Annotated in this window: 85 protein-coding genes (1 of these 85 cut by a window edge); 29 read left to right on the top strand and 56 right to left on the bottom strand. The window is 65.4% G+C overall.

What is annotated here, in order from left to right:
* The first annotated feature begins 11 nt into the window (after positions 1-11).
* On the top strand, positions 12-1,673 hold the full coding sequence (ettA, locus tag AC1KVE_RS12275; protein ID WP_024940592.1) for an energy-dependent translational throttle protein EttA: 1,662 nt from the start codon (positions 12-14) through the stop codon (positions 1,671-1,673).
* A 60-nt stretch (positions 1,674-1,733) separates the two neighbouring features.
* Here ettA and def read toward each other — a convergent pair whose 3' ends face one another.
* Together def and arsC are read right to left on the bottom strand one after the other, a co-directional pair.
* The gene (gene def, locus AC1KVE_RS12270) at positions 1,734-2,249 is read right to left on the bottom strand and encodes a peptide deformylase (protein ID WP_046344300.1); all 516 of its coding nucleotides are present in this window, start codon (positions 2,247-2,249) and stop codon (positions 1,734-1,736) included.
* A gap of 276 nt (positions 2,250-2,525) precedes the next feature.
* Positions 2,526-2,948, bottom strand: coding sequence for an arsenate reductase (glutaredoxin) (arsC, locus tag AC1KVE_RS12265; RefSeq protein ID WP_167764254.1), 423 nt, complete (start codon positions 2,946-2,948; stop codon positions 2,526-2,528).
* A 667-nt stretch (positions 2,949-3,615) separates the two neighbouring features.
* Between arsC and AC1KVE_RS12260 the strand changes: the two genes are divergently transcribed.
* Positions 3,616-4,029 (top strand): post-PEP-CTERM-1 domain-containing protein, encoded by a 414-nt coding sequence (locus AC1KVE_RS12260; RefSeq protein WP_024940595.1) that lies wholly within the window; start codon positions 3,616-3,618, stop codon positions 4,027-4,029.
* Positions 4,022-5,680, top strand: a complete 1,659-nt coding sequence (locus AC1KVE_RS12255; protein WP_046344304.1) for a PA domain-containing protein — start codon at positions 4,022-4,024, stop codon at positions 5,678-5,680. Before AC1KVE_RS12260 ends, AC1KVE_RS12255 begins: the two co-directional genes overlap by 8 nt.
* Positions 5,681-5,918: 238 nt before the next feature.
* On the opposite strand, the gene AC1KVE_RS12250 is transcribed toward AC1KVE_RS12255, so the two are convergent.
* The 12 genes from AC1KVE_RS12250 to AC1KVE_RS12195 form a co-directional block, all read right to left on the bottom strand.
* Positions 5,919-10,454, bottom strand: coding sequence for a cellulose biosynthesis protein BcsC (locus AC1KVE_RS12250; RefSeq protein ID WP_184458222.1), 4,536 nt, complete (start codon positions 10,452-10,454; stop codon positions 5,919-5,921).
* On the bottom strand, positions 10,436-11,617 hold the full coding sequence (bcsZ, locus tag AC1KVE_RS12245) for a cellulose synthase complex periplasmic endoglucanase BcsZ (RefSeq protein ID WP_243849256.1): 1,182 nt from the start codon (positions 11,615-11,617) through the stop codon (positions 10,436-10,438). The genes AC1KVE_RS12250 and bcsZ overlap by 19 nt, the downstream gene beginning before the upstream one ends.
* The gene (gene bcsB, locus AC1KVE_RS12240) at positions 11,614-13,929 is read right to left on the bottom strand and encodes a cellulose biosynthesis cyclic di-GMP-binding regulatory protein BcsB (protein WP_481092128.1); all 2,316 of its coding nucleotides are present in this window, start codon (positions 13,927-13,929) and stop codon (positions 11,614-11,616) included. The genes bcsZ and bcsB overlap by 4 nt, the downstream gene beginning before the upstream one ends.
* A 44-nt stretch (positions 13,930-13,973) precedes the next feature.
* The gene (gene bcsA, locus AC1KVE_RS12235; RefSeq protein ID WP_184458219.1) at positions 13,974-16,118 is read right to left on the bottom strand and encodes a UDP-forming cellulose synthase catalytic subunit; all 2,145 of its coding nucleotides are present in this window, start codon (positions 16,116-16,118) and stop codon (positions 13,974-13,976) included.
* A 92-nt stretch (positions 16,119-16,210) separates the two neighbouring features.
* Positions 16,211-16,696 carry a hypothetical protein gene (locus tag AC1KVE_RS12230; RefSeq protein ID WP_102580766.1) on the bottom strand — a complete coding sequence of 162 codons (486 nt, stop codon included), beginning with the start codon at positions 16,694-16,696 and terminating at the stop codon, positions 16,211-16,213.
* A gap of 28 nt (positions 16,697-16,724) precedes the next feature.
* Positions 16,725-17,180: a cellulose biosynthesis protein BcsD gene (bcsD, locus tag AC1KVE_RS12225; protein ID WP_104567975.1), complete on the bottom strand. Its 456-nt coding sequence runs from the start codon at positions 17,178-17,180 to the stop codon at positions 16,725-16,727.
* Between the two features lie 175 nt (positions 17,181-17,355).
* Entirely contained in the window at positions 17,356-18,552 is a 1,197-nt protein-coding gene (gene pncB, locus AC1KVE_RS12220) for a nicotinate phosphoribosyltransferase (protein WP_126966653.1), read from the bottom strand.
* A 156-nt stretch (positions 18,553-18,708) separates the two neighbouring features.
* Positions 18,709-19,677: a glycoside hydrolase family 113 gene (locus AC1KVE_RS12215; protein WP_126966652.1), complete on the bottom strand. Its 969-nt coding sequence runs from the start codon at positions 19,675-19,677 to the stop codon at positions 18,709-18,711.
* Positions 19,659-20,942 carry a hypothetical protein gene (locus tag AC1KVE_RS12210; RefSeq protein WP_184429086.1) on the bottom strand — a complete coding sequence of 428 codons (1,284 nt, stop codon included), beginning with the start codon at positions 20,940-20,942 and terminating at the stop codon, positions 19,659-19,661. Before AC1KVE_RS12210 ends, AC1KVE_RS12215 begins: the two co-directional genes overlap by 19 nt.
* A 49-nt stretch (positions 20,943-20,991) precedes the next feature.
* Positions 20,992-22,899: a glycosyltransferase family 2 protein gene (locus AC1KVE_RS12205; protein ID WP_024939104.1), complete on the bottom strand. Its 1,908-nt coding sequence runs from the start codon at positions 22,897-22,899 to the stop codon at positions 20,992-20,994.
* Between the two features lie 13 nt (positions 22,900-22,912).
* Positions 22,913-23,935: a hypothetical protein gene (locus tag AC1KVE_RS12200; protein ID WP_184458217.1), complete on the bottom strand. Its 1,023-nt coding sequence runs from the start codon at positions 23,933-23,935 to the stop codon at positions 22,913-22,915.
* 129 nt (positions 23,936-24,064) lie between these two features.
* Positions 24,065-24,904, bottom strand: a complete 840-nt coding sequence (locus AC1KVE_RS12195; RefSeq protein ID WP_184458216.1) for a glycosyltransferase family 2 protein — start codon at positions 24,902-24,904, stop codon at positions 24,065-24,067.
* A 355-nt stretch (positions 24,905-25,259) separates the two neighbouring features.
* On the opposite strand from AC1KVE_RS12195, the gene AC1KVE_RS12190 reads away from it, so the two are divergent.
* The 4 genes from AC1KVE_RS12190 to AC1KVE_RS12175 all read left to right on the top strand — a co-directional run bounded on the left by AC1KVE_RS12190 (position 25,260) and on the right by AC1KVE_RS12175 (position 30,227).
* On the top strand, positions 25,260-26,420 hold the full coding sequence (locus AC1KVE_RS12190; protein ID WP_184458214.1) for a phosphotransferase enzyme family protein: 1,161 nt from the start codon (positions 25,260-25,262) through the stop codon (positions 26,418-26,420).
* 32 nt (positions 26,421-26,452) lie between these two features.
* The gene (locus AC1KVE_RS12185; RefSeq protein WP_481092127.1) at positions 26,453-28,618 is read left to right on the top strand and encodes a TonB-dependent receptor; all 2,166 of its coding nucleotides are present in this window, start codon (positions 26,453-26,455) and stop codon (positions 28,616-28,618) included.
* A 199-nt stretch (positions 28,619-28,817) separates the two neighbouring features.
* Positions 28,818-29,393, top strand: a complete 576-nt coding sequence (gene pnuC, locus AC1KVE_RS12180) for a nicotinamide riboside transporter PnuC (protein WP_046344324.1) — start codon at positions 28,818-28,820, stop codon at positions 29,391-29,393.
* 105 nt (positions 29,394-29,498) lie between these two features.
* Positions 29,499-30,227 (top strand): UTRA domain-containing protein, encoded by a 729-nt coding sequence (locus AC1KVE_RS12175; protein ID WP_104541638.1) that lies wholly within the window; start codon positions 29,499-29,501, stop codon positions 30,225-30,227.
* Between the two features lie 302 nt (positions 30,228-30,529).
* Here the strand turns inward: AC1KVE_RS12175 and AC1KVE_RS12170 are convergent, their stop codons facing one another.
* From AC1KVE_RS12170 to xerD, 19 genes are all read right to left on the bottom strand, one after another.
* Positions 30,530-31,369, bottom strand: coding sequence for a glycosyltransferase family 2 protein (locus tag AC1KVE_RS12170; RefSeq protein WP_046344326.1), 840 nt, complete (start codon positions 31,367-31,369; stop codon positions 30,530-30,532).
* Positions 31,366-33,657: a type II secretion system secretin GspD gene (gene gspD, locus AC1KVE_RS12165; RefSeq protein WP_481092126.1), complete on the bottom strand. Its 2,292-nt coding sequence runs from the start codon at positions 33,655-33,657 to the stop codon at positions 31,366-31,368. Before gspD ends, AC1KVE_RS12170 begins: the two co-directional genes overlap by 4 nt.
* Positions 33,654-34,445 (bottom strand): type II secretion system protein XpsN, encoded by a 792-nt coding sequence (xpsN, locus tag AC1KVE_RS12160; RefSeq protein ID WP_184458208.1) that lies wholly within the window; start codon positions 34,443-34,445, stop codon positions 33,654-33,656. The genes gspD and xpsN overlap by 4 nt, the downstream gene beginning before the upstream one ends.
* Positions 34,435-35,088 carry a type II secretion system protein GspM gene (gene gspM, locus AC1KVE_RS12155; protein ID WP_184458206.1) on the bottom strand — a complete coding sequence of 218 codons (654 nt, stop codon included), beginning with the start codon at positions 35,086-35,088 and terminating at the stop codon, positions 34,435-34,437. The genes xpsN and gspM overlap by 11 nt, the downstream gene beginning before the upstream one ends.
* Positions 35,072-36,193 carry a PilN domain-containing protein gene (locus tag AC1KVE_RS12150; RefSeq protein WP_024939114.1) on the bottom strand — a complete coding sequence of 374 codons (1,122 nt, stop codon included), beginning with the start codon at positions 36,191-36,193 and terminating at the stop codon, positions 35,072-35,074. The genes gspM and AC1KVE_RS12150 overlap by 17 nt, the downstream gene beginning before the upstream one ends.
* Positions 36,190-37,041, bottom strand: a complete 852-nt coding sequence (locus AC1KVE_RS12145; protein WP_016901924.1) for a type II secretion system minor pseudopilin — start codon at positions 37,039-37,041, stop codon at positions 36,190-36,192. The genes AC1KVE_RS12150 and AC1KVE_RS12145 overlap by 4 nt, the downstream gene beginning before the upstream one ends.
* Positions 37,038-37,673 (bottom strand): type II secretion system protein J, encoded by a 636-nt coding sequence (locus AC1KVE_RS12140; RefSeq protein ID WP_016901925.1) that lies wholly within the window; start codon positions 37,671-37,673, stop codon positions 37,038-37,040. Before AC1KVE_RS12140 ends, AC1KVE_RS12145 begins: the two co-directional genes overlap by 4 nt.
* Positions 37,670-38,086, bottom strand: a complete 417-nt coding sequence (gene xpsI / locus AC1KVE_RS12135) for a type II secretion system protein XpsI (RefSeq protein ID WP_029218999.1) — start codon at positions 38,084-38,086, stop codon at positions 37,670-37,672. Before xpsI ends, AC1KVE_RS12140 begins: the two co-directional genes overlap by 4 nt.
* Entirely contained in the window at positions 38,083-38,592 is a 510-nt protein-coding gene (gene xpsH / locus AC1KVE_RS12130) for a type II secretion system protein XpsH (RefSeq protein WP_184458204.1), read from the bottom strand. Before xpsH ends, xpsI begins: the two co-directional genes overlap by 4 nt.
* Before the next feature lie 10 nt (positions 38,593-38,602).
* Positions 38,603-39,034 (bottom strand): type II secretion system major pseudopilin GspG, encoded by a 432-nt coding sequence (gene gspG, locus AC1KVE_RS12125; RefSeq protein WP_024939118.1) that lies wholly within the window; start codon positions 39,032-39,034, stop codon positions 38,603-38,605.
* A gap of 123 nt (positions 39,035-39,157) precedes the next feature.
* Entirely contained in the window at positions 39,158-40,375 is a 1,218-nt protein-coding gene (gene xpsF / locus AC1KVE_RS12120; RefSeq protein WP_047129329.1) for a type II secretion system protein XpsF, read from the bottom strand.
* Positions 40,376-40,550: 175 nt separating this feature from the next.
* Positions 40,551-42,278, bottom strand: a complete 1,728-nt coding sequence (gene gspE, locus AC1KVE_RS12115) for a type II secretion system ATPase GspE (protein ID WP_167709711.1) — start codon at positions 42,276-42,278, stop codon at positions 40,551-40,553.
* 129 nt (positions 42,279-42,407) lie between these two features.
* A complete protein-coding gene (locus tag AC1KVE_RS12110; protein WP_016901936.1) occupies positions 42,408-44,291 on the bottom strand; it encodes a diffusible signal factor-reguated S8 family serine peptidase in 1,884 nt (627 codons plus the stop codon).
* A 221-nt stretch (positions 44,292-44,512) separates the two neighbouring features.
* Positions 44,513-51,040, bottom strand: coding sequence for an ESPR-type extended signal peptide-containing protein (locus AC1KVE_RS12105; RefSeq protein ID WP_184458202.1), 6,528 nt, complete (start codon positions 51,038-51,040; stop codon positions 44,513-44,515).
* 546 nt (positions 51,041-51,586) lie between these two features.
* On the bottom strand, positions 51,587-53,470 hold the full coding sequence (locus AC1KVE_RS12100) for a S8 family peptidase (protein WP_481092125.1): 1,884 nt from the start codon (positions 53,468-53,470) through the stop codon (positions 51,587-51,589).
* Between the two features lie 83 nt (positions 53,471-53,553).
* Positions 53,554-57,522, bottom strand: coding sequence for a YadA-like family protein (locus tag AC1KVE_RS12095; RefSeq protein WP_481092124.1), 3,969 nt, complete (start codon positions 57,520-57,522; stop codon positions 53,554-53,556).
* A gap of 746 nt (positions 57,523-58,268) precedes the next feature.
* Complete coding sequence (gene purL, locus AC1KVE_RS12090; RefSeq protein ID WP_481092123.1) at positions 58,269-62,318, bottom strand: phosphoribosylformylglycinamidine synthase; 4,050 nt, start codon at positions 62,316-62,318, stop codon at positions 58,269-58,271.
* Positions 62,319-62,706: 388 nt separating this feature from the next.
* Positions 62,707-63,510, bottom strand: coding sequence for a DsbC family protein (locus AC1KVE_RS12085; protein ID WP_016902881.1), 804 nt, complete (start codon positions 63,508-63,510; stop codon positions 62,707-62,709).
* Positions 63,511-63,645: 135 nt separating this feature from the next.
* Positions 63,646-64,617, bottom strand: coding sequence for a site-specific tyrosine recombinase XerD (gene xerD, locus AC1KVE_RS12080; RefSeq protein ID WP_046344346.1), 972 nt, complete (start codon positions 64,615-64,617; stop codon positions 63,646-63,648).
* A 187-nt stretch (positions 64,618-64,804) separates the two neighbouring features.
* Between xerD and AC1KVE_RS12075 the strand changes: the two genes are divergently transcribed.
* A complete protein-coding gene (locus tag AC1KVE_RS12075; protein WP_448121990.1) occupies positions 64,805-65,266 on the top strand; it encodes an RDD family protein in 462 nt (153 codons plus the stop codon).
* A 130-nt stretch (positions 65,267-65,396) separates the two neighbouring features.
* Here AC1KVE_RS12075 and AC1KVE_RS12070 read toward each other — a convergent pair whose 3' ends face one another.
* From AC1KVE_RS12070 to lptF, 3 genes are read right to left on the bottom strand one after another with little or no spacing between them, the layout of a single operon-like run.
* Entirely contained in the window at positions 65,397-65,696 is a 300-nt protein-coding gene (locus AC1KVE_RS12070; RefSeq protein WP_167709717.1) for a hypothetical protein, read from the bottom strand.
* Between the two features lie 5 nt (positions 65,697-65,701).
* Positions 65,702-66,808: an LPS export ABC transporter permease LptG gene (lptG, locus tag AC1KVE_RS12065; RefSeq protein ID WP_024939127.1), complete on the bottom strand. Its 1,107-nt coding sequence runs from the start codon at positions 66,806-66,808 to the stop codon at positions 65,702-65,704.
* A complete protein-coding gene (gene lptF / locus AC1KVE_RS12060) occupies positions 66,805-67,887 on the bottom strand; it encodes an LPS export ABC transporter permease LptF (protein WP_039814671.1) in 1,083 nt (360 codons plus the stop codon). Before lptF ends, lptG begins: the two co-directional genes overlap by 4 nt.
* A 107-nt stretch (positions 67,888-67,994) precedes the next feature.
* On the opposite strand from lptF, the gene AC1KVE_RS12055 reads away from it, so the two are divergent.
* The 4 genes from AC1KVE_RS12055 to AC1KVE_RS12040 all read left to right on the top strand — a co-directional run bounded on the left by AC1KVE_RS12055 (position 67,995) and on the right by AC1KVE_RS12040 (position 73,410).
* On the top strand, positions 67,995-69,467 hold the full coding sequence (locus AC1KVE_RS12055) for a leucyl aminopeptidase (protein ID WP_102251257.1): 1,473 nt from the start codon (positions 67,995-67,997) through the stop codon (positions 69,465-69,467).
* On the top strand, positions 69,467-69,838 hold the full coding sequence (locus AC1KVE_RS12050; protein WP_024939130.1) for a hypothetical protein: 372 nt from the start codon (positions 69,467-69,469) through the stop codon (positions 69,836-69,838). Before AC1KVE_RS12055 ends, AC1KVE_RS12050 begins: the two co-directional genes overlap by 1 nt.
* Positions 69,838-70,263: a DNA polymerase III subunit chi gene (locus tag AC1KVE_RS12045; RefSeq protein WP_016902887.1), complete on the top strand. Its 426-nt coding sequence runs from the start codon at positions 69,838-69,840 to the stop codon at positions 70,261-70,263. The genes AC1KVE_RS12050 and AC1KVE_RS12045 overlap by 1 nt, the downstream gene beginning before the upstream one ends.
* A gap of 207 nt (positions 70,264-70,470) precedes the next feature.
* On the top strand, positions 70,471-73,410 hold the full coding sequence (locus AC1KVE_RS12040) for a valine--tRNA ligase (protein WP_481092122.1): 2,940 nt from the start codon (positions 70,471-70,473) through the stop codon (positions 73,408-73,410).
* An 88-nt stretch (positions 73,411-73,498) separates the two neighbouring features.
* Here the strand turns inward: AC1KVE_RS12040 and AC1KVE_RS12035 are convergent, their stop codons facing one another.
* The 4 genes from AC1KVE_RS12035 to pssA all read right to left on the bottom strand — a co-directional run bounded on the left by AC1KVE_RS12035 (position 73,499) and on the right by pssA (position 77,152).
* Positions 73,499-74,632, bottom strand: coding sequence for a pectate lyase family protein (locus AC1KVE_RS12035; protein WP_024939132.1), 1,134 nt, complete (start codon positions 74,630-74,632; stop codon positions 73,499-73,501).
* A gap of 800 nt (positions 74,633-75,432) precedes the next feature.
* On the bottom strand, positions 75,433-75,915 hold the full coding sequence (gene rimI, locus AC1KVE_RS12030) for a ribosomal protein S18-alanine N-acetyltransferase (RefSeq protein ID WP_024939133.1): 483 nt from the start codon (positions 75,913-75,915) through the stop codon (positions 75,433-75,435).
* Entirely contained in the window at positions 75,912-76,382 is a 471-nt protein-coding gene (locus AC1KVE_RS12025; protein WP_046344356.1) for an alanine acetyltransferase, read from the bottom strand. Before AC1KVE_RS12025 ends, rimI begins: the two co-directional genes overlap by 4 nt.
* Positions 76,379-77,152, bottom strand: coding sequence for a CDP-diacylglycerol--serine O-phosphatidyltransferase (pssA, locus tag AC1KVE_RS12020; protein WP_016902892.1), 774 nt, complete (start codon positions 77,150-77,152; stop codon positions 76,379-76,381). Before pssA ends, AC1KVE_RS12025 begins: the two co-directional genes overlap by 4 nt.
* Positions 77,153-77,272: 120 nt before the next feature.
* On the opposite strand from pssA, the gene AC1KVE_RS12015 reads away from it, so the two are divergent.
* The 3 genes from AC1KVE_RS12015 to AC1KVE_RS12005 all read left to right on the top strand — a co-directional run bounded on the left by AC1KVE_RS12015 (position 77,273) and on the right by AC1KVE_RS12005 (position 80,080).
* Positions 77,273-77,674 (top strand): DUF4124 domain-containing protein, encoded by a 402-nt coding sequence (locus AC1KVE_RS12015; RefSeq protein WP_104626241.1) that lies wholly within the window; start codon positions 77,273-77,275, stop codon positions 77,672-77,674.
* A gap of 114 nt (positions 77,675-77,788) precedes the next feature.
* Positions 77,789-79,483 carry a proline--tRNA ligase gene (locus AC1KVE_RS12010; RefSeq protein WP_481092121.1) on the top strand — a complete coding sequence of 565 codons (1,695 nt, stop codon included), beginning with the start codon at positions 77,789-77,791 and terminating at the stop codon, positions 79,481-79,483.
* Between the two features lie 144 nt (positions 79,484-79,627).
* Positions 79,628-80,080: an H-NS histone family protein gene (locus tag AC1KVE_RS12005; RefSeq protein WP_102251252.1), complete on the top strand. Its 453-nt coding sequence runs from the start codon at positions 79,628-79,630 to the stop codon at positions 80,078-80,080.
* A 59-nt stretch (positions 80,081-80,139) separates the two neighbouring features.
* On the opposite strand, the gene AC1KVE_RS12000 is transcribed toward AC1KVE_RS12005, so the two are convergent.
* Positions 80,140-81,399: a threonine/serine exporter family protein gene (locus AC1KVE_RS12000; protein WP_024938335.1), complete on the bottom strand. Its 1,260-nt coding sequence runs from the start codon at positions 81,397-81,399 to the stop codon at positions 80,140-80,142.
* 49 nt (positions 81,400-81,448) lie between these two features.
* Between AC1KVE_RS12000 and AC1KVE_RS11995 the strand changes: the two genes are divergently transcribed.
* The 4 genes from AC1KVE_RS11995 to AC1KVE_RS11980 all read left to right on the top strand — a co-directional run bounded on the left by AC1KVE_RS11995 (position 81,449) and on the right by AC1KVE_RS11980 (position 85,176).
* A complete protein-coding gene (locus tag AC1KVE_RS11995; protein WP_372358572.1) occupies positions 81,449-82,678 on the top strand; it encodes an MlaE family ABC transporter permease in 1,230 nt (409 codons plus the stop codon).
* Between the two features lie 85 nt (positions 82,679-82,763).
* Positions 82,764-83,606, top strand: a complete 843-nt coding sequence (locus AC1KVE_RS11990; protein ID WP_440585117.1) for an ABC transporter ATP-binding protein — start codon at positions 82,764-82,766, stop codon at positions 83,604-83,606.
* Between the two features lie 2 nt (positions 83,607-83,608).
* Positions 83,609-84,535, top strand: coding sequence for an MlaD family protein (locus tag AC1KVE_RS11985; RefSeq protein ID WP_011035876.1), 927 nt, complete (start codon positions 83,609-83,611; stop codon positions 84,533-84,535).
* Complete coding sequence (locus AC1KVE_RS11980) at positions 84,532-85,176, top strand: ABC-type transport auxiliary lipoprotein family protein (RefSeq protein ID WP_184458184.1); 645 nt, start codon at positions 84,532-84,534, stop codon at positions 85,174-85,176. The genes AC1KVE_RS11985 and AC1KVE_RS11980 overlap by 4 nt, the downstream gene beginning before the upstream one ends.
* Before the next feature lie 467 nt (positions 85,177-85,643).
* Here the strand turns inward: AC1KVE_RS11980 and AC1KVE_RS11975 are convergent, their stop codons facing one another.
* On the bottom strand, positions 85,644-86,243 hold the full coding sequence (locus tag AC1KVE_RS11975) for an alpha-ketoglutarate-dependent dioxygenase AlkB family protein (protein WP_184458182.1): 600 nt from the start codon (positions 86,241-86,243) through the stop codon (positions 85,644-85,646).
* Between the two features lie 127 nt (positions 86,244-86,370).
* Between AC1KVE_RS11975 and AC1KVE_RS11970 the strand changes: the two genes are divergently transcribed.
* A complete protein-coding gene (locus tag AC1KVE_RS11970; protein WP_154832653.1) occupies positions 86,371-88,020 on the top strand; it encodes an electron transfer flavoprotein-ubiquinone oxidoreductase in 1,650 nt (549 codons plus the stop codon).
* Between the two features lie 109 nt (positions 88,021-88,129).
* Positions 88,130-90,865 (top strand): rhamnan synthesis F family protein, encoded by a 2,736-nt coding sequence (locus AC1KVE_RS11965; RefSeq protein WP_456363003.1) that lies wholly within the window; start codon positions 88,130-88,132, stop codon positions 90,863-90,865.
* A gap of 23 nt (positions 90,866-90,888) precedes the next feature.
* On the opposite strand, the gene AC1KVE_RS11960 is transcribed toward AC1KVE_RS11965, so the two are convergent.
* Both AC1KVE_RS11960 and AC1KVE_RS11955 read right to left on the bottom strand, forming a co-directional pair.
* Positions 90,889-91,527 (bottom strand): CoA transferase subunit B, encoded by a 639-nt coding sequence (locus AC1KVE_RS11960; protein WP_102580555.1) that lies wholly within the window; start codon positions 91,525-91,527, stop codon positions 90,889-90,891.
* Positions 91,527-92,258 carry a CoA transferase subunit A gene (locus tag AC1KVE_RS11955; protein WP_184458180.1) on the bottom strand — a complete coding sequence of 244 codons (732 nt, stop codon included), beginning with the start codon at positions 92,256-92,258 and terminating at the stop codon, positions 91,527-91,529. Before AC1KVE_RS11955 ends, AC1KVE_RS11960 begins: the two co-directional genes overlap by 1 nt.
* 141 nt (positions 92,259-92,399) lie before the next feature.
* Here AC1KVE_RS11955 and AC1KVE_RS11950 point away from each other — a divergent pair, with 141 nt between their 5' ends.
* Together AC1KVE_RS11950 and AC1KVE_RS11945 are read left to right on the top strand one after the other, a co-directional pair.
* Positions 92,400-93,746: a phosphohexomutase domain-containing protein gene (locus AC1KVE_RS11950; RefSeq protein ID WP_024938344.1), complete on the top strand. Its 1,347-nt coding sequence runs from the start codon at positions 92,400-92,402 to the stop codon at positions 93,744-93,746.
* A 45-nt stretch (positions 93,747-93,791) separates the two neighbouring features.
* Positions 93,792-95,195 (top strand): mannose-1-phosphate guanylyltransferase/mannose-6-phosphate isomerase, encoded by a 1,404-nt coding sequence (locus tag AC1KVE_RS11945; RefSeq protein WP_024938345.1) that lies wholly within the window; start codon positions 93,792-93,794, stop codon positions 95,193-95,195.
* Positions 95,196-95,310: 115 nt separating this feature from the next.
* On the opposite strand, the gene rfbD is transcribed toward AC1KVE_RS11945, so the two are convergent.
* The 4 genes from rfbD to rfbB all read right to left on the bottom strand — a co-directional run bounded on the left by rfbD (position 95,311) and on the right by rfbB (position 98,775).
* Positions 95,311-96,219 (bottom strand): dTDP-4-dehydrorhamnose reductase, encoded by a 909-nt coding sequence (gene rfbD, locus AC1KVE_RS11940; protein WP_039814617.1) that lies wholly within the window; start codon positions 96,217-96,219, stop codon positions 95,311-95,313.
* The gene (gene rfbC, locus AC1KVE_RS11935) at positions 96,216-96,773 is read right to left on the bottom strand and encodes a dTDP-4-dehydrorhamnose 3,5-epimerase (protein ID WP_039525371.1); all 558 of its coding nucleotides are present in this window, start codon (positions 96,771-96,773) and stop codon (positions 96,216-96,218) included. Before rfbC ends, rfbD begins: the two co-directional genes overlap by 4 nt.
* Positions 96,770-97,657 (bottom strand): glucose-1-phosphate thymidylyltransferase RfbA, encoded by an 888-nt coding sequence (gene rfbA / locus AC1KVE_RS11930; protein WP_005991848.1) that lies wholly within the window; start codon positions 97,655-97,657, stop codon positions 96,770-96,772. The genes rfbC and rfbA overlap by 4 nt, the downstream gene beginning before the upstream one ends.
* A gap of 62 nt (positions 97,658-97,719) precedes the next feature.
* Positions 97,720-98,775: a dTDP-glucose 4,6-dehydratase gene (gene rfbB / locus AC1KVE_RS11925; protein WP_102253397.1), complete on the bottom strand. Its 1,056-nt coding sequence runs from the start codon at positions 98,773-98,775 to the stop codon at positions 97,720-97,722.
* Positions 98,776-99,004: 229 nt separating this feature from the next.
* Here rfbB and AC1KVE_RS11920 point away from each other — a divergent pair, with 229 nt between their 5' ends.
* The 6 genes from AC1KVE_RS11920 to AC1KVE_RS11895 all read left to right on the top strand — a co-directional run bounded on the left by AC1KVE_RS11920 (position 99,005) and on the right by AC1KVE_RS11895 (position 105,178).
* Entirely contained in the window at positions 99,005-99,751 is a 747-nt protein-coding gene (locus AC1KVE_RS11920) for an electron transfer flavoprotein subunit beta/FixA family protein (RefSeq protein WP_016903938.1), read from the top strand.
* Positions 99,751-100,695: an electron transfer flavoprotein subunit alpha/FixB family protein gene (locus AC1KVE_RS11915; RefSeq protein ID WP_047129352.1), complete on the top strand. Its 945-nt coding sequence runs from the start codon at positions 99,751-99,753 to the stop codon at positions 100,693-100,695. Before AC1KVE_RS11920 ends, AC1KVE_RS11915 begins: the two co-directional genes overlap by 1 nt.
* A 210-nt stretch (positions 100,696-100,905) precedes the next feature.
* The gene (locus AC1KVE_RS11910) at positions 100,906-101,604 is read left to right on the top strand and encodes an NAD-dependent epimerase/dehydratase family protein (protein WP_039525362.1); all 699 of its coding nucleotides are present in this window, start codon (positions 100,906-100,908) and stop codon (positions 101,602-101,604) included.
* A complete protein-coding gene (locus AC1KVE_RS11905; protein WP_039525359.1) occupies positions 101,594-102,544 on the top strand; it encodes a glycosyltransferase family 2 protein in 951 nt (316 codons plus the stop codon). The genes AC1KVE_RS11910 and AC1KVE_RS11905 overlap by 11 nt, the downstream gene beginning before the upstream one ends.
* On the top strand, positions 102,541-102,957 hold the full coding sequence (locus AC1KVE_RS11900) for a GtrA family protein (RefSeq protein WP_164739457.1): 417 nt from the start codon (positions 102,541-102,543) through the stop codon (positions 102,955-102,957). The genes AC1KVE_RS11905 and AC1KVE_RS11900 overlap by 4 nt, the downstream gene beginning before the upstream one ends.
* A gap of 40 nt (positions 102,958-102,997) precedes the next feature.
* Complete coding sequence (locus AC1KVE_RS11895) at positions 102,998-105,178, top strand: hypothetical protein (RefSeq protein ID WP_184458178.1); 2,181 nt, start codon at positions 102,998-103,000, stop codon at positions 105,176-105,178.
* An 899-nt stretch (positions 105,179-106,077) separates the two neighbouring features.
* Here the strand turns inward: AC1KVE_RS11895 and AC1KVE_RS11890 are convergent.
* The 8 genes from AC1KVE_RS11890 to AC1KVE_RS11855 all read right to left on the bottom strand — a co-directional run.
* The gene (locus AC1KVE_RS11890) at positions 106,078-107,019 is read right to left on the bottom strand and encodes an NAD-dependent epimerase/dehydratase family protein (protein WP_184458176.1); all 942 of its coding nucleotides are present in this window, start codon (positions 107,017-107,019) and stop codon (positions 106,078-106,080) included.
* The gene (gene gmd / locus AC1KVE_RS11885) at positions 107,003-108,037 is read right to left on the bottom strand and encodes a GDP-mannose 4,6-dehydratase (RefSeq protein ID WP_184458174.1); all 1,035 of its coding nucleotides are present in this window, start codon (positions 108,035-108,037) and stop codon (positions 107,003-107,005) included. Before gmd ends, AC1KVE_RS11890 begins: the two co-directional genes overlap by 17 nt.
* Before the next feature lie 77 nt (positions 108,038-108,114).
* Positions 108,115-108,750: a glycosyltransferase gene (locus AC1KVE_RS11880; protein ID WP_236613602.1), complete on the bottom strand. Its 636-nt coding sequence runs from the start codon at positions 108,748-108,750 to the stop codon at positions 108,115-108,117.
* Complete coding sequence (locus AC1KVE_RS11875) at positions 108,750-110,498, bottom strand: glycosyltransferase (RefSeq protein WP_184458253.1); 1,749 nt, start codon at positions 110,496-110,498, stop codon at positions 108,750-108,752. The genes AC1KVE_RS11880 and AC1KVE_RS11875 overlap by 1 nt, the downstream gene beginning before the upstream one ends.
* A gap of 20 nt (positions 110,499-110,518) precedes the next feature.
* Positions 110,519-111,580: a glycosyltransferase family 4 protein gene (locus AC1KVE_RS11870; protein ID WP_039525345.1), complete on the bottom strand. Its 1,062-nt coding sequence runs from the start codon at positions 111,578-111,580 to the stop codon at positions 110,519-110,521.
* A gap of 49 nt (positions 111,581-111,629) precedes the next feature.
* On the bottom strand, positions 111,630-113,918 hold the full coding sequence (locus AC1KVE_RS11865; RefSeq protein ID WP_456363002.1) for a methyltransferase domain-containing protein: 2,289 nt from the start codon (positions 113,916-113,918) through the stop codon (positions 111,630-111,632).
* A 39-nt stretch (positions 113,919-113,957) separates the two neighbouring features.
* Positions 113,958-115,244, bottom strand: coding sequence for an ABC transporter ATP-binding protein (locus AC1KVE_RS11860; protein ID WP_039525339.1), 1,287 nt, complete (start codon positions 115,242-115,244; stop codon positions 113,958-113,960).
* A protein-coding gene (locus AC1KVE_RS11855; protein WP_042827951.1) for an ABC transporter permease crosses the window boundary here: on the bottom strand, positions 115,241-115,343 show its final stretch. The gene runs 683 nt beyond the window's last position; the window shows 103 of its 786 coding nt (coding positions 684-786); its start codon lies off the right edge, out of view; its stop codon occupies positions 115,241-115,243. The genes AC1KVE_RS11860 and AC1KVE_RS11855 overlap by 4 nt, the downstream gene beginning before the upstream one ends.

Here is a 115,343-nt window from a genome sequence, read left to right as displayed (position 1 = left end):
ACGGAGCACCCATGTCGCAATACATCTACACCATGAACCGCGTCAGCAAGGTGGTCCCGCCCAAGCGGCAGATCATCAAGGACATCTCGCTGAGCTTTTTCCCGGGCGCCAAGATCGGCCTGCTGGGCCTGAACGGCGCCGGCAAGTCCACGGTGCTGAAGATCATGGCCGGCGTGGACACCGATTTCGAGGGCGAAGCCCGTCCCCAGGCCGGCATCAAGGTCGGCTACCTGGCGCAGGAACCGCAGCTCAACCCCGAGCACACCGTGCGCGAAGCGGTCGAGGAAGGCGTGGGCGACGTGCTGCAGGCCCAGGCCGCGCTGGATGCGGTGTACCTGGCCTATGCCGAGGAAGGCGCCGATTTCGACGCCCTGGCCAAGGAACAGGAACGCCTGGAAGCGATCCTGGCCGCCGGTGATGCGCACACCCTGGAAAACCAGCTGGACGTGGCCGCCGATGCGCTGCGCCTGCCGCCGTGGGACGCGGTGGTCGGCAAGCTGTCCGGTGGCGAAAAGCGCCGCGTGGCGTTGTGCCGGCTGCTGCTGCAGAAGCCGGACATGCTGCTGCTCGACGAACCGACCAACCACCTGGACGCCGAATCGGTGGAATGGCTGGAGCAGTTCCTGGCGCGCTACACCGGCACCGTGGTGGCGGTGACGCATGATCGCTACTTCCTCGACAACGCCGCCGAGTGGATCCTGGAACTGGACCGCGGCCGCGGCATTCCGTGGAAGGGCAACTACACCGACTGGCTGACCCAGAAGGACGAGCGCCTCAAGCAGGAAGACAACCAGGAAAAGTCGCGCCAGAAGGCGATCCAGAAGGAACTGGAATGGTCGCGCCAGAACGCCAAGGGCGGCCGCACCAAGGGCAAGGCGCGTCTGGCCCGCCTGGAAGAACTGCAGTCGGTGGACTACCAGAAGCGCAACGAGACCAACGAGATCTTCATCCCGCCGGGCGAGCGCCTGGGCAATGCGGTGATGGAGTTCAAGAACGTCTCCAAGAAGTTCGGCGACCGCCTGCTGATCGACAATCTGTCGATGATCGTGCCGCCCGGCGCCATCGTCGGCATCATCGGCCCCAACGGTGCCGGTAAGTCGACCCTGTTCAAGATGATCACCGGCGCGGAGAAGCCCGATTCCGGCGAGATCGTGGTCGGCCCGACCGTGCAGCTGTCCTACGTGGACCAGAGCCGCGACAAGCTGGAAGGCAACCACAACGTGTTCCAGGAGATTGCCGGCGGCCTGGACATCCTCAACATCAACGGCGTGGAGATCCAGTCGCGCGCCTACATCGGCCGCTTCAACTTCAAGGGCCAGGACCAGCAGAAGATGGTCGGCTCGCTGTCCGGTGGTGAGCGCGGTCGTCTGCACATGGCCAAGACCCTGCTGCAGGGCGGCAACGTGCTGCTGCTCGACGAACCGTCCAACGACCTGGACATCGAGACCCTGCGCGCGCTGGAAGATGCGTTGCTGGAGTTCCCGGGCAACACCTTCGTGATCTCGCATGACCGCTGGTTCCTGGACCGCATCGCCACGCATATCCTGGCGTTCGAAGGCGACTCGCACGTGGAGTTCTTCCAGGGCAACTACCGCGAGTACGAAGAAGACAAGCGCCGCCGCATGGGCGATGACGCAGGTCCCAAGCGTCTGCGCTTCAAGGCGCTCAAGTAAGCACGACAAGGGCGCCGCAAGGCGCCCTTGTCACATCCGGGTGCAGCTGCGACCGATGGCCTACAGGTCGTAGGACAGCACGTCTTCGAAGCCGAAGGTGGCGAAGTTCTCGATCCGCGAGGGATACAGGCGGCCGACCAGATGGTCGTACTCGTGCTGCACCACGCGTGCGTGGAAGCCTTCGGCCTCGCGCTCGATCGGGCTGCCGTCCGGCGCAAAGCCGCGATAGCGAATGTGGCGATAGCGCGGGATAACAGCGCGCAAGCCGGGAATCGACAGACACCCTTCCCAGCCGTTTTCCATCTCCTCCGACAGCGGTTCGATCTGCGCATTCGCCAACGCGGTACGCGGCACCGCCGGCGCATCGGGATAGCGTTCGCTGGCTTCGAAGCCGAACACCATCAGCTGCAGGTCCACCGCGATCTGCGGTGCGGCCAGGCCGACGCCACGCGCATCGTCCATGGTCTCGAACATATCGGCCACCAGCGCGCGCAGCTCGGCACTGCCCAGGTTGGTCACCGGCGGCGCCACGCGCAGCAGGCGCTTGTCGCCCATGCGGATAATCTCGCGAATCATCTGACTGCTCCCGGGAAACGTTGCGGCGATTTTAAGACCTGTGCGGTAGGTGGGGGTGAGGTTGGGGAGTCGGGATTGGGGATTGGGGATTGGGGATTGGGGTTCGGGGTTCGGGGTTCGGGATTGGGTTTGGGTTTGGGATTGGGGGTTCGGGAATGGAGAATGGGGAATTAGTAATTGGTCGCTGGGGCGTCGGTGGCGCTGCTTGGCGTTTCGCAGCTTGATCGGAGTTGGCTGCGCTTGATGTGGAGCGACTGCGTTTCGGGTATCTGTCTATCAGCCCGTTACGCGTTGCCCGGCATCGTCCAGCACGCGTTCGCCGTCTTCCTTGACGAAGCCGCTCGTCGCGTGCGGCAGCAGGTCGAGTACGCGTTCGGAGGGGTGGCACAAGCGCGTCCCCAATGCGGTTTGCACGAAGGGGCGGTTGATCAGGATCGGATGCGTGAGCATTGCGCTCAGCAACGCTGCGTCGTCCAGCGCGGGATCGTTGAGTCCCAGTTCCAGATACGGGGTGCCTTTCTGACGCATGGCCGCGCGAACCGGGATGCCGGCGGCGGCGATCAGGGACTGCAGTGTTTCGCGGGTGGGCGGGTGCTGCAGGTCATCGACGATCTGCGGTTCGATGCCGGTGTGGCGGATCAGGGCGAGCGTATTGCGGGAGGTCCCGCAGTTGGGGTTGTGATAGATGACGGCGTGCATGGGAACCTGGTGCGCGGAGTCACCAAGACTGTAACGCGCTGCGGTCGAATGGCGCGCGGCGTGCAGAGCCAGCGCAGCGTACGCGCAGCCCGCGCCGATGCCGGGCATAAGCATCTCCCAGCAGGCCGCCAACGCATGGCTTGCGCGCATTGGTACGACCGCGCTACTTGCGTAGGCCGGGCCACTGGCCGGGTCGGACTACAGCCCCTCTCCCCTCGGGAGAGGGGTTGGGGTGAGGGTACGGGGCGAAGCTCAGGCGTACTCGCACCCTGCCCTCAACCTCCACCTGGCTTCGCTCGTACCTCATCCGCCCCTTCGGGGCACCTTCTCTCGGGGGGAGAAGGGAATAAGTCGTCCAGATCTTGGCTGCCGTGAATTGTCCGTCGAGACCATGGGCCGGGGAGGCTTCCGGCCCGGTTGGTTCGTGTCAAAAATCTGGCCCATCTGGGGCCAGCTGCCGCTGCAATCCCGGGAAATTTCCCCAACGCAACTGCCGCGATGACCGTTTCAGGCTCTCGCTTCGCATTCAGCGGCCAATATGTCAAAAGATTGACACACATCACGGATTCATGATTCAGTCATGAACAGACTGAAACGGAAGGATTCCCCCGATGCCGGTGTCTGCACGGCGTCCCTTTTCCCTGTTGGACTCAAGGAAACCCCAACGATGATGAGCTTTCGTAAGCCCGGATGGATGCTGTCCGGTGTGTTGTGTGTCGTCTGCCTACCGGCCCTGGCCGTGGCGCAAGAGGCTGCAACCAGCAGTTCCAAGGTGGGTATCGATCCCGTCACCGGCAAGCTGCGCCCGCTGACCGACGCCGAGAGCGCGGCGCTGGATCAGCAGGCCGCGTCGGCTGCCCGCAGCAGCGCTGCCCGCACCGCGGTTCCGCAGACCGAATCGGCCGCACGCGCGACCGAGCGACGCCTGCCCAACGGCACCGTGGCGCGCAAGTTGCCGGCCACGCAGATGAGCTCGCTGATGGCGACCCGTCAGGCCGATGGCCGCATCGTCATCGAGCACAGCGAAGACGCCGACACCCAACCCGCCCACGCCGAGCACGGAGCGCTGCCGCATGAATAAGCCCTTGTTGCTGTTGTCCCTGGCGGTGGCTGCGGCCATCGCGCCGCTGCATGCAAGCGCCGCCAATGTCACGCTGATCAATGGCGATGCCGGCACCAGCGTCGGCTTGAACGATCCCACCAGCGCAGCGCCCTTGGGCGGCAATCCGGGGCGCTCGGTCGGCGAGCAGCGTCGCATCGCCTACCAGTACGCGATGGACCTGTGGGGCGCGGTGCTGCAGAGCAACGTCGAGATCAAGGTGTATGCCTCGTTCGCGCGGCTGACCTGTACCGCCACCGGCGGCACGCTGGGCCAGGCCGGCCCGAACTGGATCGTCAACGACTTCCCCGGTTCCAAGCCCAATACGCTGTATCCGTCCGCGCTGGGCGACGCGATCGCCGGGCAGGATCTGGTCCCCGATCCCAGCGATCCGGCCGACGTCTTCTCGCAATTCAACGGCGATCTGGGCAAGCCCGACTGCCTGGCCGGCTCGGGCTGGTACCTGGGCCTGGACGGCAAGACGCCCGAAGGCCAGATCAACTTCCTCAACGTGGTGATGCACGAGATCGGCCACGGTCTGGGTGCGGCGGGCTTCCTCAACAAGACCACCGGCGTGCTCGGCTCGGGCAGCGGCCTGACCGACGTCTACACCGCGCAGGCCTTCGACAACGTGCAGAACAAGCGCTTCGACGATCCGGCCATGACCAACGCGCTGCGTGCCGAAGCGATGCGCACGCCGGGGCGTACGGTGTGGGCCGGCACGCGCGTCAACCGCGAGGCGGCGCTGATCCTGGATCCGCGCACCCTGTTGCAGGTGAGCGCACCGGCCAGCGCGGCGGGCAAGTTCGAGGTGGGTTTTGCCAGCTTCGGGCCGCTGGCCACGGCGGCCAATTTCCCGGCGCGCGCAGTGGTGACGGTCAACGACGGGGTGGCTGCCGCATCGGCCAGCGATGGTTGCGAAACGCCGTTCGTCAACGCGGCCGAGGTGGCCGGCAAGGTGGCGCTGATCGACCGTGGCACCTGCGCGTTCGCGATCAAGGTCAAGAACGCACAGCTCAACGGTGCGGTGGGCGTGATCGTGGCCAATAACGCGGCCGGCGTACAGACGATGGGCAATGCCGCCCCGCCGATCACCGACATCACCATCCCGGCGATCATGGTCTCGCAGACCGATGGCGCGCGGCTGAAGGGCAGCGCCGGAGTGGTGGCGGCGTTGTACGAAGACCCCGAGCTGTTGCAGGGCACCGATACCGCGGGCCGCACGCGGCTGTATTCGCCCAGCGTGGTGGCCGGCGGGTCGACGTTCTCGCACTTCGATACCGACCTGCAGCCGAATGCGTTGATGGAACCGTTCGATACGCCGGAAGTGCAGGCGCATCTGAACATCGACCTGACCCCGGCGCTGTTTGCCGATATCGGTTGGACGCTCAATCGCGGGCTGGCCAAGCTGGGCAACTGCAATACGCTGGTGCCGACGCTGGAGACCGGCGGGCTGATTCCCGGCGCCAACATCTCGGCCGAAAATAGCCTGTGCAAGTCGCAGAATGCCGGCAACCGTCTGGGGTATCTGACCTGCATGGACGAGCACGCACGCGAGTTGCAGAACCAGGGTGCGATCAGCCGCATTCAACAGGCAGCGGTGTTTGTCTGTGCCACCAAGGTGCGCCCGTAACAACAGGCGCAGTCTGCGTTAATCGATGCAATGCGAACGGCGCCGGGAGGCGCCGTTCGTTTATCCGTGCTCACACTGTTCGCGCTGCGCCACACGCGGCGATGCCCATGCCCCACCGAGGGGCGCGCGCGCGTCAGCAAGCGTGTACAGCGCGCAGCAAAACGCCGGCCAGAGACACCCACCACAGCGCAGACCAACCGCCACGGCCCGATGGCCGCGCGGTCGGTCTGCCTTGTCCTCAACGATCGGCAGCGTATGGCGAGGTCAGCACCTGTGGTGCGCGACCCAGTGCCGCGCCCAGCCGATCCATCACGAACCGCAGATAGAGATTGCTGCTGAACTGGTTGTAGTCGCGCGCATTGTTGAAGGTCATGCGCCCGCCCAGGAACAGCTGCGGCGCCACCTGCCATTCGGCCGCGCCACTGAGGTTGTAGGACACGCCGGTGCGGCTTTCGCCCGCATACACCGGGTCGGTGTAGCGGTTGACCAGCCCGAGCAAGGCCGCCAGCGAGGCGGCATCGTAGGCGGCCTGCTGCAAAGTCGGATCGGTCGGGAAATACGGCGAGGCGTCGGTGCTGAAGTGCTGTACGCCGATGCTGGCATCGACCTTCCAGTTGACCGTTTGACCGGCGCTACGGCCGCTCCAGTGCACCGGGAAACCCAGGTCCACATAGTCCTGCGGGCTGAAGTAACCGCCATGGCCATAGGTGAAGCCGCTGAGGTTCCTGTCGTACTGCATGGCGGTCAGATTGATGCCGGCCGTCAGCGACTGGTGCCGGGTTTCCAGTGCATGCACGTAGAAGCCCAGGTCGAGCTGGCGCTGGTCGTTGTCGGCGACGTTGTTGCCGAGCAGACGGTGCGCGGCAAGATTGGCATAACCGCCCAGCAGTCCATTGTCGGCAGTGGCCGACAACGACACGCCATTGCTGGTCACCCCGCCCCATTCGCGGCCGCTGCGGGCATCCTGCGCGCCGGCGAACGACAGCACGCTGTCGGTGACCGCGCGCCGCGAGGCTTCGGCCGACCAGCTCACCGCATCGCCAAGCTCGCCGCGATAGCCGACGCCGCCGATGAGGTTCTGTTCCTGGAAGCCGATCGGGGTGCTGCCGATGTCGGCACTGAACCCGCCATTGCGATAGCGCACACTAACGCCCACTCCGGTGTCGTCCTGGCTGAGCCGGCGCGCGCCGTTGCCGGTGGCGGCCATGGTGTTGAGCGTGGCGGCCAACCCGGTCGGGGTCTGTTGTGCGGCGGCGGTGCTGCCGGCCAGCGCGCGCAACGCGGCCGCATCGCCGGCGGCCAGCTGTTCGCTGAGCGCAGCGTTGCCGAGGATGTCGCGCGCCAGTTGGGCGATCGGCGTGTTGGAGGCGTTGATGCCGAGCAGGTAGGCCGGCAACGGTTCGTTGGCCAGCGCCGCCACGGCGGCGGCATTGCTGTTGTTGTTCTCGACCAGCAGTTCGTTGAACAGACCGGTGTTCAAGGCGTAGCGACGCAGGCGCTCACGCGTGGCGGCGGTGTCGCCTTCGGTGGCGAGCAACTGGTACATCGACGAGCTGACCAGCGTATCGATCGGGCCGCGATCGGCCGCCAGCGCATCGTTGATGGCGGTCTGCGGGCCGCTGCCGAAGCGGCTAGCGGTGACGTAATCGGTGGTCAGCGTGCCGGCATCGACGATGGTCGGCGTCAGGGTGACGCCAAGCTTGCCGTCGCCGACAGCGAATTCGGCCTGGACCGGCATTTGGATATCGTCCAGGCGGCCCAGACCATCTTCGCCATCGCGCGAGCGGTACAACGCGCCGCCGGCGAGGTTGTCGCTGTTTTCCGACTGCACCGCACGCAACTCGTCGAGCACGCCGTTGCCGCTGCCGAGCGGCGGCAACGCCTGTGCGGCGGGCTTGGTCAGACGTGGACCGGCGTCCGCGGCGATCGGCGCAACCGCGCGCGCGGCAAGCAGCCCGTCGCCGCGCGACGAACCGCGCATGCGGCCGCTGGAGACCGGCAGCATGGCGGGCGCAGCGCCGGCGCTGACCGGCGGCGGCAACGTATCGCCACCATTGTCGGCAGACGCACCAATCGGTGCGACAGTGGCGAATCGTGCAGAGCCCGGCGACGCTGCCACCGGTGCAACCGCCACGTCGCCATAGGCGCTACCGGCATCCATGCGCTCGGACAACACCGCCGGCGAGCGCGGCATGCCGCCGGTCATGCCGGAAAACGGATTGAGCGGGCGGCTGGAGGACGCGACTGCGGACGGACCACGCGCAGACGGCAGGCCATTGTCCAGTTGCCCGGCCTGACGCTGCTGCGCGGCCAGCGAGGCACGGAAATACTGCTCGGCCTTGCGGTTCTTGCCGGCGCTGCGATACACGCGGCCGGCCGCGGCCAGCACCTCCGGCGACTCCGGTGCCTGCGCCAGCGCGCGTTGCAGGTAATGCTCGGCATTGCGCAGGTCCGACTGCGCGGCCGCACTGTTGGCGGCGGCAGTGAGCGTGTCCAGGTCGTCGGGATGACGCTGCAGGATCTGCTGGTAGATCGCCAGCGCCTGATGCTGGTCGCCGGAGGCGGCATACAGCCGCGCGAGCGCGGCCTGCGCATCGCCGCTGTCCGGCTGCTGGGCCAGGATCGGCGACAGCGCGTCGTAGGCGCTTTCCAGGTTGCCGAGTTCGCGCAGCGCATCCACCTGGCGCAGTGTGTAGGCGCTGCGCAGGCGTTGATAACGGCGCAGTTGTTCCGGGGTCAGGGTGGTGGCCTGCAACTGGCGAAGCACCGCCGACAGTTCGGCGTCCTGATGCGCGCGCAGCAGCACGCCGGCATATTGCAGGCGATCTTCGCTGCGCACCGTGGCGCCGGTGACCAGGCGCTGGGCCAGGGTCAGCGCGCGCGGGGCGTTGCCGGCATCGGCATGCGCGCCGGCCAGTGCGGCCAGCAACTGCGGGTCGTCGAGCTGATTGCCCAGCGCGGTTTCGGTGCGCACCAGCAACTGCTGCGCGTCGCCCGGCCTGCCCTGCTCCACCAGCAACCGTGCCTGACGCGCCTGCAGTTCGATCCAGGCGGTGGTGCGCAGCTGGGTCATCTCCGGCGTGCGCGAGGCGACCGGAATGCGCTCCAGGCTGTCGTAGGCGCCCTGCCAGTCGCCGCTTTCCTGCGCCAGCAAGGCGTTGGCCTGCAGCGCTTCGGGTTGGTCGCCATGCACGGCGAGCAGGCCATCCATCACGCTGCGGGCCTGGTCGGGGCGGCCGGCCTGTTGGTACAGGCGGGCCAGATCCAGACGGATCCAGGCATCGCCCGGGCGCTCGACCATCGCCGCTTCCAGCTCGGTCTGCGCGCTGACCGCATCGCCGGCTTCCAGCGCCTGGCGGGCACGGGCGCGCTGCACGTTGGAACGCAGCAGGGCTTGCCCACCGGCTTTGGCACGTTCTGCGGCAGGCAGGCGATTGAACAAGTCGCTGGCTTCCTGCATGCGGCCCTGGCGGCTGTACAAACCGACCAGGCCCTGCAGCGCGCCGGCATTGTCGGCATCGTGCGACAGCGCCTTGCGGTAGCTGGCCTCGGCGGCGGCCGGGTCGCTGGCGGCCTGCAGGCCGCCCAGCGCCACCTGCGCGGCCGGCTCGTTGGGCAGCAGTTGCACCGCCTGCTCCACTAGCTGGCGCGCCTGTGCCAGATCGCCACGTGTGCGTGCGGCCTCGGCCTGCTGCAGCTGCAGCCAGTAGCGCGCGCTATCCAGCGCACCTTTCCATTTGCCGTTATTCGCCGCGGCCGGGCGCAGCAGCTCCTGCGCTTCGGCAAAGCGCTGCTGACGCAGGCGCACCGAGCCCAGGCCGCCGAGCGCTTCCGGATCACGCGCACGTGCGCGCAACACCTGCGTGAAGCGTTGTTCGGCAGCGCCCAGATTGTTGGCGCCCAGCGCACGGAAGCCTTCGCCCAGCAGCACGCCATTGGGGTCGGCCGGCGCGGCGGTGGCCGCGCTGCGTTGTCCGCGCAGCTGGCCGAGTTTGGCGGTGACTTCCGCATCGGCCGGGGTGCCGGCCAGGAATGCCTGGTACAGCGGCGCATCGGCCATGCCGGCGTTGAGCCACAGCAGCGCCTGGCGCCAGCTGGTGCGCGCCGGCCCGCCGACATCGGCGCGTTGCGCCAGCGTGCGCAGCTGCGCGATGCCGTCGCGGCGGGTGGGTTCGCGGTAACTCAGCACCTGCGCCAGCGCCAGTTGCACGGACGGGTTGCCCGGTTCGCTGGATTGCAGGCGTTGCAGGCCGTCACGCGCACGCTCCCAGCCGGTGGGAGTACCGGCCAGCGACTGGTAGTACTCCAGCGCCAACGCCGGCGGCGGCGGCTTGCCGGCGAACAGCGCTTCGTAATTGCGCGCGGCTTCGACATAGCGCCCGGCCGCGGCGGCGCGGCGTGCGTTGCGCAGGTTCGGATCTTCGCCGGCAGCGCTGCTGCCACGGGCGCCGATCGCCACGCGCAGGCGCTGTGCCTGCGGCGATTGCGGGTGTGCGGCGTCGAGTTGCTGCAGGCGCTTGCGTGCTTCGGATTGACGGCCCTGCGCCAGATCGATCTGCGCCAGGCCGAGCAAGGCGTCGGGCTGATCCGGATCGACGCCGAGCAGCTTGCGCCAGGTGTCGGCGGCCAGATCGTCGCGGCCCTGGTCGTGCCAGTAATTGCCCTGCCCGACCAGTTGCTGGGTGGCGCTGGTCTGCGCCTGCACCGGCAAGGCGAGCAGGCACAGGTCGATCATGCCGACGAGGTACAGCGGGGTCAGTTTTTTGCGGAGCATGCAGGCGTTCTCCAGGCGGGCAGCAGGCGCCCGTCTGCGGCAAAGCGGTAGCGGTTCTCAAGCCAGCCCTGTCCGAACAGGGCCAGCGTGCGTTCGAAGTACGGCAGCGCAGCGGCTGCCGCTTGTGCGGCGGCGGGAATGCGCTGCGCCTGCGCCTTGAGCAGCGCGGGCTGGCCCATCGCACTCAGGTAGGGCAGCAGCGCGGCAGAAAACCCGACCGGCAATGCGCCGCTGCCCACGCCGCGCGCGGTGTCGATCTTTTCCGCAAACGGGGTCTGTGCGGCGAGCAGGTCGGCCGGGCCGGACAGGTCGCGCAGCAAGCCGCTGCGCAGCGGCTCGCCGGCATCGAGCATGCCGGCCCACAGATACACGCGGATCGCGTCATAGCTGCCGACGTTGCCGCGCTTCGGATCGGGGCTGAAGCGCTCGCCATCCCACACCGTCCAGTCCGGCGCAAAGCCCACCGGCGCGCTCTCGCGCAACACGCGTGCGGCATTGCTGGCGATCGCCGCCCACGGTCCCTTGGGGTCGGCGTTGGCGCAGCGCCGCAGCACCTGGATCGGCAGGTAGCTGGGATTGAGCGTCCAGCGCTGCTTCTCGGCAAAGCCGGTGCGGCCGGGCAGCAACATCGCGCCCAGGCCCGGCAACGTGACTACTTCCTGTTGACGCATCAGTTGCAGGATCTGCTGGCCGGCCTTGCCGTAACCGGGCCGGCTCCACAGCCGCCCGGCTTCCAGCAGCGCGTAGGCAATCCACAGCTCGCCATCGCTGGCGGTATTGGCATCGAGCACGCGCCAGTTGCCGCTGCCATCGCGGCCCCACAACCACGCCGGCAGATTCAGGTCCGGGCGGCCGCCGCACAGATTGTGCCGGGTCCAGCCCAGCACCTTCTCGAACAACACCTGGTCGTTGTTGACCAGGGCGAAGAACAGCGCATACGACTGACCTTCGGAGGTCGAGCGCTGGTCCGGATTGAGGAAATCCACCACCCGCCCGTCGGGCTGGATGTGCTTGTCAACGAAGGCATTCCACAGCGGCCACGGCCCGCATTGGCCAGCCGCCGCCGCTGCGCGCGTGGGCAGCAGCGCAGCCAGGCCGGCCAGCGCACCGGCGCGTAGCAGGCTGCGGCGTGTCATCGCTGCGGCGCTGTCGTGCGCGCTCATGCGCTGCCGCCTTCGTTGAGCCGCTCGGCGGCATGCCGGCGCAGCAGCACGCGCGCGGCCAGCGCCAGCAACAGCGCCAGCAGCACCACGGTCAACGCCAGCCACACCGGGTGGTGCGAGAAGTACCAGCGCAACCAGGTCGGGAGCGGCAGATGGCCGACGTAGTAGGTCTGGTTGCCGACCAGGCTGATGACCTTTTTCTGCTGCAGCAACACCACGCTGCCCTGGAAGTCCTTGAGCAGGGTCGGGTCGAACCAGGCATCGAACAGCCGGCTCATGTTGGCCGGGTCTTCGCTCTGGAACGCGACCACGCTGCGGCCGGACTTCAACGGCGATTCGAAGCCCATCAACAGCACGTCGTCCGGCTGCGGTTGCAGGGCGATTTCCGCGGTGGTCGGCAGGTCGGTGCGGCGCGCGTCGAAGGACAGGAAGCCCGGCAGCTTTTCCAGCACCCAATCGGTCAGCGCAAAGCGGGTCGCCTGCCCGTCCTGGCCCACCGGCAGCTGTGCGCGCCATTGCTTGAACAGCGGCTGCGACTGCGCACTGCCGAGCAGCAACAGATCGCGGTCGGCATGCTGCTGCACCGCGCCGGCACCAATGATCTGCGCATGCAGCGCCGGATACCCGGTGGAGGCGCCGAAGCGTCCAAGCAGGGTCAGCACATTGCCCAGGTCCTGGTCGCCCGGATTGTCGGGCAGCACGATGGTGGATTCGGACAGATCAGCCAGGCGGGTGAAGGGGTAACCGGCATTGGCGAACGCGGCCAGGTTCGGCATCGCCATGTAGTGGTGGAAACCGCTCAGGTCGATGCTGGAATCGGCGTCGATGGCGCCGGACACATCCGGGAAGGTGTTCTTGCACTGCTCGCCCTGCGGGCGATCGAAGAAGAAGTGGAAGCGCAACTGGCTGTTGGCCGAGAACGCACCCACCGGCAATGTCAGATCCTGATGCACCGGCATGCTGCCGCGCGCGCCCAGGCTGTTCCACCAGCGCCTCGGGGTGGACTCGGCGAACGGGCGGCCGGTCAGCGGCAGCGTGGTCACGAACGACTCGTTGATGCTGACGTTGAGCGCGGACTTGTTCTCCACGTCCGGCACCGTGTAGCGGTATTTCAGCGCGACCGGAATGCCGTCGCGCTCCCACACGAACAGGTCCGGCGGCAACTGCAGGCCGACCCGGATCAGGTCCGGGTGATAGCCGCTGACATTGAGCTGGCCGGGCTGGGTCACCAGATCGCCGAAGCGCACCGGATGCTGGCTGGACACCCACTTGGGCGCGTCGTACGGCTGACGCGGCGCCGGCGCGCTGATCTCGCCGATGCGGGCGACCGCCCCGGTCAACGGCGCGCGCAAGGCCAGCGCGGTGGCCGCGCGTTGCAGGTCTTCGCTGTTGCGGCCGAGCACCAGCAGCAGCTTGCCGTTGGGATCGGTCGGGTTGACCACCACTGCCACGGTCGGGCCACGGATATCGGCCACGCCACTGTTGGCGGTGGCGAACTGCTCCGGCAGCGTGCTGGGCGTGGCGAACACCACTGCGTTGCCGGTGGCCGGCAGCGCTTCGGTCGAGGCCGGGAACACCGCGCCGCGGTAGCCGGCCAGGGTGCCGAACCACGAGGCCACCACGCCGGCCGCCTGCAGCGTGGCGTTGTCCGGGCGCTGCGGAAAGTAGAACGGCAATTCCAGCCGGCGCGTGTCGCGCACATCGAAGAACGGCACCGGCAACAACGCCAGGTTATTGGCCAGCGCCAGCGGCGTGGTGGTCAGCGACAGGCTGGTGGCCGCGTCCACATTCGCCCACAGGCTGCTGTGGTCGGGGTCTTCGCACTCGCGCGTGTAATGGCCGATCAACTGCAGGTTGAGCTGGTTGTAATCGGTGACCAGCCGCGGGTCGATCGGCAGATCGGCCGAGAGCAGCTTGCCGGCATTGGCCTTGTCGGCGGACAAGGTGCCCACGGTGACGCCATTGATGGTGACCTTCAGATGCGACAGGTCCGGCAACAGCGCGGGCGAATAGCTGTATTTGAGGTTGAGCGTGGCGGCGGTGACGATCTCGTCGCTGCGCACGCTGAAGGGCACGCCGGCACTGCCCTGCACGCCGCGCAAGGTGATCTCGTAGTCGATGCCGAGCTCGCGCAAGCTGGAGGTGCGGGTGCTGCCGGCCGGCATCGGTGCCGGTGCGGGCGGCGCGCTCGCGGCGGTGCCGGCCTGCCCGGTCGGCGTGGTCGTCGCCGTTGCCGGCACGGCCTGCTGCGCCTGCGCCAGGCCGGTCAGCAGGGTGAGCACACAGGTCAACACGGCCGGGGACATTCGCATCGGTTGCTTCTTGGCAGGGAAAAGGGAAACGGCAGGCGTCACGCTCACGACTCCAGATCCAGCGCGCGCGCCGGGCGGAAGCCCTGTCGCGCACTGAGTGCGATATGTCCGCCCAGGCGTCCAAAGCCGCGCGCGCTGGCGGCCAGCACCTGACCCAGCGAGCGCCAGAACGCATCGCGGTCGTGCTGGCCCCATTGCGACAGCCAGATGTCGGCGCGCGCAAAGGTCGAGGCCACCAGCCAACGCTCCTGTTCCATCGACATCGCGGTGAACTGCACGCTGACCTGGCCGTCGCGGTCCTGCCGCACCACCGCCGGCAAGGTCTGCTCCACGCCGCGGTGACTCAGGCCGATTTGCACCGGCAACCCCGGCTCGATCGGCTGCGGCTGGGCGAGCCTGATCGCCATGCCGCCGGTGGAAAAATTCAGCGAGCGACTGGGCAGCACGCTGCCATCGGGCAGATACAGATTGACCGGGACATCCAGCGGCACGCGATGGGCGCTACGCACCTGGCGGGTTTCGCTGGCCGTGGCGATAGTGGCGCCCAGCAGCACCATGTTGTAGAGCGTCCAGGCCAGGTTGAACCAGATCGTCTGCTGCTCGCCGCTGCCGCCGACATAGATCAGGCGCAGCACGCCGGCAGCCACACCGGCCAGGTTGAGCAACAGCAGGAACAGGTATGGCTTGGCGATTTGCGCATCGAAATAACTGCGCGCCACCAGCCCGCCCTTGGGCGTGACATTGAACTTGCCCAGCTTGGGGTTGAGCAGCGCGACCAGGGTGGGACGGAAGATGTACCAGGCCAGCGTGGTCTCGTAGACCTCGTTCCACAGCAGATGGCGGAAGCGGCTCTGCACCCGCAGGTTGGTCAGATTGGCCTGCAGGATGTGCGGCAACGCATAGGCCAGGATCATCAACGCCGAGGCCTGGATCACGTGCGCGCCGAAGAACAGATAGGCCAGCGGCGCAGTGAGGTAGATGATGCGCGGCAAGCCGTAGAAGAAGTGCAGCATCGCGTTGAGGTAGCACAGCCGCTGCGAGAGCCTGAGCCCGCGCCCCAGCAGCGGATTGTCGATGCGCGCGATCTGCGCCATGCCGCGCGCCCAGCGGATGCGCTGCGCCACATGGCCGGACAGGCTTTCGGTGGCCAGGCCTGCAGCCTGCGGCACCGCCAGATAGGCGGTGCGATAACCGCGACGCTGCAATTTGAGCGCAGTGTGGGCGTCCTCGGTGACGGTTTCCACAGCCACCCCGCCGACCTCTTCCAGCGCGCTGCGCTTGATCACCGCGCAGGAACCGCAGAAGAAGGTCGCATTCCACTGGTCGTTGCCATCCTGTAGCAGGCCGTAAAACAGCTCGCCTTCGTTGGGCACCTTGCCATGCGTGCCCAGGTTGCGTTCGAACGGGTCGGGCGAGAAGAAATAGTGCGGCATCTGCACCAGGGCCAGCCTGGTGTCGCGCAGGAACCAGCCCATCGCCACCTGCAGGAAACTGCGGGTGGGAATGTGGTCGCAATCGAAGATCGCCACGTACTCGCCGCTGCACTTCTTCAGCGCGGCATTGATGTTGCCGGCCTTGGCGTGCACGTTGTTGGTGCGGGTGACGTAGTTGATGCCGACCTCGGCACAGAAGTCGCGGAACGCGTCGCGGCGGCCGTCATCGAGCAGATGGATGGTGATCTTGCCGGCCGGCCAATCGATCACGCTGGCCGCCAGCACGGTGGTGCGCACCACCGACAATGGCTCGTTGTAGGTGGGAATGAACACGTCCACGCTCGGCCACAAGGCTTGGTCGGCCGGCAACGGCACCGGCTTGCGATCGAGCGGCCACAACACCTGGAAATAGCCCAGCACCAGGATCACGAACGCATACAGCTCCGCGCCCAGCAGGCCCAGGCCCAGGATGAAATCCACCGCGCTGCCCACGCCCATGGTCTGGGTCGTGCGCCACCAGATGTAGCGGCACGACACCGCCAGCGACATGCCCATCATCGTCAGGATCACCACCCGCCCGCCGCGCTTGCGCACCGCCAGCGCAACGGCGAACAGCACCCCGGAGAACACCAGTTGCTGGGTGACATCCATCGGCACGGCAACCACGAACACCAGCAGCAAGCCGCCCAACAACCACAGCGCCCAGGTCGCCAGCATGGGCAGCGGTGATCCGGAACGGCGGCTGGCAGCAGTCATCAGATAATCCTTCAAGTGTGGCGGCGTGCGGCAAAACGAGGCGAAACGGGCGAGCGCAGCGGCGCTTGCCGAAGGTCACGCGGTGGTGCTGATCAACGCGAGCGCAGTCGCTGCAGCGGGCTTTGCGTCGCGCTGGGCGCATCGGCCTGCAACAGCCGCTGAAACAAGCGCTCCAACGGCGTCTGCGCCTGGCGCTCGCCGGGCTGCGCTGCAGGCGCTGCGGGCTCGTCGAGCTGGCGCAATTTGCGCAGCGGCGCGAGCGCATCGAGCGGCGGGCCTGCCGTCTCTTCGGCAGGCACGGACCGGTGCGCCGCCGGCACTGCCTGCATGGCGATCGAAACGCTCGGCACCGATGCGGCAGGCGCCAGCAGCGGCGCTGGTGTCTGCACGGCGTCCGCCGCAGCGGGGGCCTGTTCGACCGCTGCCGGGACCGGCGTTTGCGTCACTTCCGGCCTGCGCGGCGGCAGCTGGGTGTGGGCGAAATCCTGATAGCCCGCGCTCGCCGGCGTCCCCAAGCGCGCGAACAGGCCGGACACATCGTCATGCCCGGATGCTGCCTTGTTGTTCTTCGGTGCCATCACACTCCCCTTGCCCGACTTCAGCCGTTCATGCCGTCCGCAGCAACACGAGGTTGCGCAGATCGACGCTGTCGCCTGGCGCGGTCTGCACCGCCAGGCCTGCCAGCATCCCCAGTTGCTGGAACCACCCTTCGTACACGCCCTGCAGGAACCCATCGCTCCATGCCGCACCATCCAGTGCCACGCTCAACGGCGCGCTGGCGTGCTGGATCCGCACGTGGTCGGCGTGGTCGTGCATCGCGCACTGGCCCCAATCACAGCGCTCCCACACGGCGTTGGCGGCCTGCTGCATCTCGTCCAGGGTCGTGCAGTGCGCCAGCCGGTGCTCGCGCGCGAAGCGCCGGCCGATGCGCGCCATCAACGGGGCCAGATCGTCCTCGGGCAACTCGGCGCCGAACTCGGCGGCCATCGCACGCACAAAGCCCAGCCACTGCCGGGAGCAGCTGCGCGCGCGGTACAGCGACAATGGGTCGGGTGCAGTCATACGGGCATCGCGTGGGGAGGAAGCCGTCCGTCAACGTCGCGTGCATCAAACGTGAAGTACGCGTGATGCCAATGTTAACGAACCCATGCGGCCAATTGAGCGCTGCATCGCATTTTTTTTGGCCATTCCCTGACAGGGCCGCCAAGCCCCGGCACACGCTGCCGCTACACGTCAGTCACTGCCGCGCGTGGTCACCCGCTTCCGGTATCGGCGGCAGGCCGAATACATCGCGCAGATAGCGCAGGTAGCCGGCGTCCTCGCACATGCTCTTGCCCGGCGAGTCACTGAGCTTTGCCACCGGCTGCCCATTGCAGCGGACCATCTTGATCACGATCTGCAGCGGCGTCGGCCCCAGGTCGTTGGTGAGGCTGGTGCCGACCCCGAACGCCAGCCGGCAGCGCGTATGGAAGTGCGCGTACAGCCGCATCACCTTGTCGATGTTGAGGCCATCGCTGAACACCAGCACTTTGGTCGCGGGGTCGATGCGGTGTGCCTGCAGGTGGGCGATGACGCGCTCGCCCCATTCGAACGGGTCGCCCGAATCATGCCGCATGCCGTCGAACAGCTTGCAGAAATACAGATCAAAATCGCGCAGGAACGCGTCCAGCCCCACCACATCGGACAGGGCGATGCCGAGATCGCCGCGGTACTCGCGCGCCCACGATTCCAGCGCGGCCACCTGCGAGTCGCGCAGCCGCGGCCCCAACGCCTGGAATGCCTGCAGATACTCGTGCGCCATCGTGCCCAGCGGAGTCAGGCCGTAATGCTTGGCGAAATACACATTGCTGGTGCCGACGAACTGCTCGCCCAGGCCATCGCGCAGCAACGGCAGCAACTCGCCGTGCCAGTGCCGCGAATAGCGCCGCCGGGTGCCGTAATCGGCGATCTTGCAGCCGGCCGGCATGCTGCGCAGGCTGCTCACCTTCTCGCGCAGGCGGCGACGGCCTTCTTCGTAATCCGGCTCGGAGGTGTTGCGGAACCACACCTCGTTGATGATCGCCAGCAACGGCACTTCGAACAGGATGGTGTGCAGCCACGGGCCGCGGATGGTCAGCTCGATCTCGCCCGGATGGGTGGTCGATGCCGACAGCTGCAGATACTTGCGGTCCAGATGGAACAGCGCCAGGAAGTCGGCGAAGTCCGGCTTGATGAAGCGCAGGCCACGCAGATAGGCCACCTCGTCCTCGCGCAGCCGCAGCCGGCACAGCGCATCGATCTCGCGCGAGATTTCGTCGATGAACTGGGCCAGATCCACGCCGGGCGTGCGGCACTTGAAGCGGTAGTCGACCTGCGCGGCCGGATGCTGATGCAGCACCGCCTGCATCATGGTGAATTTATACAGGTCGGTGTCGAGCAGCGAATGGATGATCATGCCGCCGGATTATGCCCGCAGCGGCGATCGCGCTGCGTGCAAGCCGCCGATGCGTCCGAGAGGCGATGCGCTGCGCGGCGGCAGTGCGCTTCGCCCCGGCAAGTCACCTCGGCAATTGCGCCTGGCGTTCTCTTGGAGAGTGCCAGGCGCCATCGCTCAGCGCGCCAGCACCTGCTGCGCTGGTTTGCCCTGCACGGTGAAGTCGCTGTCGCCCGGGCCGCCGGCCTTGGGGTCGGTGTACCAGCACCACAGCGCGATACCTTCCACGCCGTGCGCCTGCAGCACCTTGCGCCACTGCTGCAACACCTGCAGCTGCAGGCGGGTGTCCACTGCAGCGGCGCGTTGCTCCGGGCTCTCCCAGGGCGCGGCCAGGCTACCGCGTGCAGAACGCAGCCCCAGCTCCGCCACCCACACCGGCTTGCCCACGCGCTGGCCCAGTTGCTGCAGGCGCTGCGCGGCGGCATCCATCTCGGCCGTGCGCGCGGCAGCCGCTTCGGACAGCCGCGGATACAGGCTGGTGCCCACCGCATCGAACAAGGACCAGTAACGGAAGCTTTCGGCGTGCTCCATGCCGTCGGCCACATACAGCAGCTTGCCGTGGTAGACCTTGCGCACTTCCGCCACCAGACCGGGCCACTGCGGCGCGTCCTGCAGCTTGCGCAGTTCGGTGCCGATCACCAACGCTTCGGCATGCTCGTCTTCGGCCAGCTTGGCCAACGGCAGCAACGCGTTCTGATACGCGGCAAACCAGGCTGCCTGGTCGGTGGGCGCGGTGTCGCCGGCCCAATGCCCGGGAATCCACACATGCACCTTGAGCGTGGCCTGCAGGCCGGCGTGGTGGCTCTGCCGCAACGCCGCGCGCATGGCCTCCACGCTGCTGTCGCTGCCCAGCACCGGATCGTTCGCCTGCGGGTTGGCTTGCCACACAAACGCGACCAGCAAGGCCTTGCTGGCGCCGGTCTTGGCCAGCGCATCCAGCGACTGTCCCGCCGCCTCGCTCTCCCACGGCGCATTGGCCGAGACCTTGACGTTGGCGCCCATCCACGTCGATGCATCGGCGTTGCAGCCATTGACCAGCATGCACGCCCCGACCAGAAACGCGGTACTCAGAACGCGTTTGAACATGCGGCGGATGCCTTGGTGGTGGACGCGGTCGTGGTGTGCGCGCAGTCCATTGCACCGATGACCGCAGTGTTCTTGTCCGGCTGCACGATTGCAGCAGTGGCGGGCGCGCTGACGCCGGACGCGGGCTGCGTGGGCGCGGCCACGTCCGCGACAGTCGCCACGGTGGGCTGCGCCTGCACGGCGTCCATCGCCGGCGTCGCCGCGCCGGTCGGCAACGACACCGGCGCGCTCACGACCACCGCCTCGCCCTGCAGCAAGGACTGCGCATCGGCAGGCGCCGCACGCATCCAGCTGCCCCAGCCCTGCGGCTGTACCCAGGCCGCACCGATCAGGCCCAGCAACAGCAGGCCGGCGGCCTGACTGCGCTGATCGGCATGCAGCGCGCGCAGCAGCAACGCTGCCGGCACCCACAGCAGCAGCAAGGCGTCGAACCCGGCCCAGCCGAAGGCGAATGACAGTGCCGCCGCACAGATCACGGTGCCGGCACTGGCCAGCACGCCGCGCGTGAGCGCACTGCTGCGGCTACGGGCCAGCAACGCCAGCACCGGGAAGCAGACCACCGCCGCCACGCCCCAACGCACGGCCGGCGACCAGCCTTGCGCATGCTCGGCCAGCGGCAACGGCAGCGGATGCGCGCCCTGCCCGATGCTGGACAGCGTCGGCCACGGGGCGTTGAACACGGTCAGATTGACGTAGGCCCACATGCCGACCAGAAACGCGAACGGCAGATAGCACACCAGATAGAACGAACCCGGCGCCTTGCGCAGCATCTGCGGCGGCATCACCAGGAGCAGCCACGGTGCCACCATCGTCGACAGCGCCAGTGTCTGCAGATCCAGGCACAGCAGGATGCACAACCAGCCGGCGATGCGCAGATAGGTGAAGGCCTCCACCGGCGTCTGCAGGCGGCGCAAGGTGCGGCACAAGCCGTAGAACGCCAGCAGACCCACCGCCTGGCTTCCGCCTGCGGCGATCGGCAGCAGGAACAGCGGATTGCAGCCCACCAGCACGGTCAAACCACTGGCCCAGCCGCGCCCGAACACGCCGGCCAGATCGCGCCACAGCAGCGACAGGAACAACGCGTTGGCGGCAACCGCCAGGAACGGCCAGACCTGGAACGGCAGGTTCCAGCTGTCCAGCCCCAGATTGATCGCCCACGACAACAGACCGGTTGCCGGCAAGCCGGCTGCTGGTGCGATTGCCGGTGTGGCGGAGCCGACCGACTGCAGCAGCAGCGGCTGGCTCAGCAGCGACAGGGCCACCACGGCAACCAGAAACGCCGGCAGCCCGCTGTGACGGCGCGGGACCGCCGACTCACTCTTCGAGTGCGGCGCGGCGCTCGTTTTCCGAATGCTTGCTGATGCCATGAGTGGTCTTCTCCCAATAGAACGGATTGTGGATCAGCTGCCAGAGACCCTTGTACGCGGCGATCGACTGCAGCACCCAGTAAAAGGGCACGGTCAGCGCGTAGGGCGCCAGCTTGAAGTAGTCGCGCTTGAACGCAGCCACCAGCGTGATGTAGATGAAGAACGCATTGGCCAACAGCAGATTGACCAACGACACGGTCGCCAGCCACGGCGGGAAGAAGCGCTCGAACGCGGTTGTCCCGGTGACTGCCCAGACCACATACAGCGCCCACAGCACCGGCACGCCCAACGCGGTGAAGAAGCCGCCGCCAATGAAGAACTGGAAACCCCAGAAGCCCTTGAACCCGGTGCTGCGATACAGGTGCACCGGGTCGCGCATGTGCACCAGCCAGGTCTGCATGTAGCCCTTGAGCCAGCGCGAGCGCTGCCGGATCCAGTTGGGAATGCTGACGTTGGCTTCTTCGAACGTGGTGGAGTTGACCACGTTGACGCGGTAGCCGTTCTGGATCAGCCGCACGCCCAAGTCGGCGTCTTCGGTGACGTTATACGGGTCCCAGGCGCGCACCTGGCGCAACACATCCAGACGGAAGTGGTTGGAGGTACCGCCCAACGGAATCGGGATGCGCAGGTATTCCAGCGCCGGCAGGTAGAAGTCGAACCAGAGCGTGTACTCCAGCGTGAACATCCGCGTCAGCCAGTTCTCGTCGGCGTTGTAGTAGTTCAGCCGCGCCTGGATGCACGCCACATCCTTGTCGGCCTTGCGGAACGCAGCCACCACGCGCTTGAGCTGATCCGGCTCGGGCTTGTCTTCGGCGTCGTAGATGGTGAGCAGCTCGCCGCGCGCAAAATGCAGCGCGTAGTTGCAGGCCTTGGGCTTGGTCTTGGGCTGCGACGGCGGCACCCGGATGATTTCGAAGAACGCCTCCAGGCCGAGTTTCTTGGCGGCCTCGATGGTGTCGAAATCGTCCGCCTCCAGCACCAGCTTCACGTCGAGCTTGCTGATCGGGTAATCCAGCTTGCGCAGCGCGTTGGCCAGGATCGGCAGGACTTCCGGCTCCTTGTACATCGGCACCAGCACGGTATAGACCGGCAGGTCGTCGTCGCGCAGCGCGGCCACTTCGTCCTCGGTGACCTTGATGTCGATACGGTGGCGCGAGCCGAACCACACCAGCAACAGCTTCAGTCCGAAGGTCGCCAGAAAGCCCAGCGCCACCAGCACGTTGACGGTGATCAGGGCCGGCACCGGGAACAGCACCATCGCGATCACCATCACCGCGGCGATCGCCCACAGCGTGAACTTCTGTCCGCGCGTCACCACCTGGCGCGCCGAGTACGTCGGCGCATGCGATGCGAGCAGGTTCAGCGCGTTGTCGGTGAGCTGCTCGTCGGCGTAACGCTGCAGGCTCCAGATGATGTCGAACTTGGCGGTGCCGACAAAACGCACGTCCTCGCCGTAGTGCGCGCGCGCCCAGGCAAACACCGCCGGGTCGGGATCGGCCACGGCCAGCACCAGCACACCGTCTTCGCGACGCCACGGCAGCAGCAGGCGCTGCGCGTAACTTTCCAGATCGCCCGGGGTGAGCAGTTCCGGATCCGGCGGCTGCTGCACCAGATCGATGAACTCGAGGCCGAAGTGCGCGGCAACGATGGCGTAGAACCGCTGCGCCGGCACGCCGCGCTGGGCCAGGATCACATCGCCCAGGCGCGAGTTCCAGCGTTGCTGCAACGCCAGCGCCGAGCGCAGCTGTTCGTCGGTGATGACGCCTGCCGTGACCAGCGCGCGACCCAACAGACCGCGTTCGCGGCCGATGTCCGGTGCTCGTCCCAGCGCGTCCATTTCGCAGGTGACCGTCATTGTCGTGGCGTCCTTAGAACCGCCACCAGGCGGCCACGAATGGCCCACCTGCGGCGCCGGTGTTGCGGCCCATCACTGGCTGCTGATATCCCACCTGCCACTGGCTGCCGCCCGGCGCGGTGTACAGCGTGGACAGCTGCAGCTTGGTGAGGTCGTAGTTGGTGCCGGTGGCGACAAAGCCGGAATCGCCAGGTGTCGAGCCAACGACAAACGCGTCGTTACGCCCGTTACCCAGGCCCTGGATCACGTTGACTTCGCCAAGCAGCAACCAGCTCGGGGTCAGGCTCAGGCCGGTGGACGCGTCCACCCGCACTTCGTCGGAAGCGGCACTGCCGCGCAGACGCACCGCGCCACCCAGATCGACGTAGCCGTTGCGCCCGCCCAGCGTGTAACCACGGCCGCGGCTGTAACGCAGCTCCAGACCGTAGTCGCCAAGGCCGAGCGCGGGGTCGCGCCCAGGATTGTTCGGGTGATAGGTCTTGCTACGGCCATAGGCCGGGATGCTGACCAGGGCCTGCACCGAGCTACGCCAGACATCGTCGGCCGCACCTGGCAGTGCGTAGCGCAGGCCGATCTCCTGATCGGCAAAGCCGGTGGTGCTGCGGCGTGCCCGTCCGGGCGCACCGTTCACCGGTTCGTCGTTGTTGAAACCGACTTCGGTGAAATAGAAATTGCCGATAAAGCTCAGCTTGTCGCTCAGGCCATGCTCGACGTAGACATTGAGCTGGTCCTGGCGGCTACGTCCGTTGTTGCCGAAATCGCCACGGTGGTGGGCATCGTCGAACCAGCCGGTGCCATCGCTATGCAGCGCCTTGACGATCACCAGGGTGTCGCCCTGCGGCTGGGTCCAGGCGCCTGCCACGGCCGTGTCCGGCAAGGCCGCCATCAGGCAGCTCAGCGCAAGCGCCGACAGCGCAGCTACCGGCGCGCGGCGCGCGATGGAATCAAGAGAAGAGGGCGAGACAACCGGACTGGACTGCAGCGCGGCGGCGCACGGCTGACGTCCCCGCAATTGCGGGTCGTTCTGTAAAGACATTGCACGATTCCTGATGGGGGACCCGGAAGGGACAGGAAGCTAGTGATTGATCACACTTCGAGGCGAAACGTATCACACATAAGTCCCGCCACCCATCACTGATTTATCACAAATTTAACGCGAGCGAACTCATCTCTTTCGCAACAATTTCGGTACCTGGGCGACGGCATGGGTCCAGATCGCCAGCCATACGCCCAGCCGGGTGAGCAGCCCCCGATGACCCGCCTCGAACTTGCGGAAATAGCGCCACAGGCCGCGGTGCTTATGCCATTCGACAAAGAACGGCCGCGAACGACTGGACACGCCACGCACATGCACGACCCGCAGATCGTTGGCCACCGCCACCAGCGCACCGGCCTGGCGTGCCCGCCGGCACAGGTCCAGGTCTTCGGCATGCAGGCGGTAGGCGCCGTCCCAGCCGTCCAGCCGGTCGAACAGGCTGCGTTGCATCAGCATCAAGGCACCGGAGATGGCGTCCACCACCTGCAGGGGCGCAGCGGGATCGGCCGGCACCGCCAGCTGGGCGGCAGCGCGCGGTGCGCGCAGCATGGCGGCAAAATCCGGATCGCGACGGCGCACGGCGGCATCCGGCTGCCCGTCCTCGTCCACCTGCTCCACGCCCAACAGCACCGCCGCATGGCCGGCCGCGCGTGCGCACAGCTGCGCCAAGGTGTCGCGCTCGACCATCAGGTCCGGGTTGATGAACACCAGCCAGGGCGCCTGCGAGTCGCGCGCGCCCTGGTTGCAGGCGCTCGCAAAACCCGGGTTGTCCGGATTGGCGATGAAGTGCAGCCGCGCATCGGCCAGCGCATGCCGCTGCACGACCTCCAGGGTGTCGTCGCTGGAGGCGTTGTCGACCACCCGGATCTCGCTGATGCCCTCGGCCGCGCGCAGCCGCGACAGGCACGCATCGATGGTGCTGCTGCTCTGATAGGTGACGACGACGGCGGCAATCTGGACGGGAGTCATCCGGCCATTATCCGGTGCCGGGGTGGCGCAACGCCATCGTGCGTCTGCCAGCGCCGACATGGCGGCTGGCAGCGGCAACAGGCATACTGCGCGCCCGGAACCGCCCAGCGGTTTTGCGCAGGCGCCGCCCACGGCGCGCCCCACATTTTTAGTGTCGAGATGACGGCCAGCGACCTTTCGGTGTTGCGCTGCCTTTTCATTCCCTGCAGTGCAACCGCCTGATGGCGGGCGCGCCGCAACGACGGCCTGGCAGCGCCGTCCGTGTTGTCGCCGGCGCGCGCGCCGGGTCCGCCGCTTCGGCACCGATCGACTGGTCTATACCACTAACCCGCACCGCATTGCCGGAGCCGGGCGCATGAGCACCTCGCATCAGGTGCATGGCATGAGCCTGGAGCTGGCGCTGCCGGACTGGCCGGTGTTGACCGCCGACGAAATCCGTCGCGTGCTGCAGCACTTTTCCGCTCCCGTCGGTAGCGAACTGATTCGCTGGCATAGCGCCCGCCCGTTTTCCGCCGCCGCCTGCGTGGACACCGCCAGCGGCACGCTCATCGTCAAGCGACATCACCGCAGCGTGCGCAATGTCGCCGCGTTGCGCGAAGAGCACGTCTTCATGGCGCATCTGCGCTGGGCCGGCGCAGCGGTGGTCGAGGTGCTGCACGATGCCGCTGGCCGCACCGCCCTGGCCGATGCGGACTGGGTCTACGAAGTGCAGCGCGCCGGGCTCGGCCAGGACCTGTATCGGGATGCCCTGTCGTGGACGCCCTTTATCAGCGTCCCGCATGCGGCGGCGGCAGGTGCCGCGCTGGCACGCCTGCATCTGGCAGCGCAGGGATTCGATGCGCCGCCACGCCGCAGCAGCGTACTGGTGGCCAACCTGGCCCTGTTCGCGCAGGCCGACCCGCTCCGGGCGGTGGAACAGGCCTTGCTGTCGCGCCCCGGCCTGGCCGCCGATTTTCAGGACCGGCCCTGGCGCCGCGACCTGACCGACCACCTGTTGCCCTGGCACGCCCGGGCCTGGTCGGTGCTGTCGGCGCCTGGCGCGCTGCCGCCGCTGTGGACGCATGGCGACTGGCATGCCTCCAACCTGCTGTGGCGCACACACGACGATGGCGACGTCGAGGTCAGCGCGGTGTTCGACTTCGGCCTGTGCGACCGCAGCTTTGCAATGTTCGACCTGGCCACGGCGATCGAACGCAACCTGATTCCATGGTTGAACCTGGATGCGGGACAGCGCGCGCAGCCGCAGCTGGAGCAGCTCGACGCCTTGCTGGACGGCTACGCCCGGTACTGCGCACTGGGCGCCGCGCAGCTGCGGCAGCTGGCCGCCTTGCTGCCGATCGTGCATGCGGATTTCGCCCTGAGCGAGATCGAATACTTCGCCGGCATCACCCGCTCGGCCGACAACGCCGACATCGCCTATCACCGTTACCTGCTCGGCCATGCGGACTGGTTTGCCAGCGCCGATGGCCAGCATCTGCTCAATCACCTGCACGCGCGCGCGCGTCGGTTGCCATGAGCGTTTTTCCTTCTCCTTTTCGAGCCCTGCGCATGCACCTGCCCGCCCCTCTTCACCACCGCCGCCCGCTCGCGCTTGCACTTGCGCTGTGCATCGCCACGCCTGCCCTCGCGCAGCAACAACCCGGTGCCGAGGCGGTCGAACTGGATGCGGTCAACGTGCGTGGCGAGCGCGCCGACGCCAGCACGGCCTTGACCGGCTTCGGTGCCACGCGGCTGCTGGATGCGCCGGCCTCGATCGCGGTGATCGATCGCCAGCAATTGCTCGACCGTCAGGCACGCGTGCTCAGCGAGGTATTGCGCGCGGATGCCTCCGCCGGCGACGCCTACGCCCCGATCGGCTACTACGAGAATTTCGTCGTGCGTGGCTATTCGCTCAACGCCGCCAACAGTTACCGCATCAACGGCCTGAGCGCGGTGGGCGAGCAATCCATTGCACTGGAAAACAAGCAGCAGGTACAGATCCTCAAGGGCCTGGCCGGGCTGCAATCGGGTGTCAACGAACCGGCCGGACTGATCGACTACCGCACCAAGCGGCCCGAGCACGTGCGCAGCGTGACCCTGGGCACCGACGAGCAGGGCTCGCGCTATGTCGCCGCCGACCTGGGCGACTGGTTCGGCGCCGAGCGCAGCCTGGGCCTGCGCGTCAACGCCGCGCGCGAAGACATCAACAACTATGTCGACCACGCCGACGGTTATCGCAATTTCCTGTCGCTGGCCGGCGACTGGAAGATCAGCCCGCAGTCGCTGCTGCAGCTGGATGTGGAGTATCAGCATCGGCAGCAACGCTCGGTGCCCGGCTACCAATTGCTCGGTGGCACGCAGGTACCGCGCGACATCAATGTGCATCGCCTGCTCGGCTACCAGCCGTGGTCGCGGCCGGTGGAGATGGATTCGCTCAATGCGCAGCTGCGCTACGCCTACCAGTTCAACGACAACTGGCGCGCCACCGCTGAAGCATCACGCAGCCGCTCGGTGATCAACGATTTCTCCGCGTTCGCCTGGGGCTGTTATGGCGCGGCCAGTTGCGCCGACAGCGTCACCCCGAATTTCTTCAGCGCGCAAGGCGAGTACGACGTCTACGACTATCGCAGCCCCGACGACACCCGCGTGCACGATCAACTGCGCGCCACGCTGGAAGGCCGTGTGCTCACCGGCGCGCTGGATCACCGCCTGAGCATCGGCGGCGACTGGCTACGCCGCACCATCGATCGCTTCGGTTCGGTCAACGAATTCGTCGGCAGCGGCAGCATCGACCGCGACCCGGAGGTGTTTGCACAGACCGACGTCGCGCTGGACCCGAAGCAACGCCGCCTGGACAGCCGTCAACGCGCGTTGGTATTGGCCGACCGGATCGGTCTTGGGTCGCAATGGGAGCTGTCGCTGGGCGCGCGTTACGTGCGCCTGGACGAGCGCAGCTTCGACCGCGATGGCGTGCTGGAGCGACGCACGCGCAAGGACACGCTGCTGCCGCAGGCCGCGCTGCTGTTCAAACCGCAGCAGCAGGTATCGCTGTACGCCAGCTACGCCAAGAGCCTGGCCGCCGGCGGCACCGCCCCGTGGTTTGCCGACAACGCCGATGAGATCCTGCCGCCGACCAATGCGTACCAGCTGGAGACCGGCGCAAAATTCGATTTCGACGGCCTGCGCCTGGGCGCGGCGCTGTTCGACATCCGCCAGGCCTACCAGTTCACCCAGCCGCAGGCCGATGGTGGCCTGCGCTATGTGCAACAGGGCCGCCTGCACAACCGTGGCCTGGAGTTGTCGGCCGATGGCGCGGCCACCGAGCAATTGCGCGTGTTCGCCAGCGTTGCCGCCATCCGCGCCCGTGCCGAAGACACCGACATTGCCGAGTACGAAGGCCATCAGGCCATCAACGTGCCCAAGCTGCGCGCCAGCCTGCAGGCCGATTACAGCGTGCCCGGCATCGATGGCCTGGCGCTGCTGGCAGGCGTGCAATACAGCGGGCGCAAGTTCGCCGACCGGCTCGGCAACGCCAGCGTGCCGGCCTACACCGTGGCCAACCTGGGCGCGCGTTACGCCACCGCGCTGGGCGGGCTGGCCACCACCTGGCGCCTGAACGTGGACAACGTGTTCGACAAGCGGTACTGGCGCGATAGCGGCGAATACCAGGGTGACGCCTATCTGTTCCCGGGCGCGCCGCGCACGGCACGTCTGACCGTGCAGGTGGACTTCTAAACGCAGCCGATGCGGCCATGCGATCCGCTGACGTGTGAGCTGCACAAGTTACGCGACAGCGGTGCCGCGCGGGCCGAGTGCGCTGCCGGTATCGGCTGCAGGCGGTGAACGCGCTCGGCCTGCTCGCACGCTCACGTTGAACTGTTCTGCGTCCCAGCCACCGATCCATCGTTCATCAGACATCCTTCCCAGACCTTCCATGTCATTGCTCGAATCTGCCGCCGTCGTGATCAACCTGCTGGGCGTCTGGCTGACCGCGCGGCGCATTCGCTGGTGCTGGCCGGTCGGCATCGTGGCGGTGGTGCTGTATGCCTGGCTGTTCTATGAGTGGAAGCTGTACTCGGACATGCTGCTGCAAGGCGTCTACGTGCTGACCCAGCTGTACGGCTGGTGGCAATGGCAGCGCGGGATGGCGGCACAGACACGCATTCGCCCGTTGCCGATGCCGCAGGCGGAGCTGTGGATCTCGCTGTGCATCGGTGCCGTGTTCGCCGCCGCGCTCGGTGCCTACATGCATCACCGCACCGATGCCGCACTGCCTTGGCTGGACGCGGCGCTGGCCAGCTTCAGCCTGGTCGCCAGCGTCTGGGCCGCACGCAAGCGCATCGCCAACTGGATACTGTGGGTCGTGCTCGATTGCGTCTACGTGGGCGTGTTCGTCAGCAAGGGGCTGTACCCCACCGCACTGCTGTATGCAGGCTTCGTGCTGCTGGCCATGTATGGATGGCGCAGCTGGAAAACCCAACAGCAGCAGAACCCGGCAGGCCTTGCCTGAGCCACCTGCAGTTTGCGGGCGCGTTCTTCTTTACCATCGCTGCATGCACCTCTCTTATCCGCCTGCCTTGCATCTGCGCCGCAGCCACCATCGGCAGGTCGCCGCATGAGCGCGTCGCGCCAACACGCCATCACCGAAATCGTCTCCGCGCAGATCGCCGCGGGCGAATGGGGCCCGGATCAGCGCCTGCCGGTGGAGCGCGAGCTTGCCGAACGCTTCGGTTGCACCCGCATCACCTTGCGTGAGGCCTTGCAGCAACTGGAAGCGCAGGGCCGCATCTACCGCGAGAACCGGCGGGGCTGGTTCGTCAGCGCACCGCGCGTGCGCTACGACCCCACCAGCATCGCCGGTTTCATGCAGTACGTGGCGGCGCAAGGGCGCAAACCGCGCACCGAGCTATTGAGTGCCACCCGGCAGGCAGCGGGGGCTGTCTACGCGGCCGCGCTACGGCTGGAGACGCCGTACGACGAAGTCTTCGTGCTGCAACGCCGGCGCTGGATCGACCGCCGCGCGGTGCTGCTGGAAACCAACGTGGTGCTGGCCGCCTGGGCGCCGGGCCTGCTGGAGCACGACCTGGCCGGCTCGCTATCGAGCGTGTTCAACCAGAAACTCGGGCTGTTCCTGAGCCGCGCGCAATTGTCGATGCATCCGGCCGGGCTGGACGCCGCGCAAGCCCTGTTGCTGCAGTCCACCACCGGCACACCGTGCTTCCGGCTGCAGCGGATCAGCTTCGCCGAAGACGGCCGCGCGGTGGAACTGGATATCGAATCCTGGCGTCACGATGCACTGGATGTGGTGGTGCGGACCGAGGCACCGATGCGGTCGGCGCTTTAGCGCCGGGAATCGGGAATCGGGAATCGGGAATCGGGAATCGGGAATCGGGAATCGGGAATCGATGGTGAGCATCACGCGCTGCTTTCTTCGTTGCATCTGTAGTGCATCGTTGCGATGCTCTCTGCGGTTGACCACATGTCGCAGAACCGACTGAGGTGGCTATGGGTACATGCTCAAAAAGATGATGCAGGCCGCAGCATCTGTGCCCGCCTAACAACTGCATTGTTGTTCGCGTCAGTGGCTCTTGGTCATTCCATCGCCGCTCCCGCCCAACGCAGCGGGCAGGCTCGGCCGCGATACCACTATGCGTCGAACAGCCTGCGCTGTGGGTCAGGTGGCGGCAGGTCGGCGAGCAGTTGCGCGAGTTGATCGCGTTGCGCACGTAGCGGGTCGTGCATCAGGAAGTTGGCCAGGCGTGCGTGCCAGGCCGGCCAGCGTGTGGCCAGTGCATCCATGTCGCCATCGGCAGGGCGGCCTTCGTGCGGCGAGGCGACGAAGGCGGTGTCGCACAGCACGTTGCGCCATCCCAGGCCAGCCATGCGCAGGCTCAGGTCCACCAGTGCCGCATACCAGGAGCCATAGCTGCTGGCGTCCAGGCCGCCGGCCTTGCGCCGCGCGCTGCCGCGCAGCAGCACCGCGTGGCCGATTGCCGACGGCAGTTCCGGATGCAATGGCGGCATCGCCGCGCACGCAGCGGCGAGCCGCTCCGGCGCGGCAGGCATCGGATTGAGTTCGCCCAGGCGTGGCCAGCTGCAGGCTTCGCCCACATTGCTCCACGGGGTGGCGGTGGCGATCGCCGCATCACGCGCAAAGCAGGCGTCGAGCTGATTCAACCACCCCGGCAGCGGGCAGGCATCCACACCCAGCACCACCACATCGGCATCGCCGCAGCCGCTGAGCATTTCGTCCAGATGGGCCACCTCGCCGAGCATGCGCTGACGACGGGTGTGATGCGCCTGCAGCCGCGTGCGCGCCAACCAGTGCGCGATCACCGCGCGGCCGCGCGGGCCGGCCTGCGCGTCGTCGGCCAACCACACCCGCGTGCCGGCGGGCGTGGCGGCATCCATTGCGCCCAGACAGGCATCCAGGGCCTCGTCGTCGGTGCCGACCGGCACCAGCACGACGGGCAATGCCGCACTCATTGCGGCTTCTGGCTGGGTTTCAGCGGCTCCATGGCTTTGAACTTCTGGCCGTATTCGTCGGTGAGATTGCGCGCTTCCTGCGGGTTGCGCACGATCGACGGAGTGATCAGCACGATGACTTCGCGGCGAGTGTTGTTTTTGCCCTTGCTCCCGAACAACCCACCGACGACCGGAAGTCTGCTCAGGAACGGCACGCCGTCGCTTGTGTCGGTCGTGCTGTCATCAATCAAACCGGCAAGCATCATGGTGTCGCCACTTTGCACTGCAGCTTCCGTTTTGACTCGACGCGTATTTATGTCGACATTGCAGGCTGCGCTATTGACGGTCGTAGTGGTGGCAGCGGTACACGCTGCCGGACGCGAGCCGGGAGTGCTAATTTCCTGCACGATGTCCAGGAACACCATACCGTCCTTGGTGACACGCGGACGCACCTTCAGGATCACACCGGTATCGATGTATTGCACCGAAGAGAAGCTGCTATCGCTGCCCAGCCCGGTGTTGATCGATGTGGAATTGATGGGGATACGGGAGCCGACGTTGAGCGTGGCTTCGGCATTGTTGCGGACGAAAACCGACGGCGTCTGTAGCAGGCGCACGTTGGTGACACGATCAAGCGCACTGATGACCGCAGCGGCATTCTTTCCAAGAAATGTCCAGCCAAGACCATTGTTGGTAACCGTCCCTGCTATGTCACCCCAGATGTTACGGCCTACTGCCGGTGGCAGACCTGCGCCTCCAGTCGCTGTCGCCGCATTCACCGCATTCTCGAAATACCAATTGACGCCGTAGCTGAGGTCACCGGTCAAATTCACCTCGGCCACCTGCGCTTCGATATGCACCTGCATCGGCATCACATCGAGCTTTTCGATGACGTCGCGGATCGAATTCCACGACTGCGGCGTGGAGCGCACCAGCAAGGTGTTGGTTTCGGCCACCGCCGACACGCCGACCTTGTCGCCTTCCACTTCCAGCGTCACCGCGCCATTGCCGTTGCTGCGCGGCGGCAGTTGCAGGCTGCCGTTGCCCAGTCCACCGCTGCTGCTTCCACTGCCGCTGCTGCCGCCGAAGCTGCTGCCGGAGGAGCTGCCATCGCTGTTTTCGCCGATGCTGCCGCCGGTGGTGCCCGAGCTGCCTCCCATGCTGCTGTCGCGGTTACCCAGGGCGCCGCCGAGCACGCTGGTTTCCGAGCCCGGGGCCAGCGATGCGTTGGAGTCGCTGTTGTTGCCGCGCCCACCGAACACTTCCGACAGGCGGTCGGCCAAGTCCTTGGCCTTGATGTACTTCAACTCGTACGAGAACAGCCGCACGCCGCCACCGGCACTGTCGATGCGGTCCAGCCACTGCTGGATCTGGTCCAGGTAGCGCGGCTGCGGGGTGATCACCAGCACCGCGTTGGCGTTTTCCAGCGGCATGAAGCGGAACATGCCGGCACTGGGCGTCTTACTCTGTTCGCCGAACACCTTCTCCAGATCGGCCGAGACCTTTTCGGCCTTGCCGGACTGGATCGGGAACACACCCACCGACATGCCCGACAGCCAGTCCACGTCGAAGATCTGCACGGTGCGCAGGTAGTTTTCCAGCTCGGCGCGGGTGCCGCCCAGGGTGATCACGTTGCGCGAGGGATCGGTGCCGACGATGGCGTTCGGGCGCGCATAGGGCTCGAGCACCTTCTTCATTTCGCTGGCGGAGATGAACTTCAACGGCACCACGCGCACTTCGAAACCGCGCGCGGCCGACGGCGATGCTGTGCTGGGCGCGACGGTGCCGGCCAGCGCCTGGTCGGCCGGCACGATGTTGTAGCGGCCGCCGCTGAACACCATGCGTGCGTTGTTCCAGCCCAGCACCATTTCCAGCAGGTTCAAGGCCTGCGCCGGCGAGACCGGATTGGGCGTGGCCAGGGTCACGGTGCCCTGCACGCCGGGGGCGATGACGTAGTTCTGCCCGAGCATGTCGCCCAGGATCGCCTTGACCACCGCCTGCACCGACTCGCCTTCGAAGTTGAAGGTGGCGCTGCCGCTGCTGGCCATGCCCAGCGTCGGTGCCGGCGCGCTCGCCGCGCTCTGGTTGATCATGGTGCCGCTGCCACGCCGGATCACCGGGGTGGGCTTGGCGCTGGCATTGCCCTCGGCGCGTTGCTCGGCACCGGTCTGGGTGGCGCCGGCGGCGCCGACTTGCGGGTCCAGGCGCGCGTCGCGGCGCACGTCCGGCGGCGGAGTGGTGGCGCAACCGGCCAGCAGGCCGATCAGCAGGGACACGGGAAACAGGCGCTGCGTCATGCGTTCACTCATTGGGTCTGACCGGGGGTAGAGCCGCTCTGGCGCTGCTGTTGCAGCTGGCGGCGTCGGGCTTCGATACGTTCGCGGATGGCGCGCATCTGATCATCGGAGGGGCGTGGGGCTTCCTGGGCGCCATCGCTGCGCTGCGGCGGCACCGTCGGCGGTGTCTGCCCACCGGGCTGCTGTGGCGGCGTGGCGGGCTGGGTCTGCGGCGGCTGCGTCGGTGCGACCGCGGCGGCATCGGGCGACGGTAATGGCGGGACGGCGCCGGCAGCGCCACGCGCGCCCGCATTGGCGGTGGGCGGTTGCCCGCCCAGGCCGTTGAACACGTGCAGCTCCAGTGTCTGGGTGCCGCCGGGGCCTTCGATGGTTGCGCTGCGCGGCTGCAGGGCGAGCAGGCGCCAGCCCTTGACCGCTTCGCCGCCCAGCTGCACCCGCACCGAATCCTGTGGGTCCAGCGTCAGCGTGGCCATCTTGAAGTTGTCCGTCAGCAGCACGCCGGTCAGGCGCACCGTCGAGGCGGCGCTGCTGCCGTCGTTGCCGGACAGGAAGAACGGATGCGGCAGGCGGTCTTCGGCGAAGGCCGGATGCGCGGCGATCTCCGAATATTTTTCGAACGCGCCCAGCCGTTCGGGTGCCGGTGCCGGCAGGGTGGGCAGGCGCTGCACCAGGGCCGGGTCGTCCGGCAGCAGCTCCACGCGCTTGCCCAGCCCGGCCACGGACAGCACGCACACCAGCAGCGCCCAGCCGACCACGGTGGCCAGCAGCCAGGTGCGCAGGCCGATCATGTCAAGGCGCATTGCTGGCCTCCGCGGCGTCGGGGGCGGCGGGGGCGGCGTCGGTGTTCAACGGCGCGGCACTGGCGCCGGGGCGCAGGTAGCCGGCCAGTTCGAAGGCGATGTCCAGGCCGTTGCCGCTTTCGTTGGGCGAGAGTTGGTAGCGCTGCGCCGACACGTTGAGGTTGTCCACGAACAGGCGCGGGGCGCCGTTTTCCAGGCTGTACAGCACCGAGGCCAGCTCCGGGGTGCCGCAGCGCAGGCGCACCTGCACCGCGACGCGGGTGAAGCGGTCCTTGCTTTCCGGCTGCAGCGGCGAGCGGTTGCTGATCGCGCAGCTACGGTTGCCGGGGCTGGCTTCCACCACGGCGCGTTCCAGCCGCTGCACCAGGCCGGCCGATGCCAGTTCGGCCGAGGTTTCCGGCAGGAAGCCCGGGCGGCTTTCCAGGGTCTGGCGCGCCTGGCGTAGCCGTTTGCTGATTTCCGGCGCCTGCTGCAGTTGCACGCGCACGCGCAGCTCGCGCTCGCGCAGCGCTTGCAGGTCGTCCTGCACGGCGATCATCGGCTGGGTGAACCAGGGGTGCACCAGCACCAGATAGGCCACGCCGATCACCAGCAACAGCAGGCCCAAAGCGATCCAGCGATCGCGCTTAACGCTGCGTGGCATCGGCCGCCTCCTTGGCATCGGGGCCGGCCAGTTCGGCGGTGATGGTGAAGCGGTCGACGTTGCGACCGGCATCGCTCTGCAGTACGCCGGTCAGCGAGGGCGTGCGCCACAGTGGCGAGCCTTCCAGGCGCCGCACCAGCGAGGAGGCTTCGTTGCTCAAGCCGATCAACTGCAATTGCCCGCCTTCGACCGAGAATTTTTCCAGATAGGTGCCGCCCGGCAGACGCCGGCTCAGCTCGTCCCAGATTTCCACCGAGGTGGGGCGGGTGGCGCGTTGCTGCTGAAAGAAGTTGGCCCCTTCGACCAGATCCAGCAATTGCTGGCGTTCGGCGGCGACCTGGCGCGCACGCGCGGCGTTGGCCTGCACCTTGGCACGCAAGTCGTCGGCGGCCTGGCGGCGGTTGTCCAGCAGCAGCCAGCCGGCCACGGCCAGCAGCACCAGTGCGGCGGCGGCCAGCAACAGATTCCAGCGCTGCATTGGGTCGCTGCGCCGCAGCCGCCGTGCCGGCGGCAGCAGGTTCACGCCCAATGGCAGGCCCTGTGCATTGGCGACATCGATGCCGGACAGGGCGCTGGCCCATGCGTCGGGCACGCCGTCCGGGCCATCGATCATGCGCCGCGGCACCACCACCAGTTCGGCATCGAGCTGGCCGTCTTCGCGCACGTCCAGCACGCGCGCATCGAAGTACACCTGGTCGGCAGTGAACGGGGTTTGCCGATCGATCTCGAAGCGCGCCACATCCTGCAGGCGCGCCGCTGCCGCAGCAGGCAGGCGCAACGGACGACGCAAGGCATGCGCGGCCGGCAGCAGCCAATGCCGCGGCAGGCCTTCCAGCGCGGTCGGCAACAAGGCATGCACTTCCTGCGGCTGCACCGGCCACGGCAGGCTGGCGATGGTCTCGCTGCTGTGATCGCGCTGACGCAGCAACTGCAACGCCTGCCCATCGGGCTGCAACAACAGCCGCGACGGCGACAGGCCCAACTGCCATTGCCAGCGCTGCGGCAGCCAGGCCAGCAGCGATTGTTGCCACCAACGCCAGAAGCCTCCGGCTCCCGGCATGGCGCGTACGCCGATACGACCCAAGGTGTCCCGCCATGCGGTCATTGCACTGCTGCTCCCTCTTCCCAACGCAACACGGTATATGCCGACCCAGGTAATGCGGACGCACTGGTGGAGACCACCGCCCGCAACACAGCCTCGCGTCCCTGACTCAGTCGCGCCCGGCTCTCGATACTATAAGTGTCCGACCCACCGACCGTCGCCTCGCTGCCCGGCAAACCCGGCGGCGCGTCACGCTGGGCCAGCAGTTGCCGCGCATCCAGGCCCATCGCGGTCAGCACCGGGCCCGGCGCAAAGCGCGCTTCGGGGCGCGAGCGTCCGCTGTACAGGGTGAGGTTGGGCAATAGCTTGCGATACAGCTCGCCATCCATTCCCAGCACCAGGCGCAACTCGCCCAGCGTTTCGAACGGGCCATCCTTTGCGCCGTACGGCAATCCGGCATCGGCATAATCGCGATCTTCCGCGCCGCCGCCGGGCTGGCTGAGCGAATCGCCATCGCGCCAGTCGACGATCGCGCCGGCAATGCGCGTATCGCGGCCCTGTTCGCCACCGACCGCGCGTACCAGGCCGGCCAGCAGCGCGGGCTCGGCCATGTTCAAGTCCACCTTGCCGCTTTCGTCGGTAATGCGGATCTCCACCGTGGCATCGTCCATCTGCCAACGATAGCGCCGGCCGTCTGCGAGCCAGCGCGCCTGGGTGTCGGTGCTCTGCAGGCGGGAAAGTGCGTATTCCAGCCCGGAGCGCGCGTATTCCTGCGCCTGCGCGCCATTGCGCAGCATGCTGCCCTGCAGCGCTTCCACCCGCGCGGTCAGCGCGAATGCGCCGATCATCGCGGTGAGCAGCGCAATCAGCCACAACACCAACACCAGCGCGGCACCGCGCATTGCGCTCATTGCCCCGCTCCCGGGTTGCTGGATTGCGGCAAGGCCACCACCAGCGGCGGCCAGGCGGCACCGCCGCTACGGATCTCGATGCGCACCAGCAATGGCAGACGGTCGTGCCATTCCCACTGCGGCAACCATGCGCTCAGGCGGCCGCTCTGCGGATCCATCCCGCGATACCGAAAGCTCACCTGCTGCACGTCTTCGGCGAGTGTTTCCGGCGGCAGCGTGGTGCCCTCTTCGATCGACTTGCCCGATTGCAACATGGTCAGCGCGATCCGCAGCGTGCGCTGCTCGCCATCGCCGGCCACCGACAGATCGTGCAGGTACGGCCCGCCGCGGCCCAGGTAATCCGGCACATCGGCGGCAAAACGCAGACGCTGCGGCTCGCCGATGAACAGCATCGGCTGCTGACTCTGCGGGTCGATGCCCATCGCGATCGGCAGTGCCGCCGCCAGCCGCCGGCGCAGGAATTCTTCCACCGCACGCACGCGTTCGCTGCGCTGGGCGATCGCCTCGCCGCGCTGGCTGACCGCGCTGGCCGAGCGCAAGGTGGCAAACGCCAATGCCAGCCCGCCGACCAGCAACATGGTCGCCAGCAATACTTCGATCAAGGTGAAGCCGGCACTGCGCGAGCGACTCATGGCGCGCTGCCCGGCTGCGCCGCAGCCACCAGCCGCAAGGTGCGCCACTGCAGGACCTGGTTGGGCTGCTCGCCCCAGCGCACCACCAGGGTCAGCTGCAGCAGCGTGTGCGCGCCGGGGGAGACCGGCGCCTGCGGATTGCGTCGCGGCTCGTCGTACGGGCGCACATCCATCGACCAACGGAAATGCCCGTCTTCGAAGGTGCCTTGCTGCTGCTCGGGCACCAGCGGTTTGTCCATGCCCTGCGCTGCCAGCAACGATTGCGCATGCAGGGTGGCGCGCGTGCTCTCGTCGGCCGCGCGCACCTGACGTGCGGCACCAGATAGCGATCCCAGCAACAGGCTCAACGCCAACGCCAGCAACGCAAAGGCGACGATCACCTCGATCAGCGTGTAACCGCGCTGGCGCTTCATGGCGCAGGCGTCCGCAACTGCCCGGAACGCACTTCGCCGGTGATCCAGCCCACGTCCACGCGCCAGGTCGCGTCCTTGACGCGCAGATCAATGCGCCCGCCGGTGGAGGCGCCATCGGGGAAGAACTGGATGGCGCCCTGATCCTGCCGCGACTGCACCTGCCGCGCGCCGGTGAAGCGCACCTCCAGCGACGACGGCAGATCGCCGTGATGGCCGCCGGGGGCTTCCCAGCGGCGCTGCTGCGGATCGATCAGAAACCGCTGCGGCGTGCCGGTGGCAATCGCCTGGGTGCGCGTGTAGCGCAGCTGCGAGGCGATCGCCTTGCCGGCGGTGCGCAGGCGCATGCCGTCGATTCCGCCATTGAGCGCAGCGGCAGCCAATACGCCGGCCATCGCGATCAGGGCGATGACCAGCAACATCTCCAGCAACGAACTGCCACGCGTGCGGGGACGACCAGGGCCGACCACTCCACGCGGATGACGCAACGGCTGACACGCAACGCGCATGGCAAACGGCTTATTGGTACTTGATGTCCGCGTCGTAACTGCTGCCACCGGGGCGGCCGTCCTTGCCCAGGCTGATCAGATCGAACGGCTGGCCATCGCCGGGCGCGCGGTATTCGATGGTGTGGCCCCACGGGTCGTTGAGTTCGGCCGGCTTGGCGTACGGGCCCAGCCAGCCGCTGCTGCCACCGGGCTGGGTCACCAGGTCGTCGAGCTTGCTCGGCAACTTGCCGGTGTCGAGCTGGAAATTCTCGATCTTGCCGGCCAGGGTCTGGATCTGCGACTTGGCCAGGTTGGCCTTGCCGCGATCGGCACCACCGAGCACACGGCTGCCGACCAGGGTCAGCACCGCGCCGATCAGGACGATGACGATGATGATTTCCAGCAGGCTCATGCCGGCCTGGCCTGCACGCGACGGACTACGGGTGATGGAGCGCTTGATCATGAACGATTTCCTTGCACGTCGATGAAAGATGCTGCCGCCAGAAGATGACACGGCGGGCATTGCAATGGTTCCCGCATGGGTGTCGCGCGGTCACCGGAAAGTTGTTGTGAATCCGCCGCCACGTTATCCGATGGCATTGGTCAGGTCATACAGCGGCACCAGCACCGAAATGATGACAAGCCCCACTACCGAGGCCAGCACCAGCGTGATCAACGGCACCAGCGCGGCCAGCGCGCGGTCGATGGCTTGCGCGGTTTCCAGCTCGAAGGTGTCGGCGGTCTTGAGCAGCATCGTGTCCAGGGCGCCCGATTCTTCGCCGACCTGGATCATCTGCAGGGCCAGCCGCGGGAAGCGCTTGCCGCGTGCCAGCGACATCGCCAGGCCATGGCCGTTCTTGACGTCGTCGGCCGCGGCGTCGACATCCTCGACCAGCGCCAGATTGGACATCACGTTGCGCGCAATGCCGATTGCCGCCAGCAGCGGCACGCCGTTGCGCAGCAAGGTGCCCAGCGTGCGCGTCAGCCGTGCGGTTTCCAGGCGCGCGATCAGGCTGCCGACCACTTTCTGCCGCAGCAACCACTCATCCAGCGCGGCACGGAACGCGGCATTGCGGCGCTTGCGATCCAGCCACAGCCCCAGCACGCCCGGCACCACGATCAGCACCACCCACCAGTCGCGCACCAGCAGGCCCACGCTCAACACCGCCTGGGTGAACCACGGCAAGGCCACATCCAGGCTTTCGTACATCTGCGCGAACTGCGGCACCACATAGCCGAGCAGGAACAGCAGCGCGCAGCCGACCACCGCCAGCAGGATCGCCGGATAGATCAATGCGTTGATCACCTTGCCGCGCAGCGCACGGCTGCGCTCCAGGTAATCGGCCAGGCGCTGCAGCGTGTCCTGCATGCTGCCGCCGGCTTCGCCCGCACGCACCATGTTGATGTAGAGCTTGGAAAACAGCCCGTGCTGGCGTTCCAGCGCCGAGGACAGCGGCGCGCCGCCACGCACGGTGTCGCGCACATCGCCGATCACGCGCCGGCTTTTGTCGTCTTCGGGCAGATCCATCAGGATCGACAACGCGCGATCCAGCGGCTGACCGGCACCGATCAGCGTGGACAACTGCTGGGTGAACTGCACCAGCGCGGCGTTGTCGAACGGCTTCTTGCGCAGCAGCATGCGCAGCGACGGCGAGTCGTTTTCGCCGGTGGCCAGGCGCGTTTCCACCGGCAGGTGGCCCTGCTCCTGCAGGCGCAGCGCAACGTCCGCGTCGCTGGCCGCTTCCATCTGGCCATCGAGCATTTCGCCATGGGCGTCGAGCGCTTTGTAGCGGTACAGGGGCATCAGGCTGGACGGCCGGGAGTGGAGAATCGGGAATCGGGAATCGGGAAAAGCAGGAGCCTGCGCCGCGTTGGCGCCACCGGGCGCACACGCACGCGTGCAAAACGCATTGCCAGGACGCTGCTCTGCTTATCTTCCGATCCTGAGCATCCGATGCTCGTTGTGGCTCCGTTGACTCTCACGCATCCTCCGTCACGCGCAGCACTTCTTCGATGGTGGTTTCGCCGCGCAAGGCCTTGGACAGGCCGTCCTCGTACATGGTGCGCATGCCGGCCTTGCGCGCCAGTTGTTCGATCTCGCCCATGCCGGCGCGGCGCATCACCGCGCGCCGCAATTCGTCGTTCATCACCAGGAATTCGACGATGGTGGTGCGGCCCAGGTAACCGGTCGGCGCGGCAGCCGAGGCACGCGGACGATACAGGTAGATCTCGCCGTCCGGTTGCAGCCGGCGCAGATTGAAGCGTTCGATTTCTTCCGGCGATGCCAGATAACGCTCGGCGTTGGCCAGGTCGAGTTTGCGCACCAGGCGCTGTGCCAGGATGCCGTTGATGGTGGAGGTGAGCAGATAGTCTTCCACGCCCATGTCGAGCAGACGGGTGATACCGCCGGCGGCGTTGTTGGTGTGCAGCGTGGACAGCACCAGATGGCCGGTGAGCGCAGACTGGATCGCGATGCGCGCGGTTTCCAGATCGCGCATTTCGCCGATCATGATGATGTCCGGATCCTGACGCACGATGCTGCGCAGCGCGTTGGCAAAATCCAGCCCGATCTGCGGTTTGGCCTGGATCTGGTTGATGCCTTCGATCTGGTATTCCACCGGGTCTTCGACGGTGATGATTTTCACATCCGAGGTGTTGAGCTGGCTCAACGCGGTGTACAGCGTGGTGGTCTTGCCCGAACCAGTCGGGCCGGTCACCAGCATGATGCCGTGCGGTTGCTCCAGCACCTTGCGGAACTGCGGCAGAAACTCTTCGGTGAAGCCGAGCTTGTAGAAGTCGAATACCACCGTTTCGCGATCGAGCAGGCGCATCACCACGCTCTCGCCGTGCGCGGTGGGCACGGTGCTGACACGCAGATCCAGCTCCTTGCCCTGCACGCGCAGCATGATGCGGCCGTCCTGCGGCAGCCGGCGTTCGGCGATGTTGAGCTTGGCCATGATCTTGATGCGGCTGATCACCGCGGCGGTGAGCTTGGCCGGCGGGCTTTCGCCTTCCACCAGCACGCCGTCCACGCGGTAACGCACCTTGAGCCGGCTTTCGAACGGTTCGATATGGATGTCCGATGCGCGCAGTTCCACCGCGTGCTGGATCACCAGATTCACCAGCCGGATCACCGGCGCTTCGGACGCCAGGTCGCGCAGCGCTTCGATATCGTCGCTGCTGTTGGCATCGCCATCGGCGGTTTCCACGATGGTGCCCATCGCGCTGCGGCCCTGGCCGTACCAGCGCTCGATCAGGTCATCGATTTCCGAGCGCAGGCCGACCTGCAGCAACAATGGGCAACCGGTCGCAAGCCGCACTGCGTCGATCGCGTAATCGTCATAGGGATCGGCGATCCACAACTCCAGCCGGCCATCGCGTTCGCCGACCGGGCATAGATGAAATTGTTTGAGGAAGCGTAGCGACAGCCCCTGCACGTCCGGCAGCATTTCCGGTGGGGTATCGCCGAGCTGGCGTGCATCCACCAGCGGCAGACCCAGCACATCGGCGCAGGTCTCCGCATGATCGCGTTCGGACACCAGGCCCAGACGGCCCAGCAAGGCCAGCAGGCCCATACCGGATTCGGTCTGCAACTGGCGCGCGCGCAGCAGATCGGTGTCTTTCAGACGACGGCGTTCAAGCAGCGCTTCGACGATGCGTGTCTCCGCACTGCGATGCTCAATTGGATCGACGGCAACCGCGTTCACACTCGTCTCCACTGGTCCGGCGCCGACTGTAGCAGTTTGCCGCGACGATCAACCGTACGCATCTGAATCGTCCTGAAAAACGATGCCCCCGGTGATTGGCCGGGGGCATCGGTCACACTATGAGACGGCTTACTGTCGTGCGACGAGCGTCAGCTTCGCGTAGTCGGCAGCGCCCACCAACTTGATGTAGTAGGTGCCGGCCTTGGGGGCAGTGAAACGCACGGTTTCGCTGTTGCCCGGGCGGGTCGACTTGGCGTCGTAACTGGTGGCGCTGGGCTCGGCTTCATGGCTGACGTACACCGACACATCGCCGGTGCCGCCATAGGTCATGAAGCTGAGCACGGCACCGGCCTTGGCTTCGAAGCTGTACAGCGTGGAACTGGCGTAAGCACCGCTCAGGCCGGTCAGCGGGGCCTTGTTGGTCAGCGCGATGGCGGTCGGCGCGCAGCTCTCGGTGGCCGGATCGCAGGGCTCCACCAACACCGCTTCCAGCGCGGCCTTGGCATCGACGATGCCGCTGCCGATCGGGGTGCTGGCCGGCGGGGTCACCGGGAAGCGACGGCTGGTCTGCTTGAGCAGGGCTTCCACCGCAGCCGGGGTCAGCGGGCCATCGCCCAGACCGATCGCCGCGCTCTGCACCAGGGCGACGACACCGGCCACGTGCGGCGATGCCATCGAGGTGCCACCCAAGCCCATATAGGTATAGGTGCCCGAGGTCGGCGTGGTCGCACCGGTGTAGCCGGCCTGCCAGATGTAACCGCCCGGATTGCCGTCCACGCTGCCACCGCCGCCCGGGCCGGACAGGTCGACCTTGCTGCCGTAGTTGGAGTAGTAGGTGATGCCGCCGGTGATGCGCGTGGCACCCACGGTGATGGTGTTGTTGCAGCTGGCCGGCGAATGGTTGGCCGCATCCTCGCCGCTGTTGCCGGCCGCCACCACCACGGTGGTGCCGCGCGCGACCGCGCCGTTGATCGCCAGCTGGGTGGCCGAATCGCAGGGCTCGCCGCCACCCAGGCTCATGTTGATCACCTCGGCCGGGTTGGTGTTGGCCGGCACGCCAGCGACCGTGCCGCCGGACGCCCAGACGATCGCATCGGCGATGTCGGAGGTGTAGCCGCCGCAACGGCCGAGCACGCGCACCGGCAGGATGGTCGCCTTCGGCGCCACGCCAGCCATGCCCACACCGTTATTTGTCGCCTCGGCCACGGTGCCCGATACGTGGGTGCCGTGCCAGGAGCTTTCCTGTGCCACCGAGCCGTCATAGCAGACGTTGTCGGCCTCTTCCCAGTCGCCGTAATCCAGCGCGCCCGGCACGCGGGCATCGGTGGGACGACGCGAGACTTCGGCATCGGTGATGAAGTCGTAACCCTGCAGCAGGTTGCCGGCAAAGTCGGGATGGCCCGGCAGGATGCCGGTATCCAGCACTGCCACCACCACGCCCGCGCCCTGCGACAGATCCCAAGCGGCCGGCGCATTGATGCCGCCGTTGGGGTTGCTCAGATGCCACTGGTACTGCGCGTACAGCGGATCGTTAGGCACCAGTTGCGGGGTCACGTCGGTGGCGGCGACGCTCTTCTTGATGTCGACCGGGCGCAGCATGCGATCGATCTGCACGTCGGCCACGGACGGGTCGTTCTTGAGCTCGACCACCACCTTGTCCACCTGGGCGGTGGTCAGCGTGCTGGACAGCTTGATCAGGTCCGAGCCGATGCCGAGCTTGCGCACATACGTCGCCTTGGCGGCGGCTGCGCTGCTGCGTGCGCCGGTGCTCGCACCGACACGGCCGACCGCAGCCTGCACCGCGCTCAGCTTACTGGCGCGATCGGTCGCGGCAGCAGTGTTGTCCTTGTAGCGCACGATCAGGCGGCTACTGAACGCAGCGCCGGCCGATGCTGCCTGGGTCGGTTCCTTGACCAGCAGTTTCGGGGCAGCAGCGAGCGTGCCCGATGCACCGAGCGCCATCATCAGGATGGCGCCGGTCAGCGGGGAGAGACGGAAATTCTTGTCGATCACGGTGAAGTCCTCTTCGTGTTTTTCGTCGATCAGCTGGGAGCGGCTTCCGAACTGCGGCGCAACTGCGGTGCAGCGCGCTGCGTTCGATCAGCCACTCCTGGTAAGGCCATCACTCCATCGAATCCGTTGGCCGGCCCAGCCACGGTCCTTGCCCGCCCCCTCAGGCCTTGCTCTGGCGCGGCGGCGCACATCGGCGCCGCCGCGTGTCATGCAGCGGTGCGTTACCAGCCGAAGCCGGCACCCACACCGATCGAACTGTCGTCACCACTGAGTGCGCCGCCCACCGTCAAGGTGGCGCGCGGGCTGATCGCACGCTGGTAGCCCACCGACAACGCCGACTCGCCGTTCTGGAAACCGACACCGGCACCGACGCGGTTCTGCGTGGCGATGCCACCGACGCTGGCGGCCATGTTCAACATCGCCGAGCTCATCGCGCCCTGACGATCCAGGCGGCGGTTCTGCCTGCGCAGACGGTCTTCGATATCGCCCTGGTAGGTCTCGAAGCTGTCGGCCATCGCGTTGTAGCGGCTGTCGGTATAGCTGTTGGCCGCGGCAACGCCGTTGTCCAGCTGGCCCTTGTTGACCGCATCGGTGGCTCGCGTGCCGGCGGCCACATTGGCCACCTGACGCTCGCCGCCGACGCTGCCCACCGACACCGTGTTGGCACGATCGGCAACCGACCCCTGACCCAGCGCGACCGCACCTTGCGCACTCGCACGTGCGCCCTGTCCGATCGCCGTGCCGGAGGCCGCACTGACCTGCGCGCCTTCGCCCATCGCCACCGCATTGGTCGCCACCGCGGCAATCTGCGTATTGGCGCCGACCGCGGTGCTGCCATCGGCATTGACGCGTGCGTTGCTGCCGATCGCGGTGTCGTTGGGGCCATGCGCATACGCGCTGCCGCCGATCGCCGTGCCGGTCACGTGATTGGCCACTGCGGCCGTGCCCACGGCGGTGGACGTTGCAGCCGGGGTGATACTGCCGACCACTGCGGCGGTCGGCGTGCCCTGCACGCCTGCGCCGGTATCGGCAACGGCGTTGCCCGACGGGCTCACTGCGCTCGCAGCCACTGCAGGCACCCCTGCAGTGCGCAGCGACAGCGTGCGTGCCGCGGTGCTGGCCGTTGCGGTACCACCGCGTGCATCCAGCTCGGTGACCTTGCTGTCCAACGCGGTCAATGCCGCACCGACATTGTTGTAGCTGGCACCCTGGATCACGTAGGTCGGCGCGACGAACACGCCCTGCGCACCGATCGCCGCGCCACCGCCGAGGAAACTGGCGGCGTTGCTGAGCGACTGGAACAGCTGGCCGCCGTTGATCGCATCGGTACTGGCACCGGCAATCGCACCATTGCCGACGTTGACGATGCGGCGCGTGGCCGGGCCGCCGCGGCCATCGCCGCTACCCACCGAGACCACGTTGGCATCGTAGGTACGCGAGCCTGAGCCCAACGCCACCGAGTCGGCACCACTGGCACCGGCATTGGCACCCAGCGCCACCGCATTGGCACCGCTCTGGCGCACGAAGGAGTTGTAGCCCAACGCCACACCGTTTTCGCCGATGGAATTGGTCTGCCGGCCCATCGCGGTGCTGTTCACGCCGCTGGCGCTGCTGTCCACGCCCATGGCGCTGGCGCCGGTGGCCGAGGCGCGGCTGCCGGAGGCGATCGCCACGCTGCGTGCGCCGCTGGCGGTTGCACCGGCGCCCGCGGCAGTGGCGCGATCACCGGTTGCGCTGGCCACCCCTTCACCGGTGGTTTGCACCATGCCGTTGGTGGTCTGCACATCGGCCGCCAGGGCATCCAGCTGGCCCTTGTTGACCGCATCGGTCGCCGCCTGGCCGTCGCTGACATTGACGATGCGACGCGTAGCCGGACCGCCGCGGCCATTGCCGCTGCCGATCGACACCGTGTCGGCTTCGTAGGTGCGCGAGCCCGAGCCCAGCGCCACCGAATCGGCACCGGTCGCACCGGCGTTGGCACCGAGGGCCACACCATTGACCGCGCTCTGGCGCACGAACGAGTTGTAGCCCACCGACACCGCGTTCTCGCCGATCACGTTGACCTGACGACCGACACCGGTGCTGTTGATGCCGGTTGCCGATGCATCCACACCGACCACGCTGGCGCCGACCGCATCGGCGCGGCTGCCGCCACCCAGGGCAAGCGTATTGTCGGCAAGGGCCGCCGCGCTCTGACCGAGCGCGGTGGCATTGACGCCGTCGGCATACGAATTCCAGCCGATGGCGGTGGTGTAGTCGGCCGTGGCCCACGCGCCCGCACCGAATGCAGCAGCGCCGGTGCCGGAGGCACGCGCCGGGATGAAGCCGAAGAACGTGCTGCCGCCGACGGCCACGCTTTCTTCGCCGGTGGCCTCGCTGAATTCGCCGACGGCCACTGCACTTGCGCCGGAGGCCAGTGCGGCGGCACCCACGGCGGTGCTGTAGTCGCTGGACGCCACCGCACCATAGCCCAGCGCCGACGACAGCCTGCCGCTGGATTCGCTGTAACCACCGAAGGCGGCGCTGCCGACATTGGAGGCGGTGCTGCGGAAACCGGCCGCGGTGGCCTGGTTGTCCGATGCCACCGCTTCGCTGCCGAGCGCGGTCGCATAGGTCGAAATTGCCTGCGCGCCGGCACCGTTTGCGCTGGCACCGACATCGCTGGCCAGGGCATTGCTGCCGACGGCGCTGCTGTTTTCGCCGGTGGCCTGGGCGTTGTTGCCCACTGCAGCTGCGCCGGTTCCGCTGGCCAGCGCACTCACGCCAACCGCCGTTGCGTTATCGACCACCGCCTGCGCACCGGCACCCAACGCCGTGGCGCCGGTACCGGTGGCATTGGCGCCCTCGCCTGCGGCCAGGGCGTTGTCGCCCTCGACGTAGGCACCGGCATCGCTGTCATCGCTGCCGCTGGCCTGGAAGTACTTGCTGGTGGATTGTGCGGTTTCGGCAACGGCGTTGAGCTGATCCAGATTCACCGCGTCGGTGCCCTGCGTACCGGCGGCCACGTTGGTGATCTGACGCTCGTTGCCGGCGCTGCCCACCGACACCGCAAAATCGCGATCGGCCACCGAATCGGCACCCAGCGCCACGCTGCCTTCGCCGGTGGATTCGGCAAAATTGCCGAGCGCGGTGCTGTTGAGGCCCGGTGCCCATGCCGCGCCGCCGAGCGCGGTGGAGTAGTCCCCGGAGGCTTCAGTCGGCAACAGGCCGAGCAGGGCGCCACCGACCGACACGCTGTTGTAGCCGCTGGCCACGCTGCCCTGGCCGGCTGCAACGCTGTAGTCGCCGGTTGCGGTGGCATCGCCACCCACGGCCACGGTATTGGAGCCGCTGGCGGTGCTGAAATTGCCCAGCGCGGTGCTGTTGAAACCGGTCGCACTGGAATAGCCGCCCAAGGCGGTGGAGTAGTTGGAGGTGGCCTCGGCACCGAAGCCGAACGCCGCCGCGCTGGTGCCATCGGCCACGCTCTCTGCGCCGACCGCAGTGGCCGACTCGCCACTGGCGCTGGCGAAATAGCCCACCGCGGTGGTTTCGCTGCCATCGGCCACGCTCAACGTGCCGGCGGCCAGGGAACCATCGCCATACGCACCTGCCGCCGCACCCAGCGCGGTGCTCTGCGCGCCGGCGGCTTCGCTCTCGCCACCCACGGCCACGGCGTAATCGCCGCTGGCCTGACTGAAGGCGCCGTTGGCGATGCTGCCGTAGCCACTGGCAGCGGCGTTGTAGCCGGCTGCATTGGCGTACTGCGCGGTGGCGCTGGCACCGCTGCCGATGGCGACGGCGCCGATCGCAGTGGCCTGGCTGCTGGAACCGAACGCGCTGCTGTAATCGCCGTCTGCGGTAGCGTTGGAGCCGGCTGCGGTGGCGTCCTCGCCCTGCGCATCGGCCGTGCCGGTGCCGGTGCCGGCAAACAGACGCGCAGTGGTTTCGGCGGTTTCGCCGACTGCGTTGAGCTGGTCCAGGTTCACCGCATCGGTACCCTCGGTACCGGCGGCGACATTGGTGATCTGGCGCTCGCCACCGACGCTGCCGACCGCCACCGTATTGTCGCGATCGGCAACCGCGCCGGCACCCAGCGCCACGCTGTTGTCGGCGTAGGCCACGCTGTCGGTACCCAGTGCCGTGCTGCCCTGGCCCCACGCCACGCTGGCCACACCCACCGCAGTGGATGCAGCACCGTTGGCAAGGCTTTCATAACCGAGTGCGGTTGCGCCGCGCCCGCTGGCGATACTGCTGGCACCCAGCGCCGTGCTGTTATCGGCGAGCGCCGACGCATCGGAACCTGCCGCAACGCTGTCGGCGCCTTCGGCAATTGCGGTGCCGTCACCGGTGGCGACGAACGTGCGCGCGGTGTTGGCGGCGCCATCGGACACTGCCGTGAGCTGATCCAGATTGACCGCATCGGTGCCTTCGGTACCGGCAGCGACATTGGTGATCTGACGCTCGCCGCCAACCGTGCCCACCGACACCGTGCTGGCGCGATCGGCCACTGCGCCGACGCCGAGCGCAACGCTGTTGTCGACCGCAATCCGCGCGCCGTCGCCGATCGCAATGCTGTCTGCGCCTTCGACGACTGCCTCGGTGCCCAGCGCAATGCTGCGATCGCCATAGCCGACTGACTGCGAACCGATGGCGATTGCACGCCCACCGCCGGCATAGGCGTTGTCGCCGATGGCGACCGAAACGCTGCCGCTGGCGGCCGAGGTGATGCCCACCGCGACGCTGCCCGCGCCGTAGGCGGTGCTTTCCGCACCCACGGCGGTGCTGGTGTCGCCCCAGGCCACGCTGGCAAAGCCGAGTGCGGTGGATTCGAGGCCATTGGCGATGCTTTCGAAACCGATCGCGGTACCGCCACGACCATTGGCCACGCTGGTGCCGCCGACTGCAGTGCCATAGAAGCCCGATGCCGTGCTGTCGGCACCCACGGCGGTGGCATAGCGGTCGCTGGCGATACTGTTGAAGCCGAGCGCGGTGGCATTGTTGACATTGGCCACCGCACCACTGCCGACCGCAGTGGTGTTGACCGCTGACGCCAGGCTGCTCGAACCCAGCGCAGTGCTGTAATCCTCGTAAGCCGATGCATTGGAACCGGCCGCAACGCTGTCCACGCCTTCGGCAATCGCGGTGCCATCGCCGGTGGCCACGAAGGTGCGCGCGGTGGTGGCGGCGACGTCGGACACGGCGGTGAGCTGATCGAGATTGACCGCATCGCTGCCTTCGGTACCGGCGGCGACGTTGGTGATCTGACGCTCGTCGCCAGCCGCACCCACCGACACGGTGTTGGCGCGCGTGGCCACCGAATTGGCGCCCAAGGCCACCGAGTTGGCGCCGCGTGCGGTGCTGTAGTAACCCAGCGCGGTGCTCAGCTCGCCGCTGGCCCAGGATTCCGGGCCGACTGCCGTGGCACCTTCGCCAGGTGCATAGGCGAAGTAACCCACCGCGGTGGCTTCGGTGCCGGAGGCTTCGCTGAGCGTGCCCACTGCCGTGGTGTAGCTGCCCGATGCGATCGCACCGGCGCCGAGCGCGGTGGAGGCTTCGCCGCTGGCCTGGGTCTGTACGAAGAAGCCCAGACCCGGGATGTAATCGACCGGACCACCGACAGCGGTGCTGCTGGTGCCGCTGGCGCTGGTCTGCGTGCCCACCGCAGTGGCGTAATCGCCCGCCGCATTGGCTACCGCACCGAACGCGGAAGACTGCGTCCCGGCCGCATACGCACCGACGCCGAACGACGAGGCGGCGAAGCCATCGGCATTGGCGCTGGCGCCGACTGCGGTTCCGCCGACGCCGGCACTGGTGGCGCCGGTGGTGACCGGCACGCCGCCGTTGGTGACCAACGGCTCGCCGTCTTCGTCCACGGCAGCGCCGCCCACGGCCACGCTGCCAGGGCCGTTGGCCTGCGCGTTATGGCCGAATGCCGCGCTGTTCTGCCCGGATGCGAGCGCATTGGCGCCGACCGCAGTGGCATTGTCGGCCACCGCATTGGCACCGGTTCCCAGCGCAGTGGTCGCCGTGCCTACCGCATTGGCGGCATCGCCGGCAGCCAGCGCGCTATCGCCTTCGACATAGGCGCCGACGCTGTCTTCGCCCGGGGTCGCCTTGAAGAACGTGGCCGTGTCTTCGGCCACATCGGCCACGTCGCGCAACTGCGCCACGTTCACCGCGTCGGTGGCGTTGACGCCGGCGCCGACATTGGTGATGCGGCGCGTGGCCGGGCCGCCGCGGCCATTGCCGCTGCCGACCGACACCACATCGTCTTCGTGGGTGCGCGAGCCTGCGCCCAGCGCCACCGAGTTGGCACCGGTCACGCCGGCGTTTGCACCCAGCGCGACGCCGTTTTCGCCGCTCTGGCGTACGAAGCTGTTGTAACCGATGGCCACCGCGTTCTCGCCGATCGCATTGGTCTGGCGGCCGATCGCGCTGCTGTTCACGCCGCTGGCGCTGCTGTCAGCACCGCTGGCGAGCGCGCCGGTGGCGCTGGCGCGGCTGCCGGCGCCGATGGCAGTGGCGTTGGCGGCAGGTGCCGATGCGCCGCGGCCGACCTCGACCGATTGCGCCATTGCAGAAAGGGGGAGTGCGATGCCGGCGCTACCCAGCGCCAGGGCGATCGCGGCAACCAGGCAACGGCTCTGGCGACGGTCGATGAATGCGGCGGTGCTCACTGCGCCCGGGCTGTCGCCGCTGGCCAATTCCGATGCCACGGCCCACACGCCTAACGATTTGTTCCAGACCTTGCGATAAATCCGATTCATCGACGCACTGCTCCTGAATGTTGGGACTGGTTTTTTGACGAACACCCACCATCGCGAGGCGTTCCAGCCGCTGCGGTTCCCCGTGGTGATTGGCGCCATGGGCCAAATGGCAGTGCGCGGAAGCTGCACCCTGGGTAGTCAAAAAGTGAACGCTACCCAACCATAGAACTGAGCGAAGTGTTAACAGCGGTCAAATCAGGCGTCAAGTTTTTGACAGAAAGCGAAGCTGAGCGTGCGTTCCATCACACTTCTGCTTGCTTTTATTCGTTTTTTGATAATTCTTTGGAAAACAGCGATCTAGGTCATGTCTTGAGAGACATTTCCAAGCTGAATGCGCATGTCCGCAGCAGACAAAAAAGCCCGCTGGCAGGACGCCAGCAGGCTTGGTTGCGCAAAACCGCGCGCCGAACAGGTCACGAATCGGACCAGCGCTCCCCGCGCCGACCACTCAGCCCATCATGGTGCAGGACGAGAGCGGTTTTGCCCGCACCGTTGCGTCAGGAAACCGACGTCAGCGCCCCCCCCCTCGCGCCGCCATGTGTCGGATCACTGACGCGCCAACAGGCTCACTCCATCGAAGCCGCTGCCGTCGAGACGGATGAAATAGGTCCCGGCACGCGGTGCGGTGAAGCGCACCGTCTGGCTGGTTCCGCTGCGGCTGGACATGCCGTCGTTGTCGGTCGCGCTCGGCGCGCGGCCCAAGGCGACATACAGCGCCGCCTGCCCGCTGCCGCCGAAGCTGATGAAGCTCAGCACCGCACCCGCGTTCGCCTCGAAGGCGAATACACCGGCATCGCCGGCCACATTGGACAAGCCGCGCTCGGGCACGCTGTTGCGCAGCGTCTGGGCATCCAGCTGGCAGCCCAGATCGCCGCTGTCGCAGCGACGCAGTGCACGATCGATCGCCGCGCCGGCATCCACGATGCCGGTGCCGGCCGGCGTGCTCAACGGCAACTGCACCGGAAACGCGCGTGCACTGCGCTTGAGCAGGCGTTCCAGCGCCGCAGGTGTCAGCGGCGGCCTGCCATCGGCGATCAGCGCGCTCTGCACCAGTGCGGCAGTCCCCGCCACGTGCGGCGAGGCCATCGAGGTTCCGGCAAAGCCGGGCCCGATGTAGTCGAATTGGCCGGACGTGGGCGTGGTCTTGCCGGTGTAGCCGGTCTGCCAGATCCAGCTGCCGATCGGGCCGTCGTACAAGGTGTCGGTTGCCAGATCGCGTGCGCCACCACCGGGTGCGGCCAGATCGATCAAGCTGCCGAAATTGCTGTAGTACGCCAGGCCACCGGTCAGGCGGGTGGCCGCCACCGACACCACATTGGCGCAGTTGGCCGGCACCGCACTGGACACATCCGAGCCGTCGTTGCCGGCCGCCACCACCACGGTGGTGCCGCGCGACACCGCACCGTCGATCGCCGCCTGCGTGACCGAATCGCAGGGGCCAAAGCCGCCCAGGCTCATGTTGATGATTTCCGCCGGGTCGCGATTGTCCGGCACACCCTCCACATGCCCGCCGGACGCCCACACGATGGCATCGCTGATATCCGAGAACGAACCGCCGCAATGACCGAGCACGCGGACCGGCAGCACCTTGGCCTTGTAGGCCACGCCGGCACCGCCAATGCCGTTGCCGGTGGTTTCGGCGATCGTGCCGGCCACGTGGGTGCCATGCCAGGAGCTGTCATGCGCCGCGGAAAAAATGCCGCACTCGCCGTCTTCGGCTTCCCAGTCGCCGCGGTCCAGCGCACCCGCCACGCGCGCATCGGTCGGACGTCGCGACCGGCCGGCATCGGTGATGAAGTCGTAGCCCTGCAGCAGATTGCCGGCCAGATCCGGGTGCGCCGGCAGGATGCCGGTGTCGATCACCGCCACCACCACGCCCTCGCCCTGCGCGGTCTTCCACGCCGCCGGCGCATCGATGCCGCCGACCGGATCGGTGAGATGCCATTGATTGCTCGCCAGCAGTGGATCGTTGGGCAAGCTGCCGCCGCTGCTCTGCAACGGATAGGCGCGTGCATCGATCTGTGCATGTTCCACCGCCGGATCGGCTTGCAGCTCGCGCACCAGGCGGTCGGCGTCGCTGCGGCTGAGTTGCGTGGGCAACCGGATCAACTCTCCACCCACCGCCAGGGTACGCACATGCGTCGGCGCCGCCTGCGCGCCGCTGCGCGTGGCCGGCGCCAGGCGCACTGCCGCGCGTGATGCCGCCGCAGTGATGGTGGCCGTGGACGCGGCGCCGACGGTGCGCGCGCTCACTGTGCCGCTGCGATAGGTGACGATGATGGCGTCGACCGGCGCATCGCGCATGGCCTGCAGCTGTTGCGCGCTGCGTATGCCGGCGTCCGGCGTGGCCGCGTTGGCGATGCCGCCGGCAAGCGACAGCACGGCGCTGCAGGCAATGGCGAGGGTTCGGGAACGATGGGTCTGAATCACGATGACGTCCTCTTCAAGATGAAATGCAAATGAGTGAGCACGCAGCCGCCGCGAGCGCAGCCGCTGCGATGGCAAGACCTGCGCTACCAGCCGAAGCCGGCGCCCAGGCCGATCGACCGGTCGTCACCGCTGAGTGCGCCGCCCACCGTCAGGGTGGCGCGCGGGCTGATCGCACGCTGATAGCCCACCGACAACGCCGACTCGCCGTTCTGGAAACCGACGCCGGCACCGACGCGGTTCTGCGTGGCGATGCCACCGACGCTGGCGGCCATGTTCAACATCGCCGAGCTCATCGCACCCTGACGATCCAGGCGACGGTTCTGCCGGCGCAGACGGTCTTCGATGTCGCCCTGGTAGGTCTCGAAGCTGTCGGCCATCGCGTTGTAGCGGCTGTCGGTATAGCTGTTGGCCGCGGCAACGCCGTTGTCCAGCTGGCCCTTGTTGACCGCATCGGTGGCACGTGTGCCGGCGGCCACATTGGCCACCTGACGCTCGCCGCCGACGCTGCCCACCGACACCGTGTTGGCACGATCGGCAACCGACCCCTGCCCCAGCGCGACCGCACCTTGTGCACTGGCACGTGCGCCCTGTCCGATCGCCGTGCCGGAGGCCGCACTGACCTGCGCGCCTTCGCCCATCGCCACCGCATTGGTCGCCACCGCGGCAATCTGCGTGTTGGCGCCGACCGCGGTGCTGCCATCGGCATTGACGCGCGCATTGCTGCCGATTGCGGTGTCGTTGGGGCCATGCGCATACGCGCTGCCGCCGATCGCCGTGCCGGTCACGTGGTTGGCCACTGCGGCCGTGCCGACGGCGGTGGACGTTGCGGCCGGGGTGATGCTGCCGACCGTTGCTGCGGTGGGCGTACCTTGGAGCGCGTTGCTTGCAGCAAGCCCGCTCGCCGTTGCGGTGACGGAGGACACCGCGCTGTCGGCCATGCCGTCAGCGGCCAGCGATATCGACTGCAGGCCATCGGCTGTCGCATCTGCGGTAGTGGCGCCAGCCGAGGCGTCCGCAGCCGGGGCTGGCGCCGTTGCCACACGCGCTGCAGCCGAACGCGCCGCAGCGCCAGGCGTCGTCGTACCACCACGCGCATCCAGCTCGCTGACTTTGCTGTCCAGCGCAGTCAGCGCCTCGCCCACATTGCGGTAACTGCTGCCCTGGACCACGTAGGTCGGCGCAACGAACACGCCCTGCGCACCGATCGCCGCACCACCGCCGAGGAAGCTGGCGGCATTACTCAACGACTGGAACAGCTGGCCGCCGTTGATCGCATCGGTACTGCCACCGGCAATCGCACCATTGCCGACATTGACGATGCGGCGCGTGGCCGGGCCGCCGCGGCCATTGCCGTTGCCCACCGACACCACGTTGGCCTCGTAGCTGCGCGAACCCGCGCCCAGCGCCACCGAATCGGCACCGCTGGCACCGGCATTGGCACCGAGTGCGACGGCATCACGACCACCCTGGCGGGTAAACGCGTTGTAGCCCACTGCCAGACTGTTGTTGCCCAACGCATTGGATTGCACGCCCAATGCCACCGCCGCGCTGCCCGTTTCGCCGACGAACACGCCCACGTTGGCATTGCGCCCGATCGCGATCGCATCGGGCGCATCCGCCTTGGCGTTGGTTCCCAGCGCGATATTGTCGCCATAGAGGATCGACGTATTGGCGCCGCTCCCGATCGCGATGCTCCTGCTGGAGGTGGCACGCGCGTCATAGCCGATGCCGATGCCCTCCGCGCCCTCGGCCGATGCCAATGCCCCCAGCGACACCGTGCGTGGAGCGAACGACGCGGCGCTATGGCCGATCGCCACCGCGTCGGTATTGTTGTCGTTGGAGAACACGTTGGCGTTGTAGCCAAGCGCAACGGCGTAATCGCCGTCGCTGCGCGCACCGGCGCCAATGGCAACGCCACCGACCCGGAACGCACCCGCCGGCCTGAGCGAGGAGCTGATCAGCGACATGCCGCCGAGCGTCACGCTGCGCTCGCCGGCGGCAACCGCCAGACTGCCCACGGCAACACTGCTCTCGCCAAGACTGGAGGCATTGAAGCCCACCGCCGTGGTCATGCTCGCGTCGGCCCGCGCACCAAAACCGAAGGCCGACGCCGCCGTACTGCGCGCGGTCGAGAATGCGCCCACCGCGGTGGCAACATCATCCTGCGCACGTGCGCTGAATCCCGCCGCCATCGATTGCTCACCGCTGGCCGCTGCCCCCGTGCCGACCGCGGTGGCGAAGCTGCGCGTGGCAATCGCCCCGCTGCCCAGCGCCGCTGCGCCGCGCGCCTGGGCCAGGGTGGCCTGTTCCTGCGCACCGACGATGGAACCCGCCGCATCGAATACCGGCACGGACGCGACGCCACCCACTGCAACGGCCGAGGCATCGGCCGCGCTGGCGTTGCGGCCGACGGCCACGGCATCGCGCCCGAGCGCCAGACTGCCCGAACCCAGCGCATTGGCACCATCGCCGATCGCGTTGCTGGCGCTCCCCAGCGCCAGCGCATTGAGTCCGTCGACATGGGCGGCGGCTTCGTCCGTATCGGTCTTGCCAATGGCCAGCGTGCTGTCGAGACGGTCGGCCACCGCACGCACGCTGTCGAGTTGGGCGAGATTGACTGCGTCATTGGCCTCGGTGCCTGCCGCCACGCTGGTGATCTGCCGCGTCAGCCCCGCCTGCACATCGCCAACCGACACCGTATTGCTGCGGTTCGCGTAGGAATGCGCGCCCAGTGCGACGGCGCTGGAGGCAGAGCGGTTCCAGGCATCGTCGACAAAATCGCCCACGCGCGCGCCATAGCCGATCGCCACCGCATCGATGCCATTGGTTTGGGAATCTGCACCGATCGCGGTGTTGTTGCCGTTGAACCACGAGGTGCCGGCACGTGCGCCCAATGCGATGCTGTTTTCAGTGTAAGCGGTGCTGTCGTGACCGATCGAGATACCACCATCGCCCATCGCCAACGAGAAGCCACCCAGCGACACCGTGCGTGGCGCGAACGAACCGGCGCTGTGGCCGATCGCCACCGCATCGGTATTGCCTGGCGCATTGGGAAAGATGTTGGAATCGTAGCCAATGGCAATCGCATAATCGGACTGGCTCTGCGCACCAGCGCCGAGCGCGATGCCGCCTGTTCCGGTGGCAGCGGTGATCGATCCGAAGTTGCTGATGCCACCGACCACCACGCTCTGCACGCCACTGGCCAATGCGGTATCGCCTACCGCGATACTGCTGCTGCCTTGGCTGCGCGCCCGGTAACCGAAGGCGGTGGACGTGTCTCCACTGGCACGCGAACTGTAGCCGCCGGCGGTGGAGAGAAAACCGCTTGCCGTGGACAAGCCGCCGATGGCGGTGGAGCCGTCGTTGAAGGTCTGTGCGCGATAACCCAGCGCGCTGCTCTGCACGCCAGTGGCGCTGGCGCCGCTGCCAACGGCACTGGAAAACGGATCCCCAGCCACCGCACCACCGCCGACGGCAGTGGCCCCCACACCGGACGCTTGCGTGGCCTGTTCGCGTTGCCCGATGACAAATCCGGATGCGTCGTAGTCGTAGACCGTTGCCACGCTGCCGACGGCGGTTGCCGATTCCCCTGCGGCCGACACGTTGTGTCCGATCGCGGTGGCGTCGCGCTCCAAGGCCAGGCTTCCGCCGCCGAACGCGCTGGTTCCATCGCCCAGCGCATTACTCGCATTGCCCAGGGCCAGCGCATCCTGCCCATCCGCAAACGCCGGTGCATCGGCATCTGCCGCAGGCGTTGCCGCTGCTTGCGCGCTCGCTGTTGCAGGCGCGGCGCTGTCGCTTGTCGCCACATCGGTGTCGCAACGCTGTTGGCCTTGGACGACCGTGCAATGTGCAAGCGTGTCGGCTTGCGTGGTCGTGGCCTGGGCAACTCCAGCCATGCCGGCAAGCGCCAGCAGCAGTGCCGCCGCCAGCCTGCCGCGCGCATGCCCCGCAGATCGATATAGCGCTTGATTTCCCGCATCGCGGGCAAGCCTTGCCGTTCGGCGATGAGCACGCTGCTCACCACCGGCATCCAATTGAATTCGCTTCATTAACGACTTACTCCCCATTGGTCTGGCATGTAAAAACCGACCACCGTGCGATTGCATCGCACAGTCCCCCTGAGGTTTATCGAAAACGCACTCGCCCTGCTTCTGCAGCGGGAACTACCCGCGCAAAAGCATCCACGATCAATCCATAAAGTGCTGCAGAAACGCCATGAATCGAAGATTCATAACTTGGTCTGAATCTATTGAAAAACCAAAAGTTCAATTGAGATTGACGTCACACAAGCAACATCACTAGATACTTCGACTAAATACCTAGTAGTTTTTATAGTTACTTAAAGTAAACCATGTTTCGACCTTCACTAAATGCAATTCATCGCAACAGCGCCAATGCGACCGCAGGCGTTCGCCCCCACCAGGAACGCATGCAACGTGATGGCGACAAGCCTTGTGCTGGCCGCAGGCCAGGTTGGAAAACCGCGTTTTTCTCGAGTGTCCTGCCGCTGCGCGCGCTGCGTGCAAGGACGTGGCTGCCATTGGCAGCTGTTGCAGGCGAGCCCGGCTCCTTGGGAGCCTGCAGTCGACCCAAACGCGGCCATGCATTTTCTTGCTCATAAAGCACCACGCATCGCCACGCCGCTCGCGGCAACGATCAAAGGACTCGATACCACCGCAGGCCGTCGCGCAGCTCCGACACCGGAAACGACAACGGCCGTGTGCATCGCTGCACACGGCCGTCCAATGACACGGTTGGTACGGCGCTTCAGCTCACGCCGTACACCTCTCCACCGTCAACCGCACCAGACCCGCGCGTTGCGGAACATGCGCAGCCACGGCGAGTCCTCGCCCCAGTCGGCCGGGTGCCAGCTCAGGTTTGCCGTGCGCGGGGTGCGCTCCGGATGCGGCATCAGGATGGTGGCGCGACCGTCGCTGCTGGTCAGCCCGGTGATGCCGTCCGGCGAGCCGTTCGGATTGAGCGGGTACTGCGATGCCACCGCGCCATCGCCATCGATGAAGCGCAGGGCCACACGGGCAGCCGCCTGATCCACCACGGTGTCGAACTCGGCGCGGCCTTCGCCATGCGCCACCGCCACCGGGATCCGCGAGCCGGCCATGCCGCGCAGGAAGATCGACGGCGACTCCACCACCTCCAGCAAGGCGGTGCGCGCTTCGAACTGCTCGCTGCGATTGCGCAAAAAGCGCGGCCAGTGCTCGGCACCGGGAATGATGTCCTTGAGCTGGCTGAGCATCTGGCAGCCGTTGCACACACCCAGCGCGAAGGTATCGCTGCGCGCAAAGAACGCGGCGAACGCATCGCGCAAGGCCGAGCGCTCCAGGATCGAGGTGGCCCAGCCACGGCCGGCACCCAGCACGTCGCCGTAGCTGAAGCCGCCACAGGCGGCAAACCCGGAGAACTGCGCCAGATCCACGCGGCCTTCGATCAGGTCGCTCATGTGCACGTCGAACGCGCGGAAACCGGCGCGTTCGAAGTTGTAAGCCATCTCGATCTGCCCGTTGACGCCCTGCTCGCGCAGGATCGCCACCTTGGGCCGCGCACCGGTCGCCACAAACGGCGCGGCCACGTCTTCGGACGGGTCAAACACCAGCTTCGGACGCAATCCCGGCGCCTGGAAGTCGCGTGCCTGCGCGCGCTCCTCGTCGGCGGTTTCCGGGTTGTCGCGCAATTTCTGCATGGCGTGCGTCACCGACCACCAGGCGTCGAATAATGCCTCCCAACGCCACTCGGCCAGCACCCGGCCCTGCCCGCTCACGCGGATGCGTGGCGCGCCGGTGGGGCGTGCGATGCGCTGCGCGCACTCGGTCAGCGCATGCCGCTCGACCAGATCGGCGAACGCGGCGCGGTCCTCGCTGGCGATCTGCACCACCGCACCCAGTTCTTCGTTGAACAGGCTGCGGAACGCATCGTCGCCCCAGGCATCGAGGGTGATGTCCAGGCCCTGCCGCGAGGCGAACGCCATCTCGCACAGCGCCGCAAACGCACCGCCATCGCTGCGGTCGTGGTACGCCAGCAACAGGCCGCTCTCGCGCGCCGCGCGGATCAGTTCAAAGAAGCTGCGCAGCCGCTGCGCATCGTCCAGATCCGGCACCTCGCCGCCGAACGCCGGCAATGCCGCAGCGTCGGCATACACCTGCGCCAGCACCGAACCGCCCAGGCGCTGCTTGCCGCCGCCCAGCCCGATCAACCACAGCTCGCTCTCTTCGTCGCTGCGCAACAACGGCGTCAACTGCGTGCGCACATCGCCGACCGGCGCGAACGCACTGATGATCAGCGAGACCGGTGAAACGCTCTTGTGGGCGATGGGATTGGAGATTGGGGATTGGGGATTCGCAACGGCGGAGGGCTGCGGCGTTTCGCCATTCCCGATTCCCGATTCTCCATTCCCGACAACCCACTGCGCCTGCATCGACAGCGAGTCCTTGCCCACCGGCACGCTCAGTTCGAGTGCCGGGCACAGCTCCATGCCGATCGCGCGCACGGCGTCGTACAGCAGCGCGTCTTCGCCGGCGTGACCGGCGGCGGCCATCCAGTTGGCCGACAGCTTGATGCTGTCCAGCGTCTGCACCGGCGCGGCGCACAGGTTGGTGATCGCCTCGCCCACCGCCATGCGCGCAGACGCGGCGGCGTTCAACAACGCCAGCGGGGTGCGCTCGCCGATCGACATCGCCTCGCCGGCGAAGGTGTCGAAGCCGGCCAGGGTGATCGCGCAATCGGCCAGCGGCAGCTGCCACGGCCCGATCATCTGCTCGCGCGCGGTCAGGCCGCCCACGCTGCGGTCGCCGATGGTCACCAAAAAGCTCTTGGACGCCACCGTGGGATGCGCCAGCACGCGCAGGCCGGCCTGCTGCAGGTCCAGCGCGGCGGTCTGCAGCACCGGCCACTGCGGCACCGGCGGATGCACCGCATCGCGATGCATCTTCGGTGCCTTGCCGAAGAGCACATCCATCGGCAGGTCGATCGGGAGCGGGGATTGGGGATTGGGGATTGGGGATTGGTTGGAAGCAACGGCGGACCCGGCAACTGATGAATCGCTTTTGCGAATCTCCAATCCCGGCTCCCCAATCCCGTCCCCAAACACGCCATAGCCAACCACCAGCCGCTCCTCGGCCGTGGCCACGCCGACGGCGGCAAACGGGCAGCGTTCGCGCGCGCAGATGGCGGCAAATTCGTCCAGGCGTGCCTGCGGTACGCCCAGCACGTAGCGCTCCTGCGATTCGTTGCACCACAGTTCCAGCGGCGACAGTGAGGGGTCGTCGGTGAGCACGCGGCCCAGGTCGATGATGCCGCCCACGCCGGAGTCGTGCAGCAACTCGGGGATGGCGTTGGACAGGCCGCCCGCGCCCACATCGTGGAACCAGCGGATCGGGTTGTCGCTGCCCAGCGCCACGCAGCGGTCGATGACCTCCTGGCAGCGGCGCTCCATCTCCGGGTTTTCGCGCTGCACGCTGGCGAAATCCAGCGCTTCGGCACTGTCGCCGGCCGCCACCGAGCTGGCCGCACCACCGCCCAGGCCGATCAGCATCGCCGGGCCGCCCAGCACGATCACCGCATCGCCGGGCTGCAGGCGCAGCTTCTCGACCTGATTGCGATCGATCGCGCCCAGGCCGCCGGCCAGCATGATCGGCTTGTCGTAGGCGCGGGTCAGGCCCTCACCTTCGGCAAGCTCGAAACTGCGGAAATAGCCGAGCAGGTTCGGCCGGCCGAATTCGTTGTTGAACGCGGCGCCGCCGAGCGGGCCGTCGAGCATGATGTCCAGCGCCGGGGCCATGCGCGGGTTCAGCGCGCGCGGCGCCTCCCACGGCTGCGGCAGGGTCGGGATGCGCAGGTGCGACACCGTGAACCCGGTCAGCCCGGCCTTGGGCTTGCCGCCGCGGCCGGTGGCGCCTTCGTCGCGGATCTCGCCACCGGCACCGGTGGCGGCGCCGGGAAACGGCGCGATCGCGGTCGGGTGGTTATGCGTTTCGACCTTGATCGCAAACGCCGACGGCAGCACCGCCTCGGCACGGTACTCGCCACTGGCCGGATCCGGGCGATAGCGCGCGGCCGGCACGCCTTCCACCACCGCCGCGTTGTCGCTGTAGGCCGACAAGGTGTGCTGCGGGGTCTGCTGGTGGGTGTGCTTGATCATGCGGAACAGCGAGCGTTCCTGCGGCTTGCCGTCGATGGTCCAGCTGGCATTGAAGATCTTGTGCCGGCAGTGCTCGGAATTGGCCTGGGCGAACATCATCAGCTCGACATCGGCCGGGTCGCGGCCCAGCTCGGCGAAGCGTTCGCGCAGGTAGTCGATCTCGTCCTGCGCCAGCGCCAGGCCGAGGTCGCGGTTGGCCTGTTCCAGCGCCGCCAGCGGCACACGCTGCAACTGTCCGCGATCGGGCACGTTGAACAGCGCCTCGGCGGCCGCGGCCGAGCCGAGCAGCGACTGCGTCATCGGGTCGTGCAGCAGCTTGGCCACGGCGGCCTGCATCGCTTCGTCGGCCGGCCAGCCGGCCAGATCGATGCGGGTACCGCGCTCCACGCGCTGGATCGGCTGCCCGGCCCCGCGCACCAGTTCGGTGGCCTTGCTCGACCACGGCGACAAGGTGCCCAGACGCGGCACCACATAGCGCGAGGAAGCATCCTCGGCCCGCGGCGCGGGGGCGGCTTCGGCCTGCAGGATCCGCTGCAAGGTGGCCTGGTCGGGCGCTTGCCCGGCCTCGGCGCGGATGAAGTACACGTGCCAGGCGCCGGTGATGCGCAGCGCGGGAACGAGGGTTTGCAGGCGGGTTTCGAGCCGAGCGCGGCGGAACGGCGAAAGGGCGGAAGCGCCCTCGAGGACCATCATGTCCGGGGAACCGTGTCAGAAACGGGGCTGCAGATTGTAACGGAGCTGATGCGTCGGCGCCGGACCCGGCGTGGGTGGGCAGCCGATCCATGCAGTGATCATTCGCACAGCCCGGGCCGGATTCGGCGCATTCCGGCCGATGCGGCAACGGCGAAGGCGGATGGCGATGCCGGCAGGGATTGTCGCGCCCAGCTGCCTTTGGGCCGGTCTCCGCGGTGGCAACGTCGGCAGCGCTAGCCACCACCGGTCCACCGCCGCTCTCACCGCATCAACCATGCAGCCAGCCCGCCCCTGAAACGCAGGAGGCCGGAATGCATGCATTCCGGCCTCCTGATCGATCACACCGACCGCCGCCGCGGCCAGCTTCCCGGCGCTGCTGCCGGATACCTCAGCGGCTGCCGCCGGCAGTGCTGACCGCGCGCTTTTCCAGCGCCTCACGCAGCTGCGCCGGCGGCAGGTAGCCACCGAGCTGGGTGCCGTCCGGCGCAAAGATCGCCGGGGTGCCATTGACGCCCAGACGCTGGCCCAGCGTGTATTCCATCGACACCGGGTTCTTGCAGTCCTTGGCATTCACCGGCTGCCCGGACTTGGCCGCGGTCAGGGCCTGCTTGCGGTCGGCGGCGCACCACACTGCGATCATTTCCTTGTGGTCCTGGCTGCCCAGGCCCATGCGCGGAAACGCCAGATATTCCACCGCGATGCCCTGCTTGTTGAGTTCGCCGATCTCGCTGTGCAGCTTGCGGCAGTAGCCGCATTCCACGTCGGTGAACACCGTCACGGTGTACTTGGGGTTTGCCGGTGCGAACACGATGCGGTCGGCCTTGGGCACTGTCTCCAGCTGCTTGCGGCGGTAGGCCAGCAGGCCCGGGCTGGCAGCGAACTGCTTGTTCTGGATGTCGAACGGCTGCGCCTGGATCAGGTAACGGCCGTCGTCGCTGACGTACAGCACCTGCCCGCCGACCACCACTTCGCGGAAACCGGGAAACGGCGCGGCGCCGATGTAGTCCGGCTTGAAATCCGGATCCAGCGCCTTGAGCGCGACGCTCACACGCTGGTCCACATTGCCCGCAGCAGCGGGGGCAGCGGCGGCAGCTGGCTTGGCGCCGGCATTGCTTGCCGCAGGCTGCGAGGATTGCGCGCAGGCGGTAAGGCTGATTGCGCCCAGCAGCGCGGCGATGGCAAGACGATACATTCACGCATCCAGTGGAATGGGGTGCCTGGATTCTCGCACAGCGCAGATGAAGCCAGGCAGCGAGCGGGACGCTTTGTTTGCCGGCCGAGCCGCTGAATGGGCCGCGGCGGGCCGCCATTGCGCCTGCGGCCGCAGTCAGCCGCGCGGATGATGGGCGGCGTGCAGCTTCTGCAGGTGCTGACGGGCCACCAAAGTATAGATCTGCGTGGTGGACAGCGAGCTGTGACCGAGCAGCATCTGCAGCGCGCGCAGGTCCGCGCCGTGGTTGAGCAGATGGGTGGCAAAGCTGTGCCGCAGCCCGTGCGGGCTGACCGTGGCGGGGTCGATCCCGGCCACCGCCGCATAGCGTTTGACCAGCGCCCAGAACTGCTGGCGGCTGGGCGGCTGCCGCGCTGCATCGATGAACAACGGCACCTGCCCGTCCACTGCCGCCACCGCCTTGTGGCTGGCCAGCAGTGGGCGCGCCTGGCTCAGATACCGCTCCAGCCAGTGCTGGGATTCCTCGCCCAGCGGCACCAGCCGCTCCTTGCTGCCCTTGCCGGTGACCCGCAGCACACCCTGCCGCAGGTTGACCCCCACCGCCGGCAGGTTGACCAGTTCGCTGACGCGCAGGCCGGCCGCATACATCAGCTCGAGCATTGCGCGGTCGCGCAGGCCCAGCGGCGTGTCGATCTCGGGCGCGGCCAACAGCGCCTCGATCTGCGTTTCGGTCAGCGCCTTGGGCAAGCTACGGGGCAACTTTGGTGGGTCGATCAGCGCCGTCGGGTCGTCGCTGCGTACCCCATCGCGCAGGCACAGCGCGTAGAACGCCCGCAGCGTCGACAATAGCCGCGCTGTGCTGCGTGGGGAGTAATTGGCCTGAGCGCGCCAGCGCAGATAGTCGAACAACGCCGCCCGATCGACACCCAGCAGGCCGCCGCCGGCACCGTCGCGCCAGCGCGCCAGCCCTTCCAGGTCGCGCCGGTAACTGTCTAGGGTCTGCCGTGCCACGCCCTGCTCGGCCCATAACCGGTCCAGGAAGCGTTCGATGGCGGCGGCATCGGCGGCCTGCACCGGTGGCAGGTGTTGCGCCAGTTGGCGACGTTCGGCGGGACTGCTGGCTGACATCGCAACAGCATAGAGCGTGACATGCGATTTGCGGCGCGCCGTGTTGGCCAGGCGCGAGATTGGCGGTGCGGCTTGCCTCGACGGGCCACCCACCACATCGCTCCTGCCTCGACGCACCGGCCCGGCCCGGCGCGGGATTGCCGCAGCGCGACGTTGCCCGATCGCCTGCGCCGGCTATGCTCGCGGCATGACCTCGCCCCCTTCACCGCGCAGCGCGCGACCGCCCGCCCTGGTGGTCTGGCGCCTGCTGGCCCTGTGCTACGACGCCTGGCCGGTCCTGGCACTATGGATGCTGATCTCCGCCGCGTTCACGCTGGGATTTACGCTTGCCGGGCACCCGGCCCGCGAAAACATCGCCCCCTTCAGCGGCTGGCAATGGCTGTTGTGGCTGTGCTGCTGGATCGCCGCCGGGGTGTACGCCACCGTCAGCTGGCGACGGGGTGGCCAGACCCTGGGCATGCGCCCGTGGCGGCTGTCGCTGGTCGGGCCGCAAGCCACCTGGCGCGCGCTCTGGATCCGCTATGCCGTCGGCACGCTGTCGCTGGCCTTGGCTGGCGCAGGATTCTGGTGGGCCTGGCTGGACCGCGACCGCCTGGCCTGGCACGACCGCGCCAGTGGTACCCGGCTGCAACGCACACCCAAACGCTGAAACGACCAGACCGCCCTCTTGCCGATCTCGACGGCAGGCGACAACGGAGTGCGACCGTCATGCGAACCACCCACCAGGCAACTGCTCGCGTGCAGGCAGTTAACTGCGGCGAACCGAGACGGGTGTGGACTCAATGCCCGCGTGCTGAGGGGCGCTCGATCAGCCACTGCACGGCATAGCCAACCAGATACAGCGCCACCAGAAATGGCGGAACCAATAGCAGATAGCTGTGCACCCAGGGCATATCGGTCAACCAGGCGTCAGCACCCATGGCATCAAGCACAGTCAGCTGTGGTGTCAGCGGCAACTGCAGCAATACAAAATGGCCCTTGGGGTCGCCACCAGCGTCGCTGGCCGCCCACACGCATAGAGCAGTTCCAGCGACGTATAGCAGGCAAAGCACGGTTCCGAATACGCTGAACCGACGCATCGGCGTCAGCTACTGCGCCGTCGAAACAGCCATGCCGACACGCCCAGCATCACCATCGGCGGCAGCGCGTAGGCGATGCGGTAATCCAGCTTGAGTGCGCCGGCCATACGGCCGAAGAACAGCTGCAGCAGCCAGAACCCCAGCGCGAACAGGATGCCCAGGAACAGCCGCTTGCCCAGGCCGCCGCTACGCAGCGAACCGAACGAGAACGGAATCGCCGCCAGGCACAGCGCCAGTACGTTGAGCGGATAGAACCAACGGCTCCAGTACTGGTCTTCGTAGTCGCGCGCGTCCAGGCCGTTGCGGCGGCGATACTCGATGCTCTGTTCCAGATCGCGCGCGGACAGGTTGCGCGGCTTGGCCAGACCAGCCGCCAGCGCCGCCGGGCTGAGCTGGGATTGCCACGGCAGCTCGGGGAAGGTTTCGCGCTGCACCGAGCGTTCCTGGAAGGTGTCGCGGCGCACCTGGCGCAGCGTCCAGGTCCCATTGCGGTTCTCGGCCAGTGCCGCATAGGTCAGCTGCTGCATGCGGCCGCTGGCATCGAGGTGGTACAGCCGCACATCGTGCAGGTCCAGCGCGGTGCCGCCGCCATCGAGCAGCTTTTCTTCGCCGCTGAGCGCATTGAGGAAGGTGTCGCCCTCGCGCGCCCACAGGCCGGAATAGCGCGAGCCGGCCATGTTGCTGTTGTAGCGGGCGCTGGTCTTGAGGGTATCGGCCTGGTTCTGTGCCCACGGCCCCACCGTCTCGCCACTGATCACCATGGTGGCGGTCAGCAGCGCCATGGCCGCCACCACCGAGGCCGACATACGCTTGCGCGACACGCCGAGCGCGCGCAGCGCGGTGAGCTCGGACGTTGCCGCCAGCTGGCCCAGGCCCATCAAGGCGCCGATCACCGCCGCGGTGGGAAACAAGGTGTAGGCCCGGCGCGGCACGGTATAGGCCACGTAGGCCACCGCATGGCCAAAGCTGTAGCTGCCCTGGCCGATGCTTTTGGCCTCGCTGGCAAAGGCGTTGACCAGGTCCAGGCCCAGCAGCACCGCCCACGTCAGCAGCACGGTGAACAACACCGCGCGCCCGATGTACCAGTCATGCACCCGCGGCATCAGCCTCATGCGCGCACCCTCGGCCGACGCACGCGGCCATCGCGCGCATACGCCCAGATCGCCACCGCCAGCAGCGGCAGGGTCAGCCACCACAGACCGAGCGCGGCCGGCGTCTTGCCATTGGCGATCCACTGGGTGCCGACGATCATCAGATTGGTGCCCACCATGTACGCCAGGAAGGCCAGCATGATCCGGCCATACCGCTGCTGCCGTGGCGCGCTGCGCGACAGCGGCAGGGTCAGCAGCGCGAAGGCCAGCGCCAGCAGCGGCGGCGCCAGGCGCTCATGCAGCTGCGCGCGCGCGGCTGGGCGCTGGTCCGACAGCAGCTGCGTGGTCCACATCACTTCCGGATCGTTGGCATCGTGCACCTGGGTCCGGTCGGGCAAGGCCACATCGTTGCTGGCGAACTTCATCAGGCGGTAGTCCAGGGTGTTGCCGGCGGCCGGGCCTTCGATGCGGTAGCCGTCCTCCAGGCGCAGATAACGGTCGGCCTTGCCTTCGAAGAACATCGCGCCACGGTCGGCGGTGACCACATCGATGCGGTCGTCCTTCTGGCGCTGCATGAAGACCTTGCCCAGGCCCTTGCCGTCGGCCGAGATCGTGGTCAGGTACACCACCCCGCCACCGGACAGCGGGGTGAACTTGCCCGACTCCAGGCCGGCCATCACGATGCTGCGGTTGGCGTCTTCCAGCATGGTCTCGGCGGTGCGGCTGGCCCAGGGGCCCAGCCACAGCGAGCACAGCCCGATCACCACCACCACCGGCACCACCAGCATCAGCATCGGCCGCAGCAGGCGCCGCGGGCCCACACCGATGGCGGTGATGACGGCCATTTCTGAATCGCGGTACAGCCGCGCCAGTGCCAATAACAGCCCCAGCATCAGCGCCAGCGGCAGGATGATCGGCAGATACGCAACGAATTGCAGGCCCACCTGAGACAGCAGCAAGCGAGCAGGGATGCGGCCGTCGGCGATATTGCCGAGGATATCCACCAGCACACCGCCGACGCTGACGACCAGCAGCACGATCAAGGTGGCCAGGAAGCTCTGGGTGAAATCGCTAAGCAGGTATCGATCGAGCTTCGGCATGGGGTGGGCTTGTTTTAAACTCTCGGATTCGTTCGCGGCGGCGCCAGCCTAGTCCGGTTGGCGTAAACAGCCCGCGATTGTACGGATTTGCCTACGGAATCTGATCAATGGCCCTGCAATTCACCCTGAACCAAGACGCGCCGGCAAGCGCCGCCGTCGACTGCATCGTGGTTGGCGTGTTCGCCGACAAGACCCTGTCGCCCGCTGCCCAGGCACTCGATAGCGCCAGCCAGGGCCGTCTGACGGCCCTGGTGGCACGCGGCGATGTGGCTGCCAAGACCGGCAGCACCAGCCTGTTGCACGACCTGCCCGGCGTCGCCGCCCCGCGCGTGCTGGTGGTCGGCCTGGGCGAGGCCGGCAAGTTCGGCGTGGCGCCGTACCTCAAGGCGGTGGGCGACGCGACCCGCGCGCTGAAGACCGGCCCGGTCGGCACCGCCCTGCTCACCCTGACCGAATTGCCGGTCAAGGCGCGCGACAGCGCCTGGAACATCCGCCAGGCCATCATCGTCAGCGACCACGCCGCTTACCGTTACACCGCCACGCTGGGCAAGAAGAAGGTCGACGAGACCGGCCTGACCACGCTGGCGATCGCCGGCGACGACGCCCGCGCACTGGCCGTGGGCGTGGCCACCGCCGAGGGCGTGGAGTTCGCCCGCGAGCTGGGCAACCTGCCGCCGAACTACTGCACCCCGGCCTATCTGGCCGAGACCGCCGCCGCGTTCGCCGGCAAGTTCCCCGGCGCCGAGGCCGAGATCCTGGACGAGACGCAGATGGAGTCGCTCGGCATGGGCTCGCTGCTGTCGGTGGCGCGTGGCTCGGCCAACCGCCCGCGGCTGATCGTGCTGAAGTGGAACGGCGGCGGCGACGCGCGTCCCTATGTGCTGGTCGGCAAGGGCATCACCTTCGACACCGGCGGCGTCAACCTCAAGACGCAGGGCGGCATCGAGGAAATGAAGTACGACATGTGCGGCGGCGCCAACGTCATCGGCACCTTCGTGGCCACCGTCAAGGCCGAGCTGCCGATCAACCTGGTGGTGGTGGTGCCGGCGGTGGAGAACGCCATCGACGGCAATGCCTACCGCCCCTCCGACGTGATCACCAGCATGTCCGGCAAGACCATCGAGGTCGGCAACACCGACGCCGAAGGCCGCCTGATCCTGTGCGATGCGCTGACCTACGCCGAGCGCTTCAACCCCGAAGCATTGGTGGACGTGGCCACGCTGACCGGCGCCTGCATGGTGGCGCTGGGCCACCAGACCGCCGGCCTGATGAGCAAGCACGACGACCTGGCCAACGAACTGCTGGCCGCCGGCGAGCACGTGTTCGACCGCGCCTGGCGCCTGCCGCTGTGGGACGAGTACCAGGGCCTGCTGGATTCCACCTTCGCCGACGTCTACAACATCGGCGGCCGCTGGGGCGGCGCGATCACCGCCGGCTGCTTCCTGTCGCGCTTTACCGAGAACCAGCGCTGGGCGCATCTGGACATCGCCGGCGTCGCCAGCGACGAAGGCAAGCGCGGCATGGCCACCGGCCGCCCGGTGGGGCTGCTGACCCAGTGGTTGCTGGACCGCGCGGCCTGATGTCGCCACGCGCTGCACTGGCGCTGATTGCCGGCTTCTCCGTTGTGAACGGAGCAGCCAGCGCGGTGCCGGGCTGGACCAACCCCGGCATCGATCTGCTCTGGATCGTCATGCAGATTGTGCTGTTGTTTGTCTGGCTGGCGGCCGACAGCCGCCGGCTCGGCTACCGCCGGCCGGCCTGGATGAATATCGGCATCGTGGCGTTCGCCGTGCTGTTCCTGCCGGTGTATCTGTACCGTTCGCGCCCGCCGGGGCGCCGCCTGCGTGCATTCGGCGGCCTGCTGTTGGCCGTGCTCGGCTTTGCTGCCCTGTTCGTGGCCGCCGGCATGGCCACCGAATTCTTGCTCTCCTCCCGCTTTGTGACCGCCTGATGCCCCGTGCCGACTTCTACCTGATCGCCAAACCGCGCTTCCTCAACGAACCGCTGCGGCTGGTCTGCGAGCTGGCGCGCAAGGCCAACGACGCCAACCTGTCCACGCTGATCCTGGCGCGCGACGCCGCGCAGGCCGAGGCACTGGACGACCTGCTGTGGGCATTCGACGACGAGGCCTACATCCCGCACCAGATTGCCGGCACCGACGAGGAAGACGAACTGGCGCCGGTGCTGATCGCCGCGCCGGAGTTCGATGCCCCCTCGCGCCCGCTGGTGATCAACCTGCGCGACGACCCCTACCTGGGCGCCTGCGACCGCGTACTGGAAGTCGTCCCGGCCGACCCCGCCGCCCGCGAACCGCTGCGCGAGCGCTGGAAGCAGTACAAGGCCCTGGGCCTGGAACTGACCAAATACGACATGTGAGAGGGCGGGGATTGGGGAGTCGGGATTGGGGATTGGTAAAAGCAACTCTTTTGCGCATCCCAGGGCTGCATCCAATGACGAATCCCCAATAGCCGATCTTCGCTCCACCGCACCACCGCTGACGTTGATGAGTGGATTGCCAGCGCTTCTCGCCGGCCCCATGACGCAACCAATCCCGAATCCCGAACAACGAATCGCCGCCTCTCTATGACCACCCTCGCCTCCAGCTACGAACCCTCTTCCTTCGAATCGCGCCTGTACGCGCAGTGGGAGGCGGCCGGTTATTTCGTGCCGTCCGGCAAGGGTGAGCCGTATACCGTGCTGCTGCCGCCGCCGAATGTGACCGGGACGCTGCACATGGGCCATGCGTTCCAGCAGACACTGATGGACGCGTTGGTGCGCTATCACCGCATGCGCGGCTTCGACACGCTGTGGCAGGTGGGCACCGACCACGCCGGCATCGCCACCGAGATGGTGGTGTCGCGCAACCTGGCCCTGGAAGGCAACGGCGAAACACGCGACTCGCTGGGGCGCGAGGGCTTCATCGCCAAGGTGTGGGAATGGAAGGCCGAGTCCGGCGACACCATCGAGCGCCAGATGCGCCGGCTGGGCACCTCCAGCGACTGGTCGCGCAGCACCTTCACCATGGACCCGCAGCCGTCGGCCGCGGTCAACGAAGCCTTCGTGCGCTGGTACGAGCAGGGCCTGATCTATCGCGGCCAGCGCCTGGTCAACTGGGACCCGGTGCTGAAGACCGCGATCTCCGACCTGGAAGTGGAAAACGTCGAAGAAGACGGCTTCCTGTGGTCGATCCGCTACCCGCTGGCCGACGGCGTGACCTACGAGCACGTCGAACACGATACCGACGGCGTCGAGACGCTGCGCGAAACCCGCGATTACCTGGTGGTCGCCACCACGCGCCCGGAAACCATGCTGGGCGATACCGCAGTGATGGTGCATCCGGAAGATCCGCGCTACGCCACGCTGCACAGCGCCCGCATCGTGCTGCCGCTGACCGGCCGGCAGGTGCCAGTGATCACCGACGATTATGTCGACCGCGCCTTCGGCACCGGCGTGGTCAAGGTCACGCCTGCGCATGACTTCAACGATTACCAGGTGGGCCTTAGGCATGCCCTTCCCCTGATCAATATTCTGGACGACCAAGCAAAAGTTCGACTGGAAGCGCCACGTATTGATCTTGAAATCATCGACAGTGAGCTCGGAGGCGATAATGGTTTGTCTCGCATCTCCAGCTCAGCCAGCATTCCTGTCAAGTCAATCGAGTTAATTCCCGCACGTTTTTCGGGATTAGATCGTTACGACGCACGCAAGCTGGTGCTGTCGGAACTGGAAGACCTGGGCGTATTGGTCGAAACCAAGCCGCACAAGCTGCAGGTGCCGCGCGGCGATCGCACCGGCCAGGTGATCGAGCCGTATCTCACCGACCAGTGGTTCGTGAAGATGGACGCGCTGGCCAGGCGCGGCCTGGAGCTGGTCGAAAGCGGCCAGGTCAAATTCGTGCCGCCGAACTGGATCAACACCTATCGCCACTGGATGGAGAACATCCAGGACTGGTGCATCAGCCGTCAGCTGTGGTGGGGCCATCGCATCCCGGCGTGGTTCGACGAGGCAGGCAAGTGCTATGTCGGCCACGACGAAGCCGAGGTGCGCGCGAAACACGGCCTGGGTGCCGACGTCGCGCTGCACCAGGACAGTGACGTGCTGGAAACCTGGTTCTCCTCGCAACTGTGGCCGTTCTCCGCGCTGGGCTGGCCGGATGCGAACGCGATGGCCGAGCGCGGCTTCGAGCGCTACCTGCCGTCGTCGGTGCTGGTCACCGGCTTCGACATCATCTTCTTCTGGGTGGCGCGCATGATCATGGCCACCGACAGCTTCACCGGCCAGGTGCCGTTCCGCGATGTCTACATCACCGGCCTGATCCGCGATGCGCAGGGCCAGAAGATGTCCAAGTCCAAGGGCAACGTGCTCGATCCGCTGGACATCATCGACGGCATCAGCATCGAAGACCTGGTGGCCAAGCGCACCAACGGGCTGATGCAGCCGCGCATGGCCGAGAAGATCGAAAAGGCCACGCGCAAGGAATTCCCGGACGGCATCATCGCCCACGGTGCCGACGCGCTGCGCTTCACCATCGCCGCACTCGCCACGCACGGCCGCGACATCAAGTTCGATCTCGGACGCGCCGAAGGCTACAAGAATTTCTGCAACAAGCTGTGGAATGCCACGCGCTTTGTGTTGATGAATACCGAGGGCGCGCGCTTTGCCGGCGTGCCGCAGCCGCGCACCGAGCCCGAGCAATGGATTCTGGCACGCCTGGACAAGGTCACTGCCGAAACCCACGCGCACTACGCCAACTACCGCTTCGATCTGCTCGCGCAATCGCTGTACGAGTTCGCCTGGAATGCGTTCTGCGACTGGTTCGTCGAACTGGCCAAGCCCGCGCTCAATGGCCAGGACAGCGAAGCTGCCGCCAGCACGCGGCACACTTTGCTCCATGTGCTCGAAGCGCTGCTGCGCCTGCTGCACCCGCTTGTTCCCTTCGTCACCGAAGAACTGTGGCAGCAGGTCGCACCGCGCCTGGGCATCACCGCCGCCACGATCTCGTTGCAGGCATTCCCGCAGGCAGGCGATATCGATACCGCCAGCTACGCCGGCGCAGAGGCCGATGTCGAATGGCTGAAGTCGATGGTGTCGGCCCTGCGTCGCGTGCGCAGCGAGTTGAACGTACCGCCGTCCAAACAGGTTCGCCTGCTGCTGCAGGCCGGCACTGCCGACGATCGCACCCGTATTGGCCGCTTTGCCTCGCAGCTGTCGTTCCTGCTCAAGCTCGAAGCGATCGACTGGCTCGATGCCGGCCAGGACACCCCGCCGTCGGCCACGGCCATCGTCGGTGAGCTGACCCTGCTGGTGCCGCTGGAAGGCCTGGTCGACATGGATGCCGAACGCACGCGCCTGGACAAGGAAATCAAGCGCGTGGAAGCCGAGATCGGCAAGTGCAATGGCAAGCTGGGCAACGCCACCTTCGTGCAGAACGCACCGGCCGTGGTGGTCGAACAGGAGCGTGCGCGCCTGAACGACTGGACCACGCAGCTGACAGGCCTGCGCGAGCAACGCGCCAAGATCTAACGCCGCCAAAACGCACAACGCCCGCAGTGTTGCGGGCGTTGCGGGAACAGATGCAACGCTGCATGCGTTGCATGTGGCAGACGCCGCCTTACAGTTTGCCTGCGCCGGCTTTTGCCTTGACGTCCGCAGCGACCTTGTCGGCCGACAGCAGGCTATAGGTGTACGGCGGGGTCCAACCGATGTTGCTATTCCACGAGCAGGTCAGTGCCTTGCCGTTGAGCAGTGAGCCCTGGTCGCGGTACACGCTGCCGCCGTAATCGGCCGCAATCTTGTCGCAGCTGCTCACCCCACTGATGTCGAACACGTTGCGCTCGGAGAAGATCTTGGACTCCTTGCCCACGCCGTGCGCGTGCGAGAACGGGTAGACCTTATTGCTGGTGCTGCCGACGTGGTAGTTGTTGTACAGGTGCACCTGGCCGAAGCGCACCCGCGGCGCGCGTGCGGAAATGTTCTCGAACAAGGTGTTGTGGATGGTCACCTTGAGCTTGCCGCTGTCGGTGCTGGAGGCGCTGTCGCTGGAGCCGATCAGGTCGTTCTTCTCGTGCGACTTGAACGCCGAGTAGGAAATGGTGACGAAGTTGGCGCCCTTCTTGACGTCCATCGCACCGTCGTGATGCTGCTTGGGGCGCCCGTTGGCGGTGCCGTTCTGATCGTCGGTGCGGCGACCGTCGGTGAAGGTGACATGGTCCACCCACACATTGGTCGCACCCTCGACCGTGAGGCCGTCGTACTCGGAATTCCAGTTGCCGGCACTGCCATCATCCGGGTCCCAGACCGGCTCCGGATCCCATGGATTTTCGATGGTGATGTTGCGGATGATGACGTCGTTGGCCTTGACGTAGAAATAGCCTTCGCGAATTTCCGCGTTGCTGGTGATGCCGATCAGCGTGGTCTTGGTCGGGATGTCCAGCCGCGCGCGGCTCTTCATATCCGAGGTCGTGGTGTACGGCTTGCCCTCGCTGACATCGATGATGCCGCTGATCTTGATGATGCGCCCGTTGCTGCCCACGCTGGCTTTCAGCGCGCTCTTCAGCTCGGCGGCAGTCTTGACCGTGTAGATGTTGGCAGCGGCCGCCTTGGAGCCGCCCTTGGTTCCCCCGTTCTGGGTTGCCCAACCAGTGGTTGCAACTTCCAGTGCAGGATCGGCGCAGGCAACGCCAACGACCAGCAACGACCCGACAAACAGCGACGCGGCGGCCGCCGTTGAAAATTTCGGCTTCATCTTGATGTCTCCCTCGAATGGGTTCGATGCGCCGCGCGGCGGCACACCCCTCGTCTAGCAGGCGCGGAACATACTTTTCATCTCTGTAATGTTCAGTTCCGCGACGCCGATACTAGGAGCATCGCAATGGCTTGTATCTAGCCGATGCATCGATGTGCACGCGCAGTCACGCAAACGGTTGCGGGACACGCAAGAGAAGACAAAACGCTGTAATCAAGACACGTGGAGACAATCGCGAGGACACTGCAGTGCAGCATGATCTGCAGCGCAGTACAGACGGGCGCGGGTCCAGCACGGTGTGCCACCACGCTCACAGACCTGCATATTTTTTTGACGCGCACAGCGGCCGCAATGCGCTCTAGCGCCTTCTAGCGGCATCTCGCATGCGAGGACGCAACTGGTCACGTCACCGAAAAGAGAAAATACAAGATGGCGAAAGAATCACCATGATGTGTGCGAGCACGTCATGCCAGATGGCGGCGCGCGAGCGGCCGACGCACGCGGTGCGTCAGGAACGATGTGCAGCCTTGCTGCGATCGATTGCAGTGACGCGCAAGGGCGCTGCTCACGGCATCGGCGATTGCCTGTTTACCCGATCGTCTGCTGTAACGACGAAGCCGCAGCTGCCGTGAGGCAGCGCAGTGCCGGCGCAATCGTCCGCCCGCGACGCAAGCGCCGGGCGGGATATCTGCTGGTCGTCAGGCCCCTACCAAGGCAAACGCGCGGCGCCTGTCAGGTGAGTGGCTGACAGTGCCAGCCGGACGTGCGCGAACGCTCCCATCAGCAACCGCCGATGCCGCTCAGGAAAACCCCTCGAAGGACAACTCGATCGCCATCACCAACGCATCTTCGCGGCCGGTGTTGGAGGGGTAGTAGCGTGGGCGCCGCCCGATTTCATTGAAGCCTTCGGAGTGATACAGCGCAATCGCCGACGGGTTGGACGGGCGCACTTCCAGAAACGCCCGCCGCGCGCCGCGATCGCAGGCGCCCTTGATCAGCGCGCGCAACAGCACCCGGCCATGCCCCTGGGATTGCGCCTCCGGTGCGATGCAGACATTGAGCACGTGCGCTTCGTCGGCGGCGATGCTGATCACCCCGTAGCCAATGACCTGCCCGCCCTGCTCCATCACCCAGCCCGGATAGCCGGCCTGCAGGCAGTCGCGAAAGATGCTGCGCGTCCACGGAAACGGATAGGCGCGGTGTTCGATCTCCATCACCACATCCAGATCGCTCTCGCGCATGGCGCGTAGCGACGTGGGCAGCGGCACGTTCAACGCGCTCATGCCGGATCCCGACGCCGCCGCAGCGCACGCAGTTGCGGCCACAGCGCGCGCTTGGCCGCCGGGTTGCCGCGCAACTCGGCCAGCGGCCAGGATGCCATCAAGGCCTGGGTATTCGGATCGCCTGGATTGCAGCCGGAGGCGCGCAGCAATGCCATCTGCAGGCGATCGGGCATGCCGACCCGGCTGCGCCGCTGCGGCGCTGCCGATGGCGCAGTCGTGACCGCAGACGGCGCGTCGGCCGGCGCAGCGGGTGCGCTGCGCCGGACCACAGGCGGTGCCGCGGGTGGCGGCATCGACGGCGCGCGCTCCACGCGTGACGGTGCAGCCGCCGCCGGCGCATGCTCGCTCGTCTCGTCAGGCGCCGCCGCGTCCACGGCGTCGCGGTCCAGATACACGGTGTGCCCCAACGCCTGCAGATACGACACCTGCAGATCGGACCACATCGGCTCGGAGGCCAATTGACTCATGGCAGCTCGGGCGTGCGCCGCCAGCGCCGCCACAGCCACATCACCGGGCCGGACAGCGCATACAGCACGCCGATCACCAGCAGCGAACGGGCCAGATCGATCACCAGCAACGCGATCACCACCGTGGCGATCGCCAGCGCCAAGAACGGCACACGGTCGGCGCGCGGACCACGCGCGCCGCCCTTGAAACTCCAGAACCGGATCCGGCTGACCATCAGCAAGGCCGCCACCACGGTGACCGCCAGCGCCAGGTAACGCAGCTGCTCGCCGTCGAAGCCCAGGCTATCGTCGGCAAAGGCCCAGACGAAGGACATCATCAGGCCGGCGGCCGCCGGGCTGGCCAGGCCGATGAACCAGCGCTTGTCGACCACGCCGACCTGCGTGTTGAAGCGCGCCAGCCGCAGCGCCGCGCAGGCCGCATACAGAAAGGCGGCCGACCAGCCGACCCGACCCATCACGTTGCTGTCGTACTTCAATGCCGACAGCGACCAGTGGTACATCACCAACGCCGGGGCCATGCCGAAGCTGACCAGGTCGGCCAGCGAGTCGTACTGCACGCCGAATTCGCTGCTGGTATTGGTCAGGCGCGCGACCCGGCCGTCCAGCCCGTCCATCACCGCGGCCACGAACACCGCCATGGCGGCCTGGACGAATTGCCCATTGGCGGCGGCGATGATGGCGTAGAAACCGGAAAACAGCCCGGCGGTGGTGAACAGGTTCGGCAGCAGGTAAATCGTGCGCGAGCGCGGGGGCGGTCTCATCTCATCCATCCGGCAAGTGTAGGGCCTGAGGTCCGTCCGGCGGTAGCGCGCCTGTGCGCCTGCAGCGTCACTTGCCAGCGCGGGCCGCGGATGCTGCAATCGCCGCGGGAATCATCCAGGGGAAGCCACATGCACCTGTCGTCCGGGCTTTGCGCCCTGCTGATGCTGGCCAGCGCCGCCGCCGGCGCGACCGATCTGTATAAATGGAAGGACGCCAGGGGCGTCACCCACTACACCGAAACCCCGCCACCGGCCGGCCAGCGCTACGAAGCGCGCCGGATCGATGCGCGCAGCGGCACCGCCGCCATCGCCGCGCCGGAAACCACCACGCCCGAATCGGCCGACTGCCTGACCGCACGCCGCAACCTGGAACTGCTCAGCGGCAAGGGCGAGGTCACCATGGGCGCCGGCGCCGACGGCAAGCCCGGCACCCCGCTGGACCCGGACGCGCGCGCGGCGCAGCGCAATCTCGCCGAGGCGGCCGCCAAGGCCTATTGCAAGCCGGCAGCGAGCGGCAATCCGGCCACCTGAGCCGGCCCGGGACCGGCCACATACCGGTCCCGGCATCCGGCCGATCGGCCGGTGCCCCTGACCGGCAGGGCGCGAGACTGGCAAACTATGGGCTTTCCGCCCAAGCGAAGCCCGATGCGTCTTTCCCAGTTCCACCTGCACACCACCAAGGAAACCCCGGCCGACGCCGAGCTGGTCAGCCACCGTCTGATGCTGCGCGCGGGCATGATCCGCAAGCTGGCCTCCGGGCTGTACACCTGGTCGCCACTGGGTCTGCGCGTGCTGCGCAAGGTCGAGGCCATCGTGCGCGAGGAAATGAACCGCGCCGGGGCGGTGGAAGTGCTGTTCCCCACCATCCAGCCGCGCGAGCTGTGGGACGCCACTGGCCGTTGGGAGAAGTTCGGCGGGCAGTTGCTCAAGATCAAGGATCGCAAGGAGCAGGAGTTCTGCTACAGCCCGACCGCCGAAGAGGCTGCGGCCGAATTCGCGCGCCAGGAGATCAACAGCTACAAGCAGCTGCCGATGAACTTCTACCAGATCCAGACCAAGTTCCGCGATGAGATCCGCCCGCGCTTCGGGGTGATGCGCGCACGCGAATTCCTGATGAAGGATGCCTATTCCTTCCATCTCACCGATGCCGACATGGCGCGCGAATACGACAACATGCGCGCGGCCTATACCCGCATCTTTACCCGGTTGGGGCTGGAATTCCGCGCCGTGCAGGCCGACTCCGGCGCCATCGGCGGCGACGCCTCGCAGGAATTCCACGTCCTCGCCGCCTCCGGCGAGGACTCGCTGGCATTTTCCACCGGCTCCGATTACGCCGCCAACGTGGAAACCGCCAGCGCCGCCCTGCCCGCCCCGCGCGCTGCGGCTGGCGAGGCGATGCGCCAGGTCGCAACGCCCACCCAGAAGACCTGCGAAGACGTCGCCCAGTTGCTGGGCATCGCGCTGCAGCGCACGGTCAAGTCGGTGGCGGTGATGACCGAAGCCGGCTTCGTGCTGGTGCTGGTGCGCGGCGATCATGCCGTCAACGAGATCAAGCTTGGCAAGGTCGCCGGCCTGGCTGGTTACCGCCTGGCCAACGAAACCGAAATCCGCGACCACCTCGGCTGCGAGCCGGGCTTTCTGGGTCCGATCAATACCGCCCGCCCGGTGCGCGTGGTGGCAGATCGCGATGTCGCGGCGCTGGCCGATTTCGTGGTCGGCGCCAATGTGCCCGGCGTGCACCTGGTGGGCGTCAACTGGGGCCGCGACCTGCCGGAACCGGAAACCGTTGCCGATGTGCGCAACGTCATCGACGGCGAACGTGCGGCCGACGGCGGCGAGCTGCGGCTGGCCCGCGGCATCGAGGTGGGGCATGTGTTCCAGCTCGGCAGCCAGTATGCGCAGGCATTGCAGGCCACCGTGATCGACGAGAACGGCAAGCCCGCAGTGATGAAGATGGGCTGCTACGGCATCGGCATATCGCGCATCGTGGCTGCGGCGATCGAGCAGAATCACGACGATGCCGGCATCGTCTGGCCCGCGCCGATGGCACCGTGGCAGGTGGTGGTCTGCATCATCAACCCCAAGCAGGATGCACAGGTGGTTGCCGCCGCTCAGGCATTGCTGGACGAATTGCTTGCCGCAGGCATTGAAGCGGCGCTGGACGATCGTGGCCTGCGCCCGGGTGCGATGTTTGCCGATATGGAACTGCTGGGCATTCCGCATCGGGTGGTGGTCTCCGAACGCGGATTGGCCGCCGGTACCTTTGAATATCGTGCCCGTACTGCGGAAGCAGCAGAAAACCTGGATAAGGCCGGATTATTCTCCCGCCTGGGTCGTTGATCAAATCACCCGAAACTACTTCGATTAGATGAACACAATGCGCCGGAGTATTTCGGCGCATTTGTCACCCGGGTTTTCTGACATTATGATGGCCAGCGCTGCCACGGACCGGCATTCTTTTCTCTCTCATCTTCCGGAGTAGTGATGTCGATCGATCTTAGCGGCCTGTCGGCCAAGCAATTGGGTGCCCTGATCAAAAACGCGAAAAAGCAGCAGACCGTGGTTGCCAAGCGCGCCCCGATTGCCAAGGTCCGCACGCAGCTGACCCGCGCGGCAAAAGCCCAGGGTTATTCCATCGAAGAATTGTTTGGCGCCAGCGCCGGTGCGGGCCGTTCGGCTGCCGCTGCCAAGCCGGGTCCGCGCGCCGGCCGCAAGCTGGGCAAGGTTGCGCCGAAATATCGCAACCCCGCCAATCCCCAGGAAGCCTGGACCGGCCGCGGCAAGCAGCCGCGCTGGCTGGCCGAACTGACCGCCGCCGGCAAGAAGGTCGAAGACTTTCTGATCAGCAAGGTCAGCGCCAAGAAGACCCCGGCCAAGAAGGCCGCGCCGCGCAAAGCCGCCACCAAGCGCGCGACCAAGAAGCCCAAGGCGGCTTGATTGTTACCAATAAAAAACGTCGGCAGTGCCGGCGTTTTTTATTGCGCGTTTTCTGCCGGTCATAAATTCTTGCGGGCCGGAATCAACAGATTGCCGAACAGCAATCCGGCCATCAAGGCCATCACGATATTGGTCACCGCCAATAGCGCGGCCTGCCCCACACTGACATCCTGTTGCTGTATCAGGGTCAGAAAGCCGCGCAGGCTGACACTGCCCGGAACCAGCATGATGATGCCGGGCAAACGGATCAATGCCCCGGGTTTTTGTATCACCCGCCCGAACAGATTACCGGCGGCGGTCAATGCCATGGCCGATGCAAAGACACCGGCCGGACCGCCCCAGGCATGCCCGGCATAACGCGCGATGACATACCCGGACATGGCCGCCGCCATGATCCATAAATAATCGCGTCGATTGGCCTTGAACAACACCGCAAACGCATAAGCGGCCACCAGCAGCGAGGCCCATTCCACCCAGCCGGCCTGCGGGCGCAATGCGGCCACCTGCGGATGCAGGCCGAGCACCTGGGTCAGCGTCACCGCGATCACTGCACCGACGGTGAGCTTGAGCACCGTGGTCACCGCACCGGCCAGCCGCGCCGTGCCCGAGACCCAGTGCTGGCTGGCCAGTTCATTGAAGGCATTGGTCAACGACATGCCGGGCAGCAGCACCACCAGCGAGGCGATGATCACCGTGTTGAGGTTCAGTGGCCCGACCAGCGAAGCCACCACTGCGGCCACCACCCCGGCCAGCAGGCCGGCCAGCGCCTCGCCGGCTTCCTTGGTCGCCGGCCGCCTGTCGGTGTATTGGGTCAGCAGGCCGATCGACATGCCGATCGCGCCGGCGGTGGCGATATCCAGCCAGGGCAGTTTCCACAGCCCTGCCACGCCGGCGGCGGCCAGCCCGAATGCCAGCACCTGCATGGTCTTGCCGCGCCGATCGACCTCGCGGTCCAGCCGCCGCAGCGCGGTGTGGCCCTGCGCGATGCTCATGCGCCCGTTGGCCACGCCGTCGGCCACGTAATCGGCCACGCTGAGCTTGTAAAGGTCGTTCTCGCCCGGGGCCAGCCGGATCACCCGGGTGATGTCGCTGGAGCCGATGGCCTTGGTCGGGTCGCTGAAGCTCAAAATGATCCCGGTGGGATTGGACCAGGGCTCGCAGTCCAGGCCCAGCTTGTGCGACAGCCCGACCACGGCGGCCTCCAGACGCTGCGCCGTGGTGCCGTAGGAATGCAGGCGTCCGGCGATTTCCGAAACAAAGGCGACGCGCTGGGCATAGGTGGCGCTGGCGGACGGTTGGACGACGGTGGCAGCGGACATGCGTGGCGGGTCGGATCGGAGAAACGCCGTCTGGCGAGACCGTCAGTGTATGCCGCAGCGCACCTGGCCGGCGCGCCGATTGTCTGTGCCGGGACCGCAGCGGCGAAGCGTCCCCATCATTCGCTCACGCCGGGCGCGGTATGCTGGCGCCACGGACAGGCCACCCATGATCAAAGCGCAACCTCCACGCATCGAACAAGACTCGCAGGATCACGCACAGGTCCGCCTTGCTGGCAGTTGGGTCCTGGCGACCGCGTTGCCCCAGGCCGAGCTGCTGCAGGCCGTGCCCGAAGGGATCCGGCGCATCGACGCGCGCGGCATCGGGCAACTGGACTCGGCCGGGGTGCTGCAGCTGCTGCGCTTCGCCAGCCGCATGGGCCTGAAGGAAGACGCGATCGACTTCCGCGATGAGCACCAGGCGCTGGTGTGCACCATCGAGGAACTCAACGACGAACGCCCCAAGCCCAAACGCGACTACGGCTTCGTCGCCGCGCTGGACCGTCTGGGCCGCACCACCCACGGCGTCGGCCAGGGCATTCTGGAGCTGAACAGCTTTCTGGGCGAAAACCTGGTCAAGATCGCGCGGCTGATCCACGAGCCGCGGCGCTTCCGCCTGACCTCCACCGTGCACCACATGGAGCAGGTCGGCCTGGATGCGGTGCCGCTGGTGGTGCTGCTGTCGTATCTGGTCGGCGCGGTGATCGCGTTCCTGGGCTCGACCATCCTGCGCGACTTCGGCGCGGAGATTTACGTGGTGGAGCTGGTGTCGATCGCCTTCCTGCGCGAATTCGCGGTGCTGCTGACCGCCATCGTGCTGGCCGGGCGCACCGCCAGTGCATTTACCGCGCAGATCGGTGCGATGAAATCGCGCGAGGAAGTGGACGCGATCCGCACCCTGGGCCTGGACCCGATCGACCTGCTGGTGATTCCGCGCCTGCTTGCGCTGATCTTCACCCTACCGCTGCTGACCTTCATCGCGATGATCGCCGGCCTGGCCGGTGGCGTCACCGTGGGCGCATTCGATCTGGATATCCCGCCGCAGATGTACCTGGCGCGCATGCACGACACCATCCAGCTGCGGCATTTCCTGGTCGGCCTATCCAAGGCGCCGCTGTTTGCGCTGGTGATCGGCCTGATCGGCTGCCTGGAAGGCCTGAAGGTCAGCGGCACCGCGCAGTCGGTTGGCGAACGCACCACCTCCTCGGTGGTGCAGACGATTTCCTTGGTCATCATCCTCGACGCGGTCGCCGCGCTGTGGTTCATGAAGATGGGGTGGTGATGAGACCGGGATTCGACATTCGGGATTCGGGATTGGTGCAAGTCACAAGCGCAGCTGGCGCCCTGACACTCGGGAGAACTGTGCTGTGACCAATCCCGAATCCCAAATCCCCAATCTCGGCACAGAGACCGACGCCGACGACGACCAGCTGGCGATTTCGGTGCGCGGGCTGACCAATCGCTTCGGCAGCCAGGTCGTGCACGAGGAGCTGGATCTGGACGTGCGGCGCGGCGAGATCCTGGGCGTGGTCGGCGGCTCGGGCACCGGCAAGTCGGTGCTGATGCGCAGCATCCTGGGCCTGCGCGAGCCCGACGCCGGCAGCATCCAGGTGTTGGGTGCGGACGCACGCTCGGGCCGTTTCGCCGACCGCCAGCACATCACCCGCAATACCGGGGTGCTGTTTCAGGACGGCGCGCTGTTCTCGTCGATGACCGTCGGCGAAAACGTGCAGGTCCCGCTGAAGGAACATCACGGCGAGTTTCCCGAGCGCTGGTATTTCGAGCTGGCGCTGCTGAAGATCAAGCTGGCCGGCCTGCCGGCCGATGCGCTGGACAAGCTGCCCTCGCAATTGTCCGGCGGCATGCGCAAGCGCGCCGGCCTGGCGCGGGCGCTGGCGCTGGATCCGCCGCTGCTGTTTCTGGACGAGCCCACCGCCGGGCTGGACCCGATCGGCGCGGCCGCCTTCGACCGGTTGATCCGCACCCTGCAACAGGCGCTGGGCCTGACCGTGTTCCTGATCACGCATGACCTGGATACGCTGTACGCCATCTGCGACCGCATCGCGGTGCTGGCCGATCGCAAGGTGATCGCCAACGCGCCGCTGGCCGAAGTCGAGCAGATCGACCACCCCTGGATCCAGGAATATTTCCACGGTCCGCGCGCCCGCGCCGCGCGCGCGGCCAAGACCGACTCCACCGAGACCGCCTGAGCATGGAAACCAAAGCCAATTACGTCCTGATCGGCGCCTTCACCATCGTGGCGGGCCTGGCCCTGCTGCTGTTCGGGCTATGGGCCGCGAAATACTCCTCCGACCGTACCTGGCAGCAATACCGGGTGGTGTTCCGCGAGGCGGTGACCGGCCTGTCGGTCGGCAGCCCGGTGCAATACAACGGCATCGCGGTCGGCTCGATCACCGAGCTGACGCTGGCGCCGAACGACCCGCGCCAGGTGGTCGCGCACGTGCGGGTGAACTCCACCACGCCGATCAAGAGCGATACCCGCGCCAAGCTGGCCATCACCAGCCTGACCGGCCCGTCGATCATCCAGCTCTCCGGCGGCACGCCCGAGGCCCCGTCGCTGACCACCATCGACAAGAGCGATGCGCCGATCATCCAGACCACGCCGTCGGCGCTGCAGAACATCACCGACACCGCCAACCGCATCGTCGAGCGCATGGACCAGATGCTCTCGGACAAGAACGTGGCCAGCATCACCGCCACCTTGCAGAATCTGGAAAAGATCAGTGGTGGCATCGCCGACCGCGACGAAGGCATGCAGGCGCTGATCGTCAGCGCGCGCGATGCCGCACGCAATCTGGACACCACCCTGACCACCACCAACGGCACCATCAAGCGGCTGGACCAGAACCTGGTGCAGCAGCTGCCGGGCATCCTGGAAAAGCTCGACGCCACCCTGGTCAAGCTGGATTCGGCAGCCGGCAACGCCGACAACATCCTTGGCGAGAACCGCGCGGCCATCAATAGTTTTGCCAACGACGGACTGGGCCAGCTCGGGCCCACGCTGACCGAATTGCGCGGCCTGATCCGCGACCTGCGCCGGGTCAGCGACAAACTGGACAACAACCCTGCGCGCTACCTGCTCGGCCGCGACGCACCCAAGGAGTTCGAACCGAAATGACTGCCATGCGCCTGTTGCGTCCCATGTTGTGCGTCTCGTTGCTGGCGCTGGGCGGCTGCTCGGTGTTGACCGGCGGCGACAAGAAACCGGCCACCATTTACGCACCTAACGTGCGGATTGCGCCGAACCCGTCCTGGCCGCAGGTGAGCTGGCAGCTGTCGGTGTCCAAGCCCAGCGCCGCGCGGGTGATCGACAGCCCGCGCATCAACGTACGCCCGACCCCGGGCGAGTTGCAGGTCTATCACGGCGCAGGCTGGGCGCAGCCGGCCACCGATATGCTGGAAGACAGCGTGGTCCGCGCGTTCGAGGACTCCGGCAAGATCGCCGCCGTCGCCCGTATCGGCACCGGCATCCGCTCCGACTACAAGCTGGCGATCGACCTGCGCCGCTTCGAGTCCGATTACGCCGGCCAGTCGCTGCCCTCGGCCACCATCGAACTCAATGCCAAACTGCTGCACGCCGCCGATCAGCGCGTGGTGGCCTCGCGCACTTTCCTGATCGCACGCCCGTCCAGCGGCACCGACACGGCTGCGGTGGCAGCGGCATTCGAACAGGCGATGACGCAGGCCACCACCGAACTGGTCGGCTGGACCTTGGTCACCGGCCAGCAGGACAGCCAGAGCCTACCGCGTTCGTTGTAAGCGCAGGCGACAGATCTTAGAGCGGTTAACAAAGCACTTCACGCCGGTCTACCGCGGGGCGGCTGATCTGCGGCCTGGCTGCAGGGCCCTTGCCCGCCCACCGTCGCGGGACACGCCGCAAGTACGTCCATGTAGGCTCTTCTGCGGCATCCATGCCGCAGAAGGTCCCGCGACGGTGGGCGGGCAAGGACCAGTCAAGATGGTCGGTGTGCATGGCTTTCAACAAAGCAGCCAACAAACTGTCTGGTGCGGTGTCCTCACCGATTGCGGGACCGTGTGGCGGCATGGATGCCGCCACCGAGCCCCCAGGGACGGGTTCACGGCGTGTCCCGCGAGCGGTGAGGGCACCGCGCCCTCGACCCACTCAGCGTTTGACTCGCACTGCTGACTACATCCCCCCAGATGTGGACAACAAAACCACTGCACTCACTGCCAGCCAAGCGCTCGCTACGCTTCGTTAGCCGCTCTTATGGCGGGGACACGCGCGGCGCAATCTGGCGAAAGGTCAGATTGATGCGCTCGCCGATGGGCTTTGCGGTGCGCGGCAATGCATGCTTGTAGTGGCGCTGGGTCTCGCCTGCCATCAGCAGCAGATCGCCGTGCCCCAATTCCAGCGTCTGCTTCAACGCAGCATCGTCACGATGCTTGAATGCAAAGCGCCGCGTCGCGCCCAGGCTTACCGAGGCGATCAATGGTCGCGCCCCCAACTCCGGCTCGTCGTCGCTATGCCAGCCCATCGCATCGTTGCCGCTGCGGTAACGGTTGGCCAGCACGCTGTTGAACGGCGCCCCGGTCTCGGCCAGCAGGCGCGTGCGTAGAGGCTGCAATACCTCCAGCCACGGCTGCGACGCGAACTGCGTGCCCGAGTAGCGATAGCTGGTGTCCGGGTCGCCCATCCAGCTGCTCAGACGCGGCGAATCGACCGTGCGCCCGAACATGCGGATGCGATGTACCTCCCACTGCACCTGCGTCAGCAGCGCCTGCAGCAGCGCATCGGCCTGCGCGCGCGGCAACCAGCCGCGACACCAGGCGATCTCCGCTTGCGGCAATGCCACCCGAATCTTCATGCATCAAACGCTAGCACGCGCCCGCTGAGTGGAGGCTGCGCGGCGCGTATGAATCGATCCGATTTGCCGCCGTCACATCGAATCCCGGAAAATGCGCGGCAGCCATCGAGCCAACGGGAGCGGAGCAATGTCGGAAGCAGGAGTCGGCGCAAATGCGCCAGAGACGGTCGAGCGCGACGTGATGGAGTACGACGTCGTCACCGTCGGCGCCGGTCCGGCCGGGCTGGCCTTTGCGATCCGGCTCAAGCAGCTCGATCCGGCCATCAGCGTCTGCGTGATCGAAAAATCCAGCACCATCGGTGCGCATATCCTGTCCGGCGCGGTGATCGAGCCGGGCCCGCTGGATGCCTTGCTGCCGGGCTGGCGCGACAACCCGCCGCCGATCTGCGTGGCTGCCACCGAGGACGAATTCTGGTTTCTCGGCAAGGACAGCGCGCGCAAGTTCCCGGTGGTGCCGCCAGGCATGCGCAACCACGGCAATTTCATCGTCAGCCTGGGCGCAATGTGCGCCTGGCTGGCGCCGCAGGCCGAAGCGCTGGGTGTGGAGATCTACCCCGGCTTTGCCGCCGCCGAAACCCTGCACGACGACAACGGCCAGGTCATCGGCGTGCGTATAGGCGACATGGGCGTGGCCAAGGACGGTTCGCACAAGCCCGGTTACACCGCCGGCATCGATATCCGTGCCAAGGTCACCGTACTGGCCGAAGGCGCGCGCGGGCATCTGACCAAGCGCCTGCTCAAACGCTTCGACCTCACCGCCGATGCCGACCCGCAGGGCTATTCGATCGGCATCAAGGAGCTGTGGCAGGTACCGGAGGGGCGCGTCAGTCCCGGCAAGATCGTGCACACGCTAGGCTGGCCGGCCGACAACCGCACCTACGGCGGCAGCTTCCTGTATCACCTGGACAACAACCAGATCGCGCTCGGTTATGTGAGCGGACTGGACTACAGCGACCCGAAGTACCAGCCGTGGGAAGCCTTCCAGCAATGGAAGAACCACGCGCTGATCAAGCCATTGCTGGAAGGCGGCAGCATCCTCTCGGCCGGCGCGCGTGCCATCGTCACCGGCGGCTGGCAATCGCTGCCGAAGGTGGAAATGCCCGGTGCCCTGCTGATCGGCGACACCGCCGGCCTGCTCAACGTGCCCAAGATCAAGGGCACCCATCAGGCGATCCGCAGCGGCATGCTGGCCGCCGAACATCTGGTGCAATCGCAGCTGGCGCCGCAAGGCTTCGACGCGAAACTGCGCGCGTCCGATGCGATGGCCGAGTTGAAGCAGGTGCGCAACATCAAGCCCGGTTTCAAGAAGGGCCTGTGGTTCGGCCTGCTCAATGCCGCCTGGGAAACCGCGCTCAAGGGCGCCTCGCCATGGACGCTGAAGAACAAACCCGACTGGTCGGCATTGCACAAGATCGGCGACTACGAGCAACCCAACCGCGACTACGGCACGCGCGAGCTCGCCCCGCGCGACCGCCTGCAGGCGGTCTACTTCGCTGCCACCGAGCACGACGAAGACCAGCCCGTGCATCTGAAGGTGCTCGACACCGACGTCTGCGCCACCCGCTGCGTACAGGAGTACGACAACCCCTGCACCCGCTTCTGCCCGGCCAACGTCTACGAAATGGTCGCAGACACCGGTAGCCCCTCCGGCAAGCGCCTGCAGATCAACGCCGCCAACTGCGTGCACTGCAAGACCTGCGACATCAAGGACCCGTACGAGATCATCACCTGGGTCACCCCGGAGGGTGGTTCGGGCCCGAACTACCAGAATCTGTGAGTAGCCAGTGGCGTACCGCGTGACCGGCAGTCTTTCCAAACTCATGGCTGCGGCGCGTCGCTCGGTAGAACTCCATGGCGGCGGTTTCTCTGGCACAACCGCAGTCGCAATACGGGCACTCAAGCTGATACGCGCCTTGGGAATTCGTGGCTTGGTGGGGCGGTTACAGCTAGCCGGGCGCGCACGCCCGGCGGTTCATCGCCTGCCTGACCAACACCCATTCCCCGCGCCTGCTCCCCTGTCGCAGCTGCAGCTCAAGATTGGCGTGATGCTGCACGTCTTCTATCCCGACCTGATCGACGAATTCGCGCAGTCGCTCCAGCACATGCCGGTGGGTTATGACCTGCTGGTATCGGTGATGGATGACACAGCCGCAGCTCAGGCGCGCGAGCGCTTTTCAAAGCTGCCGCAGGTCGAGAAGCTCGAGATACGCGTCGTGCCCAATCGCGGCCGTGACATCGCACCGCTCTTGGTGACGTTTCGCGAGCAGATCCTGGCATTGGATGTTGTCGGCCATCTGCATACGAAAAAATCGCTGTATACCGGCAGCGAACAAGGCGAGTGGCGTCGCTACCTGGTGTCATCCCTGATGGGGAGCCCGGAGCGTATCGCCTGGCAACTGGGGATGTTTCAGGCCGAGCCGCGGCTCGGCATGCTTTATCCCGAAAGTTACGAGCGGGTGCTGCTGTGGGCGCATACCTGGCTCAGCAATTTCAGCGTCTGTCGCACACTTGCCCAGCGACTTGGATTCGACATCAGCCCCTCGGAGTACATCGATTTTCCTGCCGGATCGATGTTCTGGGCGAAGGTGGATGCACTGCGGCCGTTGTACGCACTGAATCTGGAACTCAAGGACTTCCCCGAAGAGCACGGGCAGATCGACGGCACCCTGCACCACGCAGTGGAACGCTTGTTCGTCGCTGTGGTGCGCCATCAGCGGTATCGCATCGGCATCCTGCCGCAAGACGGGACGCTGTCACTCAGCGACGAGGGTGGACGCAACTGGCAGGCGTCGCTCGAGACGCCGATCGCCACACGATTGACACTGTCGTCCCTGCAGGCTCGACTGGTGTCGCTGGATATCTTCGACACCTTGGTAGTGAGGCCGTTCCTGTTTCCGGCCGGCGCCCGCGCCTTTCTTGCCCACCTGATAGCACGCCAATTCGGGATCGGAAATTTTCTCGAACTACGCGAACTTGCCGAGTCAAAAGCGCGCCATCAACGTGGCGCCGATGTCGATCTATCGAGCATCTACGCCACACTGGCTGGCCTGCCCGATGCGAAGGGACTTCCGACCAGCGCCCTCCAGGCACTGGAAGTGGCCCTGGAAGCCCGGCTGCTGCGACCACGCCAGGGCGTGATCGCAGCAGCGACGCAACTAAAGCAACGTGGCATCCGCCTGGTTGCGCTTTCGGACATGTATCTGGATAGCGCATTGCTGCAGCAGGTCCTGCCACCAGAAGTCAGCGCACTGCCGGCTGCCTGGTATGTGTCCTGCGAGACGGGCTGGCGCAAGGATGCCGACAATGTCTGGAGGGAGCTGCCGGCCCTCGAGAAAATCGATGCCTCCCAGTGGCTGCATGTCGGCGACAACGAACATGCAGATGTCCAGCGTCCACAGATGCACAAGCTGTTGACACCGGTGCATGTGCTTCGGCCATCCGCACTGCTGGAGGTGATTCCTGCATTGCGCCCGCTGAGAGCCGCTTCGGGGGCGGCAACCCGGTGGCAGGACCAGTTGTGGCTTGGCCTGCTGGCCAATCGGCTCGCCGATCTTGCCGACCGGCACCCGGACACGTTGATGCCAGTGCCGGTTCTTTCACCGGCCTGTCTTGGCTATGTGGTGATCGGCCCGCTGATCTTCGATTATCTCGCCTGGCTGATCCGCACGGCGAAGCAACGCAATATCGAAACGATCTTGTTCCTGAGCCGGGAAGGCCACCTGCTGGAGCAGGGGTTCCAGCTGGTGAGGCAGACATCCCCTGCACTGCAGCAGCTGCATGGCAAGTATCTGCTGGCGTCGCGGCGGGGAACCGGAACCCCTTCACTGCATGCGCCGGATGATCTTGCACTGCTGCTGGATAGCACCTACACCGGAACACTGGGCAACCTGGTACAGGCGCGCCTGGGAGAGGCTGCAGCACATATTCTGGAACGTCGCCTGGGCCGCCCGGTCATGCAACGCGATGTCTACCTGCCGGAGATGCATGCCGAGCTGCTGGAACTGATTGCGCCGGCGATCAACGAACTGCTGGCGCTCGCCGAAACTGAAAGGACGGCTTACCTGCATTACTGGAGAGCGATTGCAGGCGACGGCACCGCCATGGTGGCCGACATAGGTTATTCCGGCACCATCCAGGCCAACCTCATAAGATTGACCGGACAGCCGCTGGGTGGCGCTTATTTTGCATTGAACGGGCGCGCCACAAAGATTACTGCGCAGAGCTGGGCAGCCGCCCGCTATTTCGATGGCCGTACCGAGAGCGACCCGGAGCAGTCAGCGATCCTGCGCCACGATCTGCTCTTGGAAACACTGCTCACCGCTCCTTCGCCGCAATTTTCCTGCTTCACAGCCAGCAACGACGTTCCGACTGCGGTCTACGCCCATCCGGAACTGTCGACAGCGCAATGGGCGACGATCGCGCAGGTGCACGAAGGCGCGTTGGCATTCATTGCAGACGTCTGCCAGGTTGCGCAGGACCAAAGCTACCTGCTGGACTTCGACCGACCCTCGGTCCAGATCCCGCTGCAATGCATCGGTTCCGGACGCTGGCAGGCGCCGTGGCTGGCGGATCTGCAACTGGACGACCGTTTCACCGGACGCGGCGTGGTGCGGGCCGGATGACCTGACGGCCGTCCGGCCTTGCCTCACGATTGAGGCGTCAGAATTGTCACACCGGTCTTCTGGCGCAATTCCTCCAGCGCCACTCCCTCGGCCGCCTCCACCAGCACCAGCCCGCGATCGGTGACGTCGAATACCGCCAGGTCGGTGATGATGCGATCGACCACGCCGACGCCGGTCAATGGCAGGTCGCATTCGCGTAGGATCTTGTGGCTGCCGTCCTTGGCGACGTGTTCCATCAGCACGACAACGCGCTTGACGCCGGCCACCAGGTCCATCGCGCCGCCCATGCCCTTGACCATCTTGCCGGGCACCATCCAGTTGGCCAGGTCGCCGCGCTCGGTCACCTGCATCGCACCGAGAATCGCCAGATCGATGTGCCCGCCGCGGATCATCGCAAACGAGTCGTGGCTACCGAAATAACTGGCGCCGGCACGCGCGGTGACTGTCTGCTTGCCGGCATTGATCAGGTCCGCATCCACCTCGTCCTCGCTGGGAAACGGGCCGATGCCGAGCAGGCCGTTTTCCGATTGCAGCCATACGTCCACGCCATCGGGAATGTGGTTGGCCACCAGCGTCGGCAGGCCGATGCCCAGGTTGACGTAGGCACCATCGGTCAACTCGCGCGCCGCACGTGCGGCCATCTGGTCTCTGGTCCAGGCCATCAGTGCTGTCCTTCGCGCACGGTGCGCTGTTCGATGCGTTTTTCCGGGGTGGCGTTGAGCACCAGCCGGTCGACATAGATACCGGGCAGATGCACCTGGTCCGGATCGACCGCACCCACCTCCACGATCTCCTCGACCTCGGCGACGCAGACGCGACCGGCCATGGCGCAGGCCGGGTTGAAGTTGCGCGCGGTCTTGCGGAACACCAGATTGCCGGCCGTATCCGCACGCCAGGCCTTGACCAGCGCGACGTCGGCCTGCAGCGCGGTTTCCATTACGTACTGCTTGCCGTCGAATTGCCGGGTTTCCTTGCCCTGGGCGACGATGGTGCCGTAACCGGTTGCCGTGTAGAACGCGGGAATTCCCGCACCGCCCGCGCGCAGGCGCTCGGCCAGCGTGCCTTGCGGGTTGAACTCCAGCTCCAGTTCGCCGGCCAGGTACTGCCGCTCGAATTCCTTGTTCTCGCCCACGTAGGACGAAATCATCTTGCGGATCTGCCGGGTGACCAATAATTGACCCAGCCCGAATCCGTCGACACCCGCATTGTTGGAGATCACGGTCAATCCGCTGACCCCGCTCGCGCGCACTGCCGCGATCAGCGCTTCCGGGATTCCGCACAATCCGAAGCCGCCGACCGCCAGGGTCTGGCCATCGGCCAGCACCCCATCCAGCGCCGCCCCGGCGTCGGCATAGCGTTTGCCGCTTGCTGCACCACGTCCACCATTGCTCATCACCGCCCTCGCCTCGCTGATGTGAAGCGGCCATTCTAGCCGCTGACTGTTCCCTGTCCCCGATCGCAATTCCGCCACACCCAAGACACGGCACAGCCGCTAAACTCGTAATTCCCCCATCCCACATCCCAGGAATTGCCCATGACGCTACCCGCCTTCAAGGCCTACGATATTCGCGGCCGCGTGCCGGATGAACTCAACGAGGACTTGGCGCGCCGCATCGGCGTGGCACTGGCGGCGCAGCTGGAGCAAGGGCCCGTGGTCTTGGGCCACGACGTGCGCCTGGCCAGTCCCGGCCTGCAGGAAGCGCTCTCCGCCGGCCTACGCGCCAGCGGCCGCGAAGTGATCGACATCGGCCTGTGCGGCACCGAGGAGGTCTATTTCCAGACCGATTACCTCAAGGCAGCCGGCGGCGTGATGGTCACTGCCAGCCATAACCCGATGGACTACAACGGCATGAAGCTGGTCCGCGAGCAGGCGCGACCGATCAGCTCCGACACCGGCCTGTTCGCGATCCGCGACACCGTCGCTGCCGATACCGCCGCACCGGGCGAGCCAACCGCAAGCGAGCAGAGCCGCACCGACAAGACCGCCTACCTTGAGCATCTGCTCAGCTACGTGGACCGCAGCACGCTCAAGCCGCTCAAGCTGGTGGTCAACGCCGGCAACGGCGGCGCCGGCCTGATCGTCGACCTGCTTGCTCCGCAGCTGCCGTTCGAGTTCATCCGCGTCTTCCACGAACCCGATGGCAACTTCCCCAACGGCATCCCCAACCCGCTGCTGCCGGAAAACCGCGACGCCACCGCCAGGGCGGTCAAGGAGCATGGCGCCGACTTCGGTATCGCCTGGGACGGCGACTTCGATCGCTGCTTCTTCTTTGATCACACCGGCCGCTTCATCGAAGGTTATTACCTGGTCGGCCTGCTGGCCCAGGCGATCCTGGCCAAGCAGCCCGGTGGCAAGGTCGTGCACGACCCGCGCCTGACCTGGAACACCGTCGAGATGGTCGAGGACGCCGGCGGCATCCCGGTGCTGTGCAAGAGCGGCCATGCCTTCATCAAGGAAAAGATGCGCAGCGAAAACGCCGTGTATGGCGGCGAGATGAGCGCGCACCACTATTTCCGCGAGTTCGCCTACGCCGACTCCGGCATGATCCCGTGGTTGTTGATCGCCGAGCTGGTGTCGCAGTCCGGTCGTTCGCTGGCGGATCTGGTCGAGGCGCGCATGCAGAAATTCCCCTGCAGCGGCGAGATCAACTTCAAGGTGGACGACGCCAAGGCGGCGGTTGCCCGCGTAATGGATCACTACGGCGATCAGTCGCCGGAGCTGGACTATACCGACGGCATCAGTGCCGACTTCGGCCAATGGCGCTTCAACCTGCGCAGCTCCAACACCGAGCCGCTGCTGCGTCTGAACGTGGAAACGCGCGGCGACGCCGCCCTGCTGGAAACGCGTACGCAGGAAATTTCCAACCTGCTGCGCGGCTGATTTAACATCTTCCCCCACTTTGACGCATTGGAGTTTCCCCCGCTCATGAGCGACGTCCTTCCGATCATCCTGTCCGGCGGTTCCGGCACGCGCCTTTGGCCGTTGTCGCGCGAATCCTATCCCAAGCAGTTCCTGCCGCTGGTCGGCGAGCACAGCATGCTGCAGGCCACCTGGCTGCGTTCCGCTCCGGTGGCGGCGCATGCCCCCATCGTGGTGGCCAACGAGGAACACCGCTTCATGGCCGCCGAGCAGTTGCAGCAGTTGGGTGTCAAGCCGTCTGCCATCCTGCTCGAGCCCAAGGGACGTAACACCGCCCCGGCGATTGCTGTAGCCGCCCTGGAAGCCACCCGCAATGGCGACGATCCGCTGTTGCTGGTGCTGCCGTCCGACCACGTGATTCGTGACGAAGCCGCCTTCCAGGCTGCCGTGACAGTTGCGGCAGCTGCCGCAGCGCAAGGCAAGCTGGTCACCTTCGGCATCAAGCCCACCGCGCCCGAAACCGGCTACGGCTACATCAAGGCCGGTGCCGGCACCGGCGCCACCGCGGTCGAGCGCTTCGTCGAAAAGCCCGACCTGGCCACCGCGCAAGGCTATCTGGCCAGCGGCGAGTACTACTGGAACAGCGGCATGTTCCTGTTCCGTGCCTCGCGCTATCTGGAAGAATTGCGCAAGTTCCAGCCTGCCATCGCTGATGCGTGCCAGAAGGCGTGGGAAGGCGGCAAGCGCGACGCCGACTTCACCCGTCTGGACAAGGACGCGTTCGCCTCCAGCCCGTCGGATTCGATCGACTATGCGGTGATGGAAAAGACTGCCGATGCAGTGGTGGTGCCGTTGGATGCCGGCTGGAACGATGTCGGTTCGTGGTCGTCGCTGCTGGACGTCTCCGAACAGGACGGCCAGGGTAATGCGCACCACGGCGATGTCATCCAGCTGGACTGCAAGAACACCTATGCGTACGGCTCGCGCCTGATCGCCATGGTCGGCCTGGAAGACGTCGTCGTCGTCGAGACGCCGGACGCCGTGCTGGTCGGTCATCGCGATCGCATCCAGGAGGTCAAGGACGTGGTCGGCCAGATCAAGACGGCTGGCCGTTCAGAGGCCACCTGGCATCGCAAGGTCTATCGGCCGTGGGGCGCCTACGATTCGATCGACATGGGCCAGCGCCACCAGGTCAAGCGCATCACCGTCAAACCCGGTGCGGTGCTGAGCCTGCAGATGCATCACCATCGCGCCGAACACTGGATCGTGGTGAGCGGAACCGCCGAAGTCACCCGTGGCGACGAGGTGCTGCTGCTGACCGAAAACCAGAGTACCTACATCCCACTGGGCGTGACCCATCGCCTGCGCAATCCGGGTAAGTTGCCATTGGAGCTGATCGAAGTGCAGTCCGGCAGCTACCTGGGCGAAGACGACATCGTGCGTTTCGAAGACACCTACGGGCGCGCCTGATCGGTCGCTTGCAGGTCCTTCCGACGTATCAGCAAACAGCCGGGGATTCCCGGCTGTTTGTTTTTGCGGCTCGCATTGATCGGTGGAGCTATTGCCAACGACCAGAGTTGCAGATTTACTCTTTGGCAGCGGCGATTTCGGCAATTACACGCTGCAGGCCGACCTGCCAGTCCGGCAATACGATATCGAAATCGCGCTGCAGTTTGTCGATCGATAGCCGCGAGTACGCCGGCCGCTTTGCGGGCGTCGGATAGTCGGCGGTCGTGATCGGCACCACGCGCGGTGCGCGCGACAACAGGCCTGCGCTGACAGCTTGCTGGAAGATCGCCTCGGCAAAACCATGCCAGCTGGTCTGCCCTGCCGCCGTGAGGTGCCAGGTACCCGACGTGTCGGGTGTGCGTTGGCGCAGCAACTGCGCAGTGACATCGGCAATCAGGGCGGCGGGTGTCGGTGTTCCAACCTGATCGGCCACCACCCGCAGCTCATCGCGCTCGGCACCGACACGCAACATGGTGCGCAGGAAATTCGCGCCGTGCGCGGCGTACACCCATGCCGTGCGCAGGATCAGATGCTGCGCGCCCGAAGCACGGATCGCCTCCTCGCCAGCAAGTTTGGTCTCGCCATACACGCCCAGCGGCGAGGTGTGCGCATCCTCCGGATACGGCGCGGTGCCCTGACCGTCGAAGACGTAGTCGGTCGAGTAGTGCACCAGCGGTACGTTGTTGGATGCACACCATGCCGCGATGACGCCGGGCGACATGGCATTTGCGCGCATGGCGCTATCTCGCTCATGTTCGGCGCGATCCACTGCGGTGTAGGCGGCCGCATTAACCACGCGCGACGGGCCGACCCGGTCCAACAAGGCGGCCAGCATTTCCGGCGCGTCGAAATCCGCCGTCTCGCACGCACTTCCATCGGCCAACCGGCCGCTGCGCGTCGTTGGCCATACTGCGTCATCAGCTGCCAGTGCGCGCAGCAGTTCCGTCCCGACCTGCCCATTGGCACCAAACAACACCGTGGTCACGGCATGTACACCGGCAGTCGATCGACTGGCACCTCATCAAGGAACGGCGCTTTGGCATCCTTGGCGGACAACACTGGATCGCTGATCGGCCAATCGATCCCGATCGCCGCATCGTTCCAACGCACGCCTGCATCTGCTTCCTTGACGTAAACGTCGGTGCACAGATAGCTGAATAATGCTTTCTCTGAAAGCACGGCAAACCCATGTGCAAAGCCTTCAGGTATCCAGACCTGGCGTCGGTTTTCTGCGCTCAGTAAAACGGCGGTCCAACGCCCGAAGTGGGGAGACCCGGCGCGGATATCCACCGCGACGTCATACACCTCGCCTTCGAGCACGCTCACCAGCTTGCCCTGTGGCCGGGGCCACTGGTAATGCAGACCGCGCAGCACGCCCCTGGCGGACGTGGAGACGTTGCTTTGTACAAAGCTTGTCGGCAGGCCATGCTGTCCGAAGCGCTCTGCATTCCATGTTTCGAAGAAATAACCGCGCGCATCGCCGAAGACCGCAGGCTCGATGACGACGCAGCCGGGCAATGTCGTTTCGATCACGTTCAATGGACGACCCCACGCTTGGCCAATGCAGTCAAATACTTGCCGTAGTCGTTCTTCAACAACGGCGCCGCCAGGCGCTCCAGCTGCTCGGCATCGATCCAGCCTTGACCAAATGCGATTTCTTCCGGGCAGCACACCTGCAGGCCCTGACGCATCTGGATGGTCTCGATGAAATTGGCCGCTTCGTGCAATGACTGATGCGTGCCGGTATCCAGCCATGCATATCCGCGGCCCAGCGGCTCCAGGTGCAGGTCGCCGGCATCGAGATAGCAGCGATTGAGATCGGTGATCTCCAGCTCGCCGCGCGGCGAGGGCTTCAATGCAGCCGCGTAGTCGCTGGCCTTGCCGTCATAGAAATACAAGCCGGTGACCGCGTAGTTGGAACGGGGCTTTTCCGGCTTTTCGGCAATGTCGATGACCTTGCCTTGTTGATCGAATTCGGCAACGCCATAGCGCTCCGGGTCGTTGACCCAGTAACCGAAGACGGTTGCACCCTGCTCACGCGCATCGGCGCGGCGCAAGGTATCGGTCAGACCATGCCCATGGAAGATATTGTCGCCCAACACCAGGCAACTCGGCTTGCCGTCGACGAACTCGCGACCGATCAGATAGGCCTGCGCCAGGCCGTCAGGGCTGGGCTGCACGGCATACTGGATATTGACGCCCCACTGGGAACCGTCGCCCAGCAGCGACTGGAACAGCGCCTGCTCGTGCGGCGTGTTGATGATCAGGATGTCGCGGATACCCGCGAGCATCAGCACGCTCAGCGGGTAGTAGATCATCGGCTTGTCGTACACCGGCAACAGCTGCTTGCTGACGCCCTTGGTGATCGGGTACAGGCGCGTGCCGGAGCCGCCCGCCAGAATGATGCCTTTACGTTGTGTCATCAGGGATGTCCTGTTGAGGCCCGCACACGCTTGCATGCGCGGGCTCTTGCTAAGGGCTCGCGTTAGGCCGCGGCGCCGATCCGTTCCAGCCGATAGCTGCCATCCAGCACGCCCTGCACCCAGGTCTGGTTGGTCAGGTACCACTCCACCGTCTGCGCGATGCCTTGCTCGAAGGTATACGCCGGCTCCCAACCCAGCTCGCTCTTCAACTTGGAGGCATCGATCGCGTAGCGACGATCGTGTCCGGGGCGATCGGTGACATAGGTGATCTGGCTCGCGCGCGGCTTGCCATCCTCACGCGGGCGGTGCTGATCCAGCAGCGCACAGATCGCCTGCACGACCTCGATGTTCTGGCGCTCGGAGTTACCGCCCACGTTGTAGGTCTCGCCGACCTTGCCCTTGGCCAGCACGGTGCGGATTGCCTCGCAGTGGTCGCTGACGAACAACCAGTCGCGCACCTGCTTGCCATCGCCGTACACCGGCAACGCCTCGCCGGCCAGCGCCTTGGCGATCACCAGCGGAATGAGCTTTTCCGGGAAATGGTATGGGCCGTAATTGTTCGAGCAGTTGGTGGTCAACACCGGCAGCCCGTAGGTGTGGTGGAACGCGCGTACCAGGTGATCCGAGGCCGCCTTGGAAGCCGAATACGGAGAATTGGGCGCATACGGCGTAGTCTCGGTGAACTTGCCGGTCTCGCCCAGCGTGCCATAGACCTCGTCGGTGGACACATGCAGGAACCGGAAGGCCTCGCGACGCGCATCCGGCAGCGCCTTCCAGTAGTCGCGCACGGCCTCGAGCAAGGCCAGGGTGCCGACCACGTTGGTCTGGATGAACGCGCCAGGGCCTTCGATCGAGCGATCCACATGGCTTTCGGCGGCGAAGTTCAACACTGCGTCCGGCTGATGTTCCTGCAGCAGACGGGTCACGAGCGCGCCGTCGCCGATGTCGCCCTTGACGAAGACGTGGTCGGCATTGCCTTCCAGCGACGCCAGCGTGTTCAGGTTTCCCGCATAGGTGAGCGCGTCGAGATTGATCACGCGGATGCCGCGCGCGACTGCCTCAAGAACAAAATTTCCGCCGATAAAACCGGCCCCGCCGGTCACTAGCCAAGTCGCCACTGTCTACCCCTCCTGGTCGCGCGCGCGCGGCGCCGCATTTTCAAACCACACAGGATATACGGTCCGGGCAATACCGGGCCTAAGCATTGCCCAAACACTACGCGGAACTGTTGCGCCGCAGCATCCATACGCCATCGCATGGTGCTGCTTGCCCGGTTAGAATGGCCCCACTCCCGAGCCTGCCGCCGCGGCCGGGCCTTCCCGCAACAGCTGAAGGATCTCGTACACGATGAAAATCCTCGTCGCCTACAAGCGCGTGGTGGACTACAACGTCCGCATTCAGGTCAAGCCCGATGGCTCCGGTGTGGTCACCGACGGCGTCAAGCTTTCACCGAACCCGTTCGACGAAATCGCCCTGGAAGAGGCGTTGCGCCTGCGCGACGCCGGCATCGCCACCGAGGTGGTGGTCGCCACCCTGGCCCCGGCCGATGCGGCCGCGCACCTGCGCAACGGGCTTGCGATGGGCGCCAACCGCGCCATCCACGTGGTCACCGACGCGGCGATCCAGCCGCTGACCGCCGCGCGCACCCTGCTCAAGCTGGTCGAGAAGGAACAGCCGGACCTGGTCATCCTGGGCAAGCAGGCGATCGACGACGACGCCAATCAGACTGGCCAGATGCTGGCGACCCTGTGGGGCCGCCCGCAGGCGACCTTCGCCGGAAAGCTGGTGGTCGCCGATGGCAAGGCCACGGTGACCCGCGAAGTCGATGCCGGCCTGGAGACGCTGGAAGTGGACCTGCCGGCAGTGGTCACCACCGATCTGCGCCTGAACGAGCCACGCTTCATCAAGCTGCCGGACATCATGAAGGCCAAGAGCAAGCCGCTGGAAACGCTGGCCTTTGCCGATCTCGGCGTCGATGCGCACGACAGCCTGGCCACTACCCACTACGCGCCGCCGTCCAAGCGCAGCCGCGGCGTGATGGTCAAGGACGCCGCCGAGCTGGTGGCCGCACTCAAGCAGAAGGGGTTGCTGTAATGGCCAAGGTTCTCATTGTTGCCGAACATCTCAACGGCCAGCTCAACGCGGCCACCGCCAAGACCCTCAGCGCCGCGCTGGCCGTGTCGGCCGAGTCCATCGACATCGTCGTGCTGGCGGCCGATCCGGCCGCGGTTGCGGCGCAGGCCGCGCAGCTGGCGGGTGTTGCTCGCGTGCTGACAGTGGCAAACGCCGCTAACGAACATGCCATCGCGCAGGTACTGGGGCCGCAGATCGCCCAGCTCGCCGGCCAGGGCTATACCCATGTGTTCGGCCCCTCGACCACGTTCGGCAAGGACCTGATGCCGGTGGTTGCCGCGTTGCTGGGTGTCAACCAGGTCTCCGACCTGATGGCGGTCGAAGATGCCTACACCTTCAAGCGCCCGATCTACGCAGGCAATGCGATCATCACGGTGAAAGCGCCGGCCGACCAGGTCGTGGTCGCCACCGTGCGCAGCGCCTCCTGGCCGGAAGCGGCAGCCGGCGGCAGTGCGACGGTCGAAGCAGTCACCGTCGATGCCGCGCTGCCCACCCATACCCGCTTCGTCGGCTTGGCCGCAGGCAGCTCCGACCGCCCGGACCTGCAGAGCGCCAAGCGCGTGGTCTCCGGCGGCCGCGGCGTCGGCTCGGCCGAGAACTTCCAGCACATCTACAGCCTGGCCGACAAACTCGGCGCCGCCGTGGGCGCCTCACGCGCCGCCGTGGATGCCGGCTACGTACCGAACGAGCTGCAGGTCGGCCAGACCGGCAAGATCATCGCGCCCGAGCTGTACGTGGCGATCGGCATCAGCGGGGCGATCCAGCATCTGACCGGCATCAAGGACGCCGGCACGATCGTGGCGATTAACAAGGACCCGGAGTCGCCGATCTTCGAGATTGCCGATATCGGGTTGGTGGGGGATTTGTTTGCGCTGTTGCCGGAGCTGGAACAGGCGTTGGGCTAAACGCTACTCTCAAGATTACGATGGGCGCCACGGCTGACGGTATACTGCCCCGTCAGCGTGGCGGCGCCACTACTCGCCACTTTCATGCCTGATGGGGACACGCCGCGGCCGAAGCAAGTGTTGGCCCGGGACGATCGTATGGCGTCGGCGGCCTTGTAGTTGTCCAGCGCTGCATAAGGGCAACGTCGATAAATGGGAATTGGTAATTAAGTGATCATCGGTAATGGCCTGCTGGCCAGATCCTTCACAGCAGATAGGCTCGCTGAGCTCAACGCCACGGTATTTGCCTCCGGGGTGTCCAATTCGTCCGAGACCGATCCTGCGGCATTCGAAAGGGAAGCACGTCTGCTGGTCAAGGCTCTGGACGAGGCGCGGGGCCGGTTCGTGTACTTCAGCACGTGCAGCGTGACAGACCCCGATCGCGCAGAAACCCATTACGTCCGCCACAAGCTGAGAATGGAACGACTGATTGCGGAACGGGACGAGTATCTGATTCTGCGCCTGCCTCAAGTCGTGGGACGCACCGACAACCCTCACACTCTGTCCAACTATCTCGCCAGTGGCATCCGCAATGCGGAGCCCTTGCGCATCTGGGTCAAGGCAGTGCGCTGCCTGATCGACGTAGAAGATGTCGCCCGAGTGACCCTTCATCTCGTGGAGCGCCGCCTCGAAACCAATGCTGTGCTGGATCTGGCTCCGCCAGAAAACGTCACCCTGCTCGAGCTGGTCTCGATGCTGGAGGCCACTCTGGGCAAAAAAGCAACCATCGATTTTGTGGACCGAGGCGGTGGTGCCATGCCTGATCCGGCGCCATTTGTTCGTTATGCAACCGCCATCGGCATTGATTCCTCTCCCGGATACATCGCCAGGCTGATTCGCAAATACTACGGAACGAGCGATGCAACCTGATATTTCCGTCGTCATCCCGGTCTATGGCAGCGCCACCATCCTGCCTACGCTTGCCGAGAAACTCGAGGAGTCGCTGACTGCGCTCACCGACCGATTCGAAGTTGTACTGGTGTACGACTGCAGCCCGGATAGTTCCTGGCAGGTCATAACAGGGCTGTGCGCCTCCCGGCCCTGGTTGAAGGGAGTCCGGCTGCGCAAGAACGCGGGGCAGCACAATGCATTAATGGCGGGATTCGGTGTGGCACGCGGCCGTTACATCGTCACCATGGACGACGACCTACAGCACTCCCCGTCCGACATCGGGCGCGTCGTGGCAGAGCTGCGCAGTGGAGCAGATGTTTGCTACGTGCAGTTCAAGAGCCGGCGACACGCTCTCTGGAAACGCCTCGGCAGCCAGTTCAATGACCGCATGGCTTCATGGCTGCTCGCCAAACCCCGCGGGCTCTATCTTTCGCCATTTCGCGGCTTGATCAGCGAAGTTCGTGACGAAATATTGCGCTACGGCGGCCCCTTCGTCTATGTCGATGGCCTTATCGTCCAGAGCACCAGCAATATCACCACCATAGAGGCTGAGCACCACGCCCGAAGCGACGGCAAGTCTGGATACAGCCTGCGCAAATCAATCTCGCTGTGGATGCAGATGGCCACAAGCTTCTCGATCACGCCGTTACGGGTAGCCTCGCTGACAGGCATCGTCTCTTCGGGCCTCGGCTTCCTGTGCGCCATCGTGCTGATCGTGCAGAAGCTGCTTTGGCCACACACCGTCATCGGCTGGACTTCATTGATCGTCGCGGTATTGATCATGGGCGGCATCCAGCTACTCGCGCTGGGCGTGGTGGGCGAGTACGTGGGGCGCGTGCTGCTCAACGTCAGCAATCGTCCCCAATACATAAAGGGCCAACAGCTCAACGTAGGCCAAGAGCAAGAGAACGTGCAGTGATATCGCAGCGCCATCGCGCCCTGGCTGCACGCTTTTTGCGCTTTTGCATCGTTGGCGGCGCCAGTACCGTCGCCTTCAGTGCACTCACTTGGTTGGCTGTATCAAAGCTCGGCATGCAGCCGACCATGGCGACGGCGCTCTGCTACCTGGTGTTGGTGCCAATCAATTTCGTCGCGCATCGCAACTTTACGTTCGTGTCCTCGGGTCATCTGAGTTCGGAAGGCTTGCGCTTCATTTTGCTGCACAGCTTCAACCTCGCCTTGTCCATCATCGGGATGGGCGTGGCTGTGAACAGTCTGCACTTGCATTACGCGTGGGGCATTGCGTTCTCGGCCGTCGTCGTGCCTGTCGTGGTGTTTCTCGTGATGAATTTCTGGGTCTTCAACCGGGACCGACGTCGCGATCACGTCTAAATCCAACCTACGCCGCAACTGCAACCAAACAAGCCATCGAATGTCTAATCCCGTTATCCGCAACGACGCTTCCCAGCGCACCATGTTGTTCATCGCTTGCTCCACAGCGATCGTCATGCTGCTTTGGCTTCCCTTCGGCTTCAACATGATGGGACATATCGAGGAATGGGATCTTCTGAACCTGTTCACTCGCCACGGCGTGTTCTACGTGGTTGGTGAGGGCGGGCCGCTTCCCAGCCACCGCATGCGGCCTCTCATGTTGTTGCCGAATGCGATCGCGTACCAACTATCGCCAAACTCCTTTTTCGCCATGCATCTGTTGCAAATGCTGGCCTTGGTGTTGAAGGGTGTTTGCGGCGGAATCCTGGGGTGGTGGCTGCTGCGCTCGCGGCTCCATGCCGTGTTGTTGGCGCTGCTGGTGGTCATTTATCCCGCAGATACAATGCAGCTGTCGTTCCGCTCCTTCCATATCAACTGGTCTGTCTTGCTGGCGTTTGCCGGCGTGACAGGGATAGTGCATGCATATGAAAGCCAACTGATGGGCAAGAGCAGGGCGATCCTGGTATCGCTTGTGTCTACCGCAATGTTGGTTGTTGCTACGCTGATCTATGAAGTGGCATTGGCATACGCCATCTTGCCTCTGCTGTTGCTCTGGTGCCGATTGGGATTGGTGGAGACGGTCAGACTTCCCCTCCGTCGCTGGTATGTTTCGCTGGTCTGGTGCATAGGCATATTGGCTTGTTTAGCCTACATCTACTACGTTGCCAAGACTGGCTCGACCTACCAAGGGCATCTGTTAGAGAGCCAGGCGGGTGGCATTGCCCTGCTTAAAGAGCGCGCCCTCGTGATGTTTTACACAGGCATCGGCCGAAGCGTAGTGGGCGGTTGGATCGACGCCGGAAGGATTCTCTTCGTCGAGTACAGAAGCTTCTGGTATCTGTCGGCCATTGCTTTGATGGCGTTGGCTCTGCTCCTCTACATACGCGAACCCTTTTCCGCACCAACCCCGGAAAAGCAAATCGGCGTGCGTTGGTCGCTACGGGTGCTCTTTACCGGCGTGGCATTTGCCGCCGTCGGCTATCTTCCCTTTCTTGCATCACCGGCGCATACCAGCATCAGTCAACGCACCTTCCTCTTCGCAACTCCAGGCGGAGCATTGGCCACGGTGGCTCTGGTCATGCTGTTTTCTGGAGCCCGTCGAACCCTGGCAATGTTGTTCGGCACCGTATTGATCGTACTGGGCATGGCGGCACAAATGTTCCAGTTCCATCACTACTCACAGATTTCTGATACAGAACGCCAAGTCCTCCAGGACGTAGCTGTAAGCCTGCCGGATATCGCCAACGACCGCGATCTTCTCATTCTTGATGGCTCCCACCTTATCAACAGCGTGTGGATGCTCCGGGAAAACATGATGAACGCGCTAACCTATTTGTACGGCAAGCCGATCGACGTGGTACAGATCTGCAATCAACCTGAGAACGACTGGCAACACACAGATGAAAGGGGCCGCACCGGCCGATGCGCAGAATACCCTGACCATTGGGAGTTCAGTTCAGGCCCATCCATTGATGGGCCAGACTATACGTCGCCGCCGCAAAGCGTTCTGTATCGCGCAGACAAAAGCAGGACGCAGATTGTGCGCATTCCCGAAGAGGGCGTTGTACCGCTGAGTAGTGCGCGTAAAGACGAGCTTTCGTTGCGCAACGACGCCCTTTCGCGGCGCTATCGCGCCATGCTTGCTCCCTCCCCCTGGCTTCTGGCTTTCGATCAATTTCGCCACAGGGACCAAGAGACCAGCTTCAGGTGGGATTTCGGCCGCTGGTGGAATTTGGACGTGCCTGCGCCGGGACGCGGATGGCAGGATGCCCAGTGGCAACATGAAGGACCTATAGAACATGGTTCATTCTCGTGGACCGTCGTTGAGAATCCATGGCTTCAATTCCAGCTGAAACCAACTGGCCGGGTTTATCGAGTTCGGGGAAAGGTCATGTCCATCGCCCCCGGCATACACCCTGAGAAGCTCGCGATTTCAGTGAACGGCCATGTGGTCCCGGTTCGCTGGCTCACTTCTAATGAGTTTTATGGAGAATTGCCCTCGTCCTTCCTGAAGGATGGCAATAACAGGGCTACCTTCCTGCTTCCAGTCGATAATCACTCTTCTGGATTCGGCATGGCGTTCGACTGGATCAAATTCGCTCCGATCGAGTCGACTGACTAACCTAACGAAATATGCATCGCTTCAGCACAACTGGCATACGGAATTCAAAATGATTTCCATCAATCGCGACATTAAGGCTGCACTACTAGCTTCCGTCTTATGCCTGTTACTTCCTGGCTGTACGGCAAGAGAGACCGAGTCCCCCCTGGATGCTGCTTCAACCAGGCCTGCGGTTATTTCCGCAGGTGATAGGATAGGTCCTGCTGACCTGAGGCCATTTCTGACAAATGGCTGGTCAACAGATGAACCCTTCGGAGTATGGTCCGTCGGCGAGGATGCAGGCCTTTTAATGCGGATGGAAACGTCGGCAAACGCAGGCGGTCGACTGGTCATGCAGGCTGGTGGCCTTTGGGCTCCACGACGCCAATCCATGGATGTTGGTATTCGTGTGAATGGTGGCAACTGGCAGCACCAAGCCCTCACAGCATCGGCTCCAGAGCCGCAACTAATCAGTATTGCCCTGCCAAAATTGGCGGCTGGCGATGAAGTCAGGGTCGAACTGCACTTCGATCGTCCAGCCTCACCAGTCGAGCTTGGAATATCTCCGGACGCGCGCGCTCTGGGCATTTCACTCAGGTCTATGCAGCTGTTGGGCCCCACGCCCTAGCAGTCACTGGCCGTGGACGGGCAAGCCAGCAAATGCAATCAGGCCTGGCGTTACCTGACCCGTATCCGGTGCGCGCCTCTGCACCTGGTGACAGCGCACGCCGCGGAATCATGTATCTCAGATCGACCATTGATCGCACGTCTACCAAGCAACCTACGTCACGTCATATCCAACGTGACGTAGGCTGTCTGGCCACATCAGTCACCGCACCTCAGGCTTCTGTGCGTCGCATACGCGTAGATAGATCACGGAAGCCAGCCAGCTGCCAGCATTTCGCGAGGCCGAGCTTCACTCAGCCTTCTTCGAGCATCCATTCCAGGGTTTTCCGCAACGGCGGAGACGTCCAGCTCCCGGTAAGTTCCTGTAACAATCGGTTATCGCCACATAGCATCTTGACTTCATTGCTACGCACAAACTTCGGGTTCACAGAGACCTCTAACGAATGGCCAGTGATCTGTGTGCACAGGTCGATCACTTCCCGAAGGGAATAAGCCGTTCCGGAGCACACATTGACTGTACGACCGATGGCATCGGCTGATTGCAACAGCTTGCCATAGGCCGATGCCACTGCCCTGACGTCACCGAAGTCACGCGACACATCCAGATTTCCCAACTCGATCCGTGGCTCTCGCCTGACAAAGTGCGAGACAATCTTGGGAATGAGGAAGTTCTCCGACTGCCCCTTACCCGTGTAGTTGAATGGTCTGACTACGGTGACAGGCAACCGACCCTGCCAAAGCCGAACCACGTACTCCATGCTCAGCTTGCTGATGGCGTAATCGTTTGTTGGTGCCGGAGCAACCGACTCATCCAAACGCCCTTCCGAGGAGTTGCCATAAACATTGGCACTGCTGGCGATGAGGAGCCGCTCGAGAGAAATTTCAGCCTCTTCCACTGCCTGCAGCAGATGACGCGTGCCGATCAAATTTACGTTGTAGAAATCATCTGCACTCCCGTGACCTACAAACGCAAGCGCAGCCAGGTGAATGATGATATCCGGACGGGTAGTCTTCAGCACCTCACGCAGGGCATCCTGATCGAGCAGGTTGACTTGGTAATGACGGTCGACAGAGGCCAGGCCGCTAGCCCAGTCCGGTGCGGAGTGATCGGAGCCGCCAAGCCCCAGCACTTCGCAGCCTAGATTTTTTAGTTCATCAGCCACATAGCGGCCGGTGAAACCGGACGCGCCAGTGACTAGAACCCGCTTGCCGTTCAGATCAGAACGAGAAGCCATGCGCGTTCCTCTTGAGATCGGCCTCGACCATCATCTGGCAGAGCTGCTCCAGCGTGGTTTCAGGCTTCCAGCCGAGGACGCGCGTTGCCTTCTCGGGATCACCGATCAGCAGATCCACTTCTGCAGGACGGTGGAATTTCGCATTGATGCGCATCACCACCTTGCCGGTAGCGACATCCACTGCAGTTTCATCTGCATCTTTGCCGCGGAATTCGACGTCAATTCCGGCCCCCTTGAAGGCCATGCTGACAAAATCACGGACGGTTTCAGTGCGATTTGTCGCCAGAACAAAGGTATCCGGCTCATCGGCCTGAAGCATGCGCCACATCCCTTCCACGTACTCGCGCGCAAAACCCCAATCGCGCTTGGCATCCAGATTGCCAAGCTCCAGGCATTCCAAGCGTCCAAGTTTGATCTTGGCCACCGAGTCGGTGATCTTTCGTGTCACAAATTCGCGGCCGCGCAGCGGGCTTTCATGATTGAACAGAATCCCGCTGGAGCCGAAGATGCCATAGCTCTCACGGTAATTGACCGTCATCCAATGCGCGTACAGCTTGGCAACGCCATAAGGGCTGCGAGGATAGAACGGCGTGCTTTCGATCTGCGGGACCGCCTGCACCTTGCCGAACATTTCCGATGTCGAGGCCTGGTAAAACCGGATGTCCTTGTTCACCTGCCGAATGGCTTCCAGCAGGTGGACCGGGCCGATGCCGGTGATGTGCGCGGTCGTCGTCGGCTGGTCGAACGATACGCCCACGAAACTTTGAGCCGCCAGATTGTAAACCTCGGTGGCGCCCGTGCTTTCAAGCATACGGATACTCGAACCAAGGTCGGTCAGGTCGTACTCGATCAGGTGCAAATTAGGGTGATTTGAAATTCCCACCTCTTCGATACGCCAGAAATTGACCGAACTGGTACGGCGGTATGTGCCGAACACACGGTAGCCTTTATCCAACAACAGCTGGGCCAGGTAGGCACCGTCTTGGCCGGAAATGCCGGTAATCAACGCAGTTTTCATCATCCCTCTCTTGGTTACTTATAAATTCCGGAATCAAGCCGAGATTGAACGCGGCTCGTTCCGATGATCATTGAGTCTCAGCGCGTGGCCAAAGGCTTTCCGCCCGCACCACAAACCGTTTCCTTGCCCTGGTCCTGGCACGAAGTCAGGGGGCCATAATCGAGCGAATCCACCTTGAAGTCGCTGTACCACGCCACCGATTCCTGGACGAGGCCGAATCGCAGCGTTTTCCCAATCACTGCCTGGCTGGGCACATCTGCGATCACTTCAGCGGAGCCACCCGCCGGAATGCCCTCGGCAGGAAGCGGAGCGCGCAGGAAGTCCCGGTTCGAGACATTGCCGGAATCATCCACCAGGGAGATGGCAAGATTGACCGGCAGTGTGCCCTTCGAGTTGATGGCGACCTTGCCCGAATTGGTGACAGACACTGCAACCCGTACCAGTTCGCCGTTATTGGCCAGTACCGGCTCCGAGGCAATGGCGTAGCGTGCGCCAACCTGCTCTTGCGTCAACGGAGTCGACATGCCGCCTGCTTCGGTGGTCTGGGCAGCCTGCTGGGGTTCGGCCTTCACTGGCTGTTCTGCCTCGGGAGCCTTTGAGCAGCCGGTGAACGCAATCACCGTCGCCAGGACGGCAACGGAACCGAAGGAAACAGGAGATTTCATACTATTTTTCATGGATAAGGACCTGTGGTGGATGAGCACGCCGCTCATTATTGAGCGGCTTCTACTCGAATGAGAAGTCGGGCCGGTGAAAACCCACGGCTTTTGAACCAGCAGACCGACTCCTGGACTAGATCAATCTCCAGGTAGTAGTCACCTGCGACTGCCGGAGCGCGCACTGTGAGATCGTGAACTGCAGAAGACATCGGCGCGACCGCATCGTGAATAAAATGGCGAGGTTGTTCGGCTACCGCCGTCGGTGTTTCGGCATGAATCCAGAAGTGTCCGAGATAAATGCCGAACGGCCGCAATGCGTGACCGAGCGGACTGAACCAGGAGTATTCGCTGTTGTTGGTCAATTCGACACGCAAGGAGATTATGCTGGACGGCTCGGCAACCAGCACCTCCTGCTCAGCAACGGCAGCCTGCCCCTGAAAGGCCTCTTCCGGCAACGGCTCACTGTAGGGATAGGGTCCCACTGTTGCCCCCACCACACGCGCATGCGAATCCAGCTCCTGATCCTTCAATGCTGCCAGGGCTGGGTTAACCCAACGATCCCCGCGCAGGCTGCTCAGCACGTCGATTCGATGCAGCTCCTCGGCAAGCGGAGAATCGATGTCGACCTTCAGGCTTGCGACCGCATCAGCCGCACAGTCCTTGAAATCGGAAACAACCCGATGGCGTCTCAACAGCCGCGCATATCCTTCCGCGGCTGCATAAGGATCAAGCGCCAGCCGTCTTGATGCATCGGAACACTCTTCAGCCCAGGCGGCATAGGTTGCAGGGGCGAGCGTCAACTGACGCAGCAACGCTGCCAGAGCGTCCGGGCATTCTGCATCCGGCGCGACTTTTTTTACCGAAGCGGGCAGCTCTGCATACCAACCGTGATCCGATACGATGACGGGGAGACCCGCCTGCATCGCTTTGCATACGACAGCCGAAGCCTCGCCCATCGTTGGCTGGCGCAAGGCAATCATCAGATCCGCACGCTCGAATACCTTACTGAACTGATCGTCGTCGAGATGGCCATGATTGATCAGCTGCACGTTACGCAGGTCTGCAATACTCTCCAGCTGGTCGAGTACGACTGCTTCTACCTGACCAGCGATTTCCAACGTAATCAGCCCATTCAGTTCGGAGTCGATCGCCGACAGCGCCTGCACAATCCAATCGAAGCGACGATTCGTATGCCCACCGCCCAGCAGCGCGATGGTGCGCAGATTGTCACGAATGCGATGCTGAGCGACCGCCGGGTACAACTGCGGCACCACCGTCACGGGGAGCCAGGGAAAATCCTTGACGATTTGATCGGCTGCATATCGTGAGTGCACTACTACCTCAGTGGCCAGTTTGGTGGCCACTTGATGCAGCGGAAAACGCACCACATCTTCCCGATTCCAGACAGGCGATCCGCTACGAAGCGCCAGTTTGGCGGTTCTGACGTCGGTGCTGGATAACCACTTTTCCAGCAGATTGAAATAGTCGCCGTTGAGAAGGCGGCCTTCATCATTCAGAACCCCTGCAGCCATATGATGCAACACAAGATCATGCAGATGCACGATTCCCGGCGCTGCTGCCATCAATGGAAGCATCCATCCATGGAACACTGGATGGTTACCCATCTGGTAAACGATCGCGTCCGCTCCAAGCAGTCTATGGACGGTGTTGTTCATCCCGAGGTGAACAAGATCGGCATGGGCAATCGCATCGACCTGCAGCCCTTGATCTCGCAGCAGGTTTGACAGACCTGCCGTGTATTCTGCAATGCCTGAGCGCTCCGGAGGATGCGGCCCGACCATCGCGATGCGAAACGGCGTACTCAAAGCCGACTCTCCACCAGATTGCTTATCACGCGATCCCAGGTAATGGAGGTACTCATGTGCTGACCAGCCTCAGCCAGTGCACGAAGTTGTGCCGGTCCTTTCGCATAACAATCGAGCAGGCTCTCAGCGATCGCCTCTGGCGTAGGACTTGTAACCCAACCGCTGCCGGTGGATTCGACGATCCTGCCCACTTCACCGCTATCGTCAACTGTAATGACCGGCTTGTAGGCAGCGAAGCTTTCCAACGTCGCAAATCCGTAATCCTCATCCACCGGCGAGTAGAAGACCGCACGACAGTTGGCAATCAGCTCAAGCAGCTTCTCGTCTTCCACGAAGCCCGCAAGCTCGACGCGATCCGTCAGGCCCAGCTCGCGGATCAGCGGTGCCAGAGAGTGGGCATACTCGCTGGCGCCGGTTCCGGCGATGACCACCTTGGCATGGGGGACATGCTTCGCGGCCCGGATCAGCAGATCGGGACGCTTCATCAATTCAAGACGACCGATACACAGCACGTAGTCGCCATAGTCTCCCGAGGTGATGAATGGCGCCAGCTTCGACGGCGGATAGAGAACCTCAGAGCCCAGACCGCTGTACTGCTGCAGACGGTCGGTAACCGTCTGAGAAATGGTATATCGAGGCTCGATCTCCGCCAGCAACTCCCGGTCGGACGCCCGCAGGGCATCACGCACCGCCGAATCTTTCGCGGTCAGGTGGGGCTGATCGAAGCGCGTACGTTCCAGGTCGTAAAGCACTCGATGCTGATGCACGAGCCAAAGCGCCTTATTGGCATGCGAGGCGGCATAGGTCGGATACTTGGTGCAGATGCACAGGTCGATTTTCTGACCATTGCTTTCGTTCAAATTCAACAACCTCCATGCGAGCATGGAAGACAGAATTTCTGTTTCTGGATACCACTTGTAGGGCAACTGCACCAGCTCTGCGACGACCTGGCGCTGCTTGCCCCACAGATTGATTTGCTTGACAAGCTCTTCGTTAAGCAGCTCCGCGCCGCCTCTGACAAACGGCACTTGCGCGCCAAGCACAATAACTCTCTTCACCTACATTCCCCTTCATGATGTCCTTGCCGGTACATGGCAATCCCTGTCCTTATTTCTTCGATTTCCTGATCCGGCTACCCAACTGATCCAGCGCTGCCAGCTGCTTGTCGATTGCCACATCGGCGGGCGTTGCCACCTCATCCTCCGCAAGCACAGGCTCTGTGCGCTCCAGCCGCTGCGGTGCGTGAACCACAAAAGGTCCGCCACGCTTGGTTACCTTCATGGTGACCCATCTCAAAGGTGCTGTCACACGCCATGAGCGGCTCGTATGAAGCTCTCCGATCTGGCCCTCCAGCATATCCACTGCCAACTCAAGTTCACGAATGCGGCTACGCGCGTCCTCGAGCGCCTGCAAGCGATGGGACAGATCCAGCTGCAGCTCTTTCACCCTGCGTGCGTCCGCTGCGCTGATGGTCTCCGACCTATTGACGCGCTGAACCAGGGAAACAATTTTCGCCTGAAGTTCGTCGATGGTTGACTGCTGCTGCGTGTTGACGCGCTCCATCTCCGACATGCTGGCCTGCATGCCATCGCGCTCCTCGACCAGTCGACTGAGGTCAGCGGCAAGCAGTTCCGACAGTTCACGAACCCGTTGACGCTCTTCCAGTTCGGACTCAAGCATCGAAATCTGCGAGACGAGCCTTGCGTTCTCCGCCTCCCGATCCGCCATGCCATTGTTGAGCTGTTTCTCCCTGTCCTCGGCTTCGGCAGTGCGCTTTTCCAGATCTTTTGCCCACTCCTGAAGTTCGCTACTCACCTTTTCCAAATCGCGGTAGCGGTTATCGGCCGTCTCTGCTTCCAGCTGAAGGGTTGCAAGCTTGTCCTGGGCCTGCTGAGCCCCTACCTGCAGGCGCTCAATCAAGGATGCGCGTGCCGCAAGCTCAACACGGTCATGCTCGTTCTGGGTATAGAGGGCGCCAAGGCGTGTGTTGTAGCTCAGCAACGCCTGTTGCATGTGGCTGTAAAGCGATGTCCACTCAGGCGCATGCAATGCAACCGGTTCAGAACGCGCCAAGCACTCTTGCAGCTCTGCAAACGTCCAGCGTGCCTGGTCTCCCCCAAATGCCTGAATGAAAGCATTGCGATAACGAGGAGGAAGCGTCATGAAGTCCAAAGCCGGTTCCCGACCGGGACTGGCCGGAACAATGCGACGTTGCAGGATTTCCTTGACCGTAATCAGGAAGGACAACAATAAGTCGCCCAGCCAGGAGCAATCGGTGGCTTCGGCAGAAATGGCGCCGTAGTCGATCAGAATGGCCTTGCCTTCCTGCGAAATCAGAACATTCCAGCAACGCACGTCATTGTGATAAAGACCCACGCGCTCGAGCATTACCAATTGCTCAAGCAATTCGGAGACTACTTTGTCCGGATCATAGGGCGAGCCGTCGTCGATCAACTCCGAAAGCAGGCGTCCGCCGGCCATTTCCCTGACGAGGAACAAATCCGATGCATCGTCCAAGGCCGCAATCAGCCGTGGTACGGGATACGATGCAGGAGGATTTCTGAGAAACTCGACCTCGTTATTGAATTCCTGCCAATTGATTTCGGCGCGCCCACCGATGCCCATTGTCATCTTCTTGACGAACACCTTGTCGCCGAAATAATAGCGTCTGCTGTACTGATGCGTTCCACGTCCATAGGCATGCGCCTCGCCCGACCAGGAACTGAACCTGCCGACAGCCTCACCCACGTACCAGAACTTGCTGCTGGCGAAGTACAGCGGCCTGGAAATCGAAGACAGATGGGTTGCCTGCCTCGACAACAACCTGGTGAAGGCATAATCGGCCAACAACTCCGCCGGGTCGTGCGGCAGGGAGGGCCCCCAGTACAGCGGCTCCTCACGCAATGCCAGCTCGAAGATCCCGGCGTCCGTGACCTCGGAGAGCTTGCGGCATAATCCAGCCACTCGCGCAATTCCCTGGGAATGCACCAGATGATGGAAGACACTCAGCCCCAGGACCAGATCGTACTGGTCTGGATCAAGCCGCGCGATGACGTCTTCCACGGTGCCGTGCTCGAAAGACGCAGCGAACATCCGGTGCTCCTGGGCCAACGCCTGGCACACATCGACATTGAGATCCAGAAAATCCACACCGTGGACCTGATGCCCCTCGGCCGCAAGGCTCAATGAAAAGAATCCCTGGGCGCAGCCGAGATCCAACACCCGCAGTGGGCGGCCAAGTTCTCCCTGGAGCCTTTGCGCACATTCGCGAATCAGCACAAACCTGTCTTCGCAGCCGCGCGAACTTCCCTCCGAAAGCTCGGGATGTCCGAAAATTGGCTGATATTTCTCAGGCAGAGCGGCCACCCGCGCGCCAATATGCATTGTCTCAGTCATGACTAATGTTCTCTGATGTGATGGTAGATCCTGACGCCGTCATGACAACGCTTCTACGATTTCGAAATCGGCCTTGAGGTCCATCATCCCCCAGAATTGCATCCCCCTTGCGACGTTCAGCACGATGGCGTCGTAACGACGATCCAGCGGCGTCAATTCCACAAGCGGGTCACCACTGGAAATGCCGAGCGAGACCAGATAGTTCGCTTCATTGAGGTCGAGAGGCATGCTGAACTTGCAGACGATTACCTGTCCCGCTTTTACCGAAATCCCGGCCCGCCCTTCGCTGGAAAGGAAGGAGTTGGTGCCGTAGAGGAATAGACCCTCGAGGGTTTTAATCAAAAACCCGGGCACCACACTGTCAAAATCCTGATCGAAAGCGATCTTGACGTAAAATACCGTCCTGGTACCGCTCTCTACGCGAGCAGGAAATTCCTCCCCGCCGCTGACAACGACATAATCGAGAATTCGCGCACCGCCCTGCCCCCAACGGTGTTCGCCGGCATTGTAGTAAGGGCGCGTATGAAAGATATCCTCATCGCCAGCGTGCATCTGGCCTGGCGCATCATCGGCCTGTGCTTGAAGCGATGCAGGCTTCTTGCCGAACAACTCGTCCAGATAAAGGTTGGAGACCTCACGCGAGGGCCCATCGGCATGAACACTACCGTCCTTGATCAAAATGGCACGATCGCAGTGTTTGACAACATCTCCGACCGCGTGACTGACGAGGATGAGCGTCATGCCCTCGTCCTTGTAAGACTGGATGCGCTTGAAGCACTTCGCCTGAAAATACGCATCGCCCACCGACAATGCTTCGTCGACGATGAGTACATCGGGCCGGAATGCCGTGGCCACCGCAAACGCGACGCGCACCTGCATACCGCTTGAGTAGGTGCGTACCGGCTCATCGAAGTACTCTCCGATCTCGGCAAACTCCTGTATCTCGGGCAACACCTTGTCGATTTGCTCCAATGTGTAACCCATGAGCCCGGCAGAATGTCTGGCATTCTCCCGGCCACTCAGGTCCGGATTGAAACCCATGCCGAGCTCAAGAATCGCGGCGATACGGCCGTGCCGGATGATGCGTCCCTCGGTAGGTTGCGACGTACCGGTGATCAGCTTGAGCAATGTGCTCTTTCCGGCGCCGTTGCGCCCCATGATCCCGATCGACTCACCCGGAGCGACTGAGAACCCGACATTCCGCAGAACCCAGTGCTCCTCTCGCGGCTTGACCTTCAACCCGAACCAGCTGGCAGCGCGTAGCCACTCGCTGCCCCAGACACGGTAGGACTTCCCAAGCCCCTCAACCATCAACACAGGGCTCATAGGGCATCCACCATTTCGGCACTCGCGCGGCGAAAAACAACCAACGACAGGACACACAGGACGAGGGTGGCCAGCATGAGCGGGACAAGCTCGATCCAC

This window comes from Xanthomonas sp. NCPPB 2864, from assembly GCF_056675615.1.
The sequence above is the reverse complement of the archived record's forward strand: the minus strand, read 5'-3'. Positions and strand labels throughout refer to the sequence as shown.

Excerpts from the sequence above, each read along its gene's own strand:
- ettA (WP_024940592.1), top strand. The coding sequence starts at position 12 with ATGTCGCAATACATCTACACCATGAACCGCGTCAGCAAGGTGGTCCCG.
- def (WP_046344300.1), bottom strand. The coding sequence starts at position 2,249 with ATGATTCGCGAGATTATCCGCATGGGCGACAAGCGCCTGCTGCGCGTG.
- arsC (WP_167764254.1), bottom strand. The coding sequence starts at position 2,948 with ATGCACGCCGTCATCTATCACAACCCCAACTGCGGGACCTCCCGCAAT.
- AC1KVE_RS12260 (WP_024940595.1), top strand. The coding sequence starts at position 3,616 with ATGATGAGCTTTCGTAAGCCCGGATGGATGCTGTCCGGTGTGTTGTGT.
- AC1KVE_RS12255 (WP_046344304.1), top strand. The coding sequence starts at position 4,022 with ATGAATAAGCCCTTGTTGCTGTTGTCCCTGGCGGTGGCTGCGGCCATC.
- AC1KVE_RS12250 (WP_184458222.1), bottom strand. The coding sequence starts at position 10,454 with ATGCTCCGCAAAAAACTGACCCCGCTGTACCTCGTCGGCATGATCGAC.
- bcsZ (WP_243849256.1), bottom strand. The coding sequence starts at position 11,617 with ATGAGCGCGCACGACAGCGCCGCAGCGATGACACGCCGCAGCCTGCTA.
- bcsB (WP_481092128.1), bottom strand. The coding sequence starts at position 13,929 with ATGCGAATGTCCCCGGCCGTGTTGACCTGTGTGCTCACCCTGCTGACC.
- bcsA (WP_184458219.1), bottom strand. The coding sequence starts at position 16,118 with ATGACTGCTGCCAGCCGCCGTTCCGGATCACCGCTGCCCATGCTGGCG.
- AC1KVE_RS12230 (WP_102580766.1), bottom strand. The coding sequence starts at position 16,696 with ATGGCACCGAAGAACAACAAGGCAGCATCCGGGCATGACGATGTGTCC.
- bcsD (WP_104567975.1), bottom strand. The coding sequence starts at position 17,180 with ATGACTGCACCCGACCCATTGTCGCTGTACCGCGCGCGCAGCTGCTCC.
- pncB (WP_126966653.1), bottom strand. The coding sequence starts at position 18,552 with ATGATCATCCATTCGCTGCTCGACACCGACCTGTATAAATTCACCATG.
- AC1KVE_RS12215 (WP_126966652.1), bottom strand. The coding sequence starts at position 19,677 with ATGTTCAAACGCGTTCTGAGTACCGCGTTTCTGGTCGGGGCGTGCATG.
- AC1KVE_RS12205 (WP_024939104.1), bottom strand. The coding sequence starts at position 22,899 with ATGACGGTCACCTGCGAAATGGACGCGCTGGGACGAGCACCGGACATC.
- AC1KVE_RS12200 (WP_184458217.1), bottom strand. The coding sequence starts at position 23,935 with ATGTCTTTACAGAACGACCCGCAATTGCGGGGACGTCAGCCGTGCGCC.
- AC1KVE_RS12195 (WP_184458216.1), bottom strand. The coding sequence starts at position 24,904 with ATGACTCCCGTCCAGATTGCCGCCGTCGTCGTCACCTATCAGAGCAGC.
- AC1KVE_RS12190 (WP_184458214.1), top strand. The coding sequence starts at position 25,260 with ATGAGCACCTCGCATCAGGTGCATGGCATGAGCCTGGAGCTGGCGCTG.
- AC1KVE_RS12185 (WP_481092127.1), top strand. The coding sequence starts at position 26,453 with ATGCACCTGCCCGCCCCTCTTCACCACCGCCGCCCGCTCGCGCTTGCA.
- pnuC (WP_046344324.1), top strand. The coding sequence starts at position 28,818 with ATGTCATTGCTCGAATCTGCCGCCGTCGTGATCAACCTGCTGGGCGTC.
- AC1KVE_RS12175 (WP_104541638.1), top strand. The coding sequence starts at position 29,499 with ATGAGCGCGTCGCGCCAACACGCCATCACCGAAATCGTCTCCGCGCAG.
- AC1KVE_RS12170 (WP_046344326.1), bottom strand. The coding sequence starts at position 31,369 with ATGAGTGCGGCATTGCCCGTCGTGCTGGTGCCGGTCGGCACCGACGAC.
- gspD (WP_481092126.1), bottom strand. The coding sequence starts at position 33,657 with ATGAGTGAACGCATGACGCAGCGCCTGTTTCCCGTGTCCCTGCTGATC.
- xpsN (WP_184458208.1), bottom strand. The coding sequence starts at position 34,445 with ATGCGCCTTGACATGATCGGCCTGCGCACCTGGCTGCTGGCCACCGTG.
- gspM (WP_184458206.1), bottom strand. The coding sequence starts at position 35,088 with ATGCCACGCAGCGTTAAGCGCGATCGCTGGATCGCTTTGGGCCTGCTG.
- AC1KVE_RS12150 (WP_024939114.1), bottom strand. The coding sequence starts at position 36,193 with ATGACCGCATGGCGGGACACCTTGGGTCGTATCGGCGTACGCGCCATG.
- AC1KVE_RS12145 (WP_016901924.1), bottom strand. The coding sequence starts at position 37,041 with ATGAGCGCAATGCGCGGTGCCGCGCTGGTGTTGGTGTTGTGGCTGATT.
- AC1KVE_RS12140 (WP_016901925.1), bottom strand. The coding sequence starts at position 37,673 with ATGAGTCGCTCGCGCAGTGCCGGCTTCACCTTGATCGAAGTATTGCTG.
- xpsI (WP_029218999.1), bottom strand. The coding sequence starts at position 38,086 with ATGAAGCGCCAGCGCGGTTACACGCTGATCGAGGTGATCGTCGCCTTT.
- xpsH (WP_184458204.1), bottom strand. The coding sequence starts at position 38,592 with ATGCGCGTTGCGTGTCAGCCGTTGCGTCATCCGCGTGGAGTGGTCGGC.
- gspG (WP_024939118.1), bottom strand. The coding sequence starts at position 39,034 with ATGATCAAGCGCTCCATCACCCGTAGTCCGTCGCGTGCAGGCCAGGCC.
- xpsF (WP_047129329.1), bottom strand. The coding sequence starts at position 40,375 with ATGCCCCTGTACCGCTACAAAGCGCTCGACGCCCATGGCGAAATGCTC.
- AC1KVE_RS12105 (WP_184458202.1), bottom strand. The coding sequence starts at position 51,040 with ATGAATCGGATTTATCGCAAGGTCTGGAACAAATCGTTAGGCGTGTGG.
- AC1KVE_RS12095 (WP_481092124.1), bottom strand. The coding sequence starts at position 57,522 with ATGAAGCGAATTCAATTGGATGCCGGTGGTGAGCAGCGTGCTCATCGC.
- purL (WP_481092123.1), bottom strand. The coding sequence starts at position 62,318 with ATGATGGTCCTCGAGGGCGCTTCCGCCCTTTCGCCGTTCCGCCGCGCT.
- AC1KVE_RS12085 (WP_016902881.1), bottom strand. The coding sequence starts at position 63,510 with ATGTATCGTCTTGCCATCGCCGCGCTGCTGGGCGCAATCAGCCTTACC.
- xerD (WP_046344346.1), bottom strand. The coding sequence starts at position 64,617 with ATGTCAGCCAGCAGTCCCGCCGAACGTCGCCAACTGGCGCAACACCTG.
- AC1KVE_RS12075 (WP_448121990.1), top strand. The coding sequence starts at position 64,805 with ATGACCTCGCCCCCTTCACCGCGCAGCGCGCGACCGCCCGCCCTGGTG.
- AC1KVE_RS12070 (WP_167709717.1), bottom strand. The coding sequence starts at position 65,696 with ATGCGTCGGTTCAGCGTATTCGGAACCGTGCTTTGCCTGCTATACGTC.
- lptG (WP_024939127.1), bottom strand. The coding sequence starts at position 66,808 with ATGAGGCTGATGCCGCGGGTGCATGACTGGTACATCGGGCGCGCGGTG.
- lptF (WP_039814671.1), bottom strand. The coding sequence starts at position 67,887 with ATGCCGAAGCTCGATCGATACCTGCTTAGCGATTTCACCCAGAGCTTC.
- AC1KVE_RS12055 (WP_102251257.1), top strand. The coding sequence starts at position 67,995 with ATGGCCCTGCAATTCACCCTGAACCAAGACGCGCCGGCAAGCGCCGCC.
- AC1KVE_RS12050 (WP_024939130.1), top strand. The coding sequence starts at position 69,467 with ATGTCGCCACGCGCTGCACTGGCGCTGATTGCCGGCTTCTCCGTTGTG.
- AC1KVE_RS12045 (WP_016902887.1), top strand. The coding sequence starts at position 69,838 with ATGCCCCGTGCCGACTTCTACCTGATCGCCAAACCGCGCTTCCTCAAC.
- AC1KVE_RS12040 (WP_481092122.1), top strand. The coding sequence starts at position 70,471 with ATGACCACCCTCGCCTCCAGCTACGAACCCTCTTCCTTCGAATCGCGC.
- AC1KVE_RS12035 (WP_024939132.1), bottom strand. The coding sequence starts at position 74,632 with ATGAAGCCGAAATTTTCAACGGCGGCCGCCGCGTCGCTGTTTGTCGGG.
- rimI (WP_024939133.1), bottom strand. The coding sequence starts at position 75,915 with ATGAGCGCGTTGAACGTGCCGCTGCCCACGTCGCTACGCGCCATGCGC.
- AC1KVE_RS12025 (WP_046344356.1), bottom strand. The coding sequence starts at position 76,382 with ATGAGTCAATTGGCCTCCGAGCCGATGTGGTCCGATCTGCAGGTGTCG.
- pssA (WP_016902892.1), bottom strand. The coding sequence starts at position 77,152 with ATGGATGAGATGAGACCGCCCCCGCGCTCGCGCACGATTTACCTGCTG.
- AC1KVE_RS12015 (WP_104626241.1), top strand. The coding sequence starts at position 77,273 with ATGCACCTGTCGTCCGGGCTTTGCGCCCTGCTGATGCTGGCCAGCGCC.
- AC1KVE_RS12010 (WP_481092121.1), top strand. The coding sequence starts at position 77,789 with ATGCGTCTTTCCCAGTTCCACCTGCACACCACCAAGGAAACCCCGGCC.
- AC1KVE_RS12005 (WP_102251252.1), top strand. The coding sequence starts at position 79,628 with ATGTCGATCGATCTTAGCGGCCTGTCGGCCAAGCAATTGGGTGCCCTG.
- AC1KVE_RS12000 (WP_024938335.1), bottom strand. The coding sequence starts at position 81,399 with ATGTCCGCTGCCACCGTCGTCCAACCGTCCGCCAGCGCCACCTATGCC.
- AC1KVE_RS11995 (WP_372358572.1), top strand. The coding sequence starts at position 81,449 with ATGCCGCAGCGCACCTGGCCGGCGCGCCGATTGTCTGTGCCGGGACCG.
- AC1KVE_RS11985 (WP_011035876.1), top strand. The coding sequence starts at position 83,609 with ATGGAAACCAAAGCCAATTACGTCCTGATCGGCGCCTTCACCATCGTG.
- AC1KVE_RS11980 (WP_184458184.1), top strand. The coding sequence starts at position 84,532 with ATGACTGCCATGCGCCTGTTGCGTCCCATGTTGTGCGTCTCGTTGCTG.
- AC1KVE_RS11975 (WP_184458182.1), bottom strand. The coding sequence starts at position 86,243 with ATGAAGATTCGGGTGGCATTGCCGCAAGCGGAGATCGCCTGGTGTCGC.
- AC1KVE_RS11970 (WP_154832653.1), top strand. The coding sequence starts at position 86,371 with ATGTCGGAAGCAGGAGTCGGCGCAAATGCGCCAGAGACGGTCGAGCGC.
- AC1KVE_RS11960 (WP_102580555.1), bottom strand. The coding sequence starts at position 91,527 with ATGGCCTGGACCAGAGACCAGATGGCCGCACGTGCGGCGCGCGAGTTG.
- AC1KVE_RS11955 (WP_184458180.1), bottom strand. The coding sequence starts at position 92,258 with ATGAGCAATGGTGGACGTGGTGCAGCAAGCGGCAAACGCTATGCCGAC.
- AC1KVE_RS11950 (WP_024938344.1), top strand. The coding sequence starts at position 92,400 with ATGACGCTACCCGCCTTCAAGGCCTACGATATTCGCGGCCGCGTGCCG.
- AC1KVE_RS11945 (WP_024938345.1), top strand. The coding sequence starts at position 93,792 with ATGAGCGACGTCCTTCCGATCATCCTGTCCGGCGGTTCCGGCACGCGC.
- rfbA (WP_005991848.1), bottom strand. The coding sequence starts at position 97,657 with ATGACACAACGTAAAGGCATCATTCTGGCGGGCGGCTCCGGCACGCGC.
- AC1KVE_RS11920 (WP_016903938.1), top strand. The coding sequence starts at position 99,005 with ATGAAAATCCTCGTCGCCTACAAGCGCGTGGTGGACTACAACGTCCGC.
- AC1KVE_RS11915 (WP_047129352.1), top strand. The coding sequence starts at position 99,751 with ATGGCCAAGGTTCTCATTGTTGCCGAACATCTCAACGGCCAGCTCAAC.
- AC1KVE_RS11905 (WP_039525359.1), top strand. The coding sequence starts at position 101,594 with ATGCAACCTGATATTTCCGTCGTCATCCCGGTCTATGGCAGCGCCACC.
- AC1KVE_RS11895 (WP_184458178.1), top strand. The coding sequence starts at position 102,998 with ATGTCTAATCCCGTTATCCGCAACGACGCTTCCCAGCGCACCATGTTG.
- AC1KVE_RS11890 (WP_184458176.1), bottom strand. The coding sequence starts at position 107,019 with ATGGCTTCTCGTTCTGATCTGAACGGCAAGCGGGTTCTAGTCACTGGC.
- gmd (WP_184458174.1), bottom strand. The coding sequence starts at position 108,037 with ATGAAAACTGCGTTGATTACCGGCATTTCCGGCCAAGACGGTGCCTAC.
- AC1KVE_RS11880 (WP_236613602.1), bottom strand. The coding sequence starts at position 108,750 with ATGAGCGGCGTGCTCATCCACCACAGGTCCTTATCCATGAAAAATAGT.
- AC1KVE_RS11875 (WP_184458253.1), bottom strand. The coding sequence starts at position 110,498 with ATGGTCGGGCCGCATCCTCCGGAGCGCTCAGGCATTGCAGAATACACG.
- AC1KVE_RS11865 (WP_456363002.1), bottom strand. The coding sequence starts at position 113,918 with ATGACTGAGACAATGCATATTGGCGCGCGGGTGGCCGCTCTGCCTGAG.
- AC1KVE_RS11860 (WP_039525339.1), bottom strand. The coding sequence starts at position 115,244 with ATGAGCCCTGTGTTGATGGTTGAGGGGCTTGGGAAGTCCTACCGTGTC.